At 70.6% G+C, this 112,474-nt stretch carries 98 protein-coding genes and 14 pseudogenes (2 of these 112 cut by a window edge); 45 read left to right on the forward strand and 67 right to left on the reverse strand.

What is annotated here, in order from left to right; translation table 11 throughout:
* Both AB0I23_RS07270 and AB0I23_RS07275 read right to left on the reverse strand, forming a co-directional pair.
* A protein-coding gene (locus AB0I23_RS07270; RefSeq protein WP_359107678.1) for a GNAT family N-acetyltransferase crosses the window boundary here: on the reverse strand, positions 1–777 show its 5' portion. It extends 96 nt beyond the left edge of the window; only the first 777 of its 873 coding nucleotides appear in the window; the start codon lies at positions 775–777; the stop codon falls past the left edge of the window.
* Positions 778–954: 177 nt separating this feature from the next.
* A complete protein-coding gene (locus AB0I23_RS07275; RefSeq protein WP_359107679.1) occupies positions 955–2,211 on the reverse strand; it encodes an extracellular solute-binding protein in 1,257 nt (418 codons plus the stop codon).
* Between the two features lie 201 nt (positions 2,212–2,412).
* On the opposite strand from AB0I23_RS07275, the gene AB0I23_RS07280 reads away from it, so the two are divergent.
* The gene (locus AB0I23_RS07280) at positions 2,413–2,628 is read left to right on the forward strand and encodes a dodecin (protein WP_359107681.1); all 216 of its coding nucleotides are present in this window, start codon (positions 2,413–2,415) and stop codon (positions 2,626–2,628) included.
* 15 nt (positions 2,629–2,643) lie between these two features.
* Here AB0I23_RS07280 and AB0I23_RS07285 read toward each other — a convergent pair.
* Together AB0I23_RS07285 and AB0I23_RS07290 are read right to left on the reverse strand one after the other, a co-directional pair.
* Positions 2,644–3,139: pseudogene (locus AB0I23_RS07285) on the reverse strand (LNS2 domain-containing protein).
* 549 nt (positions 3,140–3,688) lie between these two features.
* The gene (locus AB0I23_RS07290; protein WP_359107683.1) at positions 3,689–4,159 is read right to left on the reverse strand and encodes a hypothetical protein; all 471 of its coding nucleotides are present in this window, start codon (positions 4,157–4,159) and stop codon (positions 3,689–3,691) included.
* 222 nt (positions 4,160–4,381) lie between these two features.
* Between AB0I23_RS07290 and AB0I23_RS07295 the strand changes: the two genes are divergently transcribed.
* Together AB0I23_RS07295 and AB0I23_RS07300 are read left to right on the forward strand one after the other, a co-directional pair.
* Entirely contained in the window at positions 4,382–5,773 is a 1,392-nt protein-coding gene (locus tag AB0I23_RS07295) for a polysaccharide pyruvyl transferase family protein (RefSeq protein ID WP_359107685.1), read from the forward strand.
* 552 nt (positions 5,774–6,325) lie between these two features.
* A pseudogene (locus tag AB0I23_RS07300) lies at positions 6,326–6,574 on the forward strand (ABC transporter); the annotation flags it as partial.
* 87 nt (positions 6,575–6,661) lie between these two features.
* On the opposite strand, the gene AB0I23_RS07305 reads toward AB0I23_RS07300, so the two are convergent.
* From AB0I23_RS07305 to AB0I23_RS07315, 3 genes are read right to left on the reverse strand one after another with little or no spacing between them, the layout of a single operon-like run.
* Complete coding sequence (locus tag AB0I23_RS07305; protein ID WP_359107687.1) at positions 6,662–7,408, reverse strand: succinate dehydrogenase/fumarate reductase iron-sulfur subunit; 747 nt, start codon at positions 7,406–7,408, stop codon at positions 6,662–6,664.
* On the reverse strand, positions 7,405–9,354 hold the full coding sequence (locus AB0I23_RS07310; RefSeq protein WP_359107689.1) for a fumarate reductase/succinate dehydrogenase flavoprotein subunit: 1,950 nt from the start codon (positions 9,352–9,354) through the stop codon (positions 7,405–7,407). The genes AB0I23_RS07305 and AB0I23_RS07310 overlap by 4 nt, the downstream gene beginning before the upstream one ends.
* 1 nt (position 9,355) lies before the next feature.
* Complete coding sequence (locus AB0I23_RS07315; RefSeq protein ID WP_359107691.1) at positions 9,356–10,063, reverse strand: succinate dehydrogenase; 708 nt, start codon at positions 10,061–10,063, stop codon at positions 9,356–9,358.
* A gap of 95 nt (positions 10,064–10,158) precedes the next feature.
* Here AB0I23_RS07315 and AB0I23_RS07320 point away from each other — a divergent pair, with 95 nt between their 5' ends.
* A complete protein-coding gene (locus AB0I23_RS07320) occupies positions 10,159–11,079 on the forward strand; it encodes a LysR family transcriptional regulator (RefSeq protein ID WP_359107693.1) in 921 nt (306 codons plus the stop codon).
* A gap of 28 nt (positions 11,080–11,107) precedes the next feature.
* On the opposite strand, the gene AB0I23_RS07325 is transcribed toward AB0I23_RS07320, so the two are convergent.
* The 3 genes and pseudogenes from AB0I23_RS07325 to AB0I23_RS07335 all read right to left on the reverse strand — a co-directional run bounded on the left by AB0I23_RS07325 (position 11,108) and on the right by AB0I23_RS07335 (position 15,284).
* Positions 11,108–13,282 (reverse strand): putative bifunctional diguanylate cyclase/phosphodiesterase, encoded by a 2,175-nt coding sequence (locus tag AB0I23_RS07325; protein ID WP_359107695.1) that lies wholly within the window; start codon positions 13,280–13,282, stop codon positions 11,108–11,110.
* Positions 13,279–14,097 (reverse strand): SAM-dependent methyltransferase, encoded by an 819-nt coding sequence (locus AB0I23_RS07330; RefSeq protein ID WP_359107697.1) that lies wholly within the window; start codon positions 14,095–14,097, stop codon positions 13,279–13,281. The genes AB0I23_RS07325 and AB0I23_RS07330 overlap by 4 nt, the downstream gene beginning before the upstream one ends.
* Positions 14,098–14,297: 200 nt before the next feature.
* Positions 14,298–15,284, reverse strand: a pseudogene (locus AB0I23_RS07335) (SCO0930 family lipoprotein).
* 555 nt (positions 15,285–15,839) lie between these two features.
* On the opposite strand from AB0I23_RS07335, the gene AB0I23_RS07340 reads away from it, so the two are divergent.
* The 5 genes and pseudogenes from AB0I23_RS07340 to AB0I23_RS07360 all read left to right on the forward strand — a co-directional run bounded on the left by AB0I23_RS07340 (position 15,840) and on the right by AB0I23_RS07360 (position 19,282).
* Complete coding sequence (locus tag AB0I23_RS07340; protein WP_327242784.1) at positions 15,840–15,971, forward strand: hypothetical protein; 132 nt, start codon at positions 15,840–15,842, stop codon at positions 15,969–15,971.
* Positions 15,972–15,986: 15 nt separating this feature from the next.
* On the forward strand, positions 15,987–16,751 hold the full coding sequence (locus AB0I23_RS07345; RefSeq protein WP_359107699.1) for a hypothetical protein: 765 nt from the start codon (positions 15,987–15,989) through the stop codon (positions 16,749–16,751).
* A 175-nt stretch (positions 16,752–16,926) separates the two neighbouring features.
* Positions 16,927–17,457 carry a hypothetical protein gene (locus AB0I23_RS07350; RefSeq protein WP_359107701.1) on the forward strand — a complete coding sequence of 177 codons (531 nt, stop codon included), beginning with the start codon at positions 16,927–16,929 and terminating at the stop codon, positions 17,455–17,457.
* Between the two features lie 457 nt (positions 17,458–17,914).
* A pseudogene (locus AB0I23_RS07355) lies at positions 17,915–18,571 on the forward strand (sortase domain-containing protein).
* Positions 18,572–18,820: 249 nt separating this feature from the next.
* On the forward strand, positions 18,821–19,282 hold the full coding sequence (locus AB0I23_RS07360; protein WP_359107703.1) for a universal stress protein: 462 nt from the start codon (positions 18,821–18,823) through the stop codon (positions 19,280–19,282).
* A 40-nt stretch (positions 19,283–19,322) separates the two neighbouring features.
* Here AB0I23_RS07360 and AB0I23_RS07365 read toward each other — a convergent pair whose 3' ends face one another.
* Complete coding sequence (locus tag AB0I23_RS07365; RefSeq protein WP_359107705.1) at positions 19,323–19,505, reverse strand: hypothetical protein; 183 nt, start codon at positions 19,503–19,505, stop codon at positions 19,323–19,325.
* Between the two features lie 12 nt (positions 19,506–19,517).
* Between AB0I23_RS07365 and AB0I23_RS07370 the strand changes: the two genes are divergently transcribed.
* On the forward strand, positions 19,518–19,694 hold the full coding sequence (locus tag AB0I23_RS07370; protein ID WP_359108016.1) for a glycoside hydrolase domain-containing protein: 177 nt from the start codon (positions 19,518–19,520) through the stop codon (positions 19,692–19,694).
* 246 nt (positions 19,695–19,940) lie between these two features.
* Positions 19,941–20,507, forward strand: a complete 567-nt coding sequence (locus AB0I23_RS07375) for a sigma-70 family RNA polymerase sigma factor (RefSeq protein WP_359107707.1) — start codon at positions 19,941–19,943, stop codon at positions 20,505–20,507.
* On the opposite strand, the gene AB0I23_RS07380 is transcribed toward AB0I23_RS07375, so the two are convergent.
* Positions 20,441–20,638 carry a zf-HC2 domain-containing protein gene (locus tag AB0I23_RS07380; RefSeq protein WP_359107708.1) on the reverse strand — a complete coding sequence of 66 codons (198 nt, stop codon included), beginning with the start codon at positions 20,636–20,638 and terminating at the stop codon, positions 20,441–20,443. The two genes, AB0I23_RS07375 and AB0I23_RS07380, sit on opposite strands and share 67 nt — an antisense overlap.
* Positions 20,639–20,762: 124 nt before the next feature.
* On the opposite strand from AB0I23_RS07380, the gene AB0I23_RS07385 reads away from it, so the two are divergent.
* On the forward strand, positions 20,763–21,284 hold the full coding sequence (locus tag AB0I23_RS07385; protein WP_359107710.1) for a hypothetical protein: 522 nt from the start codon (positions 20,763–20,765) through the stop codon (positions 21,282–21,284).
* 22 nt (positions 21,285–21,306) lie between these two features.
* Here the strand turns inward: AB0I23_RS07385 and AB0I23_RS07390 are convergent, their stop codons facing one another.
* The 4 genes from AB0I23_RS07390 to AB0I23_RS07405 all read right to left on the reverse strand — a co-directional run bounded on the left by AB0I23_RS07390 (position 21,307) and on the right by AB0I23_RS07405 (position 25,149).
* A complete protein-coding gene (locus AB0I23_RS07390; RefSeq protein WP_359107712.1) occupies positions 21,307–22,497 on the reverse strand; it encodes a sensor histidine kinase in 1,191 nt (396 codons plus the stop codon).
* Positions 22,494–23,975 carry a cation acetate symporter gene (locus AB0I23_RS07395; RefSeq protein ID WP_359107714.1) on the reverse strand — a complete coding sequence of 494 codons (1,482 nt, stop codon included), beginning with the start codon at positions 23,973–23,975 and terminating at the stop codon, positions 22,494–22,496. Before AB0I23_RS07395 ends, AB0I23_RS07390 begins: the two co-directional genes overlap by 4 nt.
* On the reverse strand, positions 23,972–24,334 hold the full coding sequence (locus AB0I23_RS07400) for a hypothetical protein (RefSeq protein ID WP_327242797.1): 363 nt from the start codon (positions 24,332–24,334) through the stop codon (positions 23,972–23,974). The genes AB0I23_RS07395 and AB0I23_RS07400 overlap by 4 nt, the downstream gene beginning before the upstream one ends.
* Positions 24,335–24,396: 62 nt before the next feature.
* The gene (locus tag AB0I23_RS07405; RefSeq protein WP_359107716.1) at positions 24,397–25,149 is read right to left on the reverse strand and encodes a LytR/AlgR family response regulator transcription factor; all 753 of its coding nucleotides are present in this window, start codon (positions 25,147–25,149) and stop codon (positions 24,397–24,399) included.
* Positions 25,150–25,185: 36 nt separating this feature from the next.
* On the opposite strand from AB0I23_RS07405, the gene AB0I23_RS07410 reads away from it, so the two are divergent.
* Positions 25,186–25,878, forward strand: coding sequence for a zf-HC2 domain-containing protein (locus tag AB0I23_RS07410; protein ID WP_359107718.1), 693 nt, complete (start codon positions 25,186–25,188; stop codon positions 25,876–25,878).
* 6 nt (positions 25,879–25,884) lie between these two features.
* Here the strand turns inward: AB0I23_RS07410 and AB0I23_RS07415 are convergent, their stop codons facing one another.
* From AB0I23_RS07415 to AB0I23_RS07450, 8 genes are all read right to left on the reverse strand, one after another.
* Positions 25,885–26,745 (reverse strand): Fpg/Nei family DNA glycosylase, encoded by an 861-nt coding sequence (locus tag AB0I23_RS07415; protein WP_359107720.1) that lies wholly within the window; start codon positions 26,743–26,745, stop codon positions 25,885–25,887.
* 42 nt (positions 26,746–26,787) lie between these two features.
* The gene (locus tag AB0I23_RS07420; protein WP_359107721.1) at positions 26,788–27,642 is read right to left on the reverse strand and encodes an amidohydrolase family protein; all 855 of its coding nucleotides are present in this window, start codon (positions 27,640–27,642) and stop codon (positions 26,788–26,790) included.
* Between the two features lies 1 nt (position 27,643).
* Entirely contained in the window at positions 27,644–27,955 is a 312-nt protein-coding gene (locus AB0I23_RS07425) for an L-rhamnose mutarotase (protein WP_359107723.1), read from the reverse strand.
* Entirely contained in the window at positions 27,952–28,941 is a 990-nt protein-coding gene (locus tag AB0I23_RS07430) for an aldo/keto reductase (RefSeq protein WP_359107725.1), read from the reverse strand. The genes AB0I23_RS07425 and AB0I23_RS07430 overlap by 4 nt, the downstream gene beginning before the upstream one ends.
* 124 nt (positions 28,942–29,065) lie before the next feature.
* The gene (locus AB0I23_RS07435) at positions 29,066–30,472 is read right to left on the reverse strand and encodes a wax ester/triacylglycerol synthase family O-acyltransferase (protein ID WP_359107727.1); all 1,407 of its coding nucleotides are present in this window, start codon (positions 30,470–30,472) and stop codon (positions 29,066–29,068) included.
* Positions 30,473–30,629: 157 nt separating this feature from the next.
* On the reverse strand, positions 30,630–32,696 hold the full coding sequence (locus tag AB0I23_RS07440; RefSeq protein WP_359107729.1) for a SpoIIE family protein phosphatase: 2,067 nt from the start codon (positions 32,694–32,696) through the stop codon (positions 30,630–30,632).
* A 233-nt stretch (positions 32,697–32,929) separates the two neighbouring features.
* The gene (locus AB0I23_RS07445) at positions 32,930–33,643 is read right to left on the reverse strand and encodes an FAD:protein FMN transferase (RefSeq protein WP_359108018.1); all 714 of its coding nucleotides are present in this window, start codon (positions 33,641–33,643) and stop codon (positions 32,930–32,932) included.
* 34 nt (positions 33,644–33,677) lie between these two features.
* Positions 33,678–34,118, reverse strand: a complete 441-nt coding sequence (locus tag AB0I23_RS07450; RefSeq protein ID WP_359108020.1) for an FMN-binding protein — start codon at positions 34,116–34,118, stop codon at positions 33,678–33,680.
* Between the two features lie 643 nt (positions 34,119–34,761).
* On the opposite strand from AB0I23_RS07450, the gene AB0I23_RS07455 reads away from it, so the two are divergent.
* Both AB0I23_RS07455 and AB0I23_RS07460 read left to right on the forward strand, forming a co-directional pair.
* On the forward strand, positions 34,762–35,496 hold the full coding sequence (locus AB0I23_RS07455; RefSeq protein WP_359107731.1) for a response regulator transcription factor: 735 nt from the start codon (positions 34,762–34,764) through the stop codon (positions 35,494–35,496).
* The gene (locus AB0I23_RS07460) at positions 35,493–36,917 is read left to right on the forward strand and encodes a sensor histidine kinase (RefSeq protein WP_359107733.1); all 1,425 of its coding nucleotides are present in this window, start codon (positions 35,493–35,495) and stop codon (positions 36,915–36,917) included. Before AB0I23_RS07455 ends, AB0I23_RS07460 begins: the two co-directional genes overlap by 4 nt.
* Here AB0I23_RS07460 and AB0I23_RS07465 read toward each other — a convergent pair.
* A complete protein-coding gene (locus AB0I23_RS07465) occupies positions 36,895–37,185 on the reverse strand; it encodes a hypothetical protein (protein WP_359107735.1) in 291 nt (96 codons plus the stop codon). The two genes, AB0I23_RS07460 and AB0I23_RS07465, sit on opposite strands and share 23 nt — an antisense overlap.
* Positions 37,186–37,420: 235 nt before the next feature.
* On the opposite strand from AB0I23_RS07465, the pseudogene AB0I23_RS07470 reads away from it, so the two are divergent.
* The 3 genes and pseudogenes from AB0I23_RS07470 to AB0I23_RS07480 all read left to right on the forward strand — a co-directional run.
* Positions 37,421–37,531, forward strand: a pseudogene (locus AB0I23_RS07470) (YndJ family transporter); the annotation flags it as partial.
* A 249-nt stretch (positions 37,532–37,780) separates the two neighbouring features.
* Positions 37,781–38,290 carry a DUF1990 family protein gene (locus AB0I23_RS07475; RefSeq protein WP_359108022.1) on the forward strand — a complete coding sequence of 170 codons (510 nt, stop codon included), beginning with the start codon at positions 37,781–37,783 and terminating at the stop codon, positions 38,288–38,290.
* Positions 38,291–38,327: 37 nt separating this feature from the next.
* Positions 38,328–39,764 (forward strand): lipase maturation factor family protein, encoded by a 1,437-nt coding sequence (locus AB0I23_RS07480; RefSeq protein ID WP_359107737.1) that lies wholly within the window; start codon positions 38,328–38,330, stop codon positions 39,762–39,764.
* 147 nt (positions 39,765–39,911) lie between these two features.
* Here AB0I23_RS07480 and AB0I23_RS07485 read toward each other — a convergent pair whose 3' ends face one another.
* Both AB0I23_RS07485 and AB0I23_RS07490 read right to left on the reverse strand, forming a co-directional pair.
* Positions 39,912–40,100 (reverse strand): hypothetical protein, encoded by a 189-nt coding sequence (locus AB0I23_RS07485; protein ID WP_359108049.1) that lies wholly within the window; start codon positions 40,098–40,100, stop codon positions 39,912–39,914.
* Positions 40,101–40,376: 276 nt separating this feature from the next.
* Positions 40,377–41,861 (reverse strand): SDR family NAD(P)-dependent oxidoreductase, encoded by a 1,485-nt coding sequence (locus tag AB0I23_RS07490; RefSeq protein ID WP_359107739.1) that lies wholly within the window; start codon positions 41,859–41,861, stop codon positions 40,377–40,379.
* Positions 41,862–42,237: 376 nt separating this feature from the next.
* Here AB0I23_RS07490 and AB0I23_RS07495 point away from each other — a divergent pair, with 376 nt between their 5' ends.
* The 3 genes and pseudogenes from AB0I23_RS07495 (at position 42,238) to AB0I23_RS07505 (ending at position 43,929) form a co-directional block, all read left to right on the forward strand.
* On the forward strand, positions 42,238–43,128 hold the full coding sequence (locus tag AB0I23_RS07495) for an RNA polymerase sigma factor SigF (protein ID WP_359107741.1): 891 nt from the start codon (positions 42,238–42,240) through the stop codon (positions 43,126–43,128).
* Between the two features lie 168 nt (positions 43,129–43,296).
* Positions 43,297–43,374 (forward strand): annotated as a pseudogene (locus tag AB0I23_RS07500) (response regulator); the annotation flags it as partial.
* A gap of 99 nt (positions 43,375–43,473) precedes the next feature.
* Complete coding sequence (locus AB0I23_RS07505; RefSeq protein WP_359107743.1) at positions 43,474–43,929, forward strand: ATP-binding protein; 456 nt, start codon at positions 43,474–43,476, stop codon at positions 43,927–43,929.
* 78 nt (positions 43,930–44,007) lie between these two features.
* On the opposite strand, the pseudogene AB0I23_RS07510 reads toward AB0I23_RS07505, so the two are convergent.
* Positions 44,008–44,223, reverse strand: a pseudogene (locus tag AB0I23_RS07510) (ferric iron reductase); the annotation flags it as partial.
* A 200-nt stretch (positions 44,224–44,423) separates the two neighbouring features.
* On the opposite strand from AB0I23_RS07510, the gene AB0I23_RS07515 reads away from it, so the two are divergent.
* Entirely contained in the window at positions 44,424–45,659 is a 1,236-nt protein-coding gene (locus AB0I23_RS07515; protein ID WP_436846889.1) for a DMT family transporter, read from the forward strand.
* On the opposite strand, the gene AB0I23_RS07520 is transcribed toward AB0I23_RS07515, so the two are convergent.
* On the reverse strand, positions 45,629–46,930 hold the full coding sequence (locus tag AB0I23_RS07520; RefSeq protein ID WP_359107746.1) for a transglycosylase family protein: 1,302 nt from the start codon (positions 46,928–46,930) through the stop codon (positions 45,629–45,631). The genes AB0I23_RS07515 and AB0I23_RS07520 overlap by 31 nt on opposite strands.
* Positions 46,931–47,527: 597 nt before the next feature.
* Between AB0I23_RS07520 and gndA the strand changes: the two genes are divergently transcribed.
* From gndA to AB0I23_RS07535, 3 genes are all read left to right on the forward strand, one after another.
* A complete protein-coding gene (gene gndA, locus AB0I23_RS07525) occupies positions 47,528–48,970 on the forward strand; it encodes an NADP-dependent phosphogluconate dehydrogenase (RefSeq protein ID WP_359107748.1) in 1,443 nt (480 codons plus the stop codon).
* A gap of 148 nt (positions 48,971–49,118) precedes the next feature.
* Positions 49,119–50,192, forward strand: coding sequence for a Dyp-type peroxidase (locus AB0I23_RS07530; RefSeq protein WP_359107750.1), 1,074 nt, complete (start codon positions 49,119–49,121; stop codon positions 50,190–50,192).
* A complete protein-coding gene (locus tag AB0I23_RS07535; RefSeq protein WP_359107752.1) occupies positions 50,192–50,989 on the forward strand; it encodes a family 1 encapsulin nanocompartment shell protein in 798 nt (265 codons plus the stop codon). The genes AB0I23_RS07530 and AB0I23_RS07535 overlap by 1 nt, the downstream gene beginning before the upstream one ends.
* On the opposite strand, the gene AB0I23_RS07540 is transcribed toward AB0I23_RS07535, so the two are convergent.
* Both AB0I23_RS07540 and AB0I23_RS07545 read right to left on the reverse strand, forming a co-directional pair.
* Positions 50,979–51,179: a M64 family metallopeptidase gene (locus AB0I23_RS07540; RefSeq protein WP_359107753.1), complete on the reverse strand. Its 201-nt coding sequence runs from the start codon at positions 51,177–51,179 to the stop codon at positions 50,979–50,981. The genes AB0I23_RS07535 and AB0I23_RS07540 overlap by 11 nt on opposite strands.
* Positions 51,176–51,562, reverse strand: coding sequence for a hypothetical protein (locus tag AB0I23_RS07545; RefSeq protein ID WP_359107755.1), 387 nt, complete (start codon positions 51,560–51,562; stop codon positions 51,176–51,178). The genes AB0I23_RS07540 and AB0I23_RS07545 overlap by 4 nt, the downstream gene beginning before the upstream one ends.
* 254 nt (positions 51,563–51,816) lie before the next feature.
* Between AB0I23_RS07545 and AB0I23_RS07550 the strand changes: the two genes are divergently transcribed.
* Positions 51,817–53,463, forward strand: coding sequence for a PucR family transcriptional regulator (locus tag AB0I23_RS07550; RefSeq protein WP_359107756.1), 1,647 nt, complete (start codon positions 51,817–51,819; stop codon positions 53,461–53,463).
* A 106-nt stretch (positions 53,464–53,569) separates the two neighbouring features.
* Positions 53,570–54,952, forward strand: coding sequence for a diaminopimelate decarboxylase (locus AB0I23_RS07555; protein ID WP_359107758.1), 1,383 nt, complete (start codon positions 53,570–53,572; stop codon positions 54,950–54,952).
* A 345-nt stretch (positions 54,953–55,297) separates the two neighbouring features.
* Here AB0I23_RS07555 and AB0I23_RS07560 read toward each other — a convergent pair whose 3' ends face one another.
* Genes AB0I23_RS07560 through panD form a run of 3 tightly spaced genes read right to left on the reverse strand, consistent with a single transcriptional unit; the run spans position 55,298 to position 56,738 of the window.
* Positions 55,298–55,936, reverse strand: coding sequence for an aspartate/glutamate racemase family protein (locus AB0I23_RS07560; RefSeq protein WP_359107760.1), 639 nt, complete (start codon positions 55,934–55,936; stop codon positions 55,298–55,300).
* Positions 55,936–56,289 (reverse strand): GNAT family N-acetyltransferase, encoded by a 354-nt coding sequence (locus AB0I23_RS07565; protein ID WP_359107762.1) that lies wholly within the window; start codon positions 56,287–56,289, stop codon positions 55,936–55,938. The genes AB0I23_RS07560 and AB0I23_RS07565 overlap by 1 nt, the downstream gene beginning before the upstream one ends.
* A gap of 23 nt (positions 56,290–56,312) precedes the next feature.
* On the reverse strand, positions 56,313–56,738 hold the full coding sequence (panD, locus tag AB0I23_RS07570; RefSeq protein WP_359107763.1) for an aspartate 1-decarboxylase: 426 nt from the start codon (positions 56,736–56,738) through the stop codon (positions 56,313–56,315).
* Positions 56,739–56,836: 98 nt separating this feature from the next.
* On the opposite strand from panD, the gene AB0I23_RS07575 reads away from it, so the two are divergent.
* Both AB0I23_RS07575 and AB0I23_RS07580 read left to right on the forward strand, forming a co-directional pair.
* Positions 56,837–57,100, forward strand: coding sequence for a hypothetical protein (locus AB0I23_RS07575; RefSeq protein WP_359107764.1), 264 nt, complete (start codon positions 56,837–56,839; stop codon positions 57,098–57,100).
* Between the two features lie 382 nt (positions 57,101–57,482).
* The gene (locus AB0I23_RS07580) at positions 57,483–58,157 is read left to right on the forward strand and encodes an HdeD family acid-resistance protein (RefSeq protein ID WP_359107766.1); all 675 of its coding nucleotides are present in this window, start codon (positions 57,483–57,485) and stop codon (positions 58,155–58,157) included.
* A 308-nt stretch (positions 58,158–58,465) separates the two neighbouring features.
* On the opposite strand, the gene AB0I23_RS07585 is transcribed toward AB0I23_RS07580, so the two are convergent.
* The 3 genes and pseudogenes from AB0I23_RS07585 to AB0I23_RS07595 all read right to left on the reverse strand — a co-directional run bounded on the left by AB0I23_RS07585 (position 58,466) and on the right by AB0I23_RS07595 (position 61,611).
* Positions 58,466–59,458: a diacylglycerol/lipid kinase family protein gene (locus tag AB0I23_RS07585; RefSeq protein WP_436846890.1), complete on the reverse strand. Its 993-nt coding sequence runs from the start codon at positions 59,456–59,458 to the stop codon at positions 58,466–58,468.
* Positions 59,459–59,663: 205 nt separating this feature from the next.
* Positions 59,664–60,710, reverse strand: a pseudogene (locus tag AB0I23_RS07590) (NAD(P)-dependent alcohol dehydrogenase).
* 22 nt (positions 60,711–60,732) lie between these two features.
* On the reverse strand, positions 60,733–61,611 hold the full coding sequence (locus tag AB0I23_RS07595) for a cytochrome P450 (protein ID WP_359107768.1): 879 nt from the start codon (positions 61,609–61,611) through the stop codon (positions 60,733–60,735).
* A 23-nt stretch (positions 61,612–61,634) separates the two neighbouring features.
* Between AB0I23_RS07595 and AB0I23_RS07600 the strand changes: the two are divergent.
* The 3 genes and pseudogenes from AB0I23_RS07600 to AB0I23_RS07610 all read left to right on the forward strand — a co-directional run.
* Positions 61,635–62,447, forward strand: a pseudogene (locus tag AB0I23_RS07600) (lysylphosphatidylglycerol synthase transmembrane domain-containing protein); the annotation flags it as partial.
* A 28-nt stretch (positions 62,448–62,475) separates the two neighbouring features.
* A pseudogene (locus AB0I23_RS07605) lies at positions 62,476–62,683 on the forward strand (FAD-dependent oxidoreductase); the annotation flags it as partial.
* Positions 62,638–62,796: a hypothetical protein gene (locus AB0I23_RS07610; RefSeq protein WP_359107770.1), complete on the forward strand. Its 159-nt coding sequence runs from the start codon at positions 62,638–62,640 to the stop codon at positions 62,794–62,796. The pseudogene AB0I23_RS07605 and the gene AB0I23_RS07610, both read left to right, overlap by 46 nt.
* Before the next feature lie 60 nt (positions 62,797–62,856).
* Here the strand turns inward: AB0I23_RS07610 and AB0I23_RS07615 are convergent, their stop codons facing one another.
* Together AB0I23_RS07615 and AB0I23_RS07620 are read right to left on the reverse strand one after the other, a co-directional pair.
* A complete protein-coding gene (locus AB0I23_RS07615; RefSeq protein ID WP_359107772.1) occupies positions 62,857–63,060 on the reverse strand; it encodes a hypothetical protein in 204 nt (67 codons plus the stop codon).
* Positions 63,061–63,100: 40 nt separating this feature from the next.
* Complete coding sequence (locus AB0I23_RS07620) at positions 63,101–63,397, reverse strand: GAP family protein (RefSeq protein WP_359108024.1); 297 nt, start codon at positions 63,395–63,397, stop codon at positions 63,101–63,103.
* Positions 63,398–63,612: 215 nt separating this feature from the next.
* Between AB0I23_RS07620 and AB0I23_RS07625 the strand changes: the two are divergent.
* The 4 genes and pseudogenes from AB0I23_RS07625 to AB0I23_RS07640 form a co-directional block, all read left to right on the forward strand.
* A pseudogene (locus AB0I23_RS07625) lies at positions 63,613–63,893 on the forward strand (globin); the annotation flags it as partial.
* A 160-nt stretch (positions 63,894–64,053) separates the two neighbouring features.
* Positions 64,054–67,371, forward strand: a complete 3,318-nt coding sequence (locus tag AB0I23_RS07630; RefSeq protein ID WP_359107774.1) for an FtsX-like permease family protein — start codon at positions 64,054–64,056, stop codon at positions 67,369–67,371.
* Position 67,372: 1 nt separating this feature from the next.
* A complete protein-coding gene (locus tag AB0I23_RS07635; protein ID WP_359107776.1) occupies positions 67,373–70,132 on the forward strand; it encodes an FtsX-like permease family protein in 2,760 nt (919 codons plus the stop codon).
* A gap of 217 nt (positions 70,133–70,349) precedes the next feature.
* On the forward strand, positions 70,350–71,306 hold the full coding sequence (locus tag AB0I23_RS07640) for an ABC transporter ATP-binding protein (RefSeq protein WP_359107778.1): 957 nt from the start codon (positions 70,350–70,352) through the stop codon (positions 71,304–71,306).
* A gap of 45 nt (positions 71,307–71,351) precedes the next feature.
* Here the strand turns inward: AB0I23_RS07640 and AB0I23_RS07645 are convergent, their stop codons facing one another.
* Positions 71,352–71,501: a hypothetical protein gene (locus AB0I23_RS07645; protein WP_436846891.1), complete on the reverse strand. Its 150-nt coding sequence runs from the start codon at positions 71,499–71,501 to the stop codon at positions 71,352–71,354.
* A gap of 140 nt (positions 71,502–71,641) precedes the next feature.
* Complete coding sequence (locus AB0I23_RS07650; RefSeq protein WP_359108026.1) at positions 71,642–72,619, reverse strand: ArsR/SmtB family transcription factor; 978 nt, start codon at positions 72,617–72,619, stop codon at positions 71,642–71,644.
* A gap of 271 nt (positions 72,620–72,890) precedes the next feature.
* On the opposite strand from AB0I23_RS07650, the gene AB0I23_RS07655 reads away from it, so the two are divergent.
* The 3 genes from AB0I23_RS07655 to cpt all read left to right on the forward strand — a co-directional run bounded on the left by AB0I23_RS07655 (position 72,891) and on the right by cpt (position 77,095).
* Positions 72,891–73,877: a hypothetical protein gene (locus AB0I23_RS07655; protein WP_359107780.1), complete on the forward strand. Its 987-nt coding sequence runs from the start codon at positions 72,891–72,893 to the stop codon at positions 73,875–73,877.
* Positions 73,878–74,845: 968 nt separating this feature from the next.
* Positions 74,846–76,156 (forward strand): preprotein translocase subunit SecY, encoded by a 1,311-nt coding sequence (gene secY, locus AB0I23_RS07660; RefSeq protein WP_359107782.1) that lies wholly within the window; start codon positions 74,846–74,848, stop codon positions 76,154–76,156.
* Positions 76,157–76,561: 405 nt separating this feature from the next.
* Complete coding sequence (cpt, locus tag AB0I23_RS07665) at positions 76,562–77,095, forward strand: chloramphenicol phosphotransferase CPT (RefSeq protein WP_359107784.1); 534 nt, start codon at positions 76,562–76,564, stop codon at positions 77,093–77,095.
* A 450-nt stretch (positions 77,096–77,545) separates the two neighbouring features.
* Here the strand turns inward: cpt and AB0I23_RS07675 are convergent, their stop codons facing one another.
* The 7 genes and pseudogenes from AB0I23_RS07675 to AB0I23_RS07705 form a co-directional block, all read right to left on the reverse strand.
* On the reverse strand, positions 77,546–78,307 hold the full coding sequence (locus AB0I23_RS07675; protein WP_359107786.1) for a GNAT family N-acetyltransferase: 762 nt from the start codon (positions 78,305–78,307) through the stop codon (positions 77,546–77,548).
* 1,307 nt (positions 78,308–79,614) lie between these two features.
* Positions 79,615–79,821 (reverse strand): DUF5988 family protein, encoded by a 207-nt coding sequence (locus AB0I23_RS07680; protein WP_359107788.1) that lies wholly within the window; start codon positions 79,819–79,821, stop codon positions 79,615–79,617.
* A gap of 115 nt (positions 79,822–79,936) precedes the next feature.
* Positions 79,937–81,028: a PP2C family protein-serine/threonine phosphatase gene (locus AB0I23_RS07685; protein ID WP_359107790.1), complete on the reverse strand. Its 1,092-nt coding sequence runs from the start codon at positions 81,026–81,028 to the stop codon at positions 79,937–79,939.
* A gap of 4 nt (positions 81,029–81,032) precedes the next feature.
* Positions 81,033–81,281 (reverse strand): hypothetical protein, encoded by a 249-nt coding sequence (locus AB0I23_RS07690; RefSeq protein WP_359107791.1) that lies wholly within the window; start codon positions 81,279–81,281, stop codon positions 81,033–81,035.
* Positions 81,282–81,611: 330 nt separating this feature from the next.
* On the reverse strand, positions 81,612–82,787 hold the full coding sequence (locus AB0I23_RS07695; protein WP_359107793.1) for a HupE/UreJ family protein: 1,176 nt from the start codon (positions 82,785–82,787) through the stop codon (positions 81,612–81,614).
* A 105-nt stretch (positions 82,788–82,892) separates the two neighbouring features.
* On the reverse strand, positions 82,893–86,867 hold the full coding sequence (locus tag AB0I23_RS07700; RefSeq protein ID WP_359107795.1) for a metallophosphoesterase: 3,975 nt from the start codon (positions 86,865–86,867) through the stop codon (positions 82,893–82,895).
* A gap of 407 nt (positions 86,868–87,274) precedes the next feature.
* Positions 87,275–87,442 (reverse strand): annotated as a pseudogene (locus tag AB0I23_RS07705) (DNA primase); the annotation flags it as partial.
* A 415-nt stretch (positions 87,443–87,857) separates the two neighbouring features.
* On the opposite strand from AB0I23_RS07705, the gene AB0I23_RS07710 reads away from it, so the two are divergent.
* The gene (locus AB0I23_RS07710; protein ID WP_359107797.1) at positions 87,858–88,673 is read left to right on the forward strand and encodes a DUF427 domain-containing protein; all 816 of its coding nucleotides are present in this window, start codon (positions 87,858–87,860) and stop codon (positions 88,671–88,673) included.
* 163 nt (positions 88,674–88,836) lie between these two features.
* Here AB0I23_RS07710 and AB0I23_RS07715 read toward each other — a convergent pair whose 3' ends face one another.
* The 17 genes from AB0I23_RS07715 to AB0I23_RS07790 all read right to left on the reverse strand — a co-directional run bounded on the left by AB0I23_RS07715 (position 88,837) and on the right by AB0I23_RS07790 (position 105,216).
* Positions 88,837–89,031: an antitoxin gene (locus AB0I23_RS07715; protein ID WP_359107799.1), complete on the reverse strand. Its 195-nt coding sequence runs from the start codon at positions 89,029–89,031 to the stop codon at positions 88,837–88,839.
* 91 nt (positions 89,032–89,122) lie between these two features.
* Entirely contained in the window at positions 89,123–90,220 is a 1,098-nt protein-coding gene (hypE, locus tag AB0I23_RS07720; RefSeq protein WP_359108027.1) for a hydrogenase expression/formation protein HypE, read from the reverse strand.
* A 13-nt stretch (positions 90,221–90,233) separates the two neighbouring features.
* Positions 90,234–91,358 (reverse strand): hydrogenase formation protein HypD, encoded by a 1,125-nt coding sequence (gene hypD / locus AB0I23_RS07725; RefSeq protein ID WP_359107800.1) that lies wholly within the window; start codon positions 91,356–91,358, stop codon positions 90,234–90,236.
* Entirely contained in the window at positions 91,355–91,675 is a 321-nt protein-coding gene (locus AB0I23_RS07730) for a HypC/HybG/HupF family hydrogenase formation chaperone (RefSeq protein ID WP_359107802.1), read from the reverse strand. Before AB0I23_RS07730 ends, hypD begins: the two co-directional genes overlap by 4 nt.
* 47 nt (positions 91,676–91,722) lie before the next feature.
* Entirely contained in the window at positions 91,723–94,131 is a 2,409-nt protein-coding gene (gene hypF, locus AB0I23_RS07735; RefSeq protein ID WP_359107804.1) for a carbamoyltransferase HypF, read from the reverse strand.
* On the reverse strand, positions 94,128–95,030 hold the full coding sequence (gene hypB, locus AB0I23_RS07740; protein ID WP_359107805.1) for a hydrogenase nickel incorporation protein HypB: 903 nt from the start codon (positions 95,028–95,030) through the stop codon (positions 94,128–94,130). Before hypB ends, hypF begins: the two co-directional genes overlap by 4 nt.
* A gap of 3 nt (positions 95,031–95,033) precedes the next feature.
* A complete protein-coding gene (hypA, locus tag AB0I23_RS07745) occupies positions 95,034–95,426 on the reverse strand; it encodes a hydrogenase maturation nickel metallochaperone HypA (protein WP_359107807.1) in 393 nt (130 codons plus the stop codon).
* Between the two features lie 123 nt (positions 95,427–95,549).
* Positions 95,550–95,654 (reverse strand): DUF6893 family small protein, encoded by a 105-nt coding sequence (locus AB0I23_RS41610; protein WP_436846892.1) that lies wholly within the window; start codon positions 95,652–95,654, stop codon positions 95,550–95,552.
* Positions 95,655–95,673: 19 nt separating this feature from the next.
* The gene (locus AB0I23_RS07750) at positions 95,674–96,222 is read right to left on the reverse strand and encodes a hydrogenase maturation protease (RefSeq protein WP_359107808.1); all 549 of its coding nucleotides are present in this window, start codon (positions 96,220–96,222) and stop codon (positions 95,674–95,676) included.
* Positions 96,219–97,667 (reverse strand): hypothetical protein, encoded by a 1,449-nt coding sequence (locus tag AB0I23_RS07755; protein WP_359107809.1) that lies wholly within the window; start codon positions 97,665–97,667, stop codon positions 96,219–96,221. The genes AB0I23_RS07750 and AB0I23_RS07755 overlap by 4 nt, the downstream gene beginning before the upstream one ends.
* On the reverse strand, positions 97,664–98,374 hold the full coding sequence (locus AB0I23_RS07760; RefSeq protein ID WP_359107811.1) for a DUF6084 family protein: 711 nt from the start codon (positions 98,372–98,374) through the stop codon (positions 97,664–97,666). Before AB0I23_RS07760 ends, AB0I23_RS07755 begins: the two co-directional genes overlap by 4 nt.
* Entirely contained in the window at positions 98,371–99,042 is a 672-nt protein-coding gene (locus AB0I23_RS07765) for a DUF5947 family protein (RefSeq protein WP_359107813.1), read from the reverse strand. Before AB0I23_RS07765 ends, AB0I23_RS07760 begins: the two co-directional genes overlap by 4 nt.
* Positions 99,039–99,653 carry a hypothetical protein gene (locus AB0I23_RS07770; RefSeq protein ID WP_359107815.1) on the reverse strand — a complete coding sequence of 205 codons (615 nt, stop codon included), beginning with the start codon at positions 99,651–99,653 and terminating at the stop codon, positions 99,039–99,041. The genes AB0I23_RS07765 and AB0I23_RS07770 overlap by 4 nt, the downstream gene beginning before the upstream one ends.
* On the reverse strand, positions 99,650–101,434 hold the full coding sequence (locus AB0I23_RS07775) for a nickel-dependent hydrogenase large subunit (RefSeq protein ID WP_359108029.1): 1,785 nt from the start codon (positions 101,432–101,434) through the stop codon (positions 99,650–99,652). Before AB0I23_RS07775 ends, AB0I23_RS07770 begins: the two co-directional genes overlap by 4 nt.
* A 113-nt stretch (positions 101,435–101,547) precedes the next feature.
* Positions 101,548–102,633 (reverse strand): hydrogenase expression protein HypE, encoded by a 1,086-nt coding sequence (locus AB0I23_RS07780; RefSeq protein ID WP_359107817.1) that lies wholly within the window; start codon positions 102,631–102,633, stop codon positions 101,548–101,550.
* Between the two features lie 59 nt (positions 102,634–102,692).
* Complete coding sequence (locus tag AB0I23_RS07785; protein WP_359107819.1) at positions 102,693–104,477, reverse strand: enoyl-CoA hydratase-related protein; 1,785 nt, start codon at positions 104,475–104,477, stop codon at positions 102,693–102,695.
* A gap of 214 nt (positions 104,478–104,691) precedes the next feature.
* On the reverse strand, positions 104,692–105,216 hold the full coding sequence (locus tag AB0I23_RS07790; RefSeq protein WP_359108031.1) for a DoxX family protein: 525 nt from the start codon (positions 105,214–105,216) through the stop codon (positions 104,692–104,694).
* 206 nt (positions 105,217–105,422) lie between these two features.
* Between AB0I23_RS07790 and AB0I23_RS07795 the strand changes: the two genes are divergently transcribed.
* Both AB0I23_RS07795 and AB0I23_RS07800 read left to right on the forward strand, forming a co-directional pair.
* Positions 105,423–107,438, forward strand: a complete 2,016-nt coding sequence (locus tag AB0I23_RS07795) for an NADPH-dependent 2,4-dienoyl-CoA reductase (RefSeq protein WP_359107821.1) — start codon at positions 105,423–105,425, stop codon at positions 107,436–107,438.
* 28 nt (positions 107,439–107,466) lie between these two features.
* Positions 107,467–108,021 carry a PadR family transcriptional regulator gene (locus AB0I23_RS07800; protein WP_359107823.1) on the forward strand — a complete coding sequence of 185 codons (555 nt, stop codon included), beginning with the start codon at positions 107,467–107,469 and terminating at the stop codon, positions 108,019–108,021.
* Between the two features lie 242 nt (positions 108,022–108,263).
* Here AB0I23_RS07800 and AB0I23_RS07805 read toward each other — a convergent pair whose 3' ends face one another.
* A complete protein-coding gene (locus tag AB0I23_RS07805) occupies positions 108,264–109,229 on the reverse strand; it encodes a hypothetical protein (RefSeq protein WP_359107825.1) in 966 nt (321 codons plus the stop codon).
* On the reverse strand, positions 109,226–110,092 hold the full coding sequence (locus AB0I23_RS07810) for a phosphatase PAP2 family protein (protein ID WP_359107827.1): 867 nt from the start codon (positions 110,090–110,092) through the stop codon (positions 109,226–109,228). The genes AB0I23_RS07805 and AB0I23_RS07810 overlap by 4 nt, the downstream gene beginning before the upstream one ends.
* Positions 110,093–110,246: 154 nt before the next feature.
* Between AB0I23_RS07810 and AB0I23_RS07815 the strand changes: the two genes are divergently transcribed.
* From AB0I23_RS07815 to AB0I23_RS07825, 3 genes and pseudogenes are all read left to right on the forward strand, one after another.
* Positions 110,247–110,876, forward strand: a complete 630-nt coding sequence (locus AB0I23_RS07815) for a TetR/AcrR family transcriptional regulator (protein WP_359107829.1) — start codon at positions 110,247–110,249, stop codon at positions 110,874–110,876.
* Positions 110,877–110,998: 122 nt separating this feature from the next.
* Positions 110,999–111,374 (forward strand): annotated as a pseudogene (locus AB0I23_RS07820) (SDR family NAD(P)-dependent oxidoreductase); the annotation flags it as partial.
* A gap of 96 nt (positions 111,375–111,470) precedes the next feature.
* A pseudogene (locus AB0I23_RS07825) lies at positions 111,471–112,474 on the forward strand (SPFH domain-containing protein); it runs 8 nt beyond the window's last position.

Raw genomic sequence — 112,474 nt, forward strand, 5'->3', positions numbered from 1 at the left:
GGGGTCGTGCGCGGGCGCCCCGCAGACCCAGGCGCCGAGCCGGAGGTAGCCGCGGAGCAACGGCGGAAGGGCGGCGAGCCCAGTGCGGGCGGGGGACCCGGAGGCTCGGCCGGGGCGGATGACGGCGTTGGACTGCCAGAGGCGGTGCGGGGTGACCCAGTACTCCTCGGGAGCCAGGTACGTCGCCCGCACGGTGTCCCAGGAGTCGGCGGCCAGCACGCCGCCGTCGGCCAGGGGTATCGAGCAGCAGCCGGCCAGCCAGTTGTGCCCGCTGCGCTCCAGGTAGCGGGCGAGCCCCGCCCAGATGAGGGCGATGACGGCGCCGTCCCTGTGGGCCGGGTGGACGCAGGAGCGGCCCACCTCGATCAGGTCGTCACGGATCGGTCCGAGCCGACCGAGATCGAACTCGCTCTCCGCGTAGAGACGTCCGGCGACGCGGGCCCGGTCGGGCGGCAGGAGGCGATAGGTGGCGATGACGTCGCCGGTCGCCACCTCCCGTACCAGCAGGTGATCGCAGAACGCGTCGAAGGCATCGCTGTCCAGGCCGGGCTCCGGCCCGTCCAGCCGGGCGCCGAATTCACCGGCGAAGACCTGGTGGCGCAGCCGCTGGGCGGCCCGCACCTCGTCCTGGGTGACGGCGAGGGAGACGCGGTAGAGCGGCGGAGCGGGAGCTTCGGACTGCGCCGGGGAGGGCTGCTCCGGGGAGGGCTGCTCCGGTACGAAGGAGGTGGAGGTGAGAGGGTCGGCGACGAGCGGAGGGGTGGGCAGCGCGTTCATGGCGGTCTCCGGGGACGGATCGACAAGGGCGGCTGCCGGGCTGCCGCGCTGCTGCGACGACCCGGCCCCTTACTTCTTCCGTGACCGGCTGGATTCGACATGACCGCTGCGGAGAGCCTGGATGTGCGACGGCTGAATCCCGAGGTGTCGAACGGCGGATCGGGCGGCCCGGCCCGGTCAGCTGCCCGCGAGCTCGGCGGTGATCCGTTCCGAAGCGGACTTCGCCTCGGTCAACGGGTCGCCTCCCCGCAGAACGGCCGACATGTACGGCTTGATCGGGTTCTCCGCCTCGACCGCCGCCCACTGCGGCGAGTTGGGGGTCGCACGACCGCGCCGGGCCCCCTCGGCCATCGCGGCGGTGCCCTCCTGGCCCTCGATGGCGTGTGCGAGGATCGCCTTGTTCGGCACGTAGCTCATGGTCCTGGCGAGGTCCGCCTGCCACTTCCCGCCGGCCAGCGCCTTGATCACCTCGAGACCGTCGCTACCGTTGCCCGCCTTTTCCGGAACGATCAGATCGGAACCGCCGATGAAAACGGATCCGGGATTCTTCGCGGTCCTGCCGGGTATCGGGAAGTATCCGAGCTTTCCCTTGAGTTCGGGATTCTTCTGCTCGATGAGCTTGGCGCCGCCCGGTACCGCTATGATCTGCGCGACATCACCCTTGGCGAACACATCGGTCTGCGGAGGATGCTCTTCGTCGGCGTTCTTCGGGCCGTCGCCGAACGACTGGATTTCCTTGTAGAAGTCCATGCCCCTGATCGCGGCCGGTGTGTCGAGGGCCCCCTGCCAGTCGCCACCCTTGTCGTCTGCCAGATCGCCGCCCTCGTCCCAGATGAATCCGGCGAGTACGTACCAGTTCTGGCCCGCGAGGAAGATGCCTTGATTGCCGTTCCGGTTGAGCAGCCGGCTGTCCTCGATCCACTCGTTCCGGGTCTTCGGCAGGCTCTTGATACCTGCCTGCTCGAAGAGGTCCTTGTTATAGATGACCACACGGTTGGCCGCGTACCAGGGAATGCCGAACTGGACGCCGTCGATGCTGCCGGGATCGGCGAGGCCGGGCAGCCATTCCTCGCTGCCGAGATCGCGCATCGACTCAAGGGTCAGATCGCGCAGTCCGCCGCTCTCCGCGTACTGGGCGACCTGGGTGTTTCCGACCTCGATGACATCAGGGGCGTCGTCGCCCTTCAGGACCGCGGACACCTTGGGGCCGATTCCGCTCCAGCCCTGAATCTTGAACTCCATTTGGATGGAGGGGTGTTCCTCTTCGTACGACTTCTTGAAACGGTCCAGGAAATCGGCGGAAACACTGTCCTTCATCAGCCAGATCGTCACCGTCCTGTCGCCGGGACCGCCCGAGCCCGAGAGGTAGCCGCAGCCGCCCAGCGCGACGGTGGAAACGAGCGTGACGGCTCCTACGAGTACGCGGTTCTTCACTGGGTCACCTTCTGCGAAACGGCACGACGAAATCAGGACCCGGTGTGGGGGCTGCGGGCGGCGCTCGCACGGGCGTGGCTGGATTTTGGTATGGACCAATCATTTGGTCAAGGGCCGCCGTTCGCACCACGTCCTCCACGTCGACCTCTCGCGCACCCGTCCCCAGTGGGGCACCGTGGTATGGACGAAAGGGGATACACAATGTCCAACTACACATATCGGGTCACCGAAATCGTAGGAACCTCCCACGAGGGTGTCGACGACGCCATCCGCCGAGGCGTCGCAAGGGCGGCGGAAACATTGCACAATCTCGACTGGTTCGAGATCACCCAGGTGCGTGGGCAAATCGAGGACGGCCGGATCGAGCACTACCAGGTCGGCCTGAAAGTCGGCTTCCGGCTCGACGAGAGCACCTGACCCGGTACGCAGACGTCAGGTACGGCCCTCACGCTCCTGGGCATCGTTCAACGCGGGCGAGGCCACTGCCCAGCGAGCCCGCACCACGGTGAAACCGGCCAGCTCGGCCGCGTCGCAGACCAGCTCGTCGTCATCGACCAGCATCCGCACCTGCCGCTCCCGGCCCAGCCGCTTCAGGATCTCCAGCTTGGTGTGGTGGGCCGGGCGACGGTCGTCATTGCGACGCATGTACACCCGCCCCTCGGGCAGGCTCTGCTCGGCAAGCCACGCCACGGTGTCCCGGCGGCAGCGCTCCGGCCGTCCGGTGAGGTACCTGACCTCGCACTCCTCGGCGCTGCTCAGCACCAGCCGTACGCCCTCGTCGAGCGGCGGATCGTCCACAGCCGCGGCAAAGAAACGGCCCCAGTCGCGCCGGGCCCCTTCAAGGAAGTGCTGCCGGTGGCCGCTGTCCGCTGTCCGCGAGCGTGCCGTCCAGGTCGAAAACGGCCAGCGGCCGGGCTTCATGCGTCACGCGCCCAGCCTAGGAGACCGCGGGGAATCCCGAACAGCTTTCGCACACCGCCGGGACGTCCCTGGAAGCGGCCGTCCCCATGCGCGGCAACCGTGAGCCAGGGGCCGAGCAGGGAGCCCGCCGCCGGACCTGGGCATTCACGGAAGCGCGCACGCAGCCGGTTGCGTCGCCCGGCCGGCGAAACGGCCCGGGCCGCCCAGAACCCGCTCTCAGCCGGTTGCCGATTCTCCGTGCCCGGGGTCCGCGCCTGTTCCGCGGCACCGACGGCGGAGTCGATCAGCAGCAAGGCGACGGCACGGGCCGACGCCCCGGGGCGGTCGCTGTTGAGTGCGGTCCCACGGGCAACAGCGCCGTCGTAGAGCAGGGCCAACTGCTCGCCGAGGGCCTCGGGGTCCCGCGCCCCGGCCCGGCGTGCGAGAGTCGCGAGACGGCGGGAGCGCGAAGCCGTGCGCGGCGGGCCTCGCCCACCGCGGAAGGTCCTCGGCCGACTCGGCGCCGGCAGCGCGCCGGAAACGGTCCGGGCAACGGATCCGCCACCGCCGAAGGTGCTCACCGGCGGCCGATCCCGGTCCGGAACCCTTCAGTTGGCCCGTGAGCGCCCCGCCGTACGGCGGGGCTGCCGCTCTCGCCGGACGGACGGGCTCGGTCACCCCCGGGGCTCCTGCTCCAGGTGGGATAAGCCCTGCCTCCCTGTACGCCGCGCAGCCTGTCCGGGTCGAGCTGGAAGCGCAGGTGCTGTATCAAGCCGTCCGCCACGTCGAGCGACACGATGCCGATGGGCTGTCCGCCCAGGGTGATGAGCAGGCCCGGCTCGGCGTTGATCGTGGCCCGCTCCAGCGCCACGCCGGCCGACACGGGCTTGGCCGGCACGCCGAGCACCCACGGGTGCGACACCGACCTCAGCCCGGCGTCCACGACCGCCAGGCCGCGCGCATCGGTCGCGATCCCGGACTCGGCGGCCGCCCCCCGATCGGCGCGCCCCTGCTCAAAAAGGGTAGGGCTGGGGGCGCGCGCCCCCAATGGTGCGTCAGATGAGCCGAGTTGAACACCTGCGACGACACGCAGGAAAGGCGGACTCCGGCTCGTCCGGGCCGATACGCGCCGATCCGGGCCGATACGCGCGGAGTGATCGAGTAGCCGGACCGTCACGGTCCGCGTTCTTCGAAAAGGTTGTACCGATCCCGATGGAATCTAAAACCTGCGTAAAGCTAACCTTAATTCGTGGCATCTAACGTTACCGATGTGAAGCGAATACTCCTGCGCTCAGGGAAGAGCCCTTACGACGTCGTTCCTGTTGAGCGCGCCCTCCATGAGGACGTGTTCGCGACCAACTCAGGCAACCTGATCTTCAGCGATGCCGCACACAAGATCCTTGAGACACCGCGGACCGAGGTGGTCTCCAACGGCATTCGGACGAGGGTCGCCGCCGCCGACCGGATCAACGAGGAGTACGACGCTTTCGTCATCCCGCTCGCCAATGCCTTCCGGCCGTCCTTCGAGCCCCAGCTCAAGCGGCTCACCCAGCTCATCTCGAAGTTGAAGATCCCGGTCATCGTGCCGGGCGTCGGCGCGCAGACCAGCACCGACTACTCCGCGGACCGGCTGCGGCCCATGGCTCCCACGGTGCGCGCGTTCGTCTCCGCGGTGCTGGACCACAGCGCTTCCATCGGGGTGCGCGGGGAGTTCACCGAGCGCTACCTGCGGGACATGGGCTTCCGTGACGTGGAGGTCATCGGCTGTCCGTCGATGTTCACGGGCGGCCGTGACCTCTTCATCCGTGAGAATGTCCGGCCGCTGGGACCCGAGTCGCGGATCGCGATCAACGGATCGCACGACGCCGTCAAAAAGTACAAGCTCGGGCGGATCATCGACCACACCCACGCGCGCTATCCCCATCTGCGCTTCATCGGGCAGAACCTGTCCGATGCCCGCCAGCTGTACTGGCGTGACCTGAGTCACGCGAACGCCGCCGTCACCGACATCCCCACCCACCCCGACCACCCGATGTACGCGGAGGGCAAGGTCAGGGTCTATATCGACCCCAAGACGTGGGTGGACGACCTGCGGGGCTTCGACTTCTCGTTCGGCTCCCGGATCCATGGCAACATCGCGGCGCTGCTCGCCGGAACGCCGGCGACGGTGCTCTGCAGCGACTCCCGGACCCTGGAGCTGTGCCGTTACTTCGACATTCCGCACCGGATGCTCGCCAAGGTGCCCGAGAACCTGGATCCCGCCGAGCTGTACGCCGAGGCGGACTTCGGACCTCTGATGCGCGGTCACAACGAGCGGTTCGACCGGTTCATGAACTTCCTGGACAAGAACGGCCTGGAGAACACCTTCGTCCACGGCGACGGGGGCACGGCCTTCGAGGCCCGCATGAGCGAACTGACCTTCCCCGCGGGCGTCCGCCCCTGGACCGGCAGCGGCGTCCCCGAGATGAGCACCCGCCTCAACTGGCTCCAGTCCCAACTGGCCGAGCTCACCGACCGGAACACCCTGCTGGAACGGCGCCTCGCAAAGGCCAACAGGTCGCCCGCCCCGCGCGAGAGCGAGGCCCCCGAGCGGCGGCCGTACCACCGAGCCCGCCGGGTGATCCCGGGGCCCATCAAGCGGGCTCTGCGCAACGCCCGCTAGCGAGTGGAGACGGTGTTCCCCTCCCTGACCTCGGGGAGGTACGGAGGGGACCATCGACGGCAGGGTTGCGGGTCCGGCCATCGCAGACGCCTGGAATCGGACTGTTTGTCCTCGGTTGCCAGTCCCGCCCCAGCCATACGGAGTTCCGCGCGCATGACCACCGTTCCTGGGCGGTGAGCAGGAGTGAGTCCCGGCTCACCGGCACGCCCCGAACGGTCTTGGACGCACTGGTCCTCCGCTTTCGCGTCCCGGTCGGCGACACATATCCCGTATGCGGTCCGTCCCGGGCGGGCGCAATCCCTACGACCTGACCATATGGGTGTGGCCAGAGGCGACGGGGAGGCCCCGAACCATCACTCCGGTGACACGGGCCCCACTGCTGACACCACACCCGGCGTCCCAGATCGCACCGAGAACGCTACGCACACCCCCGCCGGACATACCCGCAGCTTGTGGCACCGCTCACCCCATCGTGTCCATGTTCGCCACAACGATGTGCTTGCCCAGCAGTTGTGACCGTCCGACACCGCCGGTCTTCCCGCCGAGCGGTCCACGGTCGGCTGCGCGTCGGCCCAGGGGCTGGAGGCGGTGGACCGTCTCGTCCAGGTCGACCAGAAGCCGATCGGCCGTACCCCCCGCTCCAATCTGGCCACGTACACCGGGCTCTTCGATGTCGTGCGGAAGCTGTTCACCCGGACCGGCACGGCGCACGAGCGCGGCTACAGGGCCGGGCGGTTCTCGTTCAATGTGGCGGGCGGGCGGTGCGAGACCTGCCAGAGCGAGGGGTCTCCCCCGCTCGAGCGAAGCCGAGAGCTCGAGGAAGACGGTCGACAGCGCCGCAGATGTTCCTGCCGAATCCCGCGAGCCCAGCCTGACCCGAACGAGGCCCTAGCGATGGACCTTCCGGGTCGCCCGCAGCCACTCCTTGTTCATCGCCGAGATCGACGGCAGCGGAATGCCCTTCGGGCAGGCCGTGGCGCACTCACCGGTGAGCGTGCAGCCGCCGAACCCCTCGCTGTCCATCTGCTCGACCATGTCGAGCACCCGGGTCTCGCGCTCGGGGGCGCCCTGCGGCAGCACGTTGAGGTGGTTGATCTTCGCCGAGGTGAAGAGCATGGCCGAGCCGTTGGGGCAGGCCGCTACGCAGGCGCCGCAGCCGATGCACTCGGCGTGCTCGAACGCGAAGTCGGCGTCGGGCTTGGGCACGGGGGTGGCATGGGCGTCGGGTGCGGTGCCGGTCGGGGCGGAGATGTAGCCGCCTGCCTGGATGATCCGGTCGAAGGCGGAACGGTCCACGACCAGGTCCTTGACGACCGGGAACGCCGAGGCGCGCCACGGTTCGATGTCGATCGTGTCGCCGTCCTGGAAGGAGCGCATGTGGAGCTGACAGGTGGTGGTGCGCTCCGGGCCGTGCGCGTCGCCGTTGATGACGAGGCTGCACGCGCCGCAGATGCCTTCGCGGCAGTCGTGGTCGAAGGCGACGGGGTCGTCGCCGGCGAGGATGAGCTCCTCGTTGAGGGTGTCGAGCATCTCCAGGAACGACATGTCCTGCGAGATTCCGTCCACCTGGTAGGTGGACATGGCGCCGGGGGCGTCGGCGTTCTTCTGGCGCCAGACGCGCAGGGTGAGCTTCATGCATAGCTCCGCTGAGTGGGGTGGACGTAGTCGAAGACAAGGTCTTCCTTGTGCAGGACGGGGGCGTCGCCGGTGGCCGTGAACTCCCAGGCGGCGGCGTACGAGAACTCCTCGTCCCGGCGGGCGGCTTCGCCGTCCGGGGTCTGCGACTCCTCGCGGAAGTGGCCTCCGCAGGACTCGGCGCGGTGCAGGGCGTCGAGGCACATGAGCTCGGCGAGCTCCAGGTAGTCGACGATGCGATTGGCCTTCTCCAGCGACTGGTTGAACTCCTCGCCGGTGCCCGGGACCTTGATGCGGCGCCAGAACTCCTCGCGGATCTGCGGGATCCGGTCGAGCGCCTTGCGCAGCCCCTCCCCGGTGCGGGCCATCCCGCAGTACTCCCACATGAGTTCGCCGATCTCGCGGTGGAAGGAGTCGGGGGTGCGGTCGCCGTCGACGGCGAGCAGCAGGTTCAGCCGGTCCTCGGTCTCCGCGACGGCCTCTTCCACAGCGGGGGGCGAGGCGTCGACCTCGTCGTGGTGCGGGTTGCGGGCCAGGTAGTCGTTGATGGTCGACGGCAGGACGAAGTAGCCGTCGGCGAGACCCTGCATCAGCGCCGAGGCGCCGAGCCGGTTGGCCCCATGGTCGGAGAAGTTGGCCTCGCCGATCGCGAAGAGGCCGGGGACGGTCGTCTGGAGGTCGTAGTCGACCCAGAGTCCGCCCATCGTGTAGTGCACGGCAGGGTAGATCCGCATCGGGGTCTCGTACGGGTTCTCCGCGGTGATCCGCGCGTACATGTCGAAAAGGTTGCCGTACTTCTCCTCCACCTTGGCCTTGCCCATCCGCTGGATGGCCTCCGCGAAGTCGAGGTAGACGCCCTGTCCGCCGGGGCCGACGCCGCGGCCCTCGTCGCAGACGTTCTTCGCGGCGCGCGAGGCGATGTCCCGTGGTACGAGGTTGCCGAAGGCCGGGTAGATGCGCTCCAGGTAGTAGTCGCGCTCGTCCTCGGGGATCTCGTTGGCGGGCCGGTTGTCGCCCTTGGCCTTCGGGACCCAGATCCGGCCGTCGTTGCGCAGCGACTCGCTCATCAGCGTGAGCTTGGACTGGTGGTCGCCGGTGCGCGGGATACAGGTGGGGTGGATCTGGGTGAAGCAGGGGTTGGCGAAGTACGCGCCGCGCCGGTGGGCACGCCAGATGGCGGTGGCGTTGGAGTTCATGGCGTTCGTCGACAGGTAGAAGACGTTGCCGTAACCGCCGCTGGCGAGCACGACCGCGTCGGCGACGTACGTGTCGATCTTCCCGGTGACCAGGTCGCGGGCGACGATGCCGCGGGCCTTGCCGTCGACGATGATCAGGTCGAGCATCTCGGTCCGTGCGTGCAGCTCGACGTTGCCCGCGGCAATCTGCCGGGACAGTGCCTGGTAGGCACCGAGGAGGAGCTGCTGCCCGGTCTGGCCGCGGGCGTAGAAAGTACGGGAGACCTGGACGCCGCCGAAGGAGCGGTTGTCGAGGAGGCCGCCGTACTCGCGGGCGAACGGGACGCCCTGCGCGACACACTGGTCGATGATCTCGACGGAGATCTGGGCGAGCCGGTGGACATTGGACTCGCGGGCGCGGAAGTCGCCGCCCTTGACGGTGTCGTAGAAGAGCCGGTGGATCGAGTCGCCGTCGTTGCGGTAGTTCTTCGCGGCGTTGATGCCGCCCTGGGCGGCGACGGAGTGGGCACGGCGTGGCGAGTCCTGGAAGCAGAACTGGACGACGTGGTAACCCTGTTCGGCCAGCGTGGCCCCGGCCGATCCGCCGGCCAGGCCGGTGCCGACGACGATGACGGTGTGCTTGCGCCGGTTGGCCGGGTTGACGAGCTTGGCCTCGAAGCGGCGGGTGTCCCAGCGTTCGGCGACGGGGCCCTGGGGGGCCTTGGTGTCGACGACGGGTGCACCGGTCTCGTAGTGCGAGTAGTCGGTCATGTCAGCTCACGACTCCGGTCATGACGGCGACGGGTACGGAGATGAAACCCACCGTCAGCACCACTGCGAGGGCGTTGGCGATGGACTTGAGAACACGGTCGCGGCTCGCCCTGCCCGCGCCGAGGGTCTGTGCGGCGCTCCAGAACCCGTGCTGGACGTGGAGTCCGAGAGCAAGCATGGCGACGATGTAGATGACGTTGCCGTACCAGGTGGAGAAGGTGTCGACGACGTTCTGGTAGGGGTGTCCGGACTGGAAGCCGCCGGAGTGGACGGTGCCGGTGGTCAGGTCGAGGACGTGCCAGACGATGAACAGGGCGAGGATGATCCCGCCCCAGCGCATGGTGCGGGTGGCGTAGCTCGCCCGGGGCTTCTTGTGGACGTACTTGCTGGGCCGCGCCTTGATGTCGCGGCGACTCAGCTGGTAGGCGGAGGTGGCGTGCGCCACGACGGCGACGACGAGCACCACACGGACGATCCAGAGGGCCCACTCGTAGTGCAGGAAGGGCTCTCCCATGACCCGCAGCCAGTGGGCGTAGTGGTTGAACTCCCCCGGCCCGAAGAAGATCTTCAGGTTGCCGATCATGTGGACGACCAGGTAGCCGAGCATGATCAGACCACTCACGGCCATGATCGTCTTCTTGCCGACGGACGAGTCCCAGAACGTATGCGTCATGGACGGCCGTCGGTCCGTCCGTGTTGCCAGTGCCATGGGCACGACGCTACGTCCGAGGGGACTCATCGGTCCAAGACATGGTGCGGCTCATATCCATAGTCCCTGACTATGATGCGGGCTAGACTGGGTGTATGCAATTCCAGCAGCTCATGTACTTCGTGGCCGTCGCCGAGACACGGCATTTCACCCGCGCCGCGGAGGAGGTGCATGTCTCGCAGCCCTCGCTCTCCCAGCAGATCAGGGCGCTGGAGAACGAGCTGGGGGCGGAGCTGTTCAGCCGGGCCCGCGGCAATATCGCCCTGACCGACGCCGGCGAGGCGCTGCTGCCGCTCGCCCGCCGGATCCTGGCGGATGCCGATACCGCCCGACACGAGGTGCAGGAGCTGGCCCAGCTGCGCCGGGGCCGGGTCAGGCTCGGTGCGACGCCGAGCCTGTGCACGGGGCTGCTGCCCGACGTACTGCGCGCGTTCCACGACCAGCACCCGGGGATCCAGCTGCTGCTGGAGGAAGGCGGCTCGCACGACCTCGTGCGGGAACTGGCGCGGGGCGCGCTCGATCTCGCTCTGGTGGTCCTGCCGCTGCCGGCCGCGTCGCCTGCGCTGACCACGGTGGAGCTGCTCCAAGAAGACCTGGTGGTGGTGTCGTCGTCGGGTGCTCCACGACCGGGGAAGGGCGGGAGCGTGCGGATCGCTGATCTGCAGGGCGAGCCGCTGGTGATGTTCCGGCACGGCTACGACCTGCGGGAGCTGACCGTGGCCGCGTGCCGGGCGGAGGGCTTCGAGCCGTCGTTCACGGTGGAGGGCGGCGAGATGGACGCGGTGCTCGGTTTCGTACGGGCCGGACTGGGCGTGGCGGTGGTCCCGAGCATGGTGGCGACCCGGGGCGGGCACGACCTGCGGACGACACGGCTGGCCCTGCCGGGGCTGCGGCGCACGATCGCGCTGGCGCACCGCAGTGACGTGGCACCTCCACGGGCGGCGCGGGAGCTTCAGCGGGTGCTGCTGGCCAGCCTGCCGGACGGGCTCGGGAAATCGAGCCCGTCCGGAAGTTGAGGACGGAACCGGTGCCGGGCCGCCCCGCTCAGACCGCGTCGGCCAGCAGCAAGGAGTGGATCCGGTCAGGCGCACCGGGCCGCGCATAGTACCACCCCTGGGCCGTGTCGCAGCCGAGCTTCCGCAGCTGCTCCGCCTGCGCTCCCGTCTCGACACCCTCCACCGTCACCGCCAGGCCCAGGCTGTGCGCAAGCGAGACGATCCCCTCGACGATCTTCAGATCGACGGGGTCGGCCGGGTGCTGCTGCATACCCTGGGTGAAGGAACGGTCCAACTTCAGCACGCTCACCGGCAGCCGACGCAGATTGGCCAGATTCGAGTAGCCCGTGCCGAAGTCGTCGAGTGCTATGTCGACACCCATCTCGGCCAGTTGCCGCAACGGTTTGAGCAGGTCGTCGTCGGCTCCGATGAGCGCGGACTCGGTGACCTCCAGACACAGCGCTCCCGGCTCGAGACCCGAGTGCTCCAGTACCTCGACGGTCTCGGCGACCAGCCGCGGATGGTGCAGCTGGGTCGGCGAGAGGTTGACGTTGATCCGCAGCGGACCGCCGTCGCTGTGCCGCTCCTTCCAGAAGTTGGCCTCTCGTACGGACTCCTCCAGCACCCAGCGCCCGAGCGGCACGATCAGCCCGGTGTGCTCGGCGAGCGGAATGAAGCGGTCCGGTCCGAGCACCCCGTGCTGCGGGTGGCACCAGCGCACCAGGGCCTCCGCACCGTGGACCGTGCCGTCGCCGAGGTGCACGAGCGGCTGGTACTCGATGAAGAACTCGCCGCGCTCCAGGGCGGCGGGCAGCGCGGTCGTCAGCCCGTGCCGGGTGATGGCGCGGGCGTCCGCCTCGGCGTCGGCGAGTTCGAAGCGGTTGCCGCCCGCCGACTTGGCCCGGTACATCGTGATGTCGGCGCTGCGCAGCACCTCGGCGGCGCTGCGTTCGCCCGCCGGCCCTTCGACGACGCCGATGGAGCCTCGCACGGTCAGTTCGCGGCCGTCGAGGCGGATCGGCGTGGCGAGCACGCCGAGGATCCGGCAGGCCAGTTCGTCGACCTCCGCCTCGGTGTGCGGGCCGGTGGTCAGCGCCACGAACTCGTCACCGCCGAGCCGTGCGACCATCTCGCCCTGCGCGGTCGCACAACTCTGCAGCCGGTCGGCGACCTCGACGAGCAGCCGGTCCCCTGCCGCGTGACCCAGGCTGTCGTTGATCGCCTTGAAACCGTCGAGGTCGAGATAGCAGAGCCCGAAGCGACTCCCGTCGTCGACGGAGAGCGCCTTCTCCAGCCGCTCGAAGAACAGCGTGCGGTTGGGCAGGCCGGTGAGCGCGTCGTGGGTGGCCTCGTAGCGCAGCCGCAGATTGAGCAGCCTGCGCTCCGTGGTGTCCTCCATGAGCGCCAGCTGATACTGGGGCCGGCCCTCGGGGTCGCGGAGCAGCGACACCGTGAGGTTGGTCCACAGGACGGTGCCGTCGTTGCGGTAATACGGCTTCTCGACGCGGTAGTGCTCGCGTTCGCCGCGTACCAGCTCCTCGTAGTACTTCCACACGTGCGGCGAGTCCTCGGGGTGGACCCACTCGTTGACCTTGTGGCTGCGGACATGGTGGTCGAGTCCGCCGAACATCCGGGTCAGCGTGTCGTTGACCTCCAGCACATTGCCTTCCAGGTCGGCGATCCCGATGCCGATGGCGGCGTCCTTGAAGACGGCACGGAACCGCGCCTCGGTGGCGTGCAGCGCCTGCTCGGCGTTGGAGCGGGCGGTGAGCGCCGAGTGGGCGATGGCCTCCTGCTCGGTCAGGGTCCGCTCGCGCAGCGCCTGGGTGAAGCCGCCCGCCAAAGCGTGCTGCATGCGGGCACAGCGGGCCCTGCTGTCCTCGGTCGACAGGGTCACCGGGCCGTTGCCCCCGCAGTAGAGCACCAGGTAGGAGTCGACGACGCCCAACGTGGAGCTGAGCGCGTCCGGGTCCGTGCAGTGCGCGGCGACGAGCGCGGCTCCCACCTTGTTGGCGGGCGCCGGGTCGAAGGGACGTGCGTGCAGGACGTCGCTCAAACTGCGGGCCAGTGGCAGCAGATGCTGTTCGAACTCCGTTCGGGTCATGGAAGTGGCCGTCGAGGGGAAGATGGCCCGGCTCCAGATGGTGGCGAATCTTCGGAGCCGGTCCTCGGCGTCGTCGGGCTCCGCGTCCGGCGCTTCGGACGCTTGGGCGGGAATGCTCACGCCTTGCGTCCCACTCCGCCGAAGCCCGAGAAGGCATAGGGGTCTTCCTGCTCCTGCACCACGGGGCTGTCGGGACGCCAGTTGGGCATGGCCACGAGCCCGGGCTCGACCATCTCGTACCCGTCGAAGAACCGGCTGACCTCGTCGCGCGACCGCATGATCAGCGGGTTGCGGATGTTCCGGTAGACACCGACCACACCGCCCGCCTCCTCCTGGGTGAGCGGAATGCCCTCGTACGAGGCGTGGGTGATGACGAGCAGGCTGCCAGGGGCGAGTGCCTCGCTCAGCTCGGCCACGGCCGCCTGCGGTTCGTCGGCGTCCTCGATGAAGTGCAGGACGGCGACGAGCAGCAGCACCACCGGGCGTTCCAGGTCGAGGAGTTCGTTGACCTCGGGGCTCTTCAGAACCTCCTGCGGGCGGCGCAGATCGGCGGTGGCGATGACCGCGCGGTCGTTTCCATCGAGTACGGCCTGGCTGTGCGCGACCGCGACGGAGTCGTGGTCGACATACGCCACCCGCGCCTCCGGGTCGGCGGCCTGGGCGACTTCGTGGACATTGCCGAAGGTCGGTATGCCGGAACCGATGTCCAGGAACTGGGTGATGCCTTCACTCACCGCATGGCGCACCGCCCTGCGCATAAAGGCGCGATTGGCCTGCATGATCTTGGGGAGCCCCGGCATGAACTCCATGGCCCTGCGGGCTGCTTCCCGGTCCACCTCGAAATTGTGCGATCCGCCCAGATAGAAGTCATACATGCGAGACACGCTCGGCACTGAAATGTCAATACCTTGCGGTGCCCAGGCGGGACGCTCCATCGATGTCTCCAACAAGTCGCCACGGCGGTCCGGCCATGTTCATGGTCAGTTGACCAGAGGCTACTGATCGTCCGCCAAGAGGGCGAGCGGAAACGGAAATTAGCGGTCCGTTATTGGTCACACACCAGCGGCAGGTGCAACCGGCTCGTCGCTAACGGTGACATTCGGCGACGGGTCGGTCCGGAACGGCTGTTGCGGGGCTACTTCGGGGCGCCGACGAACTTCGCGTCGGAAGACACCGCGAACCATGTGCCCCCGACACCCGGGCCGTTGGCGTCACCCGGTTTCGTGTCACCGGAGACGGTATAGAGGGGCCAGCAGTCGCTGGCCTGCTGCTTGAGACCGTCGGGGCGATTGAAGGTGACAAAGCCCTTGGTGGCGACGCCCTTCACATCATTCTTGGCCAATGGGGCGACAACCGGCCATTTCGAGAGGCAGGCCCGGTGCAGGCCGACTTCATCGGCCATGCCGTGTTCTTCTTGAACCGGTAGACCGTCATGCCGCGCTTGCCGACGACGATGTCTCCGAGTTTCGGGTCCCTACGGACCGAAAGTCCCGCAAGATCAACCTGCTCACCACTGTTCGGACCGTCCGCGTTCACCGCGGCCTTCTTACCGTCCGGCGCGGAGGCGAACCACGCGCCTCCCACTCCCTGACCATTGGCATCGCCGGGCTTGGCGTCCTTGGCGTACCGGTACATCGGCCACCCCGCAATGGTGAGCTGCCGAGTGCCGTCCGCACGGGTGACTTTGCCGATCAGCGCTCCATCGGTGCCGGCGGCGGCCGTCACATTGCCCACGGGAACAACCGGCCGGGCCTTCGCGCAGTCACCCTCACAATTCGACTTCGGTGGGCTCGCGGTGTCCTTGTCGAAACGGTAGAGAGTGAATCCCTCGCTGTCCGTCACGACCTTGCCGAGTTTCTTGCTGTCCCACACCGCGAGCTGTCCGGCCTGCTTGGGCTTGCCCGCCTGCGCCCCGGAATCGGATCCGTAGCCCCTGCCGGAGCCGTATCCACTGTCCGTGCCGTAGCCGCTGCCCGCCGGCCCGGCCGGGCCGGCCGGGCCGGCATTGCCGACGTTCTGGCCGTTGGGTGATGCCGTGCCCTTCTCCTGACCGCACGCCGTCGTCAGCGCCAACAGGGCGGCCGCGGTGACCGCCAGCGAGGCGGTTCCGCCAGGTGTTCATGGCAACTCCCGTACCGTCAGTTGTGACGCGGGACCGCGGCGTTCATGGCCCTGGGTACGGGCAGCGGGTGCTTCTTCGTTCAACGCGTCCGCAGAATTTTCCCGGTCCGCAAACCCTCGGCGCCCCAGGTCCCCTCCATCAGGGGAATCCGGACCGCGGTCCGCGTGCCGTCCGACCGGCCGGAACATGCTCCCCGTCGTGTACGGATCCCTCTTCGGGCGGCTCACCGCAGCCGTCGCACTCAGCTGGCTCCTCACCGCCCCGGTGCCCGCGGCGGCCGACAACTGCTCGTACGCCTCGATCGGGGACGGCGGCGGGAACTCGGCGGTCGCCACATCGGGTGACGGCCACTGCCAGGCGGGCCCGGCGCCCAGGCCGACCCCGCGGCCGACACCCCCACCACCCGCCCCGCCTCCACCTCCCCCACCACCTCCCCCACCGCCTCCTCCGCCACCGCCTCCTCCGCCACCGCCACCACCCCCCGCGCCGGCGCCCACACCGCCGCCGCCGGAGCCCGCGCCCTCCGTACGCCCCACGCCGCCCCTGCCCGAGCCGGTGGCGATCCCCACCTACCGCAAGCCGCCGCGCAAGGTCCCGCAGCGCGGTCCCTCCCTGGTCACCCTCACCCTGCTGATCACCGCTCCCGCGGTGTTCGCCGTCGCCGTACTACGTCCCCGCTCCCGATGACCTACGGAGAAGTCCATGTCGGAATGGCTTGTTCTCACCCTCGCCATGGCCGCGGCCTGCGCCGTCGTGCTCACGATCGCCGTCCTCAACAATCGCCGCGTCAGGGAAAATGACGACCCGTCCGAGACCCCCGACGTCATCGAGTACATGACGATGATGATCGGTGTGGTGTACGCCATCGTGCTCGGCCTCGCCATCGCGGGCGTCTGGGAAGGGCGCAGCACAGCCCAGGAGTACGTACGCCAGGAGGCCCAGGCCCTGCACGAGGTGAACGCCCGCTCCTCGGTCTACCCGGCCGCGGTCCGTACCAGGATCCGCGCCGATGTCGACGCGTACGTCGGTCATGTCGTCCACGACGAGTGGAAGGCGATGGCGGAGCACGGCAGCCTCACCGACAAGGGCGCCGAACTCCTCGGCCGGGTACGTGCCGACGTCACCGACTACCGGCCGAGGAACGACCACGAGGGGCAGGCCTATCAGCCGCTGGTCGACCAGGTCGCCGCTGCCGACGACGCGCGCAGTGCCCGCGCCCGGAGCGCCGGCGCCACCATGCCGGGCGTGGTCTGGTTCGGTCTGATCACCGGAGCGCTGGTGACCGTCGGGCTCATCTTCACCCTGCAGATCCGCCGAACATTCCGGGAACTGCTGCTGGCCGGGCTGTTCAGCGTGCTCATCGCCTTCCTGCTCTTCCTGATCTGGGACTTCGACTCCCCCTTCGGCCGTGGCATCTCGGCCACGGCAGCGCCGTTCCTCGACCTGTTTCCCAACGTCTCTGACTGACAGGCGCGCTGACGCCCTGACGGTGCGCCGCCCGGGGGACACCGGTGCCCCATTCGCCCGTCCCCGATCGCGGACGATATACAGCACTTCTAACGTTTCTTCCATCGAGGTGCATATCTGACACTTTGTGGAAATCCGTTCCGCAGCTGCTCCTCGGGGAACCGGAGGATTCACCATGCGCCCCATAGGCGTCGCACCCGTCGCCCTGCTCGGCGCCGCCGCTCTCGCCCTGACCGCTCCGGCTACGACCTCGTACGCCGAGACGTCAGGGGGCGCGCCGGGCGCGACCGGATACACCGTTGCTCCGTCGGTGATCGCGCCGGGCGGCCAGGTCACCCTGGCCGCACGGGGGTGCCCAACAACAGCGACGGCCAGCTCGGGCATCTTCGACAGCGTCACGATTCCCAGAGGAGGCAGCGCCTCGGCCACGGTCGACTGGGATGCAAAACCGGGCGCTGCCTATGAGGTGACGTTCATCTGCAATACATCGCCGACCTCCACGGCGGAGATCGGTCTCACGATCTCCGCCAACATCCCCACCGCCGGCTCCACGACGATCGCGCCGAACGGTGTGCAGGGTGGTCTCGGCGGCGGCGTCGGCCGGATGAATGCCGCGCAGCTGGTCGGCGGTACGGCCCTGGCCGTGGCCGCGACCACCTGCGCCGTCTTCGTGGTGCGCCGACGCAACGAGAGGTACAGCCACTGACCGGCACAGACGTCGGTGGTATGCCCGTCGCCCCGGGTCCTGATCCAGGACCCGGGGCGACGGGCGTGCCTGGCCCCTGGCGGCGTTCAGGCCGGCCGCATCCCGTGAGCGGCGCACGAGGAACACGCCGCCGATCGCCGCGGTGGCGGCCCGGACCGCCGCTCGTCTCCGTGGGGTCGGCGGCCGTCGAGCCACCCAGGCCGCCCTGTGCGTGACAAACCCTCATCAGACCCTTGATCCGGCTCGTTTCGGCACTGCTCCACCTCGGTGATCCGAAACACCGTTCCCCTGTCCCCAGGAACTGACGGATTCGCAGGTCATGTCCAGTCAGAATCCGCTGTCCGCTCGCCCGCTCCGAACAGTGGGCCCTTTCGGGCGGCCACCCATTCGCCCGTCCCTGATCGCCGCCGGGCCGCCTCGCGCCTACCGTTCCCCTCGTCACAACGAAGGGAGAACCATGGGCCGGGACCACTGGCGCCCCGAGCGGACCGGACCCTCGCCGTGGGGCGCGATCGCCCTGGTGATGCTGACCGGCGTCGCACTGATGCGGAACGGTCCGGACCTCTCGCCCGGTCCGCCCCGGCCCGTTGCCGCAGCCTCGGCGGGCCGCCACCCGGTCACCGCCGGGGAACCAGTGGCGGGCGCCGGGGTGAAGCCGCTGGCGTATGCCCCTGCCTCACGCGTGATCATCCCATCGATCCGGGTCGATGCCCCGCTCACGGACGTGGACCTGGACAGGAACGCCTGCGTCGGGGCACCGGCTCCGCAGAACCCCCGTCTCAGGGGCTGGTACCGCAACGGCGTCGCACCGGGACAGGTGGGCACGTCGGTCCTCGTCGACCCTGTCGGCACCATGGCGGGACCGGCGGTCTTCCACGGTCTTCGTCCGCTGAAGTAGGGCAGCCGGATCGAGGTGCCCCGCCACGACGACCGGGTCGCGGTGTTCGAGGTCTACGGTGTCGAGGTGTTCTCGACGACCGGTTTCCCCGACCCCCGGGTGTACGGCGACACCGGAAGGGCGGAGCTGCGGGTCGTCACCGTCGGCGGCTGCACGAGGGGCCAGGCCGACGACGGCAATGTCGTCGTCCTCGCCCGTCTGGTCGCACCCCTCTGACCCCCACACGGCTCGTCGCCGATGCCGGCCCGGGAGACCTTGGTGATCAGCGGATGCGTCCACGAGTGGTTGCCGAGGGCGCGTCCGTCGTCGGCGATCTCGGCGGTCGGCCCCCTCCTCTCGACGACGTCGGGTGCGAAGGGGTGTGCACCCATTTCAGGGATCACCGCGGCGGCAACCGGCGGCCCGGGCCAGGGCAGCGGGCGGCCCGGGCCGGGTGCGGCGCCGGGAGCGGCTAACCTCACTGCCGTGACAGACCAGCAGCCTCACCAGTTCGAACGTGGCACAGACGGTCCGAAAGTGATCGTCGCGGGCCTCGACGGGTCCGATTCCTCGATGCGTGCCGCCGCGTACGCCGCCGGGCTGGCCCGTCGGCAGAACGCCATGCTCGCCCTCGTCTATGTCCAGCCGGTGATGCCCGCGGGCGCCGCGCTCGGCGCACCGGTCGCCGACACGACCGGCGAGGTCGCGGAGGGCCTGGTGAGCGAGATCAGGTCGGCCACGGAGCGGCTCAAGGACATATGGAATGTGCGCTGGGAGTTCCACACCTTCCGCGGTGATCCGTACAACGGCCTGGTCACCGCGGCAGACGAGTTGAAGGCGGATGCCGTCGTGGTGGGCGCGTCGGAGTCGGCGGGACACCGGTTCATCGGATCGGTGGCGATCCGGCTGGTGAAGGCGGGGCGCTGGCCCGTCACCGTCGTTCCGTGAACGGTGGACGGCGTCGGCGAGGGCCCCGCCTCCGGGGCCGTCAGGCGTTCTTCTCGATGGACTTCTGGAACTCACGGACCATCCGGTCCAGGCCCTGGGAGCGCCACTCGGTCCAGAACGACTTCCACTCGCCGGTCTTCCTGCGGCCGCTGACGATGTCGTTGACCAGGTCGGTGGCCTCGGTCCCGCCGCGGGTGTCCAGCTCTCGCTGCGCGACGAGCACTGCGCACGGCCGCTGAACACCAACTACTACCGCGAGAAACCCCTGGTCACGCCTCGCTCCTGGGCCGGCGACGGCAGCGGCGGGGTCCGGCTGCGCACCGAGGACGGGGCGCGGACGGTGAGCGCGTACAGCGGTCCGCTGCGGGTGGCCGCCGGGGAGAGCCGCTGCTTTCCGCCCGCTCCCCGCTGACCGCCACCGACCCCGCACTCGGCCCCGCCGCGCGCCCGGCCGAGTGCGGGGTCGCGGGAGCCGCACGATGCCCGCCCCCCGTCCGTTCACCGCCCGGCCGACCGTTCACCGCACCATTCGCCGCTCCGTGCGACCGCTCGTCGCACGCCTCGGTGCATCTTCTGTTCGTCGCGGCCCCGATGCGTTCGTATACGGCGCAGACAGCGGCAAGGCGGCAGGGGCCTCCGCGGGAAAGGGGCGTTCACCATGACCACGACGACCGATGAGCGGGCCCTCGCGGAGTTGCAGCGCGAACACGGTCCCGCGCTCCTCCACTTCCTGCTCGGTCTGACCTTCGGCGACCGGCAGCGTGCCGAGGATCTGCTCCAGGAGACGCTCGTACGCGCCTGGCAGCACCCCGAGGCGTTCGACAGTCCGTACGAATCGATGCGGCCCTGGCTCTTCACGGTCGCCCGGCGGCTGGCGATCGATGCGCGCAGGTCCCGGCAGGCCCGGCCGACGGAGGTCGGCGACCTCGTCCTGGAGAGCGCCCCGGGCCCGGAGGACACGGCGGAGTCGACCGTCGCCGCGCTCGATGTCCGCGAGGCGGTGCGGACGCTCAGCCCCGAGCACCGTGCGGTGCTGGTCCAGATCTACTTCCGCGGGCTGAGCGTGGGCGAGACGGCACAGGTGCTGGGCATACCGGCGGGCACGGTCAAGTCCCGTTCCTACTACGCGCTGCGCCTGCTCTCCCGCAACCTGCCCGGCTACTCCAGGAGGTCCTCCTCGCTCAGCAGGCCGAGCAGGGACACCGTCTCCGCGACCTCCACATAGTCGGCGGCGCATCCGTCGCAGTCCTGCAGATGCTGCGAGACCAGCCGCGCCTCCCCGTCGGTGAGCGCATCGAGCACATAGGCGCCGAGCAACTGCCGCATGTGCGGTCCCTCCCCGGGATCGGCGGTCATCGCAACCTCATGTCTGTGACGGATCGGGTCGGACGGATCCTGTCCTTCTGGCCACGCGGGGCGCGCTCCCCCGGTTCAATGCTGCGTGTGGCCCGGTGCCGAGATGAGGAAGAGGCGAGACGGGATGCGTCCGGAACGTACGGATGGAACCAGTGAGGGCGGGCTGCTGGTGCCGATGGCCTGGATGTACGCCGAGTACATCGCCGACGAACTGCTGCGGACCGGCGATCTGATGGAGCCGTCGACGCTGGAGTACCGCGCGGGGCGCGAGGCGCTCGCCCTGACCGTATTCCTCTCCGCCGGGGCGGTGGACGATGCGCTGCCCGCGACCCGGATGGACGAGCTGCGGCTGCTGACGGCGTACGGGAGCGCCTGGCGCCGCTGGGTCTGCGAGCGGCTGGACGCTCCGTCCGCAGTCCCCTCGCCGGACGGCCGCCGGGGTGTTCCGGATCCCGATCTGGCGCTGGCCCGACGGGCATGGCGGTGGCTGGACGAGACGGAGCTGCTCGCGGCCGATCTCGACGCGATCGGGCCGCCGCCGTGGGAGCCGCTCGGCACCGAGGGCGACGAGGAGCCGGCCCGGGTGTGGACGCCCGCGTGGCAGCTGGGTCTGCCGCTGGGGCATCTGGCGATCCATCTGTACTGAGCACGGCGGGTTCCTCTGCTCCTCACGAACCGTGCACCCCTGCACGGTACTTCGGCAGCCGCACCGTGATCTTCATCCCGGCGCCGATGCCCGTCTCGATGACGAGCCCGTAGCCGTCGCCGTACACCTGGCGGAGCCGCTCGTCGACGTTGAGCAGCCCGATGCCGGTGGAGTGTCCTCCTTCGCCGCGCAGGATGTGCCGCAGCCGTTCCGGGTCCATTCCGGTGCCGTCGTCCTCGATGACGACTTCTGCCTCGGAGCCCGCGTCCAGCGCGCTGATGGTGATGCGGCTGCGGGTGACGGCGCCTTCGAGTCCGTGCTTGACGGCGTTCTCGACCAGCGGCTGAAGGCACAGGAACGGCAGGGCGACGGGCAGGACCTCGGGGGCGACCTGGAGGGTGACCGCGAGCCGTTCGCCGAAGCGGGCCCGGACGAGGGCCAGATACTGGTCGATGGAGTGGAGCTCGTCGGCGAGGGTGGTGAAGTCGCCGTGGCTGCGGAACGAGTAGCGGGTGAAGTCGGCGAACTCCAGCAGCAGTTCGCGGGCCTGCTCGGGGTCGGTGCGGACGAACGAGGCGATGGCGGCGAGGGAGTTGAAGATGAAGTGCGGGGATATCTGGGCACGCAGGGCCCTGATCTCAGCCTCGATGAGCTGCGTGCGAGACCGGTCGAGTTCGGCGAGTTCCAGTTGTACGCAGACCCAGCGGGCCACTTCTCCGGCCGCCCTGGCCAGGACCGCCGACTCGCGCGGCGCGTAGGCGATCAGGGTGCCGAGGACACGGTGGTCGACGGTCAACGGCACGGCGACGGCCCAGCGCAGCGGGCAGTCGAGGTCGTCGCAGTCGCTGTGGAAGGCGGTGTCGCGGCCGCTGGCGAGAGGCCCCTGCACCTGGTCCATGACGTGTCTGCCGTGGTGGTCGCCGTCGCCGTCCCAGACGAGGACCCGGTCCCGGTCGGTGAGACAGAGCGCGTCGGTGCCGAGCAGGGAACGCAGTCTGCGGGCGGACTTGCGGGCGCTCTCCTCGGTGAGTCCGGCGCGCAGCGGGGGCGCGGCGAGCGAGGCGGTGTGCAGCGTCTCGAAGGTGGCGTGCTCGACGGGGGTGCCGACATCGCTGGGGCGGACGGGTCGGGCGGTGCGGCGGCCGAGCAGGAATCCGGCACCGGGCAGGAGGAGCACGAACAGGACGAGGACGGCGTACGTGGGCCCTGTCATCGGTGCCTCCCGGGTATCAGGGCCTCCGGCAGATGGAAGCGGGTCATCGCGGCATTCGTGCCGGACGGTATGCGGCCGGGCGTGGCGAGCGACACCAGGACCATGGCGAGGAAGCCCACCGGCACCGACCAGACGGCGGGCCACGCGAGCAGGGTGTGCGGCCAGCCGGGCGGGCGCACCGCACCGCTGACGGTGATCGCGACGGACAGGAACGCGGAGCCGCCGCCGAGCGCCAGGCCGGCGATCGCCCCCGGAGGGGTGAGCCGCCGCCACCAGATGCCGAGAACCAGCAGCGGGCAGAAGGACGACGCCGATACGGCGAACGCCATCCCCACGGAGTCCGCCACCGGCACCCGGCTGACCATCAGCGATCCGGCCAGTGGCACGCACATGGCGAGGACGGTCGCCAGCCGGAAGTGCCGTACACCGCGCGAGGGCAGGACGTCCTGGGTGATGACGCCGGCGACGGCCATCGTGAGTCCCGATGCGGTCGACAGGAACGCGGCGAAGGCGCCGCCGGCGACGAGTGCGCCGAGCAGGTCCCCGCCGAGCCCGCCGACGACGCGTCCGGGCAGCAGCAGCACGGCGGCGTCCGCGTCCCCGCCGTGGATCAGCTCGGGGGCGTAGATCCTGCCCAGTGCCCCGTAGACGGGCGGCAGGAGGTAGAACACTCCGATCAGGGCGAGGACGGCGACGGTGGTGCGGCGGGCGTCGCGGCCGTTCGGGCTGGTGTAGAAGCGGACGACGACGTGCGGCAGCCCCATCGTTCCGAGGAACGTCGCGATGATCAGCCCGTAGGTCGCGTACAGCGGATGGTCGGCCCGGAAGACGGACAGCTGCTCGTCGAAGGTGACCCGTGGCCGCCTGTCGCCCTGCCAGGCCAGCACCAGGAAGATCGCGGGGACCAGAAGCGCCGTCAGTTTCAGCCAGTACTGGAAGACCTGCACGAAGGTGATGGACCGCATGCCGCCCGCCGCGACGGCGACCACCACGACGGACGCGACGAGCACATCGCCGAGCCAGCCGGGCGCCCCGGTCAGGATCTTCAGGGTGAGCCCGGCACCCTGGAGCTGCGGTACGAGGTAGAGCCAGCCCGCCCCGACGACGAGCACGCTCACCAGCCTGCGCACCTGCCGCGATTCGAGCCGCCCCTCCGCGAAGTCGGGCAGCGTGTACGCCCCCGAGCGGCGCAGCGGCGCGGCGACGAAGACCAGCAGCACCAGATAGCCGGCGGTGTAGCCGACCGGGTACCAGAGCATGTCGGGGCCGTGCACGAGCACCAGGCCGGCGATGCCGAGGAAGGAGGCGGCGGAGAGGTATTCGCCGCTGATCGCGGCGGCGTTGAGCCGGGGGCGCACGGTGCGGGAGGCGACGTAGAAGTCCGAGGTCGTACGGGAGATGCGCAGCCCGAAACCGCCGACCAGAACGGTGGCGAGAACGACGGCGGCGACGGCCACCACCGCGTACGTGCGGCTCACTGTGCGGGGCGGCCTTCCACGAGCCGGGCGAAGTCGCGCTCATTGCGCTCGGCCCGCCGCACGTACCACCAGGCAATCAGGGTCAGCGGCGGGTAGGCGGCGAAGCCGAGGACCGCCCAGACGACGGCGGCGCTGTGCAGGGCGGCGAAGACCAGCGGCAGCGTGCCGACGACGACGGCGAGGACGGTGAACGCGGTGAGTCCGGCGCGCAGCTGGCTGCGCATCAGCGAGCGGACGTAGGCGCCGCCGAGCGCGGTCTGCTCGTCGATCTCCGACTGGGTGCGGTAGCGGGGCAGCGGGCGCACCCGCCGGGGCTCCCCCGTCACCACTTCACGCCGGGGCGTCGACTCTGCGGACATGGGCCCGGAGTGTACGCAGCGGGGGCCGCTCTGGGAAGGTTTCGGACCCGGGTAGTCCCTGGTCAGCGGCCGGTCTGCCGCATGAGCAGATCGCGCAGCGCGCGGGTGTGGCGGCGGCTCACGGCAAGCGACGCGGTGCCGATGCGGACGCTCATGCTGCCCGCGTCGAGCCGCAGTTCGTCGATCCTGCCGAGGGCGACGAGATGGCGCCGGTGAATGCGTACGAAGCCCCGCGACCGCCAGCGTTCCTCCAGGGTGGTGAGAGGGATCCGCACGAGATGACTGCCGCCCGCCGTGTGCAGCCGGGCGTAGTCGCCCTGCGCCTCCGCGTACGTGATGTCGTCGATCGGGATGAACCGGATCACTCCGCCGAGTTCGACGGCTATCTGGTCGGCCGCGGTGTCCTGGAGGGCAGCGGAACGGCCGCCGACCTGCTCGGCGACGCGGCGGACGGCTTCGGCGAGGCGTTCGCGGCGCACGGGCTTGAGGACGTAGTCGACGGCCTTGAGGTCGAAGGCGTGGACGGCGAACCCTTCGTGGGCGGTGACGAAGACGATGAGCGGGGGCGCTGCGAACCCTGCCAGCAGCTGGGCGACATCGAGTCCGGTGAGGCCCGCCATGTGGATGTCGAGGAAGACGACGTCGATGGCGGACGGGTCGTCGGGTCCGGCGTCGACGGCGCTGCCGATCCGGCGCAGCGCCTCGGTGGCCCCGGTGGCGCCTTCGGCGTTGCGGATGCGGGGGTCGGCTCGCAGGAGGTAGAGCAGCTCCTCCAGGGCGGGTGCTTCGTCGTCGACAGCGAGTACGCGCAGCATGAGGCCGGAGTGTAGAGCGTGTCCGGTGGTGTCGGCTTGAGTGATTCACGGGTGCGTTCCGTACCGGACTGCATGCGCGCCCCGGAACCTCATCGCCATGTCGGCGCCTACGCACTGGGCGTGCTGAGCGCTGCCGATGCCTTCCGCTTCGAGGAGCATCTGGCGCAGTGCCCGTTGTGCGAGGTCCGGGCGGCGGAGTTCCGCGCGGTGACGGCCGTGCTCGGGGAGTACGCCCGGCGGACGCCGCCGGGGGTGGATCCGGTGGTGCGGGCGGGTCCGGAGCTGGTGCGGCGGGTGGTGGACGCGGTGGTGGCAGGGCGGCGCAGGAGCCGCAGGGGGCGGCTGGCGCTGGCCGCCGCGGTGGTCCTGGCGGTGGGCGGGCCGCTCGCCGTGATCGGCGCATCGGGCGGGTCCGGGGCTACGGTGCAGGCGCAGCGGTGGGCGGCGACGGACCGGTCCACGGGGATGGCGGCGGTGGCCACGGCCGGGGCGAAGGAGTGGGGCACGGACGTCGGCCTCCAGGTGGCGCGGGTGCCGGAGGCGGGGGTGTGCGCGCTGGTGGCGGTCGGGCGGGACGGCAGCGAGGAGACGGTCACCACGTGGTCGGTGACCGGGCCGGACGAGGAGACGCCGGTGGTGCACGGCGGGGCTGCGTTGCGCCCGGCCGCCATCGACCGTTTCGAGGTGCGTGCGGCGGACGGGCGGCGGCTGCTGGAACTCACCCGCTGAACTGCCCTATCTGAGAAGTCGGGAGAGGCGGCGGTCGGCCAGCGGCTTGCCTCCGGTCTGGCAGGTCGGGCAGTACTGGAGCGAGGAGTCGCTGAACGAGACCTCCCGGATGGTGTCCCCGCAGACGGGGCACGGTTCGCCCGTGCGGCCGTGGACACGCAGCCCACTCTTCTTCTCCGCCTTGAGCTTCCCGGCCGCCACTCCACTGGAGCGTGCGACGGCGTCGCGGAGCGTGGTGCGCAGCGCCGTGTGCAGCCGGGTGATGTCGTCGTCGGTGAGGCTCGCGGCGAGTGCGAACGGGGACATCTTCGCGGCGTGCAGGATCTCGTCGCTGTAGGCGTTGCCGATGCCCGCGATCAGGGACTGGTCGCGCAGGGCGCCCTTGATCCGGCGCCGTTCCCCCGCGAGCAGTGCGGCGAACGCGTCCCGGTCGAAGGAGCCGTCGAGCGGGTCGGGCCCGAGGCGGGCGATGTCGGGCACCTCGGCGGGATCGTGCACGAGGTACACGGCGAGGCGTTTGGTGGTGCCCGCCTCGGTGAGGTCGAAGCCGTCGCCGCCGGTGAGTACGGTACGCAGCGCCAGGGGCCCCTTGCCGGGGCGTGGCGGGGCGGCGGGGAAGCTGTCCTTCCAGTGCAGCCAGCCCGCCCGGGCCAGATGGGTGACCAGATGCAGCGGGCCGACACCGATGTCCAGGAACTTGCCGTGCCGGGCGATGCCGGTGACCGTGCCCCCCTCCAGGGCGGTGGGCGGTGGGTCGTACGTCTTGAGCACACTGACGGCCAGCGGCAGGACGCGGGCGACCACCTTGTCGGCCAGGTTCTCGTCGAGAAAGACCCGCAGCGCCTCGACCTCGGGTAGTTCGGGCATGGGTCCCAGGATGCCGCAGCCCCCTGCCCCCTGCCACCGCCCTCAGAGGCCGTACGTCCGCTCGGCGGTGGTCGCGAAGACCGCCTGCCGCTCGTCCGCGCCCAGCGCGTCGGTGAGGGTGCGGGCGGCGTCGACGACCTCCGTATAGCTCGCCGCGAGCCGGCAGACCGGCCAGTCGGAACCGAACATCAGCCGGTCGGGACCGAAGGCGTCGAGGACGGTGTCGGCGTACGGGCGGAGGTCGTCGACCGTCCAGGAGCGCGGGTCGGCCTCGGTGACCAGGCCGGAGAGTTTGCAGACGGTATTGGGCCGGTCGGCCAGCGCCCGGACCTCTTCCGTCCACGGGTGCAGGCTCCGGGCGGCGATGGGCGGCTTGCCCGCGTGGTCGAGTACGAAGGTGAGTTCCGGCAGCAGAGCGGCGGCCCGGACGGTGGCGGGCAGCTGGTGGGGCTGGACGACCAGGTCGTAGACGAGTCCGGCGTCGGCCACGGCGGAGAGTCCGCGCTGCACCTCGGGGCGCAGCAGCCACTCGGGGTCGGGTTCGCCCTGGACCTGGTGACGAATGGCTACGAGCCGGTCACCACCGGGGAGTTCGCGCAGGGCTGCGAGGGTGTCGGCGATGCCGGGCGCGGTGAGGTCGGTCCAGCCGACGACGCCCGCGACGAGGTCGTTGCCGTCGGCGAGGGCGAGGAACTCGGGGGTCTCCTCGGGGACGGTGACGGTCTGGACGAGGACGGTGGCGTGCACCCCGGCGGCGCGGGCCTCCGGCTCCAGGTCGGCCAGGGTGAAGGTGCGCCGGAGCGGGGCCAGTTCCTCGCCGGTGATCCACTCCTGGTCGCGTACCGCAAGGTCCCACACGTGGTGGTGGGCGTCGACGATCCGTTGCCGGCCGGTCATGTCACAGCTCCCAGGCGACGGGGAGACCGGCTTCGGCGCCGTCCGACGAGTAGTCGTGCGCCACGTCGAGGAGTTCGTCCATCCGGGCCTGCCAGGCGACGTTGACGGGGAGCTCCTCCAGTTCGGCGAGGAGGCGGGCGTAGTCCTCGCACTCGATGACGTGGAAGAGCTCGGTACCGCTGCGCCAGATCGTCCAGGAGGTGGCGCCCGCCGCGCGGATCGCCGTGGTGAGCTCCGTGGGGACTTCGCGGTGCGCCGCCTCGTACTCCTCGATGCGGTCGGCGCGGACCTTGGTGTGCAGGGCGATTCTCATGGCCGGTGTCCGTCCTCGGTGAGCAGGCCCTCGGCGCGCAGTTCGTCCCAGAGGGCGCCGGGGATCTCGCGGGAGAGCAGTTCGGCGGCGTCGCGTATCTCGTCCGGCGAGCGGGTGCCGACGAGCACCGTGGCGACGGCGGGGTGGGCGAGCGGGTAGTGCAGGGCGGCGGCGCGCAGCGGTACGCCGTGGCCCTCGGCGACGGCCTTGATGCGCAGAGCCCGGTCGAGAAGGGCCGGCGGGGCGGCCGTGTAGTCGTAGGTCGCACCGGGGTGTGGGTCGGCGAGCAGCCCGGAGTTGAAGACTCCGCCGACGACGACGCTGCGGCCGCGTGCGGTCGCCTCGGGCAGCAGCTCGGCGAGCGCGGACTGGTCGAGCAGGGTGTAGCGCCCCGCGCAGAGGACGGTGTCCACGTCGGTGTCGCGCAGGAAGCGGGTGAGCATCGCGGTCTGGTTCATGCCCGCACCGACGGCTCCGACGACACCTTCCGAGCGCAGCTTCTCCAGGGCCGGGTAGGCCTCGCGGAAGGCGGCTTCGGCGTGGTCGTCCGGGTCGTGCAGATAGGCGATGTCGATGCGGTCGAGACCGAGCCGTTCGAGGCTGTCCTCGATGCTGCGGCGTACGCCGTCGGCGCTGAAGTCCCAGCGGCGGTAGTGGGTGACGGGCACGGCGAAGCCTTCGGAGAGGCCGTCGTACGAGGCGATCGGGTCGGCCGGGAGAGGGTCGAGCAGCCGGCCGACCTTGGTGGAGACCACGTAGGAGTCGCGCGGCCGGTGACGCAGGGCCGCGCCCAGCCTGCGCTCGGAGAGACCGAGCCCGTAGTGCGGTGCCGTGTCGAAGTACCGGACGCCCTCGTCCCAGGCGGCGTCCACGGCGGCGGCGGCCCGGGCCGGGTCGACCTCACGGAAGAGATTGCCGATGGCTGCGGCCCCGAAGGACAGCTCGGTCACCTCGACCGCACTGGTTCCCAGCCTGTTTCGCCGCATGCCGCTGCCGCCCTCACCGATGATCGTTAGTTCCTGCACAACGAATATTCATCGGATCACTTGGGTGCGTCAACACCCTTGACCCCACGAACTACCGCGCCGACGCCGAAATCTGTCCGATCTCTCAGGACTGTTGGGAGAGTTGACCGACCGGCAGCAGGGCGAGCAGCTCGCGCAGCTCGTCCTCGGCGCAACGGGCCAGCCGCTCCAGGTCGGGGACCGCCCTGCCGTCGGCCACCAGGCCGATCTGCACCCGACCGCCGTACGTGGACAGGGCGATGGCCAGCGACTGCCCGCGCGCCAGCGGCGCCATCGGATAGACGGCCCGCAGTGGGCAGCCGCCCAGCGAGAGCGCCGAGCGTGGCAGGGGCACGCTGGTGACCAGGACGTCGAAGAGCATCCTGGCCGCGCCGCCGGCGAGCGGAGCACCGAAGCGGTGGGCCAGTGAGGGCAGCTGGTCGGCGAGCACCGCGATGGCGCCCGCCCCCCGCAGTGGTCCGGCGGCCTTGTTGCGGTCCATGGCGGTACGGACGGTGCGCAGTCGCCCCCAGGGATCGGACTCGGACACGGGGAGCCCGAGCAGATAGGCGGAGAGCCGGTTTCCGGAGGCTCCCCCGGTGCCGGGCCTGCGCCGGGAGACCGGCACGAGGGCGCGCGGGTCGGCGATCGGCAGCTGCTCGCCGCGCTCCACCATCCAGCGGCGGAGCGCTCCGGCGACGACGCCGAGCAGGACGTCGTTGGTGGTCCCGCCCGCGACCCGCCGGATCCGGTGGACGGACTCACCGTCCAGCTCCGCGGTGGCGAGGCGACGGGTTCCGCTGGAGATCGCGGTGAGCGCGGGGGCGCCGCGCAGATCGAGGCGGCTGGCGCGCACGACGGAGGCACCGACCCCGAACGCCCGCGAGAGTTCCCCGATCCGGCCCAGCGCGAAGCCGGCCACCTGACGCGGCCCCGGCATCCACGAGCGGGGCGGGACCGGGCGCGTCCGGCGGGCGCTCGCACCGCCGCGGGCGCGGGCTCCGACGGAGGCGATCTCGTCGAAGATCCCGGCGCCGATGGCGACGGCGCGCATGCCGTCGGCGAGCGCGTGGTGCAGCTTGACAAGCACGGCGAAGGGACCCTCGTCGGCGCCGGAGATGACGTACATCTCCCACGGCGGCAGGCCCCGTTCCAGCGGCCGCTCCATCAGCTCACCGGCGAGCCGGGTGGCCCCGGCCATGAAGCCGCCGTCCGGCGACTCGTCGTCGCGGGGCAGCAGCACGCGCTGGACGTGCCGGTAGACATCGAAGTCCTTGTCGACGGACCAGGCGGCGCCGCCGACCGGCAGCAGGACGTCCCGCACCCGCATCCGTAGCCGGGGGATCGCGGCGGCGCGGGCGCCGAGCAGCTCCACCACGGCGTCCGCGGTGACGCCCGGCGCCGGGGCGGGCGCCGGCGAGAAGACGGCGAGCGCACCGAGGTGCATGGGATGCGCATCGGTTTCGAGGTGCCAGAAAGCCAGATCGAGAGGTGCCAGTAGTTCAGTGCCCAACGGGTCCTCATGTCATCGAAGACAAAGATTGCCGGAGTCAACGACTCGCAGTCGCAGTCAATCGCCCACGATCGGTTACGGTCAAGTACAGACATGTTACTTTCTGTTACTGTCTGGTAGTCTGCCTCGCCTCCCACGGCGTCAACCTCGCCACGTGTCACTCCCGCCCCGGGATGATGAACTCGCACCACACACACTTGCCACAGCCGCGGGACTCCACGCCCCAGGCGTCCGCCAGCCGGTCCACCAGCAGAAGTCCACGCCCGGAGACCCCGGACTCCCCCGCGTCACGAGGACGCGGCAGCGCGCTCGACCGGTCCTCGACGTCGACCCTCAGCTGCTGTTCGAGCCCGGCGAGCACCCGGATGGTGACAATCGCCCCGCCGTCGGTGTGCACCAGCGCATTGGTGATCAGTTCATCGGCGACCAGCTCGATCTCGTCCGCCCGCTCCTTCGCGCCCCAGGCCCGCGCCGCCGCCCGGATCATGTGCCGGGCCGAACGCAGCGCCTCCGGGTCGTTCTGGGCGACATGCTGCTGGAGTCGACCGCCCGGCTGCGGTGCGTGGGCGGCTTTGCGGCGCAGCATCAGCACCGCCACATCGTCCTCGCCACCCCGCTCGTCGACCGCCTCGCACAGCTGGTCGGCCAGCTTCTGAAGATCCTGAGCCCCGTCCCGGATCATGGAGGTCAGCAGCTGCACGCCCTCGTCGAGATCGACGCCCGGCAGCTCCACCAGGCCGTCCGTGTACAGCACCATCGTCTGGCCGGGGTCCAGCTCGACGGTACTGACCGGATATTCGAGCCGCCCGAACTCGGCCGAGAGCCCCAGCGGCAGCCCTCCGTCGGCGGGCAGCCTGCGGCAGCTGCCGTCGACGTCGCGCACCAGCGGCTCGATATGACCTGCCCGGACCAGCTGCACCACCCCGGTGGTCAGGTCGACCTCGGCGTAGGTACAGGTCGCGAAGCGGTCGGTGTCGAGCTCGTGGAGGAAGACGGAGGCGCGGGCCATGACGGTGGCCGGACTGTGCCCCTCGGCTGCGTAGGCGCGCAGGACGATGCGCAGCTGCCCCATGACCGCCGCCGCGTCCGTGTCGTGGCCCTGGACATCGCCGATGACGGCGCCGACCCGGCCGCCGGGCAGCGGAATGACGTCGTACCAGTCGCCCCCGATGTCCCGCCCGAGCCGGGCCGAGCGGTACCGGACAGCGATCTGCGCGCCCGGCACGTCCGGGATCCGGCGCGGCAGCATGGCCTGCTGGAGCCCTTCGGCGAGGTCGTGCTCCTGCTCGTAGAGCATGGCCCGCTGCAGGCTCTGGGCGATGGAGCTGCCCAGCGCTACCAGCAGATTGCGTTCGTCGCCGGTGAAGCCGTCCTTGTCGCTGTAGAGAAGTCCGAGGGCGCCGATGGGGCGGGCCTGGGCGATCAGCGGCAGATAGGCGGCGGAGGTGATGCCGAGGTCGCTGATGTGCGGCCACAGGATCGGGTACGAGGTGGCGAAGTCCTCGGCGGACTCGATGAAGCGGGGCGCGAGGGTACGGACCACTTCACTCATCGGATACGGCTCGTCCGTACGGGTGTACCGCGTGCCCGGCACGAAGGACCCCTCGGGCCCGTCCGCCACCAGATGGATGCGCCCCGCCTCGATCAGCCCCATGACGAGGCTGGTGGCGCCGAGGAGGACCAGCCCCTGGGAGTTCTTGAGTACGTCGATGACGTCCCTGACGGTGCGGGCGTGGGCCAGGGCGGCCGTGGCGCCCTCCACCAGCGTCGTGCGCCGGCGCCGCTCCTCGTCCTGCTCACGGCGGACGGTGGAGTCGGCCAGCTCCTGGGTGGCGTCCCTGACTATGCCGATGATCCGGCGCGGGCGGCCGGTCTCGTCACGGCGGATGAAGCCCTGGGTATGGGTCCAGCGCCTGGTGCCGTCACGCCGGAACATCCGGAAGTACGCGCCGTAGTTGCGCTCTCCGCTCTTGAGTGCCTGCGAGATCAGGGCATCGAGGCGTGCTCTCTCGTCCGGCGGGACGCGCAGGGAGAGGCTTTCCGGCCGGTCGTCGTATTCATCGGGCCGCAGGTCGAACACGTCGAGCGCGGGCCGGTCCATATGCATGAGTCCGCTGTCGAGGTCCCAGTCGAAGCTGCCCATACGGTTCAGGGCGAGGCTGAGATCCGGGTGGGCGGGCCAGTCGTCCGGGAGTGACAGGACACCCGCTACCCGATCATCCATGCGGGCCACTCTGCCACCAATTGTCCGATTCTTCGAATGATTCCATCCGACGGACGGCAGGCGGAACGCCGACGAACACGCTGGGAGAAACGGTCCGGTCCCGCGGATCGCACCGCGGGGCCGGACTTTCCGCTCAGCGGTTCTCAGCGGCCCTCGAGCGCCTTGACGTTGTCGCCGGACGTCCGCCCCTTCAACCCGTCCCAGTTGAGCGACCACAACTGGTTTTCGGCCGACTACCAGCCGAATCCACTGGTGCGCCACTCCCGGCCGTCCGGGGTGACGGCGAGCGCCTCGTACCCGTCCAGCGACTCCAGCCAGCCGCGCGCCCCCTCGCCCATGGCGAACGCAGCCGTGGCGAAGGCATCCGTCAGGGTCAGCGCCGGCCCCACCATGGTGATCGACGCGAGGCCCAGGGCCGGTGCGCCGGTGTGCGGGTCGAGGATGTGCGCACCGCGTTCGGCCGTCCCGGAGGTGGCGACCGCCAGATCACGTCCGGTCACGACCGTGGCCAGCGCCCCGCGGCGCAGCGGGTGGGCGATACCGATCCGCCAGGGGACGCCGAGGGCCGCCTCACCACGCAGTTGGAGGTCGCCGCCGCCGTTCACGCAGGTGTTGTGCGCGCCGCTCTCGTACAGCAGCTGCGAGGCGGCCTCGACCGCCCACCCCTTGACCAGCCCGGAGGGGTCGAGAACACCTCCCGGCGTGGCGCTGAACCAGCCGCGGCTGATCCGGGTGACATCCGCGCACAGGTCCAGGACCTCACGGACCTCGGCCGGGCAGGTGCCGAGCCCGGACTCGCCGCGGCCCAGCCGACTGACGGCACTGTCCGGACGGTAGGTGGAGAACACCTCATCGACGTGGTGCAGCCCCCGGACCGCCTGGTCGAGGGCGCGGCGGATCGCGGGGGTGGGCCGGTCCCGGATGTCGAAGGAGAACACCGTCCCCATCACATGCTCTACATGGCGCACCCTGTGCGCGGGATCAGCCACCGGCCCGGTCCAATGCGCTCTGCAGGGACTCCCTATAGCCCTGACTGGTGTAGCTGGCTCCGGAGACGGAGTCGATGTCCGCGCTCTGAGTACCGAGCGCCTCCTGGGTGAGACGGGGCAGCGCGAACGCGGCGATCTCCTGGTCGCGGCCGTTCTCATCGGGCGCCCGGAGCACCCGCACGGCGGTGAGTTTCCCCTTGACGAGGGTGGCGGCGACCTGCACCGGTCCGTACCGCGTGTCGACCGGATCGCCGTTGAACGTGCCCGTCGCGGCGGCGGCGCCAGGTGGTGCACCGGTCGACGTGCGCGGGGAGACCGTCGTCGCCGGCCGCCTGCCCGCGTCGAGGAGACCGGGAGACTGGTGCGGTTTCAGGGACAGCAGGGCCACGATCAGGGCACTGGTGCCAGTGGTGATGAGGGCGGCTCGGCGCACGGTGATTCTCCTCGGGACACTCATCAGAACGCGAACGACTCGTGGTGGATGCGGCGGCGTGGCACTCCGGCCTCGCGCAGGGCTCGGGGCTCGGATCGCCGCCTCGGTCATGCCGGGAGACAGTCCACGGCCGCCGACGGCGTGCAGGCGCGCCAGCCGGTCGGCGCCGATGCTGTGGTCCAGCAGGGGGACGCAGGCCATCAGAACCACCAGGACCACGCACGCGTACCCGGCCGGCAACCCGGTGATGCGCCCGGCGTCGGTCAGCCGGCCCGCCATGCCGACGACGGCTGACGTGTCGCTCCACCACAGGGCGAGGACGGCCGCGGCCCCCGCGTAGGCGACAGCGGACACGAGGTGCGGGGCGGCGCTGCGCGGCGGGCGGCGGGCGGCGGTGGCGTGCGCCCTTGCTCGTGTACGGCGAGGAGGGGGCCGTGGTGGTCATATGGGGCTCCCCTCGTCACGGACCGCTGGGGCGGTCACCGGCGGCAAGCCTCGCAGCGCATCTTCTGTGTATCTTCTGAATGGGCGGCCCACGCCCCGGTCCGCCGGGATTCCGGCAGAAGCTCAGAGGCAACTCAGAGGGAACTCAGAGGTCCCCGGCGTCCCGCCGTCGTCCGTGCCGAGGGATGCTGGACAGATCATGGACAACCACCGCACACAGTCACCCCTGCATCGCCCCGACGGGGGCCCGGTGCGGGTGCTGGTCGTCGACGACGAACCCGACCTGACCGACGTACTGGCCGGAGCACTGACCGGCGAGGGCTGGCAGGTCCGTACCGCCGCGGACGGCGCCTCCGCCCTGGCCACGGCGCGCGAGTTCCGGCCGGACGCCGTCGTGCTGGACTGGATGCTGCCCGACATGGACGGGCTGCGCGTGCTGCGGGAGTTGCGCCGTGAGGCCCGTGAGGTGTGCGTACTTTTCTTGACCGCCCGCGATGCGGTGGAGGACCGTATCGCCGGAATCACGGCGGGCGGCGACGACTACGTGACCAAGCCGTTCAGCCTGGAGGAGGTCCTCGCCCGACTGCGCGGGCTGCTGCGGCGGGCGGGGATGGCCAGTGCGCCGGGCCGGCACCGGCTGACGGTCGGCGAGCTCGCCATGGACGAGGAAGCCAGGGAGGTCCGACGCGGCGGCGCCGTCGTCGAGCTGTCCCGCACCGAGTTCGAGCTGCTGCGGTTCCTGATGCGCAATCCGCGCCGTGTGCTGTCCAAGGACCAGATCCTCGACCGGGTCTGGGCGTACGATTTCGGGGGCCGCGCCCACGTCGTCGAGCTGTACATCAGCTATCTCCGCAAGAAGATCGACGCGGGTCGCGCTCCCATGATTCATACGGTGCGCGGAGTGGGGTACGTCCTGAAACCGGATTCGTCATGAGGCGACCGCCGCCGCACACACTGCGCGGGCAGCTCACGGCCGGGCTCGTTCTGCTGCTCGCCGCCGCATGTCTCGCGGTCGGACTCACGACCGTTTTCGCCCTTGAGGGCTTCCTCGTGCGCCGTCTGGACCAGCAGCTGACCGCGTCCGACGGCAGGTTCCCCGCCAGCCTGGAGCACGAAGCCGCGCTGGACGCCGACAACCGCCCCGACTCGCGGGGCCAGGCCGACTTCACCCTGGGCGCGAGGCTGGTGAACGGCCGGGTGACCCAGGCCTCCGTGGTCGATGAGCAGAACGTCCGCAAGGTTCCGCTGACCGCCGACGACCGGCACGCGCTCGCGGCCGTGCCCGGCGACGGGAACGGCCGCAGCGTGCGACTCTCCGCGCTCGGCGCCTACCGGGTCGCGGCCGTCGCCGGAGATGACGGGGACGTGCTGATCACCGGCCTGCCGCTGCACCCCGTGGAAGAGACCCTGCACCGGCTCGAAGCGGTCGAGGGCGTCGTGTTCGGCGCGGCCCTCCTCGCCACCGGGGTCGCCGGAGCCCTGTGGGTACGGGTCTCCCTGCGCCCCCTGCGACGCGTCACGAAACAGGCGGTCGGCGTGGCCCGGCTGCCGCTGGCCAGCGGCGAGGTCGCCATGCCCGACCCGCTGCCCGCCACCGATCCTCGTACCGAGGTCGGACAGGTCGGCACCGCACTGAACCGGATGCTCGGACACATCGGGGACGCGCTCGCCCGGAGACAGGCGAGCGAGGAGCGGCTGCGGCACTTTGCCGCCGACGCCAGCCACGAGCTGCGCACCCCCGTCGCCAACATCCGTGGTCACGCCGAACTCGCCCTGCGCCACAACGGCCCTGTTCCCGCCGATGTCCGGCACGCCCTGGAACGCATACAGTCGGAGTCCGGGCGGATGAGCCACCTGGTCGACGATCTGCTGCTGCTCGCCCGCCTCGACGCGGGACGCCCGCTCGACCACGAAGCGGTCGATCTGACGCTGCTCGTACTCGACGCGACCGATGACGCACGGGCCGCGAGCCCCGGCCACCGCTGGCTCCTCGACCTCTCCGAGGAGCCCGTGACCGTCACCGGCGACGCTCATCGGCTCCAGCAGGTGATCGGCAATCTCCTCGCCAACGCCCGGGTGCACACCCCGGACGGTACGGAGGTGACGGTGCGGCTCCGGGCAGAGGCCGCGGAGGTCCGCCTGACCATCACGGACAACGGGCCGGGTATCCCCGACGCGCTGCAGCCGGAGATCTTCGGGCGCTTCGTCCGCACCGACCCCAGCCGCTCACGGGCCACCGGCAGCACCGGGCTCGGCCTGGCCATCGTCCGCGCGGTGGTGACCGCCCACGGCGGCACGGCCGACGTCGTGAGCCGGCCGGGACACACGGCGTTCAAGGTGGCTCTCCCGCGCTGACCCAGGATCTCCGGTCGCCCTGCCAGTCGTGGCCGATGCCGGACGGGGTGCTCGTGTATCCCTTGGCGTGGAGCTCGGCAACGACGTCATCGAGGAATCGGTGGGTCAGCCGGACGCCGTCGTAGCAGGCTTCGGCGTCGCCGCTCCCGCCGTTGTGGCAGATCTCCACGAGTTCGACCGTGCCGTCCGCCGCGTAGGTGATCATCAGCTTGGGCGAGGTGTCGTAGACGGCACGGTCACCGCCGGGCCCGTGGTGCGGCTGACCCACGCGCTCCTCGACCTGAGCACGCCGATCACCGATTTCGACGAGGTCGACGCCACGTCCGGGAATGATCTCGGGGACATCCTGCAGACTGCGGCGAGCCCGGTCGCCCCTGCCCCGCCACAGTCGTCTTGAACACGTTCAAGAAAGCACCTAGAGTCGGTCCGGGCAACTACTCGAACGCGTTCAAGGCGGGGGATGTGTCATGTCCGTGCTGGTCGATACGATCGTGATGCCGGGCATGCTGGTCGTTGTCCCCACCGGTCTGCGCCTGGCCGGCGTGCCCGCGCTCGACCGGATCCGCCGCCTGTGGCCGCTCTTCGCCGCCCCCGGCGCCGTCTCCCTCTGGCTGCCGCGCGGCGGACCCGCGACAGCTCTCGCCGCCTGCTACGCACTCGGGGCCGCGCTCCCCCACGCCGACCTGGATGGCCGCCACGCATGGCCTCGGCAACGCGCTGGGCTTCGCGCTCTGCTCGGTACTCGCCTGGCGGAGGCTCGAGCACGGCGCCTGCCCCGCCCGTACTACCCCGACCCGCACCGCACCGCTCCTCACCGCCCCATGTCCCACCACCCCTCTCACCGACCACGAAGGCAGGACGTCATGAGCACCCTCACGTACCCGGAGGTCGGGGCCACCCGGCTCGGCCCGCTCCCCGACGGCTACCACCATCTCCATCACCGGGTCCCGGTGGGCCGCGGCCGGGCCGACTTCGAGACGGCGGGCGCAGCCGTCACCGGTTGGCGCATGCACCGCACCTCCGGCACCCGGGTGCGGGCGTCGACGGCCCGCGCCGAGCCAGGGACCTCCGTTCGGGTGTCGATCGGGCTCGGTCCGTTCCGGTTCGCCGCACCGTGCGAGGTCGTCTGGACCGCGTACGAGAAGGAGCGCATCGGCTTCGCGTACGGAACCCGGAACCGGCACCCCGAGCGCGGCGAGGAGTGCTTCGTGGTGGAGCTGGCGGACGACGGGACGGTGTGGTTCACCGTGCTGGCGTTCTCCCGTCCGGCCCGCTGGTACAGCCGGATGGCGGGCCCCCTCGTGCCGGTGCTCCAGAGGTGGTACGCACGTCGGCTCGGCACGGCGCTGGGACGGATCGTGTCGGCGAGCTGAAGCGCTCAGCCGCTCCACAGCGTCGATACTGGAAGTGATGGGATGGTTCACCGCAGATGGCTACTGGCTCAGCCGGCTGATCTTCCAGCGGGCTCTCGCCTGCATCTATCTGGCCGGGTTTCTCGCCGCCGCCCTCCAGTTCCGGGCGCTGATCGGCGAACGTGGCATGCTGCCCGCGCCCGAGTTCCTGCGGCGAACGGACTGGCGGTTCGCCCCCGGTCTCTTCCGGCTCCACTACTCCGACCGGTTCTTCGCGGTGGTCGCCTGGACCGGCTGCGCGCTCGCGGTCGCGCTGATCGCCGGGGTGGATTCATACGTTCCGCTCTGGGCGGCGATGCTGCTGTGGCTGCTGCCCTGGGCGCTGTATCTGTCGATCGTCCAGGTCGGCCAGATCTGGTACGGCTTCGGGTGGGAGTCGCTGCTCCTGGAGACCGGCTTCCTCGCCGTCTTTCTCGGCAACGCGGACACGGCCCCGCCGGTACTGGTGCTGTGGCTGCTGCGCTGGGTGCTGTTCCGGGTCGAGTTCGGCGCCGGGCTGATCAAGATCCGGGGCGACGAGTGCTGGCGCAAGTTGACCTGCCTGTATTTCCACCATGAGACCCAGCCGATGCCGGGACCACTGAGCTGGTTCTTCCACAGGCTGCCCAAACCGGTCCACCGGGTCGAGGTGGCGGCCAACCACGTCACCCAGCTCCTCGTCCCGGTACTGCTCTTCACCCCGCAGCCGGTGGCGAGTGCGGCCGCGGGACTGATGATCGTCACCCAGTTGTGGCTGGTGCTCTCCGGGAACTTCGCCTGGCTGAACTGGCTGACCATCGCCCTCGCCCTGTCCGCCGTCGACTGGTCGCTGGTCACTGCGCAGCCGGCGCAGGCGGCGCCGCCGCTCTGGTACGAGGTGCTGGTCCTCGCCGTCGCCGCGCTGGTGGTCGTCCTCAGCTACCGTCCGGCGCGCAATCTGATCTCCCGCCGCCAGGTGATGAACCGCTCGTTCGACCCGTTGCATCTTGTCAACACGTACGGCGCGTTCGGCAGCATCAGCCGGGTCCGGCTGGAGATCGCGGTCGAGGGCACCGACGAGGCGGTGCTCCACCCCGACACCGTCTGGCAGGAGTACGGCTTCCGCGGCAAGCCGGGCGATCCGCGGAGGCTGCCGCGCCAGTTCGCTCCCTACCACCTGCGCCTGGACTGGCTGATGTGGTTCGCGGCCCTCTCTCCCGCGTACGCCCATTCCTGGTTCGGACCCTTCATGGAGCGACTGCTGGAGAACGACCGGGACACACTGCGGCTGCTGCGCCACAACCCGTTCCCCGGCAGCCCTCCCACGTACCTCCGCGCCAGGGTGTACCGCTACCGGTACACGACCTGGCGCGAACTGCGTGCCACCGGGAACTGGTGGCACCGCACCTACGTGCGGGAATTCATCAGACCGGTTGCCCTCGCCCCCGCCCGCATCAGCCCGACCACGCGCCCTTGAAGTGCAGGACCCCCGGGCCGGTCGCGCGGTGCGGTGACCGGGCCGGGACATGCCGGAGCCCCGGACCTCCGTTGGGTCGGAGGGCCGGGGCTCCTTGGCTGACGGGCGTGGCGGACGTCGGACGGCCGCGCGGACCGGGCCCGTGGATCAGTCGATGCCGGGCAGGATGTGCGGCTCGGCGAGGTCGTCCTCGTAACCGGCCAGCCGGATCGGCGCGGACCTGGCCCAGACTTCGAGGTTCTGGAGCTTCTCGGGCCGACGGGGTCGCTCTCCGTGTCGCTCTGTCGGCCGCTTCTCGCGCTTCGCCATCTCGTGCTTCGTCAGTTCTGGTGTCACCGCGCACTCCTTTGTGTCGCGAAACCCCGGGCGTCGCCGACACTCCGGCCTCATTGCCGGACGTCGACCGCCCATATGGGGCGGGGCAGGAACAGTTCGGTCGCGGTGGCGCCGGGCGTGGGGCGGAACGGCGGCCTGGTTGCAGACCTGTCCCAGGACGGCCCAGGGAGATTCGTGGATCCCCGGGTGGCGTCCGTTCACCTCAGACTAACCAAATGAGCGCATTCATGCTCGATGGAACGTGTGCGCTCGGTCACTTTCGGACAGCGGGTCGACCTACCAACCGGCCGGCGCGTAGTCCTTCAGGAAGCAGCCGAACAGGTCCTCGCCCGCTTCGCCGCGCACGATCGGGTCGTAGACCCGGGCAGCGCCGTCGACCAGGTCGAGCGGGGCGTGGAAGCCCTCCTCGGCCAGCCGGATCTTGTCGGGGTGCGGTCGCTCGTCGGTGATCCAGCCGGTGTCGACGGCGGTCATCAGGATGCCGTCCTTCTCGAACATCTCCTGGGCGCTGGTGCGGGTGAGCATGTTCAGCGCAGCCTTGGCCATGTTGGTGTGCGGGTGGCCCGCACCCTTGTAACCGCGGCTGAACACACCCTCCATCGCGGAGACGTTGACCACATAGGCGCGCTCGGCGGCCGTCGCGGCCATCGCGGGCCGGAGCCGGCTGATCAGGATGAACGGCGCGGTGGAGTTGCAGAGCTGGACTTCGAGCAGCTCGATCGGCTCGACCTCTTCGACCGTCTGGATCCAGCTGTTCGTGTGATGCAGGTCCGGTACGAGACCGCCCGCGTCGATCGCGGTGCCCGCAGCGATCCGTTCCAGCGAGGCGGAGCCGGTGACCAGGGCCAGTTCGGTGACGTCCTGGGCGCTCAGCCCCTCCTTGCGGGCGGCGGGCAGGGCGGCGACGCGGTCGACCGAGCCGCTGCCGAAGGTGCCGATGACTTGGGCCGCGGGGAGTTCACCCGCGGGCAGCGGTGCGGACTCTGCGCCGAGCAGTTCGCTGTACGCCTGCGGGGAGCGGCGCACCGTCTGCGCGGCGTTGTTGATCAGGATGTCCAGCGGCCCCTCGGCGGCGACCGAGTCGGCGAGCGCGACGACCTGGGCGGGGTCGCGCAGATCGATGCCGACGATCTTCAGCCGGTGGATCCACTCGTCACTGTCCGGCATCGCCTTGAAGCGGCGGATCGCGTCGTTGGGGAAGCGGGTGGTGATGGTGGTGTGCGCGCCGTCACGCAGCAGCCTCAGCGCGATGTACATGCCGATCTTGGCCCGGCCACCGGTGAGCAGCGCCCGGCGCCCCGTCAGGTCGGTCCGTGCGTCGCGGCGGTCCCGGTTCTCCTTGGCGCACTGCTGGCAGAGCTGGTGGTAGAAGGCGTCCACCTCGACGTACCGGGTCTTGCAGATGTAGCAGGAGCGGGGCCGCTGGAGTATCCCGGCGATCTCGGCACCGGCCGAGGAGGACGGCAGGACACCCTGGGTCTCGTCGTCGATGCGCTCGGCGGATCCGGTGGCGGTGGCCTCGGTGACGGCCTTGTCGTGCGCGGTCTTGGCGGCCCGGCGCTCCTGGCGGCGGCGCTGTTTCACGGTCCGGTAGATACCGGCGGTGGCGCGGCGCACGGCGATGGCGTCCGGGTGGTCGACCTCGATGGTGTCGAGTTCGTCGAGCACGCTCAGGCAGACGGCCAGCCGCTCCGGGTCGATACCGGGACCGAACTCCTCGATACCGGGAGCGAACTCCGTGCTGTCCTCTGTCACCGTCATTGCCGTTCCTCTGTCAGTCATGCCGCCGGGATCTCTCGGCGGCCCCGGCGCGTTGCCGTAGCGGGCTCACGAGGACTGGTATCCACGGGGCTGAGGCCCGGCTGCGGGCTTGCGCGAAGCCGCCGCACTACGGGCCGAACGCCCCGCTCAAGTCTGCCATGTCCGCCGCGCTGCTCCATCCGGGTGCACAGGCCGGCACAGCGGGCCGCGGGAGGAAACGCCATGGCCCCGGGCGGAGGACATGAAGCGCACATACGGGGCTGCAGAGGGTGCCGTGACCGGACCGGCGTAAAAGAAATCCGGATCTTCGCGCATTACGCAGGGGAAGCAGGGCAGACGCCGCTCGATACATCCAACGAACAGGGAGGGCGGCGACATGGTGACCCCGTCGGAGCAGATCAGCGGAGCAGGAACACTGCACCAGGCGACCGGTGCGCTCACCGGTGCAGGAGATGCTGATCTGCCCTGGATCGAGGACACCGGAAAGGTCGCTCCGAAGGATGCGCGTCAGCTTTCCAAGCTGTTCCTCGACAAGCTCCAGGTACTCGAAGAGGGCACGCACGAATACCAGTACGCGCGCAACACCCTCATCGAGATGAATCTCTCGCTGGTGCGCTTCGCCGGGGCCCGGTTCCGCAACCGGGCCGGTGACGACACCGAGGACATCGTTCAGGTCGGCACGATCGGTCTGATCAAGGCGATCGATCGGTTCGACCTCTCCCGTGACGTCGAGTTCGCCACATTCGCCCTGCCGTACATCGTCGGCGAGATCAAGCGCTTCTTCCGGGACACCACCTGGTCGGTGCATGTACCGCGCCGACTCCAGGAGCTGCGTGTCGACCTCGCGAAGGCGAAGGAGCAGCTCTCGGCCGAGCTGGACCGCGACCCCACCGTCAAGGAACTGGCCGCCCGTCTCGGCCTTCCCGAGGAAGAGGTCATCGAAGGCCTCGTCGCCGCGAACGGCTACTCGGCCGATTCCCTGGACACCCCCTCGGCCGACACGGAGTCGAACAAGGACCAGCGGTCGTACGCCGAAGTCCTCGGTGAGGCCGACCCCGGCATGGAGACGGTCGAGAATCTCCACACGCTCGCGCCGCTGCTGGAGAATCTGGACGACCGCGAGCGGCGGATCGTGCAGATGCGGTTCGGGCAGGAGATGACGCAGTCCCAGATCGGCGCCGAGCTCGGCGTCTCACAGATGCATGTCTCGCGGTTGCTGGCGCGGATCGTCCAACAGCTGCGCGCGGGGATGTCCGTGGAGGCCTGACCGCGGTACGGAGCTTCCGCCATGGATCTCTCTCCGCTCGAACTGACCCTGCATCGCCTGAGTGATGCCGCGGCCGCCACCGACGCCGCCCGCGCGGACATGGAGCTGGAAGCGGTTCTGGCCATCCGCACGGGAGCGTCTGTGGAGCAGGTGGCGGAACTCACCATGCTCGCTCAGTTCATCGCGGCCGTGCGCCAGATCGACGAGTTCTTCGTGACGGTCGTACGACCGCCGGGCCGCTCCTGACCACCCTCGCCATTCCCAGGAGTGGGATCTCATGACACGGGTAGATGAACCGCGAAGAAAAGGTCACCGACCTCCCCCGCTGCGCCCTGGCTGGAGCTCATGAACCAACACGCCCTCTCCCGGCCGGACGACCCGCATCCGGGTCACCGGCCCACTGAGGCACTGCACATCGCCGAAGGGTTCGGTGGTGAGGAGGGATGCATCGCACAGGCACGCGCACTGGCCGACCGCTTCCTGAGCCGGCTCACCACGGAGTGGCTGGCGGTGCTCGGCGAGCACACCCGTAACGACCTGATGCTGGCCGTGAGCGAGTTGGTCACCAACGCCGACCGCTTCACCCACGGCCCCTACCTGCTGGAGCTCGAGGGCACCGCGCAGCGGATCAGCGTCACGGTCTACGACAGCAGCACGGCCCTTCCCGTCTTCTTCTCCCCCGACCCGACCCGACCCGGCGGTCACGGGATGGAGATCGTCGTCGCCGTGTGCGACCGCCTGACCGCCGAGCGGGTGCCGGTGGGCAAGCGGGTCCGGGCCGAATTCGAACTGAGCGGCTGACCCGGTCACAGCCCGGCCCCGGTCCTGTGGACAGCCTTCGAGTCCCGTTCCGGGGAGAGCCCCTCAGACCTGCCGAACCAGATGGGCGACGGACGCGGCCACTCTGCGCTCCGGGGTACGGAGCGCGGCGGCGACCGCGTCGATACGGGCTGTGAGCGGCGCCGTCTCCCCCGCGTAGAGCCGGGCCAGCGGACGGTACGCACCGCCGGGCACCGGTGTGCTGCGCAGGGCGAAGAAACCGCCCACCGAGCCCGCGTCCGCATGCTCCGTACGCTGTTCCTGCGCGGGTTCCATCGGTCACTCCTGGTTACATCGCGGACACCCCGGGTACCGCGGCTCGCCATCACCGTATCGCTGCGGGATGATCGTCCTGAGGCCCGTCGGGAGGAGGACTACCGTCGGGAGGACGACACGCGGACTACTGCCGTACTACCAGAGCAGTACGTCGGATCGCAGTCTCAAGGACGACGACTCGACGGCTTTGAGGGGCCATCGTGGTGCACATGAGCTTCCTCGCACTGTCGGTGCTGCTATCACTGGTCTCCGCGGTCGCGTACGCGACCGGGGCGATCGTCCAGGAGCGCGTCGCCACGGCCGGAGACGGGCACTCGCTCGCCCCCCTGCGCAACCGCGTGTGGTGGATGGCGGTGGCGTCGAACGGTGTGGGTGCGGTGCTGCACGTGCTGGCACTGGCGTACGGCCCGCTCAGCCTGGTTCAGCCGCTCGGCGCGCTGACGATCGTCTTCGCCCTGCCGATGGCCGCCCTCTTCGTGCGCCGCCGGGCCGGGGCGACAGCCTGGCGCGGCGCGATCATGGCGACGGTCGGCCTGGCGGGTCTGCTCGCGCTCACCGGCAGAGGCGAGTCGCACACGCTGGACGGCCCGAAGCAGTTGATGCTCGCCACCGTGACGTTCGGTGCGGTGGCGCTGCTCCTCCTGGTGTCGAAGGGCACGCGACGGCCGGTGGTACGGAGCGTGGTCCTGGCCGGGGCAGCGGGTGTCGCGTTCGGTATCGCCTCGGTGTTCACGAAGACGGTGGCGATGGAGTGGACGTCGGGTGCGGTAGGCGCGGGACTGCCCTCGCTGGTGGTGATCGCGGCGCTGGCCGGAGCCGGGCTGCTGCTGTCCCAGGGGGCATACCGGGGCGCCGGCCTCACCGCTCCGCTCGCGACGGTGACCGTCGTGAACCCGGTGATCGCGGCGGCGGTCGGCATCACGCTGTTCGGCGAGCAGTTCCGGCACGGCACGGCGGGCACGGCGCTGGCGCTCGCGTGCGGCGTGGTGGCCGCGGGCGGGCTGATCATGCTGACGACGGAGCGGATGAGCGCGGAGCGTCGCGAGGAGCTGCGGATCCAGGGTGTCGGCGCAGTTGTGTCGGAGGTGGATGCCGGGCTTGTCGCGGAGGACATGGAGGGCGCGGAGAGTGCCGCCGAGTCCGTCGGCGCGATGGAGCCTGCGGGGGCATCGGCCGCGCACCGACCGCAGGCCGAGCCCGCCCGGTTCGTCGCCGTGTCCGACTCGGCCACCGTCGAACCGATTGCATCGCTGCTCCCGCTGCCGGTGCCGGTGGCGGTGCCGCTGGGGAGTCGTCGGGCGGGGCGGATCGACTTCGGCCCCGCGCCGCGGCCGCGCACCGGTGTGGGACGACGTGGCCCGTCGGCCGCCGAGGCCGGTGCCTCCGCGCAGCAGCCCGGGAGCGTTCAGACGCTGACGCCGCCCGCCCTGAGGTAGGTCACGGGGTCGATGTCGGAGCCGTAGCCGGGACCCGTACGAATCTCGAAGTGCAGGTGCGGTCCGGTGACGTTGCCCGTGGAGCCGGAGCGGGCGATGCGCTGACCGCCGCTGATGTGCTGGCCCTCGCGCACATGGAGCGCGGACAGGTGCGCGTACTGGCTGTACTTGCCGTCGCTGTGCCGTAGGACGATCTGGTAGCCGTACGGTCCCGCCCAGCCCGCCGACACGACCGTGCCGGAGGCCACCGCCTCGACCGAGGTGCCGGTGGGAACGGGGAAGTCGATGCCCGTGTGATAGCCGCTGGCCCAGGAACCGGCCTGGTGGTAGGAGGTGCCGATGCGGGTCGCCGCCACAGGGGCGGTGAGCCCGGAGTGCTTCTCGGCCCGCTCGGTCTTCCTGGGCCGAGGCTTTGCGGCCTGGTGCGGCTTCCGCTCCGTGGTGTGGTGCGGTTTCGCCGCCTGGTGCTGGGGCTCGGCCTGTTCGTGCTTCGGTTCCGCCTGCTGACGCGGCTTCGTCTTCTGCTGCGGTCCGGTGGACATGCCCGGCCGGAAGCCGGTCTTCGATTCGGCCTTCGGTGTCCGGGCACCGTCCAGGGTGAGCCGCTGGCCGGGGAAGATCAGGTCCGGGTCGTCGCCGACCACCTCGCGGTTGGCCGCGTAGAGATGCTGCCAGCCACCCGTCACACGCTCGGTCGACGCGATCGCGGAGAGCGAGTCGCCGCGCGCGACGGTGTAGGACTCGCGCTTGCCGGGCACCGTGGTCGGTGTGGCCGACGCGGGCGCCTTCTCGGCCTTCGGCTTCGCCTTCTTCGGCGTGCGGGTCTCCTTCGACGACGCGTCGACAGGACGGCCGGTCCGTTCCGACTGCGGCTTGACGTCAGGGGCGTCGCCGCCCCGTGTCAGGCCCGCCCTGGTGGAGCAGGTCGGCCAGGCACCGGGGCCCTGCGCCTCCAGCACCTTCTCCGCAACGGCTATCTGCTGTTCCCTGGTGGCCAGATCGGCACGCGGCGCGTAGGCGGTGCCGCCGTAGGCCGCCCAGGTCGATCGGGTGAACTGCAGCCCGCCGAAGTAACCGTTGCCCGAGTTGATGTGCCAGTTGTTGGTGGACTCGCAGGCGGCGACCTTCTCCCAGACATCCGTCGACGCGGCGCCCGCCGAAACCGCGGTGACGAGCGGGAGCGCGATGCCCGCACCACCCGCCGTGACCGTCAGCGAGGCACGGTTGATGCGGCTGGGCTGGTATTTGCGGTGCCGTCCGTTCGCGGCCATGACTTGGCTCCCCCACTGGCTGTAGGACACGTCGCAAGCGGCCAACTTATGGGCACGTCAGGGGGATTGACAAGGGATCGGGCGAGAACCCGCCTGTCACGCGCGGAACGGGTACACCTCGGATCGCGGACCATCGGCACGGACCCTCCGAGCGCGCGCCGGTCGTCGAGGCGGCCTACGCCGATGTGCCGCACCTGGTGGAGCGCCCGGGCCTGTTCGTCGTCATGGTGCTGGGTGAGGGGTCGTCCAGGTCACCTCGGCAGCCGGGGAAGCCGTCTGGGACGCACCCTTGGTCGGCGCCGCGCCCGGCGCCTTCGCCCTGCTGAGCGAGTTGTGGAGCATGTCTCTGCTGCACGGGATCGGCGGAGTGCCGAAGTACGCGCCGAACGACCTCCCGGTGCGCGTCACCATGACGCCGCACTCTGCGACAACCTGCGCGATCGCGGTCCTGGCCACGGGTCCGGTGCCCCCACGAGCCCGCACGGACGTTTTCCCGCGCCGGCGTGAACGCGGTGCCGCGCGGTGAACAGGCCGTGCCCGCGTCCCGTATCCATACTGGTCATCCGGGCATCCTCGACAGATTGCAGGAGCATACAGATGAGCGGCACTGCGCAGATCGGCATCACTGGACTCGCGGTGATGGGCCGCAATCTCGCCCGGAACTTCGCCCGCAACGGCTTTACGGTCGCGCTGCACAATCGTACGACCGCAAAGACCGATGCCCTGGTCAAGGAGTTCGGCCACGAGGGCACCTTCGCCGCCGCGCACACACCCGAGGAGTTCGTGGCGGCGCTGGAGCGGCCGCGCCGACTGGTCATCATGGTGAAGGCGGGAGATCCGACCGACGCCGTGATCCAGGAGTTCGCCCCACTGCTCGACGAGGGTGACGTCATCATCGACGGCGGCAATGCCCACTTCGAGGACACCCGCCGCCGCGAGAAGGAGCTGCGGGAGCGCGGGATCCACTTCGTCGGTGTCGGTATCTCGGGCGGCGAGGAGGGCGCGCTGAACGGGCCGAGCATCATGCCGGGCGGCTCCACCCAGTCGTACGAATCCCTGGGGCCGCTGCTGGAGAAGATCGCCGCAAAGGCGAAGGACGGCGCCCCGTGCACCACGCACATCGGCCCCGACGGAGCCGGGCATTTCGTGAAGATGGTCCACAACGGCATCGAGTACGCGGACATGCAGCTGATCGCGGAGGCGTACGACCTGCTGCGCCGGGTGGCCGGCTACTCCCCCGCGCAGATCGCCGAGACATTCCGCAGCTGGAACACCGGCCGCCTCGACTCGTACCTGATCGAGATCACCGCCGAAGTCCTCGCTCATACGGACGAAGCGACGGGGAAGCCCTTCGTCGACATCGTGCAGGACCGTGCCGAGCAGAAGGGGACGGGCCGCTGGACGGTGCAGATCGCGCTGGATCTGGGGGTGCCGGTCTCCGGTATCGCGGAGGCGGTGTTCGCCCGTTCGCTGTCGGGCCACGCGGATCTCCGGGAGGCGGCACGGGAGCTGCCGGGGCCGTCGGCCGTTCCCCTCACCGGGGCGGAAGCGGCGGCTTTCGCCGACCGGGTCGAACAGGCGCTGTACGCATCCAAGATCGTCTCCTACACGCAGGGGTTCCATCAGATCCGGGCCGGCAGCGAGGCGTACGACTGGAACATCGATCTCGGTGGGGTGGCGGCGATCTGGCGGGCCGGGTGCATCATCCGGGCCGCGTTCCTGGACCGGATCCGGGCGGCGTACGACGCGCGTCCCGGGCTGGTGAGTCTCCTCTCCGACCAGCAGTTCGCCGCCGAGATCGGTGCGGCGCAGGACGACTGGCGGACGGTGGTCGCCGAGGCGGTGCGCCTAGGGGTGCCGACCCCCGGGTTCGCCGCCGCGCTCTCGTACTACGACGGGGTGCGCGCCCACCGGCTGCCCGCGGCGCTCACCCAGGGGCAGCGGGACTTCTTCGGAGCGCACACCTATCGGCGTACGGACCGTGACGGCTCGTTCCACACGCTCTGGGGCGGCGACCGGTCGGAGGTCTCCATCGCCTGACAGGGGCGGTCGGTCGATCGCCCGGTGGGGTCGCCCCGGGATGCGGCAGGGCCGTGCGTATGCGTAAGTAGCAGCGAGTACCGTCGGCGTCCCGCACCACCGGGATGCCCCCGCCGAGCTGTCGCCACCCCCCACTCGGAGCCGCCGCATGCCCGAAGCCGTCCCGGACCCGGCCGCCGCCCAGCCCGTCGTCGCGCCGCTGACCACCGCCGCCCTGGTGCTGGTCACCACGATCGAACCCGGTGGCGAGAGCGCCGTGCGCGAGGTACTGCCGGACCTCGCGGCGTTCGCCCGTTCCATCGCCTTCCGGATGCCGAGCGCAGGGCTGGCCTGCGTCACCGGGTTCGGCTCGGAGGCCTGGGACCGGCTGTTCGCGGGGCCCCGGCCGGCTTCGCTCCATCCGTTCCGGGAGTTGCACGGCGCGCGCCATCACGCCCCCGCCACCCCGGGCGATCTGCTGTTCCACATCCGGGGCGAGCAGATGGACGTGTGTTACGAGTGGGCCGCCCGGCTGCTCGACCGGCTCGGCGGGGCGGTGAAGGTCGTCGACGAGACGCAGGGGTTCCGGTACTTCGACCACCGGGACCTGCTGGGCTTCGTCGACGGGACGGAGAACCCGATCGGCGCCCACGCGCGGACGGCGGCGCTCGTGAGCTCCGTAGCCGACCCCGCCTTCGCAGACGGCAGTTATGTCATCGTCCAGAAGTACCTCCACGACCTGGCGTCCTGGAACACGCTGAGCACGGAGGAGCAGGAGCGTGTCATCGGCCGCACCAAGCAGGACGACGTCGAGCTGCCCGACGACGCCAAACCCCCCAACTCCCATGTCGCGTTGAACACCCTCACCGCGCCGGACGGCACCGCGCGCGAGATCCTGCGCGCCAACATGCCGTTCGGCAGTTTCGAACAGGGCGATTTCGGCACGTACTTCATCGGTTATGCCGCCGATCCGGACGTGACCGAACAGATGCTCCGCAATATGTTCCTCGGAAATCCGCCGGGCACGTACGACCGCATTCTCGACTTCTCGACCGCCGTCACCGGCACCCTCTTCTACGCCCCCAGCGCCGACTTCTTCGACGCCCCGCCGCCATCCCCCGTCCTGTCCGGGACCGAGTCCCTGTCGCAGCCGGCGTCCGCGCCGGTGGCACAGACCGTGGTTCCGGCGGATGCGCGGGACGGTTCGCTGCATATCGGCAGCCTGCAAGAAAGCGCCCAGTGATGAACAACCTCCACCGCGAACTCGCCCCTGTCACGGAAGCCGCCTGGGACCAGATCGAGGAGGAGGCCCGGCGCACCTTCAGCCGCCATCTGGCGGGCCGTCGCGTCGTCGATGTGACGGATCCGGAGGGACCGGCGTTCGCCGCGGTCGGCGACGGGCATCTGCGCGACATCGACCCGCCGACGCCGGATGTCATCGCCCGGGCCCGTACCTCGATGCCGGTGATCGAGTGGCGTGTGCCGTTCACGGTGACCCGGGCCGCCGTGGACGATGTCGAGCGCGGCTCCGAAGACAGTGACTGGCAGCCCGTCAAGGACGCCGCCCGGACCTGTGCGTTCGCCGAGGACATGGCCGTCATCGACGGGTACGCGGCGGCCGGGATCACCGGTCTGCGCAACGGTTCCTCGCACACTCCACTGCCGCTGCCCGCCGATGCGCGCGACTATCCGGCCACGGTGAGCCAGGCGCTGACCCGGCTGCGGCTGGCCGGCGTGGACGGGCCGTACCGGCTGCTGCTCGGCGCGGACGCGTTCACCGAGGCGACCGAGACGTCCGACCACGGCTATCCGGTGGCCACGCATCTCGCCCGGCTGCTGGACGACCAGATCCTCTGGGCGCCCGCCGTCGCGGGCGGTGTGCTGCTGTCCACCCGCGGCGGCGACTTCGAACTGCGCCTGGGCCAGGATCTGTCCATCGGCTATCGGGACCACGACGCGACGCACATCCGGCTCTACTTCCACCAGTCGTTCACGTTCCGGATGCTGACGCCGGAAGCCGTGGTCCCGATCATCGCCTGACGGCCGGGGCCGGGTTCCCTGCCGCTGCCTGCCGGTGCCCGGTGTCCCCGCACCAGAAGTAGCTGAAGGGCGCGGTGTCCTTGACGACGTCGGCGCCGGGGTAGCCGCCGATGCCGGAGTCGTTGGAGACGGCGTCGACGGTCCAGACGTTGAACAGGTTCCGGTAACTCCGGTACGGCTCGGTGGTCATGTCGGCCCACTTGACGTGGCATCCGCATGGAAATCGGCCTGCTGTTCGGCCGTGTAGCCGTCACCGGTGATCACGACGTCGAGCCGGTCGTCGGTCGAGCCGGTCACCTGCTGCCTGCCGACCGCACCGTCCAGGGCGGCCTCGGCGGCCCTCAGGGACGCGCCCGCGCTGCGGCCGCTCTTCCCGGGTGCGGTGGCCGGGACCTCGACGGTCTTCCCGGCGCCTCCCGGTTCCGGAAAGTACTCGACGCGATGGCTGCCCTGGCCGTCGCCCCCGGTCGGGGCGGCCGCCGCGGGGGCTGCAGCGGTCGCTGCCAGCAGGCCGGGGACGGCAAGGGCCGCCACCGATGCGGTGGTTCGGCGCGTGGCCGGGCGTATGCGCATGTACAACGCATCGAGGGGCTCCGACTTCGAGCGGACGCGCAACGACGCGACCAGCTGCTGATCGGCACATTGAATCGACTTGTCTCGGCGCTCAACCTAGGGGTGGGAGAAGCGCGGAACAAGACCCGGAAGCCGAGTGGCCGTTGATCGAATCCGGGTAACCGCCCCTCGTGGAGCCCGGATCGGGCGCGCCTCGCCGACCGGACACCGGGCGCACTCCTGCCATCGGCCGGTCGCTCGTATGCTCGGTTCCCATGACGAGGCGCGACGTGCCCGAGCCCGAGCGGGAGCCGCAATCCGGGGTCACGCTCCGCGAGATCCTGGCCTTCGACGACGGCGGCGCACTCCGTCTGTTGCTCGCGCCCGCCGACCGCGACGTCGGCGTCCGCGGTCTGGCCGTCGGTGACGAAGGGCAGGCGCAGCCGCTCGACCGGCGCATCGTGCTGGCCGTCGGCCCGCCGACCTCCTCCGCCGATGCGGCGGGCCCGGTCCGTGAGGCCGCCCGGCGCGGCGCCTGCGCCGTAGTGCTCCGCGATACGGAGGGGGTGCCCACGGCGCCCGAAGTACTGGCCGCGGCCGAGGAGTCGGGCATCGCCCTGCTCGCCCGTGCAGCCTGGGTCGACTGGACCGACATCGCGACTCTGCTGCGTTCCGCGCTCTCCTACGCCGAGGCGGGCCGGACCGCAGAGACAGTCACCACGGCGGACACCCCGGCCGGCGGGCTGGCAGCCCTGGCCTCGGCCATCGCCGAGAACACCGGGGGCTCCATCACCATCGAGGACACCCGCTTCCGGGTGCTGGCCCACTCCGCCACCCGTCCCGAGGCCGACGGGGTCCGCCGGTCCACGATTCTCGGCGGCAGGGTTCCCCAGTGGCGCGTCGCCGAGCTCCGGCGCAGCGGAATCCTCCGCGCCCTGTGGACCTCCCGGGACGTCATCCACCGTGCCGCAGAGGGCGACAGCCCCGAGCGTCTGATCATCGCGGTCCGCAGCGGCTCCGAAGTCCTCGGCTCCATCTGGGCGGCCACGGACGGGCGCGCGCTCTCCCCGCAGGCGGCGGACGCGCTGCGGCGCGGAGCGGAGGTCGCCGCCCCTCACCTCGTGCAGCACCGACTGCGCGAGAGCGGGGCCGTGCGCCGGAGGAACCATGCGCTGCGCGGTCTGCTCTACGCGCGTGGGGACCGGCGCACGCACGCCTGGTCGCTGGGGCTGCCACCGGACGCGCCGTGCGCGGTCCTGGTGGCCGAACGCGACGGCGCGGCAGGGCCGTCGGCCGACCGCGTCCTTGATGTACTCGCCCTGCAGGCATCCTCGTACCACCCCTCGGCACGCGTGCTGCGCGACGCGGACCGGCTGCTGGTTCTGCTGCCCGTCGAGCGCGGCCGGGACAGGGACGTGCTGGACCTGGCACGCGAGTTGGACACACTCGCCATGTCGATGCCCGGCTCAGCCCCGGTCCGCGTCGGGGCGGGTCCCGTCGTGCCCACCACCCTGCGGGCCGCCGCCTCGTGCGAGGAGGCGGCACTGGTCGTACGGGTGCTGCGCAACCGTGCCGCGCGCGGCGGGGAGCCCGAGCCCCTGCGGTACGCCGGGGCGGCCGAGCTCGGTCCCTCCCTGGACGTCCTGCGGATCCTGGACGCCGTACGGCCGGTCTGGGAAGCGGGCAGCGGGCCGGTGCACGAGCTCGTACGGTCCGACCTGGCGACCGGGGGCGAGCTGGTCCGTTCACTCGCCGCCTACTTCGACACGTCGGGCGATGTCGGCCGGGCCGCCCGGCGGCTCGTCCTGCACCCCAACACGCTGCGGTACCGGCTGCGCCGCGCCCGGGAGCGGTACGGCGTCGATCTGGACGACCCCGACACCCGGCTGCTCATCACCCTCGCCGTCCGGCTGAGCGGCTAGGTTTGTCTGTGATTCGTACGGTCGTTGGCCCTGCGGCCAAGGTCCGGCGCCGATTCTGTTCTGCTCGACAGAGACCTGCGGGGCCCCCATCACCGATTCTCGCCATATGTCTCTCACCACGCCCGCTCCGGGCCCTTCGTCCTCCGCGCGTGTCGCCGCCGCGGTCCGCCACGCCGTCGGTACCGGGCTGCTCGGCGAGGGCCGGCCCGTCGCGGGGTTCATCGACACCGACGGGGTGCGCGCCTCGGTCGCCGCCCTCCATGACGCGTTCACCGACACGCCCGCCACCGTGCTGCACACCTTCGCGGCCAAGGCCGCGTCCCTCGTCCCCGTGCTGAGGCTGCTCGCCGACTGCGGCATGGGATGCGAGGTCGCCAGCCCCGGTGAGCTGAGGCTCGCCCTCGACGCCGGTTTCGCACCCTCGACGATCGTCCTCGACTCCCCCGCCAAGACGCGCGACGAGATCCGGCAGGCTCTCGCACTCGGTGTGGCACTCAATGCCGACGGCCTCGACGAGGTACGGCGCATCGCCTCGCTGCGGCCCCGGAGCTCGGTCTCCGTCATCGGGCTGCGCATCAACCCACAGGTGGGCGGAGGCTCCATCAGTGCGATGAGCACCGCGACGCCGACCTCCAAGTTCGGCGTGGCGCTCCACGACCCCGGCGCGCGCGAGAATATCGTGCGGGCGTTCACCGAACACTCCTGGCTGACCCGGTTGCATGCCCATGTCGGTTCCCAGGGCTGCTCGTTGGAGCTGATCGCGACCGGAGTCGCGGAGACGTACCGGCTCGCCGAGGAGATCAACGAGACGCTCGGTACCCGGCAGATCACCAGCATCGACCTCGGCGGCGGACTGCCCGTCAACTTCGAGGACGACTCCGTACGGCCCACCTTTTCCGCCTATGTGGCGGCGCTGCGCGAAGCTGCGCCGGGGCTCTTCGACGGCCGGTACGGGATGGTCACGGAGTTCGGCCGGTCGCTGCTCGCGAAGAACGGCTTCATCGGGGCGCTGGTGGAGTACACGAAGGACGCGGGCTCCCGCCGTATCGCGCTCACCCACGCGGGCGCGCAGGTCGCCACCCGTACCGTCTTCATGCCCGAGTACTGGCCGCTGCGGGTCGGGGCGTTCGACGCCGAGGGGCGCCCCAAGGACGGTCCGCCACTGGTCCAGGACATCGCGGGACCGTGCTGTTTCGCCGGGGACGTCGTCGCGCACGCCCGGGAACTGCCGGAGCTGCGGGAGGGCGACTTCGTGGTCCTGTACGACACCGGCGCGTATTACTTCTCGACCCCCTGGTCGTACAACAGTCTCCCGAGGCCCGCCGTGTACGGGTTCAGCACGGTCGGCGCCGGGAGCGAGGGCTCGGGCGAGGACGCCGTGCGATTCGCGCCGGTGCGTGACGCCCAGTCGCTGGAGTCGATCGCCGAGGAGAGCGGCGTGGGACACGCCGACGCCCTCCTCGGAATCGGTCCCCGGCACACGGAGTAGCCGTCCTGCCCGGACTCGTCATCCGGCGGGGTGGGGCGTGGGCTCCGGCTCCGGCACCGGTTCGGGGTTGGGCGACGGCGGCTGGGGAATCGGGTCCGGCGAAGGACCGGGTGGCACCGGACCGGGAACAGGCGGGGCAGGCGTCGGCTCCGGCAGCGGCGAGGGCGGTCCGGGCGGAGGTCCGGGCGTCGGCGCGGGCGGCACGGGGTCGGGATACGGGTTGGTCATCTCGGGCTCCAAAAGTGCGGCGGCTCTCCTGTCCACCGTCTCCCGGAGCAGCTGCCCGCGCCTGCCGAGAGCATACGTACGGGTTCCGTGCCACCGGACGAGAACCCGTACGGCGGCTCAGTGCGCGGCCGCGGCCGCGGCGGCAAGCCCGGGCCGGGGGCTGGAGAGGACCGGGATCCGCGTGACCGTCCGGGTGACGGCGTCGGCCATGGACGCCTGGGCCAGCACGATCACATCGGCGTCCGTCACCCGGTCGGCGGCAGTCGCCACCAGCTCCAGATAGCCGTCGCGGTCGCCGGCTTCGAACCGCGCCCATGCCCCCTCGATCAGCACCGTACGGACGTCCGCGGCCCGATCACCCGCCTCCTCGGCCAGCAGGGCCAGGGTCGGTGCCAGGGTGTCCGCAAGCGCGGCAAGTACGACGACGCGGCCGCGGCCGCGGCCGACGGCGTCCGCCGCCATCGGCCGGTCGACCCGCAGGACAGGGACGCCGAGCGCCGCCGCGGCGGACTCGGCGACCCCACCGATCGTCGAACAGGTACAGAGCACGGCGCTCGCGCCTTCTGCGACGGCGCCCGCGAGCAGGGCCTGGATCTGCCCCTGCACCGCTTCGGGCCCCGCCTCCCGGGCTCGGACGAGCAGATCCTCGTACACGAGGTGGCGCAGGGCGAGACCGGGGTGATCGGTGTCGCGCAGCTCCTCGAAGACCGGGACGTGGACCGGGGAGGTGTGCAGAAGCGCGAGTGTCCCGGGCATCAGGACAGCTCCGGGTGGGTCTTCAGCTGTTCCTTCGCCCGCTCCACCAGCTCGGCCGGGGCCACGGGGGCCTGGTCGGGGTGGTTCCGGGCCCACTTCGCCGCGTACGGGCAGAGCGGGACGACAGGCACGCCGTCCCGGTCCGCCATGGCGTAGAACTCCTGGACCAGGGCTCCGGCGTAACCCTTGCCCCTGTGCTCCGGTTCGACGACGGTGTGCACGGCCACGAGCGCCGCGGGTGTGCCGTCCATCACGAAGTACGCGATGACGCCGGCGGCCACGTCGTCGACGAGGCCGAGCAGATTGCCGTTCTCCCGGTCGTCGAAGAATTCGAGCGCGCTGTTCTCAGCCATCACGGGGGCTCCCTGGGGTGGACTCAGTTGGTGGCGGGCACGGCGTGCGGGCTCCGCTCGGTGGCGGTGCCCGACACGGGTGCGGAGGCGTCGGCCCCGAGCGCGACGATCCGGTTGTCCGCGTCGACATGGACGATGCTCGGGGTCAGCGTGCGGGCCTCGGCGTCGTCGACCTGCGCGTAGCTGATCAGGATCACGAGGTCACCGGGGTGGACGAGGTGGGCGGCTGCGCCATTGATACCGATGACGCCGGAGCCGCGTTCGCCCTCGATGACATACGTCTCCAGTCGGGCACCGTTGTCGATGTCGACGATGTGCACCAGCTCGCCGGGCAGCAGATCCGCGGCCTCCATCAGCGCGACATCCACGGTGACGGAACCGACGTAGTGCAGGTCGGCCTGGGTCACGGTGGCGCGGTGGATCTTGGACTTGAACATGGTACGAAACACGGAGAAACTCCCGTTTTGTCTGCTCCCTGCCTGCTTTGCAGGTCAAGGGCGGTATCCGGAGACTACATCGCTTCGTAGCCTGAGTCAGCTGCCGCCAGATGTTTGAGGACTCACACTGGCCCGGTACTGACAAAGGCGTACCGCCCCGGGCCATCGCCGAGGCGATCGGCAGGGGCCTCGGCCTGCCAGCCGTGTCCGTCGCTCCCTCGGCGGCCGAGGAACACTTCGGGTGGCTCGCCCTCCCCTTCGGTCTCGACGTACAGGCGTCCAGCACCCGCACCCAGGAACTGCTCGGATGGCACCCGACACACCAGGGCCTCATCGAGGAGCTCAACAACGGCCACTACTCCAACGGAAATTGATCGACTCGGTGGTTGCCACAGCGGTCGTGTCCCGAACCCCCAGCGTCTCGCACAGGGCGTGCCGGGCGCCGGCCATGGCTGGGTGTCGGCGATGCCACCTGTTCCTCGTCGCTCAACCCGGCGCACGTCGGGGTTGCCGCCATGGCCAGAACGGGAAGACGATCTGGCCCGAACAACTCATCGAGTGTCCCAGCGGACCGGGAACGTTCTTGTCGCCGTCGGTTACATCAGCCCTGAGCTCGGGACCAACGGACGAACCTCACCATTGCCCGCAGCGGATCACGGCCGCAAGCTCCGTCTCCGCCGAGCAACACGGAGCCGATCGGGTGACGATGGACGTGCACTGACGTGACCACGCTGCTCCAAGAAGGAGGCAGACGTCATGACATCCCCTTCCGAGTCCCCAGGTCCCGCTCCCCCGCGCAGCACCGAGCCACAGGACACGCCCCTGGCCGAAGGCATGGCCTTCCTGGCGAACATGGGCTGGCAGATCCTGCTCACCATGGGCCTGGCCACCACCGCCCTGGGCGTCATCGCCCTGGTCTGGCCGGGCGCAACGCTGCGGGTCCTCGGCGTGCTCTTCGGCGTCTATCTGCTGGCAACCGGCGTTTTCGAGCTGGCCGGCGCCTTTGGCACACACGTGCCCCGGCATCTTCGGGTGATGCACTTCCTCACAGGCGCGCTCTCCATCCTGCTGGGGTTGATCTGCTTCCGGGGCGCCATGGAGTCGATTCTGCTGCTCGCCCTGTGGATCGGCTTCAGCTGGCTGCTGCGCGGCACCCTGGAGACGGCCGCGGCGGCCTCCGCCCAGGACATGCCGGCCCGAGGCTGGCACGTGGCCTTCGGGATCATCAGCGCTCTGGCGGGCATCGTGCTGATCGTCTCGCCGTTCGCCTCGATCGCGGCACTCACCCTGGTGGTGGGCGTCATGGCCATCGTCCTGGGGCTGACCGAGGTGGTCCGGGCCATCATGATGCGCGTCGAAGTCGGCCGTCTCGCTCCGGCCCCCACCGCTCAGCGACGCCCCCTGTTCCACCGTCCGCACGCCCAGCACTGATCACCGGAGCCGGATCGGCCGGCCACCGGCGAACAGCGAAAAGCCGCCCGCCCCGACGGGCAGGGATCTCGGCCGGCTCCGACGCCGCACGGCCGCGAAGCGAACGCACTGCGACCGTGGAACAACGATCGCTCCGGCGTCCGCCGCCCGCTCCGCACCACTCCGGATCACCGCCGTCCACCACGATCGCGACTGATCCCGCATCTGCCCGGTCCGTCTGAAACTTACTGCGCCTCGCCCGCCAGGGCCGCGCGCTGTGTGCACACGTGGTGGCCGGGGAGTCTGCGCTCTGCCCGGTTCGGCTTCGGTCAGCCGGTATGACGGTCGTGAACGGTTCGCCCGACAGCCGAGGCCAACCGCCGGATGGTGCCCCAGCTGGGCGGCCGCCCGGCGGGCGCGGCGCCCGGCCGATGGCGGGGAACCCGTACCCGTAGGGTTCGGGGACTGATCCGGCACCGCACGGGATTGGGCAGGGTGACGGCTTCACCGTCCAGCCCGACGGGGACGACCGGGACGTCGGCATCGACGACAACCTCCTCAGAGGTGGCCAGATTGGTCAGGCCGTGCGTCTGCCCACCTCGCAGCCGGGCGGCCGTCTCGGCGGGCGTCTCCGCCCTGGCGGCCAGTACGCCCAGGAGCCCGGAGTCCAGCTGCGCACGTCTGCCGAGCCCGGCCGGGTCATCGACCCGGTAGGGGTTGTTGCTCACCAGCACGGCATCCGGCCGGTCCGCCGTGAGCAGCCCGGCGTGTACCACCAGCTCCGGGCCCTCGTGGCGGGCCAGGAATTCCGGGAGGATCCGCACCACGGTGCCGATCTTGTCGTCCCGATAGGCAGGGTCCTGCACGAGAGCGGCATAGGCACCGAACGACACATTGTTGACGAACACTCGCTCGCCGGCGAACCCGAGATCCACACACAGCTCGACGCCGTCCGTGAGGGCGTCCAGCGCGGCCGAAGGGTCCTCACGGTCCAGGCCGAGGTCCATCGCGAAGTGGTTGCGCGTACCGGCCGGAATGACCACGAAAGGAAGACCCCTCTCTGCGGCAACCCCGGCGACAAGTGCCTGCGTGCCGTCCCCCCCGGCCACCCCCAGCAGATCCGCACCGTCATCCACCGCGCGTCGGGCGACAGTCGCGAGGTCCTGGGGCCGGGAAGGATCGAGCAGGAGAACCTGAGCCCCCAAGGCACGGGCGTTTTCCGCGATCCTGAACCGGCTCGCCTTCCCTCCTCCCGAACGGGGATTCACGATCAGAAACGGCCGCCGCGCAGCTGTCACCGGTCGGAACGCGTTCTCGGTCATGGCAAGCACCGACAGGCCGCGTTCGTCAGCCCGGCGCACGTCACAGTCCCCGGCACCGACACACCTGCCGTCACCACGCCCGCTGCTGACTGTGCCGTCCGCCACCGGCCCGGTCCAGCGATCACACCGGCCACCGCCTCCATGACGTCTCCTCCGAAAGTTACGGCCCACGGCACCAGCCCGGTCGTCACCTTGATGACAGTACTCACGGGTGGGGGGTGATGACGGCACGGCCTTGGATCTTGCCGTCTTGCAGGAGCTGGTATGCCTCGTTGGCGCGTTCCAAGGGGAAGTGCTCGACCAACATCTTGATCTTTTGCTGCTGTGGCGAGGGTGATCACTTCCATCAGTTCGGGAAGGAAGCCCCAGTAGGGCGAGGCGACCGAGCACTCGTGCGGCGGGCTCGAGAAGTTGACGGGCAGGGCTCCGCCTCCGAGACCGACGATGGTCAGGTGGCCGAGCACCCTGGCCACCTGAGCAGCCATGCGCAGAGTCGGGTCTATGCCGACCATGTCCAGCACGAGCTGAGCGCCCTGCTGCCCCGTCATGTCCTTGATGCGCGTGACCGCCTCCTCGCCCGAGAGCAGCACCTCGTCCGCGCCCATGCGCTTGGCGGTTTCCAGCTTGCCGGCATCGGTGTCCACGGCGACGACGGTGGTCGCCGCGCTGAGCGCTCGCACCATCTGGACGGCCATCTGGCCCAGACCGCCCGCCCCGATCACCACCGCGGTCGAGCCCGGCCCCAGCAGGTGCAGCGATCGCTTGACGGCGTGATAGCTGGTCAGCCCCGCGTCGCTGAGCGGGGCGGCCTGGCGGGGGTCGAGGGTGCCCAGCGGGATCAGAAATCGCGCCGCCGGGACCAGCAGGTACTCCGCCATTCCGCCGTCGTGACCGCCTCCCAGGCCCCCGCCCCGACCACTGACCTTCTGGCAGTAGTTCTCCCGGCCCTCCCGGCAGTTGGCGCACACCCCACAGCCCCAGGGACCGTAGATCATCACAGGGTCTCCGGGCGCGAAACCGGTGACACCCGGTCCCAGCCTCTCCACCCATCCCGCATTCTCATGGCCGAGCGTGAAGGGCAGTTCCGTGGCGAACCCGGGTGGTGGTCCTGTGCCTCCATGATGTGCAGATCCGAGTGGCACGCACCGGCACCCCCGACCTTCACCAGGACCTGCCCCGGCCCGGGCCCGGGCACCGGCACCTCGCGCAGCTCGGGCGGTTGCTGCCATCCGACCAGTTGAAAAGCTCGCATAGCGATCCTTTAGCACGCCGATTCAGTCGCGGATCCCGTCGATGTCGACCAGGACGTGGCGCGGGCCGCGGAAGATCTGGTTGTGGCGGTACGGCGGTGGGTCCTCTACGAGCCGGGGGTTTTCCACCCGACGGACGAACTCGCCGACCGCGACCTGGACCTCGAGCCGCGCGAGCGGAGCGCCGAAGCAGAAGTGGATGCCCTGGCTGAATCCGAGGTGCTGGTTGTCCCGGCGTTCAAGGTCAAGCTCGTCGGGGTTGGCGAACCGCTTCGGGTCGCGGTTCGCCGAGCCGTACGCCAGGAAGATCGGCGCGCCCTTCGGGATGGTGGTGCCCGCGATGTCGATGTCTTCCACGGCGGAGCGGGTGTGCCAGAACTGGACCGACGACTCGAAGCGCAGCAACTCCTCGACCCCGGGCACGATCAGCTCGGGCCGGCGGCGCAGCTTCTCGAGCGCGTCGGGGTGCCGCAGCAGGGTGAGCACGCTGTGGGCGATGAGATTGACCGTGGTTTCATGCCCGGCGAAGATCAGGAGCAAGGCATTGCTCACGAGCACGCCCTTGGACATCCCGCCCTCCGGGCCGTCCTCGTTCACCATCGCCGAGAGCATGCCCGGGCCGGGCTGCCGGTCGTACCGGTCGAGCAGCTCAGCTGTGAACTGCCCGAACTCCTTCACGGCCCGGCGCCCCCCGGCCAGTCGGCTCTGCATCTCATCGGAGGCAGCCTCGGGGCCGAAGTCCAAAGCGTCCAGGGCCGTCTCGATCCAGCTGTGGAAGCGTGGCTCGTCTTCCAGCGGCACGCCCAGGACCTTGCAGATCACGGTCACCGGCAGGGGGTAGGCGAACTCGTCGACGGCATCGATCCGGGACTTTCCCTGCATGTCGTCCAGAAGGCCGTCCACGATGCGGCAACGCCAACTGGTGGTGGGTGCTCGCCGTACTGCCCGTCACCTTCATTTCCCAGGCGTTCTCGACCTGCCTGCAATTGGGCACCATTCCGGCCAGGCTGCCATTCGGCCCTACGTACGAGGTGCAGTTCGCCAGTTCGTTCCTGAACCGGATCACCCCGAGCAACGTCGGCGGCATGGCGCTCAACCTGCGCTACCTGCAGAAGACGGGGATCGAGACCGGGGCCGCCACGGCCTCCGTCGGGCTGCAGAGTCTGGCCGGCGCCGTCTCCAACGCCGTGCTCGCCGCCGGGTTCTTCGCCTGGGCCGGACGGCACCACTCCGGAGTGCACCTGCACCTGCCCGCAGGCCGGTATGTGCTGCCGGCCATCGCCCTGGCCCTCGCGGCCGGGGGTCTGCTCGGTGTCACCCCACCCGGCCGGCGGTTCCTGCGCGAGAAGGTGTGGCCGTTCCTGCGCGCGGCCTCGTCGACCCTGACCGGAATCGCGTCCGACCCCGCCAAGCTGGCCCTCCTCGTCACCGGCGCGCTCGGTCTGCCCCTCATCCAGGTCGTCGGACTCGCACTGAGCGTGCGCGCGTTCGGCGGCGAGCTTCCCTTCGTCCAGGCCGGTGCCGTCTACATGGCGGCACGCCTCGTCGCCAACGCGGCTCCCGTCCCCGGCGGACTGGGCGCCCTCGAAGCCGGCCTCATCGCCGGTCTGACCGCGCTCGGCGTGGCAGCCGGCGCAGCCACCTCGGCCGTGCTCGTCTACCGGCTGCTCACGTTCTGGCTGAACGTCCCGCTGGGCGCCCTGGCCCTGGGCCTCGTGCAGCGCAAGGGCTACGTCTGACGCTGCTGCCGTTGTCGCCGGTGCCTCGCTGGCCGGCCTGCGTGCGGCGGGGACCCTGCGCAACCGGGGCTTCACCGGGTCCCTCACCCTGATCGGCGACGAGCCGTACGATCGGCCGCCGTTGTCCAAACAGGTGCTGCTGGGGCTGGAGAACGCCGGGGAAACCGCGCTGCCGCGAGAGCAGGGCCGAATGGTGTGTCGGCGTGACCGCCACGGGGCTGACCAAGCCGGCGCGTCCTGCGAACTGCTGGCGAAACTGCTCCACGCCTACGCCGCCGAACCCGAGGCGGCCACCGTCGATGTGCTCCTGTGCGGGATCGACGAGCAGGAGCGCAACCGCAGTCCTTGAAGAAGGACCCCATGCCGCGGGCGAGCTGTCGGGCCACGTATCGAACCTTCCGAGCGCAAGTCAGTGATCACGCACCCGCGTCTGCGCAGCGGGCGGAAGGCCCGGGATCCTGCGGCTGTCCGCGTGCCTGTCGAGCGCGGCGAAGTGTCCGTTCCCGGGCAGCTGCCCCAGTTCGCTGATGACCGGGCGCGAGGAGCGGTACAGGAGCAGAAGCAGGGAGACGCCGATGCCGATGAAGAGGCCGGGCAACGTGTCGAAGGCCATCACCCCGAGCATCGCCGCGACCGCGGCGATGAAATCGGGCCTACGGCGACGCCGTAGGCCTGGCCGAGTGGCACTGTCCGCCCTCAACCCGAAGAACCTGCTGCTCGTGATCGTCGCGGCGACGATCGCGCGCACCCGGCTGCCCCTGCTCGCTCGGGCCCGCGCCGCCGGAGACGAGCAGCACGATCGTGCCGACCAGGGCCAGGCCCAGGACCCGTCCCAGGAGCAGCGCCGGCCCGTTGGAGCGCGCCCTGGGTGTTCCGGGCATCAGCACCACACCGACGATCGGGAACGGGCTCAGCGCCACTCCGACGCCATAGGACAGAATCTGACCGATCGCCTCGCATGTCGGCTCGGCGCCCTCGCAGCCCGTGAGGAAGGACTCACGACTCGGGCGAAATGCCGGAGCGAATCAAACCTTCCGGGGCGGAAGCTGGGGACGCAGCCCCGGGCTGGGTCACTTCCCTCGCGGCCCGGGCCGGGACGCAGCCGGCCCGGCGGGCGGCACGCGCAGCGTCAGGAAGCGCGAGCGCATCGGCCCGCGGGCGCCGGGTCGTGCGGGCGATGTATCCCGAGGAGGACCTCGGTCCGGCCGAGGAGCGGCTGGCGCTGTTCCTCATGCAGTACGGGGGCGGTCCGACGACGTACAGCGTGAACCGCGGCCATCCCCGGCTGCGCATGCGGCACGCCCCCTTCGTGGTCGACCGGCCGCGCACGACCCGTGGCTGCGGCACACGCGGATCGCCGTCGAGGAGCTCGGCCTGTCCGAGGAGCACAGGACGGCGCCGTGGAGCTACCTGACGTACGCGGCGGCGTCGATGATCAACGCGCCGGAGTCTGCGCTCCACAGCGCGGATTCCGGTCGTAGAACTCCGATTTCCGGTCACAATCCGATCAAGCCCGCTTCAACATCGCTGACCCCACCGCATCCGGTCTGACAAAATCACCGGGAGTTCTGGGCACCAGTGACAACAGAGGCTTGGGGGAAGCCGGGTGACGGCGTACGGGGGGCGTTTCAGGGTGCGGTCGGGGCGTGCCACGCTCGTCCTGGCGAGGGCGCAGGCGCATCGCCCGCTGATCATCGCTGCGCTCGTCACGGTCCTGCTGACCACGTCCGTGCTGGCGGCCCTGGCCGCCTACTCGACCGCGATCGGCGACGCGGCCCTGCGCCACTCGCTGGCCGAGCCGCGCAACGCCGCCGATGCCGCGCTGGTCGTCAAGGCCGAGGTGGCGGCGGCCGATCGTCGCCGGGCCGCCGACACCGCCGTACGCGACGGAGCACGCCGTACCTTCGACGGGCTGCCGGTGACCGTGCGGACACTGGTGCGCTCCGGCCCGTACGCCCTGCCCGCAACCACTCACGCCGGAACCGCCCGGGCCACAGCCAACCGGCCCGGCGACAAGCCCGACCTCACGCACTTCGCGGCGCTCGACTCCACGCAGGTGCGGCTCAGCGAGGGGCGCCTGCCTCGCGCGGGCACGCCGGACGTCGAGGTGGCGATGCCCGAAACCGCCGCGCGGCGGCTGCGGCTGGCACCGGGCGCCCGCCTCACCGTCACCGACCGGCTCGACGGGCCGCCCGTGCGGATCCTCGTCACCGGCGTGTACCGGCCCGCCGAGCCGGCCTCCCCCTACTGGCTGCTGGACGAACTGAGCGGTCGGGGCGTACGGAAGGCCAGTTTCACCACCTACGGCCCCCTGCTGACGGCGCCCTCCGTCGTCACCGGCGGCCGGGTGAGCGCCGGCCGGTCGGCGTGGCTCGCCTCCGCCGACTTCGCCAGCCTCACCGCCGACCGCATCGACGCCCTGCGCACCTCCGCGCGCACCGGGCCGGCCGCCCTGCTCAAGCTGCCCACCGGGGACGACAGCAAGGGCGGGACGACCGCGAGCACCGCTCTCCCCGAGGTCCTCGACCGGGTCGAGCGCTCCCTGCTCGTCTCCCGCTCCACCCTCCTGATCGTCGCCCTCCAACTCGCCCTGCTCGCGGCCTGCGCGCTGCTGCTCGTGGCCCGACTGCTCGCCGCCGAACGCACCGGCGAGACCCGGCTGCTGCGCGCACGCGGCGCCTCCCGCGCCGTCCTCGCCGGTCTCGCCGCCCGGGAGGCGCTGCTGCTGGCCGGGCCCGCGCTGCTGATCGCCCCGCTGCTGGCAGGCCCGCTGACCCGGCTGCTGGCCGGGCAGGGGGCGCTGGCCCAGCTCGGACTGGAGCTGGAAGTGCCGGCCGGCGGAGGGCTCGGGGTGTGGCTGACGGCGGCCGGCGTGGCGCTGGGGTGCGCGCTGGCGGTGACCCTGCCGGCGGTCGCGTCGACCGGGTTCCGCACGTCCCGCGCCCGCGCCCTGCCCGCTCCTTTGCGGGCCGGGGCGGACCTGGGGCTGGTGGCGGTGGCCGGGGTCGCCTACTGGCAGCTGAACCGCCGCACGTCGGGCGCGGTGAGCGCGGACACGACCGGCGCCCTGGGCATCGACCCGCTGCTGGTCGCCGCGCCCGCCCTCGCGCTGCTGGCCGGCGCGGTTCTGACGCTGCGTCTGCTGCCGTCGGCCGCCCGGCTCGCCGAGCGCCGGGCGACGGGCGGGCGGGGGCTGGCCGCGGCGCTGGCCGGCTGGCAGCTCAGCCGCCGCCCGGGGCGCGGCGCCGGTCCCCTGCTGCTGCTCGTCCTGGCCGTCGCGCTCGGCGTACTGGCGATCGGCCAGGGCTCCTCCTGGGAGCGCTCGCAGAACGACCAGGCCGACTTCGCGGCGGGCGCACCGGTGCGGGTCCTGGGCGCGGGCGAAGGCGAGCTCGGCCGTACGCAGGATTACGCGGCCGTGCCCCATGTGCGCGAGGCCGCCCCCGCCGTGCGGACGACCGTGCCGCTGTCCGGCGACCACACGGCGACGGTGCTGGCGCTGGACACCGCGCACGCGGCGGACACCGTCCTGCTGCGCCCCGACCTGGCGCCCGCCCCGACGGATCGGCTGCTGGCGGGGCTGGGTCCGTCGGGTAAGTCGGCGGGGGCGCGCGTGCCCGCCGGGGCGACCCGGCTGACGCTGACGGCGACCCTGCTCGGTTCGGTGCGGGACACGGAGACCGCGGCGACCGTGACCCAGACGCTGGAGGACGACCACGGCGTCCCGTACCCGTTGCCGTCCGGTCGCCTCCCCGTCGACGGGCGCCCGCACCAACTGTCCGTCGAACTGCCGAGCAACCACGGCCCGTTGACGTTCACCGGGGTGGAGCTCGTGCTGCCCGTGCCGTCCCCCCACGCCGAACAGCACACCCTGACCCTCGACGCCCTGACCGCGACGACCGCCGCCGGCACGGCACAGCGGGTGCCCCTGCCGACGTCCTGGACGGCGGCCTCCGACACCGACGAGCAGGCCTCGGCCGACCCCGGAACCTCGCCGACCCGCCCGCGCGTCCGCGCCGCCGCGCACCCGGCCGTGGTGTACGGCACGGGCTACGTCCCGTCCGACCAGTCCTGGCTCAGCCCGTCACTGACGCTGCGCATGCAGGTGCCACAGCCCAGGACCACCGCGGTGGCCGCCCTCGCCACCGACCGCTTCCTCGCCTCCGCCGGCGCCCGCCCCGGTCAGACGATGGACATCGCCTTCAAGGGACAAATCGTGCCCCTGCGGATCGTGCGCGCCGTACGGCAACTGCCGACGGCCCAGGGCGAGGAGGGAGACGGTGACGGCGGCGCGGTGCTCGTCGATCTGCACGCCGTGAACCGGGTCCTCCAGGCGCGCTACGGGGCCGCCCTCGCGCCCACCGAGTGGTGGCTGCGGCCGGACTCGCCCTCGGACAGCGCGGGCATCGCCACCGCTCTGCGCGCCCGGCCCGACCTCGATCCCGGGCAGATCGTCGTGCGTGACGAGATCGCCGCCGAGCTGCGCGACGACCCGTTCGGGGCGGGCCCGCAGGCCGCGTTCACCGCGGTGGCCGGGGCGGCGACGGTGCTGGCCGCGCTCGGGTTCGCGGTGAGCGCGGCAGGGGCGCTGCGGGAGCGGAACGCCGAGTTCGCGGTCCTGCGTGCCCTGGGTGCCCCACGCCGCCGGCTGGCCCGTGCCGTCGCCGCCGAGCACGGCGTCCTGGTCGCGCTGGCGCTGGCCGTGGGCACGGGCCTGGGCATCGCCCTGACCCGAGCGGTGCTGCCGCTCATCGTCCTGACCGGCGAGGCCACCCGTCCGGTGCCGGATCTGCTGGTGGAACTACCACCGCTGCGGGTGGCCGCGCTGCTGGCGGCCGTGGCCGCCGTCCCGGTCGTCGTCGTGGCGCTGCTGGCGGTGCGACAGGCCGATCCGGTGCAGGTGCTGCGGGAGGGGACTGAGTGACATGGTGATCCCGTTCAGGCGCGTGAACCGTGCCACCGCCCCCTGGGTCCGCACCCGTCTGCGGTCGGCCCCCGGTGCCGCTCTCGCCCTCGCGCTGCTGGTGGCGGTGACCGCCTGCCTGGCCGCCGCGTTCCCGCGCGCGCTGGAGCGGTACGAGGACGCGGGCCTGCGCCAGTCCGTCGAAAAGGTGCCCCACTCCCGGAGCGTCGTCCGTCTGTCCGCCCCGGCGCCCCTGCCGAACCTGCCGCAGGACCAGCGCGAGCAGGCACTGCGCCCCGCCACCGTGAAGCGCCAGTACGCCAGCATCCTCGGCACGGTCCGGCGCCCCTTCGTCCCCGACGCCGGCCAGTCGTCGTACGGCGTGGCCACGAACGTCGACCAGGAGGTGCCCGAGCCCTGGCTGCCCCGGCCGAGCGGGCTGCCCGCCCGGGTCGCCCTCGTCGCGCAGGCAGGCCTGGCCGACCACGCCCGGCTGAGCGAAGGCCGTCTGCCACGCGCGTCCGGCACGGTCACCGCGACGACGCCCGAGGTGGAGGCGGCGGTCAGCGCGGACACCGCCAGAACCCTGCGTATCAAGGTCGGGTCGGTCCTGCATGTCCCCGGCGCGGGTCGGGACGCGCTCGCCGTCCGGGTCACCGGCATCGTCGCCCCGCGCGACCGGGACGGCGCCTACTGGGCGACGGACACCCTGCTGCGCACGCCCGCGCTGACGCGGGTATCGCCCAACGACCCGGAATCGCCCCAGTACTGGCTCGGCGCCCTGCTGCTGCCGTCCGAGGCCGCCCCCGCGATTCTGGGCACCGAGGGGCGGCCCTACCGCTACTGGCGGCTGGCCCCCGCCCCGAACACCCTGCACCACCGTGACCTGGGCGCGCTCAAGTCCGCGCTCGCCGCCCTGGTGTCGGGTCCCAGCCTTCAGCAGGTGCGCACGGCCACCGACCCACTCACGGACGCCGACACCGACCTCGACGACGTGCTCGCCTCCTACTCCCGTCTGCACTCCGGCGTCTCCGCGCTGATCTTGGTCGCGGCGTTCGGCAGCGGTACGGTCGCCGTCGTCGTCCTGGCGATGGCGGGCGGCCTGGCCGCCGACCGCCGCCGCACCGAACTGGCCCTGCTGCGCGCCCGCGGCGCCTCGCTGCCGGGCCTCGCCGCGCGCCTGTTCGCGGAGACGGCGGTGGTCGCCGTCCCGGCCGGGGCGCTCGGCCTGGCCGTGGCGGTGCGGGCCCTCCCCGGCGCCCAGGCCCTGCCCGCCGTACTGGCCGCCCTCGCGGTCACGGCCGTCGCCTGCGCCGCCCTCCCCCTGCGCGCGGCGGCCGCCCACCGGCTCGTCCGCATCCCCGCGCTCCGCCAGGACGTGACGTCCGTACGACCGTCCCGGCGACGTACGGTCGCGGAGCTGACGCTGGTGGCGGTGGCCGCCGCCGCGGTGGTGACCCTGCGTCGGCAGGGCACGTCCGGCGGGTCCGGCGATCAGCTGATCTCGGCGGCGCCCGTGCTGGTGGGGGTGATCGCCGCGCTGCTGCTGGTCCGCCTCTACCCCCTTCCCCTGCGTGGCATGGCCGGCCCGGCCGGGCGGCTGCGCGGTGTGGTGAGCCATCTGTCCCTGGCCCGGGCCGGCCGCAGTTCCGCGTCCGCGGTGCTGCCGCTGCTCGCCCTGCTCACCGCCCTCACCACGGCCTCGTTCGGCGGCTCGGTCCTGGCGGGCATCCGCGAGGCCCGGGACCACTCGGCGCTCCTCGCCGTCGGGGCCGACGTCCGGCTGGAGGCGATGGTGGATTCCCTGCCTGCGGGGCTGACCGACCGGGTGCGCCGGGTCTCCGGCGTGCGGGACGTGGCGGCGGCGAGCATCGCGTACCGGGCGGAGCCGAACGACGGGCGCCAGGCGGTGCCAGTGGTGGGCGTGGATCCCGGCGGCTACGCGGAGCTGACGAGGCGGACGGGGCTCGGTGCCTTCTCCGAAGGAGTGTTGAAGAAGGGCCGGGGCGACCTGGGGGCCGGCGCCGTGCTGCCCGCCGTGGCCTCCCCGAGCGTGGCGGACGCCCACGGCTCGGCTCCGTTCGCCGTCAGCATGGAGGACGGCAGCAGTGTCACCGTCCGCATCGTCCTCGTCCGGGACATCACTCCGGCCGTGCTGGGCGCCGACTTCCTGGTGGTGGACCGCGCCGGCCTCAGCGCCGCGGCGGCCAGGCCGACGACGCTGCTGGTGACGGGCCCGGAAGCGGACGGCCGTGCCCTGCGCGAGGCGGCCGGGGACGCGGTGTCGGTCGGCCTCCGCGCCGACGAGAGAGCCCAGTACGTCGACTCCCCCCTCCAGTCCGGCGTGGAGCACCTCTACACGGCGGCGGTGGCGGCAGGTGCCGGCTACGCCGTGCTCGCGCTGCTCCTGTCACTCCTGCGCGCCGCTCCCGAGCGCATCGCGCTGCTCGCCCGCCTCCGCACGATGGGCCTCACCCGTCCGCAGGGCCGCCGCCTGCTCGTCCTGGAGTCCCTGCCCCAGGCCGTGCTCGCCGCGGCGGGCGGCGTCCTGACCGGCTGGGCCGCGATCCGCCTGCTCTCCCCCGGCATGGACCTGACCGCAGTGGCCCTACCGCCCTCGGTCGCTCCCCTGGAGCAGACCCCGCTGCACACCGACGCCTGGTCGCTGACGGTGCCGGCGCTGGCCGTGGTGGCGGTGACGGTGGGAATCGCCGGCGTACAGGCGTGGTGGGCGGGGAGAAGAGGAGCGGTGCGGGAGTTGAGAGCAGGTGACACGAGGTGAGGAGCGCAGCGCACCCCGTCCCCGGCGGCCCCGGCAACAGAGCCCGGCGGCCTCGGCGCCTCCGGTCACGGCACCAGACCCCAGGGGCTCCGGTGGCTCCGGCCCCAGACCTTGTCGGCCTCGGCGGCCCCGGCCCCCACCCTGGCGGCCCTCGCCCGCACGCGGCAGCCCCGGCGCGCACCCGGCCGGCCGCGGCCCCCATTGACCAAGGAGCCCGATGACGACGAATCCCACCCTCGCCGAACTGGCAGACAAGGCGACCGCCACCCGCGCTCGGCCCGCCTACGGCCACGACGCCCTCATCACCTGCGACCGTCTGGTCCGTATCTTCTCGGCGGACGGCGTGGAGGTGCAGGCCCTCCAGGGCCTCGACCTGCTCGTCCGCGAGGGCGAACTCATGGCCCTGGTGGGCGCCTCGGGCAGCGGCAAGTCCACCCTGATGAACATCCTGGCCGGCCTGGACACCCCCACCGCCGGGGCGGCCCGGGTGGCCGGCCACGACCTGCTGGCCATGACCGCGAAGGACCGCCTGCACTACCGGCGCAAGGTGGTCGGCTTTATCTGGCAGCAGACCTCCCGCAACCTGCTGCCGTATCTCACCGCGGCCCAGAACGTCGCCCTGCCCCTCCAGCTGGCGGGCGGGCGACGCCGCTCCCGGGCCCGCACCGAACGTGCCCTGGAACTGATGGAGTTGCTCCAGGTCGCCGACTGCCGGGACCGCCGCCCACATGAGATGTCCGGCGGTCAGCAGCAGCGGGTCGCGATCGCCGTGGCCCTCGCCTGCGACCCGGCGGTGCTGCTCGCCGACGAACCCACCGGCGAGCTCGACTCCCACACCGCCCAGCAGATCTTCGCCGCCTTCCGCACGGCGAACGAGAAGCTGGGCACCACAATCGTCATCGTCACCCATGACCGCGCCGTGGCCACCGAGGTCCGCCGCACGGTCGCCATCCGCGACGGCCGCACCTCCACGGAGGTCCTGCGCCGCAGCGAGGTCGACGAGACCACCGGCCATGAGACGCTGGTGGCCCGCGAGTACGCGATGCTCGACCGGGTCGGCCGCCTCCAGCTGCCCGCCGAGTACACGAGGGCGCTGGGTATGCGCGACCGGGTGGCACTGGATCTGGAGGAGGACCACATCACCGTATGGCCGGACGACAGCGAGCACAGCTGATCGCTGGCCGTGACCGAACAGCAGGTGCGCGGGCCGCTCGCCACATCAACGCGCCTTGGCGGCCGGGTCGACGGTGAACCCGTCGGTCTCGACCGGCACGTCGTCCTCTCCACCCCCGGCCGGCTCGGCCCGGTGCACGGCGGCCCGCAGCCGGGCCGGCACGTCGGCGTCCGGGCAGGCGGCAATCGCCGGCAACGACGCCGAACTCGGCTCCGAGGTCCCGGATCTGCTGGTCGGTCTCGGCCTCGACCCCGCCGCGGCAGTCGCCGGACATGCGGTTCACGGTGCGGCCGGGCACATGGACAACTGCCTCTCCTTCACCGCGGCTTCGCCGTTCAGCCGCGACCGCCCAGCAGCGCCTGTCCGAGGGGTGTCAGGGTGTGCAGCACCGCCATGCCGGTCCGTGCCGTGTCGATCAGACCCGCTCCGCGCAGTACGGCGGCATGTTGGCTGGCGGCCGCCAGGGAGACGCCGACGCGCTCCGCGAGGCCTGACGTCGTTGCGGGGACGCGGAGTTGGTCGAGAACCGTCGCGCGGGTGCGGCCGAGCAGGGCGCCCAGCGTGTCCGAAGCCGCGACCGGCGCGTCGCCGTGCCGCATGGGGTAGACGAGGACCGTCGACGCCCGCGGCCGGTACATGACGCCCGGGACGATCGCGAACCACGAGGGCACGAGCAGCAACCCGCGCCCGCACAGCGGGATGTCGTACGACGACGGCGACGGAATGTGGAGGGTGGGTGCCCGCCAGAGCCAGCTCTCGCCCAGGGTGGTGAGCAGCGCGTCCACGCCCCCGCGCATCAGCATCTCGGAGCGCAGGGCGCGGTCCGTCAGGGCGTCGGCGCGGATTCTCGCCCACAGCGGTCCGACGGCCGTGTCGAAATAGCGCCGGGCGTCCTTGGCCAGCGCGCGACGTGCTCCGTCCGAACCGGCCGCGAGTTCACGCGCGTAGGTTCCGGGCCGGGTCATGCCGCCGTTCCAGCCCGGCTCGGCGGCGAGCCCCAGGTCGGTGGCGAGCCGTTCGGACGGCGTCTCCGAGGCCAGTCGGAGCGCGGTGTCGAGATCGCAGGATTCCGGCTGGAGGAAGAAGTCCGGTACGAAACGGTCGGGTTGGAGCAGCTCACGCAGGACGCCGGCACGCCGGGCCGCCTCCGCGCCGAAGGTACGGCGCCACTCCCCCACATCCGGCGCGACCCGCACGCCGGGCGCCCGTCCGGCCCGGAGGCAGCTTGCGCTGAGCGCGGTCTCCCACAGCGCGTTGGGCGCGGACGCGAACGTGATCCGACCGAGGTCGTCGGCGGTGAAGTGAAGGCGCATCACGCGAACCGATTATCCGTTCGCCACACCCTTTTCACCAGGGGTGAAAGGGTGTGCGGTCGGTCAGGCGCGCGGGCGACGCTGAACCCTGCCGGGCCGCACGGGGGGCCCGGCACTCCGCCTCGTCGATCCGCTCCGGGCTCAACGCTCGTTCCTGCCCGCCCGATCGGGGCCGCACGCCGGGCCCCCCCGAGGGCCCGGGCCTCGTCCCCGTCGGGGCCGGAAGCTCGGCGCTTGGCCCCCTCGTCACCTCATTGAAAGGCCGATCCGCATGCGTGGACGCACATTCCGCCTCACCTCTGCCGCCGTGTTCACCACCCTGCTGGCCGGTGTCACCGCCATACCGGCACCTGCGGCGGCCAGGGACCTGCCCGACACCTACGTGGTCTCGCGCGCCCCCGGTGTGCTGCCCGAGGGGATCGACGTCGGCCGGGACGGCACCCTGTACGTCTCCTCCGACGGCACCGGCGCGCTGTACCGGGGGCACATCGGCTCCCCGGAACTACGGCCCTTCGAGGCGCGCGGAATCGAGGACCGGCCCAGCACCCTCGGGGTGCACACGGACCGCGGCGGCCGGGTGTTCTCCGTCAGCGGCTCGGAACTGACCGTGCACGACCGGCGGGGACGACTCCTCGTCTCCCGCACCGCCCCGGACGGTCCGCTCGGCGCGCCCCACCTCAACGATCTGGTGATCACTCGGGACGCCGTGTACGTGACGGACTGGGCCAACCCCGTCGTCCTGCGCGCCGAGCTCCACGGCAGCACGCTCGGCCCACTCGAACCCTGGCTCGACATCCGGTCAGCGTTCCCGCAGTTCCCCCCGCAGTTCTGGCTGCTCAACGGTATCGTCGCGGACGAGTCGGGGAGCACGCTGCTCGTCGCCTCGAACGGCACCGAAGCGGTGTGGCGGGTCGACACCACCACCCGGGCTGTGAACGCTCTCGACCTGGGCGAGGCCTCCTTCGGCCCCGACGGAATGGTCCTGCACGGACGCACGCTGTACGCAGTACTCAACTATGGGGCTCCCCACGGTGTGTACATCGCGCGGCTGAATGAGGAGCTCACTGCCGGAACGGTGACCCATCGGATCACCGACGGCCGCTTCGAGCTCCCGACGACCCTGGCACGCCACAGGTGCCGTCTCTATGTCGTCAACAGTCAGCTGGACGCCGCGCCGGGGCGCCCTCCGTACACGGTGAGCGCCTTGCCCGACCCCGTCTGCGCCACGGGCTCCCCCGCCGCCGAGTCCTCGGACTGAGGCCGTGCCGTCGACGGCGGGACCGGATTCGCTTGCGCCGAGCGGGGCGAACCAGCCGACGACGCCCTCGTCCCTCACCACGTCGCGCGTGGCGGACGACCTCGGCGAGCGGGTCGGGATCCGGACCCACCACGGATCAGCAATCCATGGCCTTCCCCGACGGTGGTCGTACTGCTCGGTCAGCAGGGGGACAGCGCGCGTACCACCCGCAGTCGAAGAATCCGCTGGTCACTCTTCGGCACTTGCCTCAGGCCCCCCTGTCTCGGCGTCGTCTTCCTCACACCGCTGGCTCTGCTGCTGTCCGACCTGGCCTCTCCCTCAGCTGCCGGAGCCCTCGTCGAGGACCGGGCGCTGACAGGTCTCCTCGGGATCGTCATCGCGCCGGCGCGCGGGCTGTTGGTGGTACACGACCACGCGGCGGTCCGAGACAAACGATATTTTCGGGCAGGTTATGCCCGTTGATCCATGCACGCCATTCGACTCTCGGCGCAGTACCAGATCCTCCGCGGGGGTGCGTCGCCGTGCCGCTGGGCTGTGTCCTGGTTCACGCGCGGACACTCCAAGCTGTCCTGTTCCATCGGTTTGCGGCTGATTGTCCGGCGGGAGTCGCCCGGTAGCAGTCCCGCCCGTCGTCACACCGCTCTCCAGGGCAGCGGTCTTCCTGGTGGCCACCGTGACCCGCGGTGGTGAGGCCGCCGTGCGCGGGGGACTCCAGTATCCGGCGGGTCCGACTCGCCCTTCGGGGGTGTCGGTGAGGAACACGGCGAGGCCCATGCTCTTGAGGCTGCTCACCGGATTACGCAAGTCGAATTCGACCCAAGTGGTGACGAGTTTGTGATCGTGGGACGCTTCGCACTAGCGCAGCCATCCGCTATGTCCGACGGCGGGATCCCCTCGGAAATCGCCGATGCGGCCAACCCTCGACACCGCTATCTCTGACTCGCCGGCGCAGAGGCGAAGGAGGCACCTTGCTCACCGCGATCGTCCGCGTTTTCAGGACGCCCGACCTGCGCAACAAGTTGCTCTTCACACTCGGCATGATCATCCTGTACCGCTTCGGGGCACACATCCCGATCCCTGGAGTGAACTACGGGAACGTCCAGACCTGCATCAATGCAACACAGGCAGGCAGCAGCCGCCTACTAGGCCTGTTGAACCTGTTCAGCGGAGGGGCACTGCTACATATCGCAGTGTTCGCACTCGGCATCCTGCCGTACATCACAGCGAGCATCATCCTCCAGTTGCTGACCGTCGTCATTCCGAAGTTGGAGGCGCTCAAAAAGGAGGGTTCGGCGGGGCAGGTAAAGATCACCCAGTACACCCGCTACCTCACGGTCGCGCTCGCCGTACTGCAGGGCACAGGCCTGGTCGCAACCGCCCGGACCGGCGCCCTGTTCAGCGGCTGCCCAGTCGCCTCGAAGATCGTGCCGGACAAGTCGATCTTCATCACCGTCACCATGGTGCTCACGATCACCGCAGGTACAGCCTGCGTGATGTGGCTCGGCGAGCTGATCACCGAACGCGGCGTAGGCAATGGCATGTCGATCCTGGTATTCGTCTCGACCGCAGCCACTTTGCCCAGCACGCTGTGGGTCATCAAGCAGAAAGGCAAGATCGCCGGCGGCTGGATCAACTTCGGCATCGTCCTTGCAGTCGGTTTCGTCATGGTGGGTTTGGTCGTCTTCGTCGAGCAGGCCCAGCGCCGCATCCCGGTGCAGTACACAAAGCGGGTGATCGGCCGGAAATCCTACGGTCACGCATCCACGTACATTCCACTGAAGGTCAATCAGGCTGGTGTCATCCCGGTCATTTTCGCTTCGTCGCTGCTGTACTTTCCAGCGCTCATCGCACAGTTCTCCAGTTCGACCTCGGGCTGGAAGACGTGGATCGAACGGAACTTCGTCACGGGTGACGACCCCTACTACGTTGCCGCATACTTCCTGCTGACCGTATTCTTCGCGTTCTTTTACGTGTCGATCACGTTCAACCCCGAGGAAGTCGCGGACAACATGAAGAAATACGGTGGCTTCATCCCAGGAATCCGAGCCGGCCGCCCCACCGCTCAGTATCTGGGCTATGTCCTCACCCGGATGACTTGGCCAGGAGCTCTGTACCTGGGGATGATCGCACTGGTACCAACGGTTGCTTTTGCGAGCTATGGCGGTGCCAGCAGCCTCAGCGGCACAAGCATCCTGATCATCGTGGGCGTGGGTCTGGAAACCGTAAAGCAGATCAACAGCCAGCTCCAGCAGCACGATTACGAAGGCTTCCTCCGCTGATGTGAATCCCGCCAGGGAATCGCTCTCCGCGTTTCAGGATGCGCGGTCCTCATATCGAGGATCGGGCGACGGCGGGCAGGCGTCATGATCCAAGCCGGTGAATAATCGAAAGCGCAGGCGGAGGCGCGTCGTCGTTGCGCCGAGGCGAGGGGCTGACCGGACGAAGTCCGGGCGACTCGACCGCCTCCGGGTGGGAGGGCAATCGTGAGTGCGCAGGCCAACTCCGACTACGCGCTGCTCTGTGACTGCCGGTCGGCCGCGCTGGTCAACAAGCGAAGGCTCCGTCGACTGGCTGTGCTTGCCCACAGCAGCGGATCCCCGTGCTCCGACCGGGTTGTGGGCAGGCGGCGCAGCGTTCGCGGAAATCCGTTTCGAGCATTGCTGCGGTGCCTCTACCGTGGCGCGATGATGACTCAAGTGATTGTTCTCAACGGTGGTTCCAGCTCGGGGAAGTCCGGGATCGTCCGGTGCCTGCAGGCAGTCCTGCCGGATCCGTGGCTGGCCCTCGGGACCGACATGCTGGTTCAGGCGATGCCCGCGTCCATGCAGGCATCGGATGCCGGGATCGAGTTCGCTCCGGACGGACAGGTGATCGTCGGGCCGGAGTTCCGGACGCTGGAAGCGGCATGGATCGAGGGGGTCGCCGCGATGGCCCGTGCGGGTGCCCGGGTCATCGTCGATGAGGTCTTCCTCGGCGGAGCCGACTCGCAGAAGCGATGGCAGAAGGCTTTGGGTGAACTGCGGGTGCTGTGGGTCGGCGTCCGGTGTGACAGTGCGGTTGCCGCAGGCCGTGAGGTCGCACGAGGTGATCGGGTCATCGGGATGGCGGCGTCCCAGGCGCACGTGGTCCACCGGGGCATGATCTATGACCTGGAGGTGGACACCGCGCGTGCCGAGTCGATGGAGTGCGCACGGACCATCGCCGCACATGCCGGCTGATCGACGGCCCGGCTGTCTGCCCCTATGACCGCAGCGCCGGGACGGTCAGGCCGCTGTGGCCAGGGGCCGTCCTCCCCGACGGATGCCCTTCTCACTGCGGATCCGGGCGCGCTCGCAGCATTGAGCGGCCAGCACGTCGGGTGACGGGCGTCGGTGTTGGGGTCCAGCCGAGGTGAGGCCAAAAGCCACAACGGCTCCGCCGTGAGCTACGAGGTACTGGCTTCGAGCTGGCACGGAACGCGGGAGGCGCGTAGTTCGCGCAAGTCGGAGATGTGGTTGTGGGGCGCCCGCCGGTCCGGCCGCGGGCACGGGCACGGGCGGCGGCCAGGCCCTCGTTCGTCCCCGCGACGCCGCGCTCGCGGATGAACTCCGCGAGCGCGGCGAAGACGTCGAAGATCAGACGGTCGCCGGGGGTGGCGCCCAGGTTCTCGTGGAGCGAGGTGAAGCCGGTCAGCTCCGTTCGAAGCAGTGGGAGTGGCCGATGACGGAGAAGCCGCGGCGCTCGTACCAGTGTCGTGGCCAGTCCGTCGCATCAGCTGTCAGGAATCGGGTACGGCAGTCCTTTTCGGCGGCCAGACGCAAGGCGGTGGCCAGGACGGCATCGGCGTAACCGCGCCTGAGGTGGGCCTCCGAGGTGATCAGGTCCTCGATCTGGGCTGTGCCGGTTGCCGGGTTCAGATAGAGGTCGGCCCATGAGGCGACCTCGCCCTCCTCCGTGCGGGCACCGATGAAGTGAACGACGTCGGCCCCGCGGCGGCGAGCCTCGCGTCGGTCGACGAGATGGCGTAGGACCTCGTCGTCGACGTCCGGAAGGAAGCCTCGCCATCGCCGGGTGAGGGGGATACGTATCGCGTCGAGGTCCATCTCCTCCGCGGGTCCGCCGGCCGGCACCGGGCCTGTGTGCAGCATGACCAGATAGGTGGAGTGGGTGTACCCGGCCCGGATCAGTGGCTCTGCGCACGCCGTTCCGACTTCGTCGTCAAGGACAGAGATCAGTCGGTGTGGCAGGTGCCGCAGTGCCTCCTCCGCGATGGCCGGCAGCGCCTCGGAGTCAACGGCCGTGTCGATGATGACCTGGTTGTTCGCGCGGGAATGTGCGAAGGCGTCGTCATATACGGCGAACCCGCCCGGAAGGCCGACGGTGCGCGCGGCCTGGCGGCGGGCGAAGGTCGACAGGAAGGAGTTGATCCGCTGCAGTTCTGAGTTTGGCATGGGGAGAGCGTAGGCAGCCGTGGACCGTGCCCGCCTTCGAATTACCCCCGGCGGGGCGAAGGCTTCTCGCGGACCTTCAGGCCACTTCGGCTTCGGGGGCGGCGTCGGGGTCGAGCTGGGCGGGGCGCTGTCCGGGCGGGCGGCCCGGCTGGTGCTCCCCGACGCACGATCTGTTGAAGCTTCTGCCCTTCTTGGTCGGTCGGTCTGTGGACTGTGACCGGCTCTGCCACTGCACCCCCACACACCGGACTGGATGTCGTCACATCCAACCGCCCGTACGGCCCGCACAGCGAACGGAAACCCGGTGAACCTTCACGGTCAGAGCACGAGACGTAGCAGGCAGCCGATTCGCCTGCCCGGGCAGGGCGGACGCCGCACCGATGTACTCCCCCGCCATGAGAGACCTCTAGCGCCGACCCAGCAGTTCACACCGCGGACCGGGCAGATGAACTCTTCCGGAACGCTCCGGCGAACCGGCAAGGTGACGTTCGACCGGACACCCGGCCCCGTGAGGCCGAGGAACGGAAAAGATGATGCCAGGCCACGCGAACAGATACGGCTCAGCCAAGTAGTGCCAGGTTTCATGGCTGCGCGCATAGGCGGCCTGAGCACACCCCCAGAAAGCCCCTCCCCCACCGGTCCGCCACTGATCATCCACTCCCGCGAAAATCCCGCCCTCACCATCTGCTCGAGTCGGCCGAAAATTTCGCCTACGAAAATTACCGCTCCAGTGATCACGCCTACCGTGGATGTTGAGAAAGCGCTCCAGCAGGGTTGTCATGTCACCCACCCCTCACCAGGGTTCGCTGCTCGTCTCATCGCGCGTCTCACGGATCTCTGCAACGGTGAAGCGGTACACCTTCCCGACACACCCATCGACCGGAAGAGGCGGTGCCGAACTATCCACCGCCGCCGATAGTGCAGACCGGTACGGTTGCGCAGCAGCTGGGGTTCGTCACCGTGGCCACCAGCTGTGCGGGGCCATGACATCCAGCACCATGTCTCCATGGTCCCACTCGAGCCGCCATATTTCGCGTTCTCACTGCAGCGCACCCGTGGACACGAATGCCGTCTGGCCGGCCGCCGCAGGACTTCCCGTGAGGATTCCGTGGAGCCGCTCAGGGCGTCAGGTGCCAGGTCCGCCGCAAGCAGCCACCTGTGCGGGCGCGCCACCGGTGGACGGCCGAACGGCAGTCCTCGGCGTACCCATCGACAGTGCGGGAGCCGAGCGGGACATGCGTACGCGTCGGCCGAACGGAACCGTGCGCTCGTATCGGGCGGGTGGGAAGGCCGTACCGGTGTGGCGCCTACCCTGGGATTTCCGTGCGTTCCCACCATTCGTAGATGGGCAGTTGCCCCTCGGCGGTCTCCTGGTGGCGCGTCGTTGCCTTGAAGTGCTCGTACCCGCCGCGGAACGGGATCTTGAGGTCCGACCCGGGCGTGGTGAGGGGAACGATCCGCTCGGGGAGATCGTCAGGGCCGCCCTCAAGGACTGCCTTCATTGCGTTGGTCATGACGAGAGTCTCCCCGGACAGTGGTCCGGCTTCTCCGAGACGCGCCGAAAGGCTCGCAGGGCGTCCCCCGCCGGTAGCGCCCCGTCGTCGGTCTGCGGCTCGTCGACGACGTACGTCACGCCGACGGGCGGTGCAGGGCCAGAAGCGCCTGGTCGTCCTGGCGTTTGCCGCCCGCATGACGTCGTACGTCGCCGACCAGTGCGTCAAGGGTCTGCGACGGGGTGACACGTGTTCCGGCTCGCGCGCCGCGCCGGAGCAGGACGGGCAGACGGGCGGCTGCGTCGTAGAACGTGCCGGCGGCATCCCTGGACTCGGTGATTCCGTCCGTGTAGCAGAGCAGGGTCGATCCGGGCGGGAACGAGAAGCTGTCGACCGGGAAGACCCAGTCCCCCAGCGTGACCATCCCCAGGGGAGGCGCTTCCTGCGAGGGTTCCAGGACTGTGGCCGTCCCGTGCACGTCGAGGAGCAACGGCGGCGGGTGGCCGCGGTTCACCATCCGTACGACATTCAGGTCGGTGGAGAACTCCGCGACCAGGGCGGTGGTGAAGCCCTCCTGCTGTTCCAGGCCCCCGCGCCGTCCTCCCTCGCGCAGCAGGGCCCGCTCCAGCGCGAGCACGAGCTGCGCGAGGTCCTCGGCCTCGTCCGCGGCGTACCGGAAGGCGCCGATGTCCGCACAGACCGCATTCACCGCGCCCAGCCCCTTACCGCGCACGTCTCCGACCATGAGTCGGGTGCCGTGCGGGGTGCTCTGCACGACGTACAGATCCCCGCCGATCATGGCCTCGTTCTCGGCGGGCACATAGCGTGCCGCGATCTCCAGACCGCCCAGCCGTGACGGTGGGCGGGGCAGAACGGCGCGCTGTGCCACGGCCGCGACGTGGAGTGCGCGCCTGGTCCTGGCGTGCTGACGGTGCAGGGTGCGGTTGATGAGGACGGCGAGCACGGTGACGGCCAGGAGAGCGACCTGGTTGGGGACGCCGTGGTGCCAGCCGAGGGTGCCGTCCACCTTCGCCAGCCCGGCGTGCACCGCCATCGACACGAGACCGACCGTGACGATGCCCCCGGGCATCAGAAGCGGAGCGGCCGAGACCGGCGCTGCCATCAGGAGCGGGGCGGACGTCACATCGGGCGGTGTCGCCAGGTCGATCACCACGACCAGCACGATGACACAGGCCGGGATCCACAGGGCTCTACTCTGCTGCACCACTCCCTCACGTTCCCCGGAAGGCGCGCGCGCCGCATCCCGGACGGCGCGAAATGTGGTCGCCGACCGGGCGGCCACGAAACTCCTGGAGTACGTCGGCGGTAGGTCTCCTGGTCAAAGCCTGGTGGCCGCCCGCCCCGCCGTAGTAGCGGTTCTGGTAGTTGGTGACGTGCAGATGGACGTCGTTGCCCGCGGTGTTTTGCGGGAGGGGCGGCTTCCGGTCGCAGCACCGAATCCTGGCGGACGAGTCCCTCATGTACGCCCACAAGGACCTTGCGGTTCCTCCCCCCGGGATCGAGCAGGTGGGTGGGCCGCTCGTCGGTACTCCGCTCGGGGCCTCCGACTGATCGGATCGGCCTTCGCCGACGTAGCCGCGCTGTTCACAAGGGAGATCCACACGTCGCGCGGGTCGGCCTCGTTGAACGCGGCGTCGTGAGGACTGGCCTCGCCGAGGAACGTCTTGCGCAGGTCGGTCCTGGTGGGCGTCGTCTTGTACAGATCGGCCCCACGGACACGCACGCCCCGGGGTCGCCGCAGCGCGGGACTCCGGGTGGGCCGACCACGGAAGACCCGGGAACTCTCGCGGTCATACCGGCAGGGGGATGCGGGCGCAGAGCCAGTACAGGCTGATGGCCACGACAGGTGCTGTCATCGCGGGCAGGGTCCAGCGGTGCGCGGGGGTCCGGCGGAGCAGGACCAGCGGCGGAAACAGCATGGCGATGACGCCCAGCTGTACCGCCTCGATGCCGACGTTGAAGCTCAGGAGCGACAGCAGCAGCTCCCAGGACCAGCTCTCGTCGATGCCCAGGGCGCCGGCGAAGCCCAGACCGTGGATGAGACCGAACGCGAAGACGACCGGCAGCCGCCATCCGGCGGTCCGCTCGCTGTCGCGGTACCGGAGGTTGGCGAGGGCCACGACGACGATCGACGCCGCGATGACCGGCTCGACGATCTCTCCCGGTACATCCACGACCCCCATGGCCGCCAGCAGGAAAGTGACACTGTGCGCGGCGGTGAAGGCGGTCGCCGTGAGGACGACGTCGCGCAGGTTGCGGGCCCCGATGAGCAGGGACAGCAGGAAGAGGATGTGGTCCAGGCCGAACAGCAGGTGCTCGGCACCGAGCAGGAAGAACTCCCCGGCCTGGCGGGATTTCTGGTGTTCGGCCGTCTTCAGCGTCGGTTCGGCGGTGGTCAGGACCGCGGAGCCACTCTGCCTGTCGAGCTGGTAGTCGACGATCGTCTCCGTGCTGTGGACGAAGGTCTCGGCGTCGGGGAACACCGCACTGGAGATCTCATGGGTGCCCCCAGCGCCGCCCGCGCACTCGTAGGTGAGCGTCAGCACCGCGAAGGGCCGCTCGCCGCGGGTGTGGACGTCCGTGTCACCCGTCACGGTTGGCGTGCATGGCTTGTCGTCGTAGGCGACGGCGAAACGCCCGGTGACGTACTCGGTCACGGCGTCGGCGTTGATCCGCAGCTGGCGAACCTGCTCAGCCCGGCCCTTCGCGTCATAGGCCTCCTCGTAGAGCCAGGCCGACTTCATGAGCAGGTCGTACTCGAGGTCGAGCACGACCTCGGCGTCGTTGCCGGTGCCTGTGCCGGTGACCTCGGCGTAGGCGGTGGTGGTCGCGTCGTGCGCGGCGGCCGGGGTGGGGTGGACGAGGCCGGCTGCGAGCAGGCCGCAGAGGACCGCCGCGGCGGCGAGGACGGCCGTGGGCGGCCGGCGGCGCGGCAGAAGTCGGGACAGCAGCGGGAGCGAAGGCATGGAGAGGTCTCGGCATTCCGGGTCGGAGGAGTGGATGAGGCGGCCGCCGCCCCCGGGCCTGTTCGGTCCGGGGGCGGCGGCGATCGGAGCTATCGCCTCATCCGGTCACCGTCGGTTCGACGGGGTGAACCACCGGTACCCCTCGGACTCCGGCCCCCAGGTGCCGGGACGGCCGTCGGCGTCCTTCGTGACGAAGACGCTCGGCTCGGATGCCGTCACGCCGCCGCCGGTGGAACGCGCGGTGACGAGCCACGCGTAGGCCGTGTCGGGCTTGGTGTGCTTCCAGGTCACCGAGGCGACCTCACCGGAGTCGACCTTGCTCGTCCCGATGACGCTCACGGGGTTGTAGAGCGCCAGCGAGTCGGTCTTGAAGGTCGTCGTACGGGTGCTGAGGTCGACCGGGAGGACCATGTTGTCCTCGAGCCCGTTGTAACGGTGGTTGGTGTCGTACTCAGTGGCGCCGAACTCGTCGAGCAGCGGCGAGTAGGTGTCCACGACCAGCTCGGAGCGGTCGACGTCGAACTGGAGCATCCGGAAGAAGCTCGCACCGAACTGCAGTTGATCGGTGGGCTGGTACCCGCCGATCTCGGTGAGTCCGAGCCGGCCGGCCGACACCGTGTAGAACTGATAGTCCGCCAGCAGTTCGACGACGTCGTGGCCGGCCTCGCCCACCTCGGTCTTCACGTTGGTGCCCACACCGTGCTCGTGGCCGGCGAGGATGAGGAACACATTCGGGTTGTCCTCGACCACCGTCTTGTAGAGCATCGAGCCGTCGGGCGCGGAGAACGCGGCGCCGCGCCCGTCGGGGTTGCTGCTCGGGGCGAGGTAGTCGTGCGAGAGCAGGATGCCGTTGCGGTCGGGGAACCGCTTGAAGATCGAGTCCGCCCACTCGGCCTCCTCGCGCGTCACCCCGTACGACAGACCGACCACGACGAAGTCGAGCCCGCCCGCGGAGAACAAGTCGTAGTGGTTCTGGTTGTCGCCCTCGCGCCACGGACCGCCGTACTCGGCGTGCTCCCAGCCCTTGGACAGCGCCGCGTAGCGGTCGGGTCCGTAGTACTGGTTGTAGAGCGCGCCGGGACCGTTCTCGGTGCCCGACTGGTTGTCGTGGTTGCCGGCGATGACACCGTTCGGGACGCCCGCGTCGTCCAGTACGCCCTGCTGCCTCGAAGACATCTCGAACTCGCCGACGACCTGCTGCCGGGCGGCCTCGTCGACGGGCTTGCGGATGTTGTTCTCGATGATGTCGCCGGTGTGGGCGACATACGCGATCTTGCGGTCGTCCTTGTTCTTCTTGATCCAGTCGACGATGCCGCCGTAGGCGGACTCCCAGACCGCGCGCTCCTCGGCGGTCTCCTGCTCCACCGCGCCCTCGGAGAGGTACTGGGTGTCGGTGAAGTGGACGAGCGAGAAGTCGTACGAGTCGGGGTCGGCAAACCTGTTCGGGTCGCCGGGGCCGATGTCGTCGGCGAACGGGTCCTCGCCCGTCACCATGACGTGAACCTGCTGGTGGTCGATGTACTTCCGGTCGACCACGGCAGTCAGGACGGTGTTGCCCTCGGCAGCGCCGCGGGCACTCGTCAGGACGTCCCACTCCTCGGTCCGCGTGTTCCACACCCGCAGCGCCGTCAGTCGCTCGGGGTCGATGACGCCCTCCCAGCGCAGCACCGGGGAGTCCACGTGTCCCTTCACCTGGACGTCGAACCGCTGGTACGTCAGATCCTGGCCGGCCGGGGCGTCGAGGGTTCTGCCGTCGGCGGGCTCAAGTCCCTTGGCCGACACGTGCTTCTCGCCCTTGACCCGCAGGGTGGTCGGGAGGGACGCGGCTGTGCCCTCGTACACCTGGTTCGGGGTGAGGATCTCGGCCTGGGAGAAAGTCGCGTCCACCGTGCCGCCGTCGGGCTCGGCCACCTTCGCCGTGAGCGTCACATCGCCGTCCACGTCCGTCGTGCCCGACGCCGGAGTGAGGTCGGCGGGCACGTCCGGGATGCCCGCGGAGGAGAAAACGACCTCGCGGGTCCCGGTGTTGCCCGGGCCGTCGGTGGCGGTCACGGACAGGGTGTGCTCACCCGCGGACAGGCCGGGGCCCACCGCGGTGCCCAGTTGGACCGGCTTGCCGTCGAGCTTGACGTCCGGGCCGTTCACGACGCCGGAGGCGTCCTCCAACCGGACGTCCAGGACAACCGATGCGGTGATCTTCTGACCGGCGGCCGGGGTGCTCCGGGCGACCTTCGGTGCCGAGTTGTCACTGACCAGGACACGGGACGCCGTCTCTCCCGTGTCGGAGGTCGCGGCGAGGTTGTGCTTACCGTCCTCGATCTCGGTGGTGTCGAGGTCGGCGCGCAGACCACGGGCCGGGCCGTCCACGAGGAACTCGAGGTCGATTTCGGTCAGCGGGTTCACGTTGTCGCCGCAGTTGCCGTCGCCCATGCTGTACGAGCTCTTCACCATGTGGCCGGTGGCCGTGCCGTTCGCCGGGGTGACCGTGACGGCCGAGATCGCGAAGTCGTCTCGGTTGTCGCCGCACGACGTCGGGAAGGTGCCGGTCACGAAGTCGACCGTGTTCCAGCCGGGGACGAGCCATTCGTTCGGGAACGTCAGTTCCACGTGCCGGCTCACGAAGTCGCTCTCGAGCACCAGCTTCTGGCCGTTGACGAGCACGTAGTTGCCGTACCTCGCCTCGATCGAGTTGCTGCCCACGGTGAAGCCGAGGGTCGCGTCACCGGAACCAAGCGTCTCGGGGACGTGCACCGCCGGGGCGTCGATCGTGTAACGCAGCGAGGCCTCGCGCAGGGCGGTGCCGCTGCTCCCGCACGTGCCGTCCCCCATGGCGTACGACGCCTCGATGTCCTGCCCTGCCACGGTGGCTCCGTCGAGGGTGAGCGCAAGGTCGGAGATCGCGAAGTCGTCGCGGTCGTTCCCGCAGGACGCCTTGTAGGCGCCGGTGACGACCTTGATCGTGTTGTCGCCGGGCACCAGGTGCCGGGCCGGGATCGCGATGTCCACCCGCTGGCTCACCCAACTGCCACCGAGGTCGATGCGCTTGCCGTTGACCAGCACGTAGTTGTCGGACTTGTCGTCGATCGAGTTCGCGCCGACGTCGAAGGAGAACGTCGCCGCGCCGTTGCCGAGCGTCGCCTTGGTGACAGGCGTTTCGCCGTCGACGGTCAGCGACTTGACGCCACTGTCACCGCCCGCCGGGGTCGTCGCGAAGACGGGCTGCGTGCCCACCGCGAGTGTGCCGTCCTTGGGCAGCAGGCGCGGCGCCCCCGCCGGGGCGTTGTTCACGGTCACGGTGTGCTGGATGGTTGCGCCCGAGGCGGTCCTGGCGGAGATGGTGTGCGTACCGTTGGCCAGCTTCGCCGTGTCCACGTCGGCGGCGAGGCCCGTCGTGCCCTGGGGGTCGCCCAGGACGAAGAAGTGGAGCGTCGCCTTCGTGAGCAGCGAGGTGTTCGAGCCGCAGCTGCCGTCGCCGAAGGAGTACGTGTACTCGTTCTCCTCGCCGTCCGCGACCTCGCCCAACAGCTCGAGGCCCACGTCCGACAGGACGAAGTCGTCGTAGTTGCTGCCGCACGAGCTCTCGACCGTGCCGGCGAAGATCTCGACCTTGTTCTCGCCCTTCACCAGGTGCTCGTTCGGGATCTCGACCGTTGCCCGCTCGTTGACGAGGTCGCCGATGTCCACCCGGTACGCGCCGTTGACGAGCACGTAGTTGTGGTATCGGGCCTCCGTCGAGTTCGACCCGACGTCGAAGCTCAGCCGGGACACACCCACCGTCTGCCGGGCGTCGAGCTCGTCCCCGTCGATCGTGAGGCTGGTCACGTCATCGTCTGTCGCGGTCGGCGTGGCCGCAACCTTCGCCTTGCCCTCCAGGTACGCACCGTCGTCCGGGGTGAGCGTCGGCAGTCCCGAGGTGTCGCCCGGCTCGCTCCGACCCGGCTTCTGCCTGGCCGGGCCGGGGTCCGCGGGTGCCGCCGCAGCGCTCCCGCCCATGAGCAGCACCGCGGCCATGGCCACGGCAGCGATGGGGTACCCACCGCGTATGCCACCGAACCGTCTTCGTCGCGCTGTCGGCTGCATCAGCCGTCGTCCTTCCTGTCGCCCACGATGTAGGGCATACCGCGGCGGCCCGCTGCATGCCCATGGCAACAATCTTGGGCAGCACAGGTGAACAGGGCAGGATCGGGTGGCGAAACGAAAGGAAATACCAGTCGTGCGTCGTCGAGAAGGCGCGGAAGCAGCTGCCTGCGTCCCCCTCGCTGGGCAGCACGGGAGGGCCCGTTGATTCCCTCCGAGTCCCAAGTACAGGGCGGGGCAGATGCGTTGAAGCCGCGCTGAAGGGGAAGGCGGCCGACGATGGCTACGACGGTATGTCACCGCCCAGCAGACCCCGCACGAAAGGCCGTTGGTGGACGGGATCGCCCGGCTGGACCACGACGAAGTGGTCAGGCTGCTGCGAGGCCCGCCCCTCGGCGCCGCTCGCCGACGTCGATGAGCCACTGGAGGATGCCGGGCCCTGCGCTCTGGACGAGTTCCTTGGCCGGGTTGTCGATCTCGCGGGCGACGGGCACGACGCATTCGAAGGGGTTGGGGCGGATCCGTCGCCGGAAGGCGTGGCCGCAGGGGCCGACTTCGGGGCAGTGGTTGCCGAGCAGACGGAATCGCGACCACGTGTGGTCGCTTGCCGCGCGGTGTGGTCGAAAACCCGAGCAGCTCACGCCTCTTCTGCCTGCTGGACGCCCCGACCACCGCTTTCCCCGTTGGGTGCCCGCACCGCCGAAGCTCTTCACCAGGTGGCGTGCCGAGGGGGCGGTGTGGTGGGCCGGGACGAAACGGTCCGTGCCCGCCCTCGGTACGCGGACGTGGTCCGGTGCTCCGGCCCGCGTGCGGACGTACGCTGAGACAGGCCGGTCCGGTACCCGCTGGGCTGCGGGTACAAGGGGACGGCCCGCCATCGGCCCGGCCGGCACTGGACCGGCGGGGCGTATGGAGCCCTGGAGCCGGGTCCGGTGGACTGTCGCAGAGATCTCGACGGGCACCTCGATCAGCACCCTCGCGCAGGAGGACTCAGTGACCGCTCCACCCGCACGTGCCGTCGAGCGCCGTCACCCGGTACCGGACGCCGCCCTCACCTGGGAGCCGAGCGAGCGCCGGGTGCGCGGGAAGAAGGGCACGACCGTTGTCGTCGACAGCCGCCGACCGGTCCTCGTGTGGGAACCCGGCCATGCCGTGCCGCTCTACGCCTTCCCCCAGGACGACGTCCGCACCGATCTGCTCCGCCCGGCGGCCGCCCCCCACGCGGGTGCGCACTCCGGCTCCACGGTCTTCTACGACCTCGTCGTGGATGGCGTCACGGAGCCGAACGCCGCATGGACCTTCCCGGGCGCCGAGCTCGCCGGGCACATCGCCTTCGAGTGGTTCGGACGCGTCGGCGTGGGCCCCGACCACTGGTACGAGGAGGACGAGGAGATCTTCGTCCACCCCCGCGACCCGTACTCGCGCGTGGACGCGCTCCGCAGCTCGCGGCATGTGAGGATCGAGATCGACGGAACACTGGTCGCGGACACCCGCAGCCCGGTGCTTCTCTTCGAGACACGCCTGCCCGTCCGCTACTACATCCCCCGCGAGGACGTCCGCCTCGATCTGTTCACCCCGACCGGTCTGCGTACGGGATGCCCCTACAAGGGGACAGCCGTGTACTGGTCCCTGACCGACACGGACAGCGAGACACCGGCGGATGTGGCGTGGAGCTACCCCGACCCCATCCCGGCCGCGGGGGCGGTCAAGGGCCTCATCGCGTTCTACAACGAAGCCGTCGACATCATCGTGGACGGAGAGCGGATGGAACGCCCGGCCACCGGCTTCACTCCGCGTCCGGGCGCGTGACGACACTCCGCATCGGGTTCGTGCGAGCCCGATGCGGCGTCCTCGCCCTGAGGGTGTGGCCGCGCACGACGCGGCCACACCCTCAACGGCAGCGGGCACGGAACACAGGGGATCGTGGTGATCATCGGGCGTCCGCGCGATCCGCGGGAGCAGGGCGGCGCGGTCAGGGCTGCGGCGGCCGGTCCTGGCCCGGCTCCGAACCGAACTGGTCCTTGAGCTTGTCCTGGGCCGTGTCGACCTGGCCGGTGTACTTGCCCTGCGTCTTGGTGTCGACGGCGTCGCCCGCCTTGTCGATGCCCTTTCCCGCTTTGTCCTCGTGGCCCTTCAGCATGTGTTTGATCTTGTCCATCATTGACATGGGTCCTCCTCAGCGAGTCACCCCCACCTCTCCAGGGTCCCCACACGGCGCCGCTCCCGCATCCGCGCGAGCGGTCCGCAGGAGCATCGGATCAGCAGATCCGCGGCAGCTGCTCCCCGATCGGCAGGTCGACCACGCGCGTCCCGCCGAGCCCGGTGCGGGCCACGACCATGCCCGGATGCGCCTCCACCGCCTCGCCGATCACGGTCGCCTCAGCTCCCAGCGGATGCGCCCGCATCGCCTCCAGAACGGCTTCGGCGTGCTCACGGGGGACGAACGCGACGAGTTTGCCCTCGTTGGCCACGTACAACGGGTCGAGGCCCAGGATGGCGCAGGCGTTCGCCACGGCCGGCGGGACCGGAACGTTGCGCTCCTGGATGACGACACCGGTGCCGGAGGCCACCGCGATCTCATTGAGTGCCGCGGCCAGCCCGCCACGTGTGGGATCGCGCAGGACATGGAGGTCGGGGGTGACCGCGAGCATGGTCTCCACCAGCCCACCCAGGGCCGCACAGTCGCTCTCGATCTCCACGCCGAACTCGAGGCCCTCGCGCACACTCATGATCGCCACGCCGTGCACACCGATCGCGCCGCTGACGATCACGACGTCGCCCGGGACCACTCGCTGGGGACGCAGATCGACGCCGGCCGGGACGAGTCCGATCCCGGCGGTGTTGATGAAGATGCCGTCGCCGTGACCGGCGTCCACGACTTTGGTGTCGCCGGTCGCCACCTCGACGCCGGCAGTGTGCGCGGCCGCGCCCAGCGCGTTGGCCACGCGTGCGACGACCGAGACCTCGACACCCTCCTCCAGGATGAAACCGCAGGAGAGATAGGCGGCCCTGGCACCGCTCATGGCCAGGTCGTTGACCGTGCCGTTGACCGCGAGGTCCCCGATGCTGCCGCCGGGGAAGAACAGTGGCCGCACGACGTACGAGTCGGTGGAGAAGGCCAGCCGGGCGCCGCCCAGCGATACCACGGCGGAGTCGGCCAGTTGCGCGAGCACGTCGCCCCCGTAGGCGGGCGCGAAGACGTGCTGGACCAGTTCGGCCGAGAGTGCCCCGCCGCCGCCGTGGCCCATCACCACCCGCGGCTGGTCGCGCAGCGGTGCCGGGCAGGTCCATGCCGTGAGGTCGAGTACGGGCGGCTCGCCGGGGACGGCCGCTGTCGCGGTGACGGTGGCGTTCAGTGCTTCGGTGGTCTCAGGCAACGGGGCTCGTCTCCCTGGGTGCGGTCCTGATGTCGAGGCGCCGGTAGAGGTAGTACGCGGCGCAGGCGCCCTCGCTGGAGACCATGGTGGCCCCGAGCGGGTTGCGCGGGGTGCAGGTGGTCCCGAACGCCTCGCACTCATGGGGCTTCAGCAGTCCTTGCAGGACCTCACCGCTGCGGCATTCGGCGGGCTCCTCGGTGTCGATACCGGTGACGGAGAAGCGGTACTCGGCGTCGTAGTCCCGGTAGCGGGTGGAGAGCCGCCAGCCGCTGTCGGGGATGGTGCCGATGCCGCGCCAGGCACGGTCGGTGACTTCGAAGACGTCCTCCAGCATGGTGAGCGCCGCGGGGTTCCCGTCCGGGTGCACGGCGCGCGGGTACGCGTTTTCCACGGTGTGCTCACCGCGCTCCAGTTGCAGGACGGTCCGCCGTACGCCTTCGAGGATGTCCAGTGGCTCGAAACCGGTGACCACGATGGGGACCTGGAACCGTTCGGCCAGCTCCGGGTACTCCCGCATGCCCATCACGCTGCACACGTGGCCGGCGGCGAGGAACCCCTGCACCCGGCAGCTCGGCGACTGCATGATCGCCTCGATGGCCGGGGGGACCCGCACATGGGACACCAGCAGGCTGAAGTTCGGGATGCCGAGCCTGCGCGCCTGATACACCGTCATGGCGTTGGGCGGTGCGGTGGTCTCGAAACCGATCCCGAAGAAGACCACCTCACGGTCGGGGTTCTGCTGGGCGACCTTCAGCGCGTCGAGCGGCGAGTACACGATCCGCACGTCGCCGCCCTCGCTGCGGACCCGGAACAGGTCACGGCCGGTGCCGGGGACCCGGAGCATGTCCCCGAACGAGCAGAAGATCACCTCGGGGCGGGAGGCGATCTCCAGCGCCTTGTCGATGACCTCCAGTGGCGTGACGCAGACGGGACAACCCGGGCCATGGATCAGCTCGACCTGGTCCGGCAGGAGTTGGTCGATGCCGTGCCGGATGATGGTGTGCGTCTGCCCACCGCAGACCTCCATCAGCGCCCACGGGCGGGTCACGACGGAGTGGATGTCGTCGAGCAGCCGACGCGCCAGGTCCGGGTTCTGGAACTCTTCGGTGTACTTCACCGCTGAACCTCCTGAGGCGCGTCGGCGCCACCGGTCGGGGACGTTCCGCCGGCCTCTGCGGCCCGTTCCCACGGATCCCCGAACTCTTCCTGGAGCAGACCGAGTTCGTCGAAGAGTTCGAGCGTCTTGCGCGCCGACTCCTCGTCGAGTCGCTGCAGCGCGAACCCCACATGGACGATGGCGTATTCGCCGACCTGGAGGTCCGGCAGATATTCCAGGCACACTTCCTTGACCACACCGCCGAAGTCGACGGTGGCCATCCGGGTACCGTCACGTTCCTCGATGTCCATCACTCTGCCGGGTACCGCCAGGCACATGGCTGCTCCTTGCTGTGGGGTGTTGCCCGGCTCGGCCGGGCAGGACGTCAGTCGGCGGTGGCGCTCGTGCGCGCCGCTTCGGTGCGGGCGGCCACCATGAGCTGGCCGAGCGCCAGTCCGCCGTCGTTCGGGGGGACCTCCCGGTGGCGCAGGACGGTGAAACCGTTCTCGCTCAACGTCCTTGCGCACAGGGAGGAGAGAAGGGCGTTGGCAAACACACCTCCGGTCAGGGCGACTTCGTGCAGGCCGTGTTGTTCGCGGGCCGCGACGCAGACCTGGAACACGAGGTCCGCGACGGCCGCGTGGAAGCGTGCGGCGACAAGCGTCGGCGCCGTACCGGCACGCACCTCGTCGACGACGGCTGCCAGTACCGGCGACGGATCCATGATCAACGGCTGCCCGTCGCCCGCGTCCGCCGGGCGCAGCGCGAAGCCGTAACCGGGTCCGAGGTCCATGGCGGCGCCGACCGCGGCGGCCTCCAGTTCGACGGCTGCCTGGGCTTCGTAGCCGGCCCGGTGGCAGACGCCCGCCAGCGAGGAGACGGCGTCGAACAACCGGCCCATGCTGGAGGTGGGGACGCAGTTGAGGTTGCGCTCCAACTGCCGCAGCAGCACGCGCTGTTCGTCCGGCGGGCAAGCCGCCGTGCAGGGCAGTTCCTCCGTCCGGCCGATGCCGGCCGCGTACAGATGGGCGAGCGCCATGCGGTAGGGTCGGTGCACGGCGGCGTCGCCGCCGGGCAGCGGAACGTACGCGAGGTGCGCGAAGCGGTGGTACGCCTCGTAGTCGGCCAGCATGATCTCGCCGCCCCACACCGCCCCGTCGTCCCCGTAACCGGTGCCGTCGAACGCGACGCCGATCACCCGGCGGCTGCCGTCCTTTCGGTGCTCGGCCATCGCGGCGGCGATATGCGCGTGGTGGTGCTGTACACGGACGACCGGCCGACCGTCGGCCCGGCGCAGGGCCCACTGGCCGGTCCGGTAGCGGGGATGCCGGTCGGTGGCCATGATGCCGGGCCGCACTCCGGTGATGGTCTCCACGTGCTGTTCGGCGCGTTCGAAGGCGTGCTGGGTGGCGAGGTCGTCCATGTCGCCGACATGGGCGGACAGCCAGGCCCTGTGGTCCTCGGCGAGGCAGAAGGTGTTCTTCAGGTCGCCGCCGGTGGCGAGGATCGCCGGTACCGGGTGCGGAAGGGCGAGCGGCAGCGGGGCGTAGCCGCGTGAGCGCCGTACGATCAGCCGCTCCCCGTCGCAGACGCGCACCACGGAGTCGTCGCACGGCACATGGATCGGGCGGTCGTGCGTGAGCCAGGCGTCGGCGAGGTGGGCCAGTCGATCCAGCGCCTCGTCGTCATCCGTGACGATCGGTTCACCGGCCACGTTGCCACTGGTCATGACCAGAAGGCGCGGTCCCGGCGGGTCACCGGGCAGGCCGAGCAGCAGGTGGTGCAGCGGGGTGTACGGGAGCATGACGCCGAGGTCGGGGCTGCCCGGGGCGACCGCGTCGGACGGCCAGGGGGTGCCGGGGCCCGGCCGAGCGCCGACGCGGCGGCGCAGCAGGACGACGGGCCGGACACCGCCGATGAGCAGGGCCCGCTCCTCACCGCCCACCTGCACGAGGTGGGCGACGGCGTCGATGTCGCGGGCCATCACGGCGAACGGCTTGTCGCCGCGGGCCTTGCGGCGGCGCAGCAGGGACACCGCGGCCGAGTTCTCGGCATCGCACGCGAGGTGGTAGCCGCCGAGGCCCTTGATCGCGAGAACCGCGCCGTCGGACAGCAGCCGGCGGGCCTGCGCGACCGGGTCGCGTCCGGTCGCGGGCTGTGCGGGCAGGGCGCGGTCCGGCCGCCCGACGAGCAGTCGCAGCCGGGGGCCGCAGGCGGGGCACGCGACCGGCTGGGCGTGGAAGCGCCGGTCGGCGGGGTCGGCGTACTCGCGGGCGCAGTCGGCGCACATCGGGAATCGGGCCATGGTCGTGTGTGCGCGGTCGTACGGCACTCCGGTGACGATGGTGAAGCGGGGGCCGCAGTGCGTACAGGTGATGAAGGGGTGGCGGTGGCGCCGGTCGTCCGGGTCGGCCAGTTCGGTGAGGCAGTCGGCGCAGGTGGCCACGTCCGGGGAGACCAGTGTCCGGGCCGGTCCGCCGGTCCGGGAGTCCATGATGCTGAAGCGGGAGCCGCCGGCGGCGGGGACCTCCCTGTGGTCGACGGAGTCCACCAGGGCGAGCGGTGGGGCGTCCGCGGCGATCCGGTCGCAGAACAGGGCCACGGCGGCCGGCGCGCCCTCGACCTCGGCGACGACGCCTTCGGTGGTGTTGGTGACGTGTCCGGCCAGCCCGAGCCCGGTGGCGCGGGCGTACAGGTAGGGGCGGAAGCCGACTCCCTGCACGACGCCGCGGACCACGACCCGCCGCCGCTGCACGGCTCCGGCGACGGGGGTCCCGGGCTGTGGGGCGGTCACGGGCGGTGCTGCGCCGCGGAGACGGGTGCCGTCGTCACGACGAGCGGCTCGTCGGGGTGCGCGTGTGCGTGGGGGCCGGTGTGCGGGTGATCGTGGGTACCGATGTCCGGATGCGTGTGGGTATGCACGCCGGTATGGGTGTGGGTGTGGGTGTGCTGGCCGTCGTGCGTGCCGTGGTCGTGGTGGGTGTGCGCGTGCGGTTGGTACGGGTGCTGTCGGGCCATCACCGGTGTGTGGACCGGGGTGCCTTCCCCGGCGGCCAGGGCCCGGTCGAGCAGCGCTCCCACCCCTTCCCCGCGGCGGGCGGCGGTGAGCACCACTTCCACACCGGGGTTGACCTGCTGGACATGGGCACGGAATGCGGCCTCGTCGAATCCGACGGCCTCCGCGATGTCGGTCTTGGTGACCACGACGAGCTGGGCCAGTCCGAACGCGGTGGGGTACTTCAGCGGTTTGTCCTCGCCTTCCGTCACGGAGGCGAGGACGACCCTGAGCGTCTCCCCGAGGTCGTACGAGGCGGGGCAGACCAGGTTGCCGACGTTCTCCACGAAGAGGATCCGGGTCCCGTCGGGCAGCCAGCCGTCGATGTGGCGGCCCAACATCCCGGCCTCCAGGTGGCAGAGTCCGTCGGTGAGCACCTGTTTGACCGGGGCTCCGGACCGGGCCAGCCTGACCGCGTCGTTCTCGGTGGCGAGGTCGGCGGTGAGCGCGGCGACCGGGACTCCCTTCTCACGGGCCCGGCCGAGTTCACGTTCCAGCAGTTCGGTCTTACCGCTGCCGGGGCTGGAGAGCAGGTTGACGACGGTGGTTCCGCGGGCCGTGAGGCCGGTTCGCAGGCTGTGCGCCGTCGCGTCGTTCTTGGCGAGTACCGCTTGCTGCAGGTCGACTTCACGGCACATCGTTCAGCGCTCCTGGGAGATCGGTTCGCGGGTGTGTTCGTGTTCGGGGCCGTCCTGCCAGTGCACGCTGACGATCTGCAACTCGCGGCCCGACAAAAGTTCGGCGGTCGGCTCGCCGCAGGCCGGACAGCACAGCCGGGGTGGCATGCCGACCGCCCATTCGTCCGCGCAGGGCTCGCACCGCGCGCGGGCCGCCACGGATTCGACGACGAGTTCGGCGCCTTCCAGGACGGTCCCGGCGCAGGCGAGACCGAAGCAGAAGGAGAGGGCGTCGGGAACGACTCCGGCCAGTTCCCCGACCTGGAGCCGGACCGACCCGACCGAGACGGCTCCGCCCGCCTGAGCCGCCTCCTCCACCTGGTCGACGACGGCCATGGCGATCGACATCTCATGCATTGCATCTCCGTCCTGCCGTGCGTCATTACAGCGGCGGGTGACGGGGGCCGGCGGACCGGCTCGCCGGTACCCGTACGGCACATGCACCATTCGGTGCAGCCAGGGGCCGGGCGGCGGGCGCCGTCACATGCAGCGCATCCGCAGATAGCGTTTGACGTCGGGCAGGATCTGCGCGGCGACGGCGACGAGAGCGGCGGCGGTCAGGCCGTAGATGAGGGTCTTCTTCATGGTGGTGGGTTCCTTCTGCTCAGTTCGTGGCAGGACCGGACGCCGTCCGCTGGGCGGCGGCCCGGTGGTCTTCTTCCTGGACGAGGTCCAGGACCATCCGTACGGCCTGTGGCACTGCTGCGGCCACGGGAGCGCTCAGCCCGATCCCCTCGTCGACATTGTCGGGTTCGCAACCGACGACGAACGTGCGCCTCGGCGGTACGGCTCCGGTGCCCGCGCACAGGGTGCCGAGCAGTGCCAGGACGGCGTCGGGGGACATCCGGTGGCCGTCGAGCAGTGCGTTCTGCGGCTCGACGGCGCCGGGTTCGTCGACCTCGATCAGGTACAGGGTTCCGGCGGCGCCGCCGCGCTCGGTGGCGTCGATCAGGACGAGCGTGTCGTATCCGTCGAGGAGCTGGTAGGCGAGGTGGACGCCCCGTACGCCGATGTCGACCACCTCGACGTGGTCGGGGAGGGGGTTCGAGAACAGTGCGCGCACCGCCTCGACGCCGAAGCCGTCGTCGCCGAGGAAAACGTTCCCGATCCCGGCGACCAGGGTTCTCGGACGTTCCTGCGCGTGGGCGTTCACGCATCCTCCAGGGGGGCGATCTCGTCCGGTTGGAAGTACAGGAAGCGCCCCTGCTCACGGCGGATGTCCGCGCCCGGGTCGCCTTCGACGGTGACCGCGAGGTGCACGCCGCCGTCGACGTCGTGGAGCACCGCTTCGACCTGTGCGCTGCGGCCCTTGAGGAACAGGTCCTGGGCGTCGGTCCGCCGCAGCCCCGGTCGCAGAAGGACGCGGCTGCCCACGCCCACGGACCGGCCGTCCACCAGGATCCGGTCCCGGGCCGGGTCGGCGGTGTCGTCGCTCGCGGGGTCCCACCACGGGGTGTCGGGGCGGAGCACGCCGCGGGCGTCGATGAGGTCGGCGCCGTCCGGGAGGGGGTCCTGGGCGGCGGGCGGGGGCGTGTCCGGTCCGGTGATCTCGCGCAGGGCCCGTACCGCGCCGTGCAGTCGCTCCAGGACTTCAGGGGGCATCGACTCGGCCAGGTCGATGACCGCGGCCGCCCGGGCGTCGGTGCCGCGGGCCTCACGCTTCTCCTGGTCGGTCAGGGCCGCCGTGCGCAGGGCGAGGATCTCGTCGATCTCGGTGGCGTCGTACAGAGCTCCGGGGCTCTCGGGGGCGATGGCCGGATGGTCGTCCAGGATGATCGGGGACGACAGCATCAGGTCCGCGCGTCCGGGTTCCCCGGCGAGCACCGGCCAGGTGTGCAGGTTGCGGCAGGCCGAGACCGCGTCCTTCGCCCACTCGGGCGGGTCCGTCATCGACAGGAACGAGCCCGTGCTGAGACCCATCAGGAGGTGGGCGGCGACCAGGGACCGCGGGAGCGCGGCGTCCCGGTCGGCCTCGGCCGAGTCCGGCGTCCAGGTGCTGGTGTTCTCCACCACGGCGGTGAGCCGCACGACCCGGTAGGGACCGTCGAGTTCGCGGACGGACAGCCGCACCACGCCGCTGATCTCCTCGCAGCGGCGGACCAGGCGGCCCACTGTCCGCCCGCCCGCGTCCAGGACGGGTTCGGTCTCCTCGTGGGCAGGCCGGGTGAAGGGGACGGTGACACCGTCCCCGGCCAGTTCGGCGACGTCCACAACCACTTCGACGCGTTCTTCGGCGCCCTCGTCCCAGGGGACCAGCACCCGGTCGGCGAGGTCGAGTTCGGCCACGGTCTCGAACGTGCCGTCGTCGCGGGCCTGTTGCACCGTGCGCCGCTGGGCGTGCAGAAACCGTGCTTCGACAGCGAGCGTCGCTCCGGGCTTCGGCTCCATCAGGCACTCGGTGTGCTGGAAGTCGTGCTCCTCGCGGTCGGCGCCCCAGCCCGGCGGGACGAGCACCCCGAACTGCCAGCGGAGCCGGTTCTTGGCCGCGGAGGCCCGGTACGGGTACAGCACATAGCCCTCGAAGAGGACGGTGTCGGCCACCTGCCGTGCGGTGGCGAACCGGGACTCCAGCGCGGGCGTGAGCAGGGGTGAGGTCACGGCGCCGTCCTCTCGGTGACGCGGGGCAGTACGGCCCGGTGCCCCGGACGCTCGGAGGACTGCGGAGGTGGAGTTCCTGCGGCTCCGGCCAGGTCGATCAGAGCGTGGACGGTCGCCTCCCAGGACGGCAGGGCCTGCCGCGAGCGGAAGGCGAGCAGCGCGTTCATGGTGTCGCGCGGCAGCCGGATCCAGCCGCAGCCCGGGAAGTGCTGCTCGATCATGTCCTTCCACACCGCCACCGGCATCCGGAAGGGCGCCTCGCGGTCCCAGGGAATCGGCTCGACGCGGAAGCCGCCGTCCCCGGCGAAGGCGGTGCCGGAGAAGAGCAGGAGGAGTGGCGCCTCACCGTCCTGGAGTGCGTCGAAGTACCGTGCCGCGGCGATGTCCAGGTCGTAGGTGCAGGGCACGACGAGGTCCACCTCGGTCTCCGTGGTGAAGGACGGGACCATGAGGGAGACCTGGGCGAACTGCAGGGGCTGGAGCGTGCTTCCCCAGCGGGAGCGGTCGCCGAAGAGGTCGTGCAGTCCGTCCGCCTCGCCCTGCTCGTAGCCGCGCCGGGCCGGTTCGATGCGGATCTGGCAGCGCAGCGCGAGGGCGTGCACCCGTGCTTCTCCGGACGCGGTGATGCGCAGCCTGAAGACCAGCGTGGGACCCGCCGCGTACGGGTCGGCGCGGACCCCGGTGCAGGTGAAGGCGAATTCCGTCACCGCGGCTGCCCCTTCTCCAGGGTCCGGGCGCGTCCCTCGACGTGTGCGAAGAACGCCTGGAGATCGGCTCTCGCCTCGGCGCCGCCGTCGAAGCCCTGCCACAACAGGCGCATGCGTCCCACCAGTTCGTAACAGATGTCGATCGGTACGAGGTAGCACTCGGCCCGGCCCTCCGTGCGACGCATCAGCAGCGCCTCGACGTCGGGTTCGAGCAGGGCGGCGAGGCGACTGGCGCCGAGCACGGTCTGCCAGGTCTCCGGGTCGAGTTCGCTCTCGGTGGCTCCGGCCGGGCTCGGGTAGAGCGCGACCAGCCGGTCCAGCGCCGCGTTGCGGAAGAAGAACGCGACGCCGACCGGGATCTGCAGAAGCTCCCACGCACCGTCGTCGAGGCGGTGGTCCGCATCCGACAGATAGCGGTCGGGGACCGTTCTGAAGCGTCCGTGGGCTGCGCCTGGCTTCTCGAACAGCAGGGCGCACGGGGTGCACGCACAGGCCAGGGCACGCTTCTCGGTGTCCACGAGATGCCGGTGACCGCCCTCGGCCACGGGCACGCCGCACAGCTCGCACCGTTCCTGCCTGGGTTCCGGCGGCGCGGCGAATCTGCGCAGGCCTCGGGCGCGGGCAACGGAGGCCGGGCGACGATCGGCCCTGGTCGGGGGGGCGCTCACGGCGCCTTCGCGGCAGTGGTCGCCCCGGCTCCGGCAGTTCCGGCCGGCGGGCGGGTGGCGATCTGGAGCAGGGGTGGCTCCCGATCGACGGTCACCGACTCCATCACCACCTGGTCCACTTCCGGTACGAAGCAGGCCAGCGCGTCCTCGACACTGCGCCGCGTCGCCGCGCCCGTGCTCGGGCAGCCGCAGCCACCGTCGTCACCGGCCTCGGCCGAGGAGCGCAGCCGCAGGATGCCGGTCTCCTCGTCGTAGCCGACGACCTCGACGGGGTCGCGTACGGATTCCAGGGCGCGCGCGATGCGCGTGCCGATGTCCTCCGGGTGCAGATCATGCAGAGCCAGCAGGCTCGACACGAGTTCGTCGTCGAGCAGCGCGGCGAGCGGTCCGTCGCCGGTTCCCCGGTCCGCGGGGGTGCCGAGGCGGCCGACGATCCGGGCCAGGCCGGCGCCGTAGAAGTCCATCAGGACCCGCACCAACTCCTCTGCTGCGGCGCACACTTCCTGGTCGCCGGTGGTGCTCAGGCGGTCGAGCAGGTCCTCGACCCGCTGCCCGGCCTCCACGGCGTCGAGAGCCCTCGGCGGTGCGACGACCGTCGCTGCGGCGCTCATCCGGCCAGTCCGCTCAGCCCGGTGGGCACATGCATCTGCTCGACGGTCTTGCCGCCGCCCACGTACATGTGGACGCCGCACGGCAGACAGGGGTCGAAGCTGCGGACGGTCCGCATGATGTCGATGCCCTTGAAGTTCTCCGGGGTGTTCTCCTCGAAGATCGGTGTGTTCTGCACCGCGTCCTCGTAGGGGCCGGGGGTGCCGAACGTGTCCCGGGTGCTGGCGTTCCACGGGGTGGGCGGGTACGGGTGGTAGTTGGCGATCTTCCCGTCCCTGATCACCATGTGATGGGAGAGCACGCCGCGTACGGCCTCCGTGAAGCCGACGCCGATGCTCTCGTCCGGCACGTCGAACTTCTCCCAGGTCTGGGTGCGTCCGGCGCGGACCTCCTCAAGCCCCTTCTCGGCACAGTGCAGCGCGATCGCGGCGGCGTACGCCTGGAAGTAGGTGCGGGCGCGGTTGCGTTCCAGCGCGTTGCTCCACTTCGGGATCTTCCACTCGAAGGTGGTCTCGGGCTTGGTCATCGTGCGCGGCAGGTTGATGACGACGCTGTGGCCGGTGGCCTTCACATAGCCGACGTCGACGAGCCCGGACAGGGCGGTGGACCAGAGGCGGGCGATGGGGCCGCCGCCGGTGTCCAGTGCCAGGTGGTCCTTGCCGTCGAACCAGCGGGGCGACATCACCCAGCTGTACTTGTCGTCGAAGTTCCGCTTCTGTGGTGCGGGGATCGTGTGCTGGTTCCACGGGTGGCGTGGGTCCACCGGGTTGCCCAGCGGGTCGTGGGTGACGAACTGTTCCTTGCCCTGCCAGTCGTCGTAGTACGAACTGCCGAGCAGGATCCGGATGCCGAGGTTGATCTCGGTGAGGTCGTTGGTGACCAGTTTGCCGTCCACGATCACGCCGGGGGTGACGAACATCTTCCGTCCCCAGTCCGTCATGTTGGCGTACGTGAAGTCGCAGTGTTCGGGGTCGTTGAGCGCTCCCCAGCAGCCGAGCAGCACCCGCCGGCGGCCGACCTCCTCGTACCCGGGCAGCGCCTCGTAGAAGAAGTCGAACAGGTCGTCGTGCAGGGGGACGACCCGCTTCATGAACTCCACGTACCGCATGAGGCGGCTGAGGTAGTCCGTGAAGAGCTGGACGGACGCGACCGTGCCCACACCGCCCGGGTAGAGCGTGGAGGGGTGCACATGGCGCCCTTCCATCAGGCAGAACATCTCCCGCGTGTAGCGGCTCACTTGAAGGGCCTCGCGGTAGAACTCTCCCTCGATGGGATTGAGGGAGCGCATGATGTCGGCGATCGTGCGGTAGCCGTGCTCCCCGGCGTGCGGCGCCTCGGTGCGTTCGGCGAGTTCCAGGACTCCGGGGTTGGTCTCACGGACCATTTTCTCGCAGTAGTCGACCCCGACCAGGTTCTCCTGGAAGATGTTGTGGTCGAACATGTACTCCGCCGACTCGCCCAGGTTGATGATCCACTCAGCGAGGTTCGGCGGCTTCACCCCGTAGGCCATGTTCTGCGTGTAGACAGAACATGTGGCGTGGTTGTCGCCGCAGATCCCGCAGATGCGGCTGGTGATGAAGTGGGCGTCCCGGGGGTCCTTGCCCCGCATGAAGACGCTGTAGCCACGGAAGACCGACGAGGTGCTGTAGCACTCCGCGACCCGCTTCTGCTTGAAGTCGATCTTCGTGTGGATGCCGAGACTGCCTACGATCCGGGTGATCGGATCCCAGGCCATCTCGACGAGGCCACTGCCGTCACCGGCCGCCTTCGTCGTGGGTGCCATTGTGTGTGCCATGACCCTTCTGGGGAGTGGGAGTTGGTGGAGGAGGGAAGCGGGGCGGAAACGGGACGTTCACCGATCGCGGGGTGCGGGGCGCCCGGCGGACGCCGCGCCGGTCACCGGGGCGATCGGTACCCGGTGGTCAGCTTGGAGCCCTTGTGACGCCACTTCGGTTCCTTGTCCACGGTCTTCGCCGTGATCGACCGGAGCCTGCGGACCACCGCTCCGTACGCTCCGCTGGCGGCGCTGGAGACCTTGCCGCCGGGCGGTTCGTCCATGAACGGCATGAACTTGTCGGGGAATCCGGGCATGGTGCAGGCGATACAGATCCCGCCGACGTTCGGGCAGCCGCCGATGCCGTTCATCCAGCCGCGCTTGGGCACGTTGCACTTGACGACGGGACCCCAGCAGCCGAGCTTGACCAGGCATGTGGGCGAGTCGTACGTGGTGGCGAACTGGCCCTGCTCGTAGTAGCCGGCCCGGTCGCACCCCTCGTGCACCGTGGCTCCGAAGAGCCAGGCCGGGCGCAGCTTGTCGTCCAGCGGGATCATCGGTGCGGATCCCACCGCCTGGTAGAGCAGGTAGGTGAGGGTCTCCGAGAAGTTGTCCGGCTGGATCGGGCAGCCGGGCACGCACACGATCGGGATACCGGCCTTCGAGGTCCAGTCCCAGCCCAGGTAGTCGGGTACGCCCATGGCACCGGTCGGATTGCCGGCCATCGCATGAATGCCGCCGTAGGTGGCGCAGGTACCGATGGCGACGACCGCCAGGGCCTTGGGCGCCAGCCGGTCGATCCACTCACTGGTGGTGATGGGCTGGCCTGTCTCGGGATTGTCGCCGAAGCCGCACCAATACCCCTCCTTCTTGATCGACTCGTTGGGGATGGACCCCTCGACGACCAGCACGAAGGGGTCGATCTCGCCGCGTTCGCCCTTGAAGAACCACTCGATGAAGGTGTCCGCACCGCCCACCGGACCGCATTCGAAGTCGATCAGGGGCCAGTGGACCTGGATCTTGGGCAGCCCGGGCAGCACACCGAGCACGATCTCCTCGATGCTGGGCTGCATCGCCGCGGTCAGCGACACCGAGTCGCCGTCACAGCTCAGCCCCGCGTTGATCCAGAGGATGTGGATCGGGGACTCCTCGTCGGCGGCCGCTCCCTCTGCCGGGGCGCCGACCGTGTTCGCTGTTGCTGCATCCATGGGGATGCCTCCTTGGAGAGCTCTGCAATGAATGCCCGCATTTCGGCGTTCATGTCCAGCTAACAGTCGGTCGGTCCAGGTGCGACGGCGAGCGCCGCCGTTGCGGTGACATTGCGGACCCGGCCGGCGGAAGGTTCCGCCGTACGCGTGCCGGGAACGCCGGTGCCGAGATGGTTCGGAGTCCGGACCGGGGGTTCCTTGCGCACGAAGGCGCGGCGCAGCGAGTGGTAGGGCGCGTCCGGGTCGAAGAAGATGGACCGCATCGCGGCCAGTTCCTCCTGCCGGTGGACGGCCAGCGGCTTGACCGCCTCCTGGCGCTCCAGCACCGTCTTCTTCCGGGCGATCCGGGCCTGTACGCCGGTCGACGAGGCCAGCCGGACGGCCAGCCGGAGGGCCTCGCCCGTGAAGTCCTGGGGCGGGCAGGCGACCGTCCGGTCCACCAGGCCGAGCCGTTCGGCGGCTTCGGCGCCGAGTGGCAGCGCTTCATGGACGAGCCGTTCGGCGACATCGGGGCCCACTCGGTGCGGCAGGGTGCGGGTCCAGTACTCCGAGCCGGAGAGTCCCATCAGCCGGTAGTGCGGGTTCAGGACCGATCCCTTGCGGCACCAGACCTCGTCGGCGGCCAGGGCGAGCATTGCTCCTCCGGCGGCGGCGTTGCCGCCCACGGCGGCGATCACCAGCCGGTCGGTGGTGGTCAGGACGGCCTGCACCAGGTCGTTCATCGCGTTGATGTTGGCCCAGGACTCCTCGCCGGGGTCGGCCGCCGCCTCGATGACGCCCAGGTGGATGCCGTTGGAGAAGAAGTCCCGGCCGCCGCCCAGCACCAGGACCGAGGTGGGCCGGGAGCAGGCGGTCCGGTACGCGTCCAGGAGGCGCGTGCAGTGCGTGGTGCTCATGGCCCCGCCGGGGAACGAGAACATGAGATGTCCGACGGCGCCGGTCTCCTCGTAGCGGATGTCGGTCCAGGTTCCGCGGCGCTCGGGTGCGTCCGGCGGGACCGGGTCCTCGGGCAGCGGAGGCAATCGGTCACCGAGCGCCAGGACGGCGGGGAGTTTGAGCGGGGCGGGCTCTCCCGGCCGCCGTCTGGCCCGCAGTTCCGGGATCCATACGGCGCCGTCCGGGGTCGCCCGGCAGACCGCGCCGGCCCGCGTGGCGAGCAGCTCTCCGGGGCGGCCACGCAGCCGGTCCTCGGGGTGTCCTCCGTGCAGAAACCACTCGCCGCCGAGCAGTTCGTCCAGCACGCCGGGTTGCGAATCGGCCGCCCGCAGCTTGCGCAGCACGGTCTCGGTGGAGTCGGACCGCCAGTCGATCCGGCGGAGTTCCTGTCGGAAATACGGCCGGGTGCCGTCGGTGGCGCGTGCGCTGTCCTGGGGCCGGGGTGTGTACATTCCCGAGGCGAATCGGTCGACGGCCTGCAGCACCGCCGTCAGCGCCGCGTCGGAGACCTCGTTGCGGTACAGGTCGCTCTTGCCCACCTGTGGTACGGGGAGTTCGGCCGACGCCCAGACGTCTCCGGCGTCCATCTCCTCGTCGGCCTGCAGAACCGTCACGCCCCAGCGGGTGACGCCTTCATGGATCGCCCAGTCGAGCGAGGACGGTCCGCGGTCGCCGACGGGTCCGGGATGGACGATGAGGCAGGTGTACGCCGACCACACGTCCCGCGGGATGGCAGTCCTGAGCATCGGAGCCACGATCAGGTCAGGTGCGGACCGTCGGACCTCGCCCCGCAGATGGTCATCGGAGAGTGCGAGTCCGACCGCCACGGTGTGGCCCCGGTCCCGCAGCTCCGCGTGGACGCGCTGAGTAAGGCTGTTGAACGCACTCGCGACGAGCAGGATGTGCACGGCGGACTCCCAGCGGCTCTGAGGTTCTGCGGCTCCCGACCGGAGCAGGTCCGGCCGCCTGCAAGCCTCGGTCACACCCGACGGGCTCCGTCACCACAGGGCGGCGGAGTCACTCGAAAGGGGGAAAGTCCTGCGGCCACCCGACGGCCGAAAACGCAGCCATGGGGACGACGGTGCATCAGGGCGGCCAGTGCGGCCCTGATGCACCGTCGGCTCACTTCGCGTCCGCGTTCTTCCTCAGACCCCTGGACCGCTTCCCGACCACGGCCACGACCCCGGCGGCACTGCCCGCGAAGGCGAGCGCGACCATCCACGGCCGGTCGAACACATGCCAGGTGACATGGTCGAGGGAGTACCGGCCGGGGCCGGTCAGTCCGATCGCTGCGGCGGTGAAGCCGAGGAACGCCGGGTACTCGTACCCGCCGCTCTGCGCGAAGAAGCCCGCGGGCGCGTGGACGGCGACGGCACCCGCCATGGCGCCTGCCGCCGCCGCTCCGGCGGCGGGTGTGGCGAGGCCGAGGGCCAGCAGGCCGCCGCCGCCCACCTCACCGAGTCCGGCGGCGACGGCGCTGTGCTTGGGCGGATGGAAGCCCATGGCCTCCATGCCCGCGGTGGTTCCTTCGATACCCCCGCCGCCGAACCAGCCGAACAGCTTCTGGGTGCCGTGCGCGGCCAGGACCGCGCCGGTGCCGACGCGCAGGAAAAGAAGGCCGAGGTCACGCCGGTTGACGCAGGTCATCGGGGGCTCCGTGGGGTAGTGGGGGGTGGTCGGGGTCACGGATCCACTCTCCGCGCCGCAACGAATGGACGTACCCCGGTACTACTCCGTCCGGGATGGCGTCGGGTGGTCCGCCCGGTGCGACGAACGTCATTGTGCAACTTGTTGCACAATGACGTTCCGTTCGTCTACAACTGGCGCAACGACACTGCGCGAGGAGCCGCCGGATGACCCCGTACCCGAATCTGCTGAGCCCGCTCGACCTCGGGTTCACCACCCTTCCGAACCGGGTGCTGATGGGGTCGATGCATGTCGGCCTGGAAGAGGCCGAGCGCGGCTTCGAGCGGATGGCGGCGTTCTACGCCGCCCGCGCCCGCGGCGGAGTCGGGCTCATGGTCACCGGGGGCATCGCGCCGAACGACCGTGCCCGCCCGTATCCCGGCGGCGCCAAGCTGACCACGGAGGCGGAGGCCGAGCAGCACACCCAGGTCACCGCCGCCGTGCATGCGGCGGGCGGCCGGATCGCGATGCAGATCCTCCACTTCGGCCGGTACGCGCACCACCCGGATCTGGTGGCGCCGAGCGCGATCCAGGCCCCGATCAGCCCCTTCACCCCGCACGCCCTGACGGACGACGAGGTCGAGGAGACCATCGAGGACTTCGTCCGGACCGCCGAGCTGGCGCGGCAGGCAGGCTACGACGGTGTCGAGATCATGGGCTCCGAGGGCTATCTGATCAATGAGTTCATCGCCGCCGGGACCAACCATCGCACCGACCGCTGGGGCGGCTCGTACGAGAACCGCATCCGGTTCCCCGTCGAGATCGTGCGCCGGGTCCGCGAGCGGGTCGGCAGCGACTTCATCCTGATCTACCGGCTCTCGATGCTGGACCTGGTGCCCGGCGGCTCCTCGCTGGAGGAGGTCGTGCGGCTCGCCCGGGAGATCGAGGCGGCCGGGGCCACGATCATCAACACCGGAATCGGCTGGCACGAGGCCCGCATCCCCACCATCGCGACGTCCGTGCCGCGCGGTGCGTACACCTGGGTCACCGAAAAGGTGCGCGGGGCCGTCTCCGTACCGCTGGTGACCAGCAACAGGATCAACACCCCCGAGGTGGCCGAGGAGATCCTCGCGTCCGGGCGGGCGGACATGGTGTCCATGGCCCGGCCTTTCCTCGCCGACCCGGACTTCGTCGCCAAGGCGAGCGCGGGACGTGCCGACGCGATCAATACGTGCATCGGCTGCAACCAGGCGTGCCTCGACCACACGTTCAGCGGAAAGATCACCTCCTGCCTGGTCAATCCGCGCGCCTGCCACGAGACCGAACTCACGTTGTCGCCGACCCGGACCCGTAAGCGCGTCGCGGTCGTCGGAGCGGGTCCCGCCGGGCTCGCGTGCGCCGTATCGGCGTCCGAGCGCGGGCACGAGGTGACGCTCTTCGACGCGGCCGACGAGATCGGCGGCCAGCTGAATGTGGCGTGCCGGATCCCCGGCAAGGAGGAGTTCGACGAGACGCTGCGCTACTTCCGCACCCGGCTCGCGGAGCAACAGGTCGAGCTCCGGCTCGGTACGAAGGCGACGCCGGACACGCTCGACGGCTTCGACGAGATCGTCCTCGCCACCGGCGTCACACCCCGCTCCCCCGCGATCCCGGGCCTGGACCATCCCAGCGTGGTCAGCTACCTCGACGTCCTGCGCGACGGGGCGCCCGTCGGTCAGCGGGTCGCGATCATCGGTGCGGGCGGGATCGGCTTCGACGTGGCCGAATTCCTGACGGACGGCGGCGATGCGGCGAGCCTCGATCCGGAGGTGTTCTTCCGGCACTGGGGGGTCGACACCGCGTACCGGGAGCGTGGCGGCCTGCGCCTCCCCGAGCGCCCGAAGCCGCCGCGCACCGTACATCTCCTGCAGCGCAGGACGAGCAAGGTGGGCGCCGGGCTGGGCCGGACGACCGGCTGGATCCACCGTACGGAACTGCGGCACCGAGGCGTCACGATGATCGCGGGCGCCACGTACGACCGCATCGACGACGACGGTCTGCACCTGACGGTCGACGGCGAGCAGCACCTCCTGCCGGTGGACACGGTGGTGCTCTGCGCCGGTCAGGAGCCGCGGCGGGAACTGCACGAGGAGCTGATCGCCGCGGGCCGCACGCCGCATCTGATCGGCGGCGCCGACGTGGCCGCCGAACTGGATGCCAAGCGGGCCATCCGCCAGGGGACGGAGCTCGCGGCAGCTCTGTGACGCCCGGGCCGTCCCTAGGATGCTCTCCATGTCACTCCCGCACGCGATCCTCACCGCCCTGCTCGAAAAGCCGTCGTCGGGGCTGGAGCTGACCCGCAGGTTCGACCGGTCGATCGGCTACTTCTGGTCGTCCACGCACCAGCAGATCTATCGCGAGCTGGGAAAACTGGAGCAGGCCGGACAGATCCGGGCCCTGCCTTCGGCACAGCCGGCCCGTGGGCAGAAGAAGGAGTACGAGGTCCTGCCCGCGGGCCGCGCGGCCCTGTCCGCATGGGTGGCGCTCCGGGAGGACCCGAAGCAGATCCGCGATCCGCTGCTGCTGCGGATGCGCGCGGCGGCGGTGGTCGGCGCACCCGGCCTGGACGTGGAACTCCGCCGCCATCTGGAGCTGCACCGGCAGCAGCTGGCCGAGTATCTGGAGATCGAGGAGCGGGACTTCCCGCCGGAGCGGAACTCGGAGGAGGACCGGCTGCGGCATCTCGTGCTCCGCGGCGGCATCGATCTGGAGAACTTCTGGATCGGCTGGCTGACACGGGCGCTGGACGGGATCCTGGACACCGGTTCGAGCCCGCCGAGAGGGTGAGGGGATCCCTCCCATGCTCTTGAGGCCATGGGAGGGACCACGTAAGAAGCGCCACCGGACGCACCCGGCGCCGGTCGCCCGACGGCCTCCCCCGCGACGGGAAGTGGATCGGCGAGCGGCGTCGTGCGACTTCGATGGCAAGGCGGAGGAAGGAGTCGACGCTGAGCGTCGGTGACTGACGACAACGCGGCAAGCGGAGTCGCACGACGCCGGGAACCCACCCCCTGTCGCGGGGGAGGCCGTTACGACCCGCCGACCGGCGTCCTGCCGAGTTCCGGACGCAGCGTCAGCTGATCCTTCGTCCGGGCATTGCCGATCACGACCCGCGACGGCACACTCGGCGCAGGCTCCGCCTCGATCCTGGCCCGGTACGCCGACGGCGTCGTCCCCTCCTGCGCCCGGCTGAGCAGCATGACCCCCCGCACCGCCGCCGCCGACCCCAGCAGCGCCGGGACCAGCGCGATCGTCCCACCCTGAAGGCGCTCGCCGAGCAGCGCCAGACCTATCGCCGCGGCGGCGACGGGATTGGCGAGTGTCACGACCGCGAGCGGCGCGCCGAGACCACCCCGGTAGGCGGTCTGCGAGAGCAGCAGGCCCCCCATCGCGAAGGCCGAGACGAGCAGCGCCGCTGTCACCAGGCGCCAGCTGAACAGCGGGCCCGTGTGGTCCGTGACCGCCACCGTCAGAGTCTGGGTGAGCGCCGAGGCGACGCCTGACGTGATGCCGGACGCCGCGGCATGCCTCAGTCCGGGGCGGGCTCCCGGCCGGCTGAGTCCGGCGACGACCGCCATGGTCGCCGCACCGACCGCGAGCGTCTCGACCAGGCTCAGCGTCTCGTGCGGTGCGGAGCCGCCCGCCGTCAGCAGCAGGGCGCCCAGGCCGAGCAGGGTGAGGATCGTGCCGCGCCATTCGGTCCCGGTCACCCGGCGCCCGGCGGCGCGCGCACCCAACGGTACGGCGGCGACCAGCGTCAGCGCGCCGAGCGGCTGGACGAGGGTGAGGGGCCCGTACTTCAGCGCAGCTACGTGCAGCAGCGCGCCAGCGGCGTTGAGTCCGACCGCCGACCACCACGCCCCGCGCCCGAGCATCCGGAGCACCCCGGTGCCCGGCTGGGTGCGCCCGGCGAGCCGGGCCTGAGCCACCGCCGCCGAGGCGTACGCGGCGGCGGAGACCAGGGAGAGGGCGACGGCGATCAGTGTGGCGTTCATGGCCGGCCCCCCGACGACGAGGCGTACGCCTGGGAAACGGCCGGGTCGGGAACATGGGACATCGGGAGCGCGGTACCGGCGAGTGCGGGCTCGCCCCCGGCGCCGGACGGCCACGGCAGATGCCCTCGGACCTGCTCCGTCCGTTGGAGCCGCAGCACCGCGAACGTGACGGCGAGCAGCGCGCTGACGACGATCGAGTCGAGCCAGTAGTGATTGGCGGTGCCGACTATCACCAGCAGGGTGACGAGCGGGTGCAGCAGCCACAGCCACCGCCACCGCGAACGCGTCGCCACGATCAGTCCGACGGCGACCATCAGCGCCCAGCCGAAGTGCAGCGAGGGCATCGCGGCGAACTGGTTCGCCATGGAGTCGGTCGCCGGAGTGTCTCCGTACACCGTCGGCCCGTACACCTGGCCGGTGTCGACCAGTCCGGCGGCGGGCAGCATCCGCGGCGGGGCGAGCGGGAACAGCAGATGGAGCGCGAGAGCCGCACCGGTGAGCGCCGCGAGGATCCGGCGCGACCAGACGTAGTGGCGCGGGCGGCGCCCGTACAGCCAGGCCAGGAAGAGCAGCGTGGCCGGGAAGTGCACGGTCGCGTAGTAGGTGTTCGCGAGGCGGATCAGCGTCTCGCTGTGCAGCAGCGCGCCCTGCACGGCGCCCTCACTCGGCAGATGCGCCGCGCGTTCGAAGTCCCAGACGTGTCCGGCGTTGCGGTACGCCTCCTCGACGTGACCGTTCGCGGCCTGCCGGCCGAGTTTGTAGTCCACGAAGAGCCCTACGACGAGAAGGAGCTCGCGGACGAGGGGCGGTCGGGCAGAAGTGTCCGGCTCCCGATCTGCGGGCTCGCTGCGGGCGTACGTCACCCGGTGCCCCTTTGCTGACGAAGCGCTGTTACGGCGGCATGGTCCAGTCCACGCCATATCGATACGCCAGTGTACCGATACGTTGGCGTATCGGTACACGCACGTTTCGGTACACTGGCGTATCGGAAGACCTCGTCGCAGAGAGGGAAAGCACATGTCGTCGCACGATTCCGTGCAGGAACAGGCCCACACCTCGCGTCGCTCGAAGATCACGCCGGAGCGGGCGCAAGAGTTCTACACGGCTGTGCTCGAACTGCTCAGGGAGAGCGGTTACGAATCGCTCACCATGGAGGGGGTCGCCGCCCGCACCCGGTGCGGGAAGTCCACCCTCTACCGACAGTGGGGCTCCAAGCCGGAACTGGTCGTCGCGGCGCTGCACAGCACCCGGCGAATGCTGCTCTCGCACATCGACACGGGCTCGCTCGCCGGTGACCTGCGTGAGGCAGCCCAGGCCATCGGCGCGGGTTCCGGGCGTGACACCCCACTGATGCACGCACTCAGCCATGCCGCGCTGCAGAGCCCGGAGCTGCTCTGCGCGCTGCGCGAGTCGCTGATCCTGCCGGAGATCGCAGCGATCGACACCATGGTCCAGCGAGCCATGGAGCGTGGTGAGATCCCCATGGACAACCCCGCGGCGGAGTTCGTCTCCGCGCAACTGCTGGGCGTGATGCGGGCCAGGCCGCTGCTGGAGGCGAAGATCGCGGATGAGGCATATCTCACCCGCTTCGTGGAGAGCGCCGTACTCCCCGCACTGGGACTGGACCCGGCCGCCACCGGGTCCTGATGAACGTGGGTCGTCGTCCGAGTGGATGACGAGGACCCGCCTGCGCCGCACCGTGGGGACGGGGGCGGCGCACCGTCCGGCCGGCCGGTGACTTCTTCGGGAGTCACCGGCCGCCCGCGTCAGCCGCCGCGGTGGAGCGGTACGGACGGCTGGATGCGGGCGGCTCCCCCGACTCCGACGCGGGGACCGTCTCGACCGCTGTTCGTCGAGAAGATCGTCGCACTGAATCTGCCGGCGCCGTTCCATGTGGCGCAGGCGGCGCACCGAGTCATGCAGCGAGAGGACGGCGGCGGCTCAGTGATCAACATCGGCAGCGTCTCCGCGCACACCCCGCACCCGGGTACCGCCTCCTACACGGCGGCGAAGGCGGGACTGCCGGCACCGACCCGGGCACCGGCCCCGGAACGGGCGCCGAAGGTGCGCGTCAACCACATCACGACGGGACCGATCCGCACCGAGAGCGCGGCGTCGGGGTACGGCGGCTGTGGTGACGCGGCACGGAACGGGCGAGCGCACAGCGGTCCCTTCTCGTCCTCTTGACGATATCAATCAATGCTCTTATCGTCTTTGCGACGACAACGAGGGGGTTCCGACATGGCCGACATCACCAAGCGGTTCGGCTGGCGCCATCTGCGCTCCGCACCCACCGCCCACATCCGCCACCACGACCGCGGCCGGCTCACGCACGACGGACCGGGACTGAGCTTCTGGTACCGGTCACTGCACGCGGCCCTCTCCGAAGTGCCGGTCAGCGACCGTGAGTTGGCCATGGCCTTCCACGCACGCACGTCCGACTTCCAGGACGTCACCGTGCAGGCCACCGTGACGTATCGGATCAGTGACCCCGCCGAGGCGGCCACCCGGCTCGACTTCTCCGTCGACCCCGACACCGGCGCCTGGCGCGGTGCGCCGTTGGAGCAGATCGCCACGCTCCTCACCGAGACCGCCCAGCAGCACACCCTCGACGTACTGGCCCGCACCCCACTGGCCGGCGCTCTGGTCGACGGGGTCGCCACGGTACGGGAACGGGTCGCCGAGGGACTGGCCGCCGAGCCCCGACTGCCCGCGACCGGCATCGATGTGGTGGCGGTGCGCGTGGTCGCGATCCGCCCCGAGGCAGAGGTGGAGCGCGCGCTGCGCACCCCGGCCAGGGAGCAGATCCAGCAGGAGGCCGACCGGGCGACGTACGAACGCCGGGCGGTGGCCATCGAGCGCGAGCGGACCATCGCGGAGAACGAACTGGCCAGCCAGATCGAACTCGCCCGCCGCGAGGAGCAGTTGGTCGAGCAGCGTGGTACCAACACCCGGCGGGAGGCGGAGGAGAACGCGGCGGCCGACGGGGTACGCGCAGAGGCCGAGGCGGCGCGCAAGGTGCGGCTCGCCCGCGCCGAGGCAGAGGCCGCACGTGAGGTCGGCGCCGCGCGCGCCGAGTCGCAGGCGGCCTGGCTGCGGGTGCACGGCGAAGTGAACGCCTCGACGCTGCACGCCCTGGCCGCCACCCGGCTCGCCGAGAACCTGCCGCGCATCAACAGCCTCACGCTCCCCCGATCTCCTCACCGACCTGCTCGCCAAGCTCGGCCGGCCCGGCCCGGAGACAC

The organism is Streptomyces atratus (genome assembly GCF_040655115.1).
GTDB classification, from domain to species: domain Bacteria; phylum Actinomycetota; class Actinomycetes; order Streptomycetales; family Streptomycetaceae; genus Streptomyces; species Streptomyces atratus_D.

Excerpts from the sequence above, each read along its gene's own strand:
- AB0I23_RS07520 (WP_359107746.1), bottom strand. The coding sequence starts at position 46,930 with ATGGCCGCGAACGGACGGCACCGCAAATACCAGCCCAGCCGCATCAAC.
- AB0I23_RS07690 (WP_359107791.1), bottom strand. The coding sequence starts at position 81,281 with ATGAGGGACTCGTCCGCCAGGATTCGGTGCTGCGACCGGAAGCCGCCC.
- AB0I23_RS07535 (WP_359107752.1), top strand. The coding sequence starts at position 50,192 with ATGAACAACCTCCACCGCGAACTCGCCCCTGTCACGGAAGCCGCCTGG.
- AB0I23_RS07420 (WP_359107721.1), bottom strand. The coding sequence starts at position 27,642 with ATGACCGGCCGGCAACGGATCGTCGACGCCCACCACCACGTGTGGGAC.
- AB0I23_RS07635 (WP_359107776.1), top strand. The coding sequence starts at position 67,373 with ATGGTGATCCCGTTCAGGCGCGTGAACCGTGCCACCGCCCCCTGGGTC.
- AB0I23_RS07540 (WP_359107753.1), bottom strand. The coding sequence starts at position 51,179 with ATGACCACCGAGCCGTACCGGAGTTACCGGAACCTGTTCAACGTCTGG.
- AB0I23_RS07480 (WP_359107737.1), top strand. The coding sequence starts at position 38,328 with ATGGGATGGTTCACCGCAGATGGCTACTGGCTCAGCCGGCTGATCTTC.
- AB0I23_RS07330 (WP_359107697.1), bottom strand. The coding sequence starts at position 14,097 with ATGGAGCGTCCCGCCTGGGCACCGCAAGGTATTGACATTTCAGTGCCG.
- AB0I23_RS07350 (WP_359107701.1), top strand. The coding sequence starts at position 16,927 with ATGCGCCCCATAGGCGTCGCACCCGTCGCCCTGCTCGGCGCCGCCGCT.
- AB0I23_RS07445 (WP_359108018.1), bottom strand. The coding sequence starts at position 33,643 with ATGGGGACGGTGTTCTCCTTCGACATCCGGGACCGGCCCACCCCCGCG.
- AB0I23_RS07405 (WP_359107716.1), bottom strand. The coding sequence starts at position 25,149 with ATGCTGCGCGTACTCGCTGTCGACGACGAAGCACCCGCCCTGGAGGAG.
- AB0I23_RS07415 (WP_359107720.1), bottom strand. The coding sequence starts at position 26,745 with ATGCCCGAACTACCCGAGGTCGAGGCGCTGCGGGTCTTTCTCGACGAG.
- AB0I23_RS07280 (WP_359107681.1), top strand. The coding sequence starts at position 2,413 with ATGTCCAACTACACATATCGGGTCACCGAAATCGTAGGAACCTCCCAC.
- AB0I23_RS07305 (WP_359107687.1), bottom strand. The coding sequence starts at position 7,408 with ATGAAGCTCACCCTGCGCGTCTGGCGCCAGAAGAACGCCGACGCCCCC.
- AB0I23_RS07390 (WP_359107712.1), bottom strand. The coding sequence starts at position 22,497 with ATGACAGGGCCCACGTACGCCGTCCTCGTCCTGTTCGTGCTCCTCCTG.
- AB0I23_RS07805 (WP_359107825.1), bottom strand. The coding sequence starts at position 109,229 with ATGAACGCCACACTGATCGCCGTCGCCCTCTCCCTGGTCTCCGCCGCC.
- AB0I23_RS07320 (WP_359107693.1), top strand. The coding sequence starts at position 10,159 with ATGCAATTCCAGCAGCTCATGTACTTCGTGGCCGTCGCCGAGACACGG.
- AB0I23_RS07800 (WP_359107823.1), top strand. The coding sequence starts at position 107,467 with ATGTCACTCCCGCACGCGATCCTCACCGCCCTGCTCGAAAAGCCGTCG.
- AB0I23_RS07555 (WP_359107758.1), top strand. The coding sequence starts at position 53,570 with ATGTCTCTCACCACGCCCGCTCCGGGCCCTTCGTCCTCCGCGCGTGTC.
- AB0I23_RS07615 (WP_359107772.1), bottom strand. The coding sequence starts at position 63,060 with ATGGCCTTCGACACGTTGCCCGGCCTCTTCATCGGCATCGGCGTCTCC.
- hypA (WP_359107807.1), bottom strand. The coding sequence starts at position 95,426 with ATGCATGAGATGTCGATCGCCATGGCCGTCGTCGACCAGGTGGAGGAG.
- AB0I23_RS07780 (WP_359107817.1), bottom strand. The coding sequence starts at position 102,633 with ATGGATGCAGCAACAGCGAACACGGTCGGCGCCCCGGCAGAGGGAGCG.
- AB0I23_RS07475 (WP_359108022.1), top strand. The coding sequence starts at position 37,781 with ATGAGCACCCTCACGTACCCGGAGGTCGGGGCCACCCGGCTCGGCCCG.
- AB0I23_RS07640 (WP_359107778.1), top strand. The coding sequence starts at position 70,350 with ATGACGACGAATCCCACCCTCGCCGAACTGGCAGACAAGGCGACCGCC.
- AB0I23_RS07505 (WP_359107743.1), top strand. The coding sequence starts at position 43,474 with ATGAACCAACACGCCCTCTCCCGGCCGGACGACCCGCATCCGGGTCAC.
- AB0I23_RS07545 (WP_359107755.1), bottom strand. The coding sequence starts at position 51,562 with ATGCGCATACGCCCGGCCACGCGCCGAACCACCGCATCGGTGGCGGCC.
- AB0I23_RS07585 (WP_436846890.1), bottom strand. The coding sequence starts at position 59,458 with ATGACCGAGAACGCGTTCCGACCGGTGACAGCTGCGCGGCGGCCGTTT.
- AB0I23_RS07675 (WP_359107786.1), bottom strand. The coding sequence starts at position 78,307 with ATGCCAAACTCAGAACTGCAGCGGATCAACTCCTTCCTGTCGACCTTC.
- AB0I23_RS07795 (WP_359107821.1), top strand. The coding sequence starts at position 105,423 with ATGACCCCGTACCCGAATCTGCTGAGCCCGCTCGACCTCGGGTTCACC.
- AB0I23_RS07565 (WP_359107762.1), bottom strand. The coding sequence starts at position 56,289 with ATGGCTGAGAACAGCGCGCTCGAATTCTTCGACGACCGGGAGAACGGC.
- AB0I23_RS07560 (WP_359107760.1), bottom strand. The coding sequence starts at position 55,936 with ATGCCCGGGACACTCGCGCTTCTGCACACCTCCCCGGTCCACGTCCCG.
- AB0I23_RS07460 (WP_359107733.1), top strand. The coding sequence starts at position 35,493 with ATGAGGCGACCGCCGCCGCACACACTGCGCGGGCAGCTCACGGCCGGG.
- AB0I23_RS07345 (WP_359107699.1), top strand. The coding sequence starts at position 15,987 with ATGTCGGAATGGCTTGTTCTCACCCTCGCCATGGCCGCGGCCTGCGCC.
- AB0I23_RS07455 (WP_359107731.1), top strand. The coding sequence starts at position 34,762 with ATGGACAACCACCGCACACAGTCACCCCTGCATCGCCCCGACGGGGGC.
- AB0I23_RS07650 (WP_359108026.1), bottom strand. The coding sequence starts at position 72,619 with ATGCGCCTTCACTTCACCGCCGACGACCTCGGTCGGATCACGTTCGCG.
- AB0I23_RS07680 (WP_359107788.1), bottom strand. The coding sequence starts at position 79,821 with ATGACCAACGCAATGAAGGCAGTCCTTGAGGGCGGCCCTGACGATCTC.
- cpt (WP_359107784.1), top strand. The coding sequence starts at position 76,562 with ATGATGACTCAAGTGATTGTTCTCAACGGTGGTTCCAGCTCGGGGAAG.
- AB0I23_RS07315 (WP_359107691.1), bottom strand. The coding sequence starts at position 10,063 with ATGGCACTGGCAACACGGACGGACCGACGGCCGTCCATGACGCATACG.
- AB0I23_RS07790 (WP_359108031.1), bottom strand. The coding sequence starts at position 105,216 with ATGACCTGCGTCAACCGGCGTGACCTCGGCCTTCTTTTCCTGCGCGTC.
- AB0I23_RS07550 (WP_359107756.1), top strand. The coding sequence starts at position 51,817 with ATGACGAGGCGCGACGTGCCCGAGCCCGAGCGGGAGCCGCAATCCGGG.
- AB0I23_RS07430 (WP_359107725.1), bottom strand. The coding sequence starts at position 28,941 with ATGCGGCGAAACAGGCTGGGAACCAGTGCGGTCGAGGTGACCGAGCTG.
- AB0I23_RS07575 (WP_359107764.1), top strand. The coding sequence starts at position 56,837 with ATGTTTGAGGACTCACACTGGCCCGGTACTGACAAAGGCGTACCGCCC.
- AB0I23_RS07695 (WP_359107793.1), bottom strand. The coding sequence starts at position 82,787 with ATGCCTTCGCTCCCGCTGCTGTCCCGACTTCTGCCGCGCCGCCGGCCG.
- hypB (WP_359107805.1), bottom strand. The coding sequence starts at position 95,030 with ATGTGCCGTGAAGTCGACCTGCAGCAAGCGGTACTCGCCAAGAACGAC.
- AB0I23_RS07770 (WP_359107815.1), bottom strand. The coding sequence starts at position 99,653 with ATGAGCGCCGCAGCGACGGTCGTCGCACCGCCGAGGGCTCTCGACGCC.
- AB0I23_RS07400 (WP_327242797.1), bottom strand. The coding sequence starts at position 24,334 with ATGTCCGCAGAGTCGACGCCCCGGCGTGAAGTGGTGACGGGGGAGCCC.
- AB0I23_RS07655 (WP_359107780.1), top strand. The coding sequence starts at position 72,891 with ATGCGTGGACGCACATTCCGCCTCACCTCTGCCGCCGTGTTCACCACC.
- AB0I23_RS07310 (WP_359107689.1), bottom strand. The coding sequence starts at position 9,354 with ATGACCGACTACTCGCACTACGAGACCGGTGCACCCGTCGTCGACACC.
- AB0I23_RS07440 (WP_359107729.1), bottom strand. The coding sequence starts at position 32,696 with ATGGATGATCGGGTAGCGGGTGTCCTGTCACTCCCGGACGACTGGCCC.
- AB0I23_RS07715 (WP_359107799.1), bottom strand. The coding sequence starts at position 89,031 with ATGTCAATGATGGACAAGATCAAACACATGCTGAAGGGCCACGAGGAC.
- AB0I23_RS07580 (WP_359107766.1), top strand. The coding sequence starts at position 57,483 with ATGACATCCCCTTCCGAGTCCCCAGGTCCCGCTCCCCCGCGCAGCACC.
- AB0I23_RS07385 (WP_359107710.1), top strand. The coding sequence starts at position 20,763 with ATGCGTCCGGAACGTACGGATGGAACCAGTGAGGGCGGGCTGCTGGTG.
- AB0I23_RS07490 (WP_359107739.1), bottom strand. The coding sequence starts at position 41,861 with ATGACGGTGACAGAGGACAGCACGGAGTTCGCTCCCGGTATCGAGGAG.
- AB0I23_RS07815 (WP_359107829.1), top strand. The coding sequence starts at position 110,247 with ATGTCGTCGCACGATTCCGTGCAGGAACAGGCCCACACCTCGCGTCGC.
- AB0I23_RS41610 (WP_436846892.1), bottom strand. The coding sequence starts at position 95,654 with ATGAAGAAGACCCTCATCTACGGCCTGACCGCCGCCGCTCTCGTCGCC.
- AB0I23_RS07375 (WP_359107707.1), top strand. The coding sequence starts at position 19,941 with ATGACCACGACGACCGATGAGCGGGCCCTCGCGGAGTTGCAGCGCGAA.
- AB0I23_RS07495 (WP_359107741.1), top strand. The coding sequence starts at position 42,238 with ATGGTGACCCCGTCGGAGCAGATCAGCGGAGCAGGAACACTGCACCAG.
- AB0I23_RS07700 (WP_359107795.1), bottom strand. The coding sequence starts at position 86,867 with ATGCAGCCGACAGCGCGACGAAGACGGTTCGGTGGCATACGCGGTGGG.
- AB0I23_RS07530 (WP_359107750.1), top strand. The coding sequence starts at position 49,119 with ATGCCCGAAGCCGTCCCGGACCCGGCCGCCGCCCAGCCCGTCGTCGCG.
- AB0I23_RS07380 (WP_359107708.1), bottom strand. The coding sequence starts at position 20,638 with ATGACCGCCGATCCCGGGGAGGGACCGCACATGCGGCAGTTGCTCGGC.
- AB0I23_RS07730 (WP_359107802.1), bottom strand. The coding sequence starts at position 91,675 with ATGTGCCTGGCGGTACCCGGCAGAGTGATGGACATCGAGGAACGTGAC.
- AB0I23_RS07610 (WP_359107770.1), top strand. The coding sequence starts at position 62,638 with ATGGTGTGTCGGCGTGACCGCCACGGGGCTGACCAAGCCGGCGCGTCC.
- gndA (WP_359107748.1), top strand. The coding sequence starts at position 47,528 with ATGAGCGGCACTGCGCAGATCGGCATCACTGGACTCGCGGTGATGGGC.
- AB0I23_RS07425 (WP_359107723.1), bottom strand. The coding sequence starts at position 27,955 with ATGAGAATCGCCCTGCACACCAAGGTCCGCGCCGACCGCATCGAGGAG.
- AB0I23_RS07775 (WP_359108029.1), bottom strand. The coding sequence starts at position 101,434 with ATGGCACCCACGACGAAGGCGGCCGGTGACGGCAGTGGCCTCGTCGAG.